Here is a 115,343-nt window from a genome sequence, read left to right on the forward strand (position 1 = left end):
GTGATCTGATGCCCTTGACTGACCGAGAACTGGCTGGATTGGATCAGCGCGTGACTTTTACGACCCACATCAGCAGGTCCATCCGGAGGAACCGAGGCGCGGCGGCGGTCGCCCTCGCGGCGGCTACGGCTCTGCTGGCGGGCTGTTCCTCCAACGACGGCACGTCCGACAACCCCCTGTCGGACAACAGCAAGGCCAGCGGCGACACCGTCGTCGTCGGATCCAACAACTTCCCAGAGAGCACCCTGCTCGCCGACATCTACGGCGAAGCACTCAAGGCCAAGGGGATCAAGGTCACGTACAAGCCGAACATCGGCAGCCGCGAGACGACCTACGGCCTGATCAAGAACGGCTCCATTTCGGTCCTGCCCGAGTACAACGGCGCACTGCTGGCCTACCTCGATCCGAAGGCCGCCCCGAAGACCCTCGCCGAGACCACGGACGCCATCAGCGCCAAGCTGGACTCCAAGCTCACGCTGCTCGACCCGGCGCCGGCGCAGGACAAGGACTCGATCACGGTCAACGCGGCCACCGCGAAGAAGTACCAGCTCACCGAGAAGTCCTCCATCGCCGACCTGAAGGACGTCGCCAAGGACCTGGTCATCGGCGCCTCGCCGGAGTTCCAGACCCGGCAGCAGGGCCTGGTGGGCCTGAAGTCCGTCTACGGCCTGGAGTTCAAGTCCTTCAAGGCGCTGGACGCGGGCGGCCCGCTCACGCTGGCGGCGCTGAAGAAGGACGCCGTGCAGGCGGCTGACATCTTCACCACGGACCCGAACATCTCCAAGGAGAAGTTCGTCGTCCTCCAGGACCCGAAGAACCTGTTCGGCTTCGAGAACGTCCAGCCGCTCGCCTACAAGGGCGCGCTGTCCAAGGAGGGCGTCGCCGCGCTCAACGCCGCCTCCGCCAAGCTCGACACCGCGACCCTGCTGAACCTGGACACCCAGGTGCAGGCCCAGAACAAGGACCCGCTGGACGTCGCCAAGGCGTGGCTGAAGTCGGCGGGGCTGGGCTGAGTCCGGCGGGACTGGACTGAGTCCGGCGGGGCTCGGCCGACCAGAACAGCAAGAACGACTGGAACGACCAGGAACTGTCAGGAACCACCGTGGACGTGACCACACGGGTGCCCCCGCAGCCAGGGGACACCCGCGTCCCGCTCGACGGCGGCGGTCTCACCCTCCCCGCCCTGATCCGGCTCGCGGAGGGTGCGGCCGTACCCGCCGTCGACCCCGGCGCCCTGGAGCGGGTCCGCCGCGCCCGCGAGACGGCCGACCGGCTCGCCGCCACGGGCCGCTGGTACGGCCGGGGCACCGGCGTCGGCGCGCACCGCTCGGTCGCCGTCGACCCGGCGGAGGAGACCGCCCACGGCCTGCGTCTGCTGCGCAGTCACGCCGGCGGGGCCGGTCCGCTGCTGCCGGCCCGCACGGTGCGCGCGATGCTCGCCATCCGCGCCAACCAGCTCCTGGCCGGTGGTTCCGGCATCCACCCGTCCTTCGTCACCGCCCTCACCGACGCCCTGCGCCTCGGCGTGCACCCGGCGGTCAACGAGTACGGCGGCGTGGGCACCGGCGACCTGACGGCGCTGGCCCAGACGGGCCTGACCCTCCTCGGCGAACGCCCGTGGCTGACGCCCGAGGACGCGCCGGGCCCACCGGCGGCGGTACCGGGTGGGGGTGTGCTCAGCGAGGAACGGCCGCCTGCCGGTGCCGGTGCCGGTGCCGGTGCTCTCGGTGCCGTGGGCGTGGGTGCCGTCGGTGCCGGTGCGGAGCAGGCCACCCTGGCAGCGGCGGACCTGACGGGGACGGTCGACGGTGCGCACGTCGGCGAGGCCCGTCCCCGGGGCGTCGGTGCGGGCTTCGGTGCGGGCACCGGCGACGGGGATCTGGCCGCAGGTGGACTGCCCGCTCCGGTCACGCTGCGGGCCGGGGACGCCCTGGCCCTGCTCAGCAGCAACGCGCTCGCCCTCGCGCAGGCCGCCCTCGCCGGACACGGCACCGAACTGCTGCTGCGGGCCACGCACGTGGTCGCGGCGCTGTCCCTCGCCGCCGTGTCGGGCTCGCCGGAGGCGTACGCGGCGCCGGTGCACGCCCTGCGGCCCTACCCCGGCCCGGCCCGTGCCGCCGCCGAGGTACGGCGTCTGCTCGGGCTGCCCGACGACCCGGCGACGGGCGTGGGGAACGGACCTCCCGCAGCGGACCGGCGGATTCAGGACCCGTACGGATTCCGCGCGTTCCCGCAGGTGCACGGCGCCGCCCTCGACGCCTCGGCCGCGCTGCGCCGGATCGTCGAGACCGAGATCAACTGCCCCTCGGAGAACCCCGTCCTCACCCCCGAGGGCCACCTCTACCACCACGGCGGCTTCTTCGCCGCCCCCCTCGCGCTGGCGCTCGACGGCCTGAACCTCGCCCTGCTGAAGACCGCGCAGCTCTCCGCCGCACGACTCTCCGCGCTGAGCCGCCCCGACCTCACCGGCCTGCCCGCCTTCCTCGCCACCGGCCCGGCCGGCAGCTCCGGCACGATGATCCTGGAGTACACCGCCAACTCGGCGCTCGCCGAGCTGCGTGCCGGCGCCGCCGCGCCGGCCTCGGCCGGACACGCCGTCCTCTCCCACGGCCTGGAGGAGGCCGCCGGCTTCGCCGGGCAGGCGGCCCGCCAGACGGAGCGGGCCCGCGCCGCCTACGCCAACGTCCTCGCCTGCGAACTGGTGTCCGCCGTCAGGGCCCTGCGTCTGCGTCCGGAACCGCCGGCCCTCCCCGCCCTCGCGCTCGCCGCCGCCGTGCTGCCCACCGGCCTGGAGGACCGCCCGCTGACCGGGGACATCGAGACGGCGACCGAACTGCTGCCACGCCTCGCGGAGTTGTGAGCGCGGGGACCGGTGCGGCAGCGGCAGACGCCGGACTGGTCCGTGCCGGAGTGGCCGGTGCGGGAGTGGCCGGTACCGGAGTGGTGGCCTCCGTTCGGCTGGGGTGTGGACGAGGGCACGTCCGAGGTCGTCGCACGTGCCCTCAGCCACGCGCCCTGCCCAGGGCTCAGAGGTCGAACTCGTGCGGCGGCAGGTCCAGCGCGTAGCACGCCTCGCGCACCACGGCCTGCTCGTCCTTGTCGAAGTCGCCGTCCGCGCCACCGATGACGATGCCGATCTGGATGACGGCCCGCGCCTCGGCGGGCTTCTTCTTCGCCTTGGCGATCTCCTGCAGCACGCTCACCTTGCCGAAGGCGAAGTCCGCCGTCAGCTTGTTCAGGTTCTCCTCGAAGCGCCGGCGGAGGTCGTCCGCCGGGAAGTTCTGCAACACCTCGTTGGTGGCGATGAGCTGAGCGACCCGCTGCCGCTCCGACGGATCCACCGTGCCGTCGGCGGCGGCCACCAACGCGCACATCGCCATGCTCGCATCGCGGAACGCGCCGCTCTTCAGGTCGTTCTTCTTCGCCACCAACTGCGTCTGCATCTGCGACGCCGACTCCTTGATGCGGTCCCACAGGGCCATGCGTACTCCTCATATCGTCAGCCGGGTGCTTCCGGCAGCCCGACAGCAATTTCTACAGCAACGTAGAAACTAATGGAGCGACCGGGAAGTTCCACAGATCTACACTGTGTCCGCGAACACGGCGAACCACAGTGGGCACACAGTGGGCACACAGCGACGAACCCGCGACGAGCCCATGACGATTCCGGCGGAGGAAGGCGACAGTGGCGACAGCGCCCGGCACCGGCCACCAGGACCCCTCCGCCGAGGTGCTCGCCGAGGCGGCCGCCGCCTTCGGACTGCTCGCCTCGCCCGCCCGGCTGCACATCGTGTGGGCGCTGATCCAGGCCGAGAGTGACGTGACCGGCCTCGCCGAGCGGGTCGGCGGCGCCCTGCCCGCCGTGAGCCAGCACCTGACCAAGCTCAAACTCGCCGGCCTCGTCCGCTCCCGCCGCGAGGGCCGCCGCCAGGTGTACTTCGTCGACACAGCGGAACAGGCCGCCGTGGTCGACGTCGTCCACCGTGTCGTCGGCCGGCTCGTCGAGCGGGAGGCGCCCGCGCGCGCCACCGTCCCGGCCCGCCGGCTCCGCGGCCTCTGACCCCGGGACGGCGCCGTCCTCCAGCCGTCGTTCAGCCGTCCTCCAGTCGTCGTCCCCCAGGAGCCTCGACGCCCCGGACACCGGCCCGCGCCACCGCCCGGACCCCGGGGTGGGTGCGCGTCTTCCCGTCCGGACCGGGTTGTACAGTTGCGCAACATGGCAAGCTTCGCCGCAAGGTGAGACAAGCGAGACAAAGAAGGGGGCTGTCATGCTCCGCAACGGACTTGAGCCCTGGCATCTGCTGATCGTGGCGGTCGTGTTCCTCCTGCTCTTCGGGTCCCGGAAGCTCCCCGACACCGCCCGTGCGCTGGGCAAGTCGATGCGCATCCTCAAGAGCGAGGCCAAGGCGATGAAGGAGGAGGACGGCACGCAGGGCTCCGCCGGCTGAGCGCCCCCGCTGTCCCTAGTCTTTGTCGCCTTCGTCGCCTTCTTCCTCCTCTCCCTCGAAGAAGTCCCCGATCTCGTCGACGACCTCCGCGGCCATCATGCCGCCCACGACACCCACGGCGAGGCCGGCCGCGCCTGCGGCCACGGCCGTGCCCAGGCCCGGGCCGGAGCGGTGGCCGTCGGGGGAGTGGTGACCGGGCAGGTGCGCGCCGCCGTGGCCGTACGCCGCGTGGCTGTCGTAGGCGTCACGGTGCTCGGTCACCTGGCGGATCCACCCGTCCACCTCTCTCTGCCAGTCGAGGGACGGCGCGTCCTCGTGGCGCACGGTGAAACGGGTCAGGGCGTCGTGCCCCGACGACCACAGTCCGCCGCGCTTGTCCGCCTCCAGGACCACCTCCACGCCCAGCGGGGAGGCGAGGAAGGTCAGCTCGATCTCGTTCACCGCGTGCGCGTACTGCGGGGCGGGAGTCAGCTCGATCTCCTGGTAGAACGGCAGTTGCTGGCCCGTGCCGCCGATGCGGCCGTACTCCAGGTCGGCCGAGCGGAAGCCGAAGCCCAGGGCGCCGAGGGCCTCCAGGACGGCTTCCTGCACGGGCAGGGGGCGGATGGCGAGCGGGTCCAGGTCGCCCTTGTCCCGGGCGCCGGCCACCGCGACCTCGGTGCGCACGCCCAGCACGATGCCGAGCGGCTGCCCGTGCAGTTCGGTCACCGGGGTCTCCCAGGGGAGCGGGACACTGAACGGAAGCTCGCGCTCCTCCTCTTCGCCGAGCCGGAAACCACCGCCGACGGTGAACCGCTCGAAGGCGACCGTGCCCTCGCTCTCACCCTCCGCGTGCTCGGCCTCCACACGGGCGATCAGCTCCAGGCCGATGTGTTCGACCTCCACGGCCGTCGCGCCGCCGCGCAGCAGCACCCGGCCCGTCAGGGTGCCGCCGGGCAGCGCCGCGCCGCCGTCCAGCACCGTGTCCACGGAGGGGCCGCCGACCCCGATCGCGCCCAGCAGCCTCTTGAACACCATGCCGTAGCTCCTTCGTTCATCGCGTCACGGACGGCACTTCACCGCCGTCCGACTGCCCGATGAACTCCCGGCACGGGCAAAGTAGTTCCCAAGTCACCTGTTCGGGTGATCCCGGCGGATGATCCGCGTCGCCGGCTCCCGGCGCGCCAGGACTCCTGCGGCACGGAGGCGTCGGCGACGACAGGACGTGGGCATGCCCAGGCCCCGGTTCAGGCCGTGCCCGCACCCTCCGACGTCAGGGCGTGGGCCTCGGCCCGCTCCTGCTTGCGCCGTTTGCGGCGGCTGACGCGTGGCTCCTGGTCCGGGAGCCAGCCGAAGGCGAGGCAGCTGCCGACGGCGCCGAGGAGCAGGCCGATGAAGAAACCGCCCAGGTTGGAGGTGAGCCAGCTGCCCAGGGAGAGCAGGATGCCGGTGATGGAGTAGAAGAGCCGCTGGGCGGGGTTGAAGAGGATCAGCAGGCCCAGCAGCACCATGAGGGTCGGCAGCAGGTACCCCGCCAGGCCCTGCATGCCGATGTGCAGCACGACCTTCAGCGAGGCCTTCTCGGTGAGCAGGATCTCGCCGCCGCCGAGGGCGAGCAGCAGCCCGCCCCAGAACGGCCGGCGGGCCCGCCATCCGCGGAAGGCGAGCCTGGGTCCCAGACGTGGACGGTCCGGCACGGCGATCAGCAACCCGAGTCGCTGAAGCGCAGCTTGAGACCCGGCAGCTTGAACACGCCAGCGGTCGTCGCGTAGTTGGTCTGCCGCAGATGGGCGATCCGCACGGTGTCGGCCTGCTGGCTGAAGACGCCGATCGGGCCCTTCACGCCCGCCTTGGTCAGCGTGCTGGCGTCGTTGCCGATCTCGATGTTGTTGAACGCCGCGTCACCCGACAGCTCGGTGGAGTCGGTGGTCAGGTCGGTGGCGCTGACCTTGTCGGCCCCGCCGCCCGCGGTGATCAGCAGGTTGGTGCCGCCCAGGTCGACGCTCTGGCACAGCTTGGTGAGGGTGGCGTGCTTGATCGCGGAGGTGATGACGAGCACCTGGCCGCCGGTGTCCCCGGCGTTGGGGCTGCCGTCCGCCATGTTGTCGAGCCCGCCGAACTGCTCGAACCCGGTGCCGTTGAGTTCCGTGGCGGTGACCGTGAACGGCATGCCGGAGATGGCGAACTGCACACCCAGCGCTCCCTGCGCGGTGAGGACCGCGAGGCCGGCGGCGACCAGGGTCGCGGGCACCGCCATCACGGCGGCCCGGCGGGCGCGGACACGGCCGCGCCTCTCGCCGGCGGTGGCCCCGGGGGCGTTCCGGGTTTCGGGCGGGGTGGCGCTTCCCGGGGTGTCGCTTCCCGGGATGTCGGGGGTGTTGCCGGCGGACGGGACGTCCGGGGACGAGGCCATGTCTGCTCCCATGGGCGCGGATCAGTGCGGGTTGGGCTTCAGTGGCGCGGTGTCCTGGCGCGGACAGCGGATGCCGCGCACGCCTCCTCGCAACTCCCGGCGGGCGCAAGGGCTTTCTCGTTACGCGGCAGTAGCCTCCGAGGAAGTTACCGCCGGTTACATTCAAGGGTCAAGAGAGTTGTGAAAAAGGGTGTCGGATGTGCACGGACGGCAACCGGCCTGGGTCAACTGGCTTTCAACCACTTGACCCTGACGGTTGATCAGGTCTACAACTTCCCCTGTTTCCACGGATCCGTGGCGCCGGATCCCGCAAGCGGCACCCGTCGCGTCAGGCGTGGTACCCACCACGTCCCTCATGCGGCACCGGCCGCGTTCCCGGCCCTGTCACGGCAACCGCTCCACCTCGCAGCGCGGCTCCGGCACGGTCCTTTCCTCCTTCTCTCCGTGCCGGGCCGCCCCTGTGCCCGGCCCGGCCGGAGGTCTTCCCCCGAGGCCTCCGACCGGTGCCCGGTGTGCCGCCGTCGCGGGTCCGCCGCGTACGGAGAAGGCGTGACGGCCCCGCGCCGGCGGCATCCGCACCGATCTCCACCCCCCACCTCACCTCATCTGTCCCCCCACCTCTGGAAGAGAGGCACCCGCATGCGTACGCGCTCCCTCCTCGCACTCACCGGTACCGCCACGGCGCTCGCCCTCGCGTGGGCCACCCCGGCCTCCGCGGCCGGCACGGTCCTCACCACCGGCAGCACCGGCGGCACCGCGGTCGCCGTCGGCGACACGCTCACCGCGCCGCTGGCCTCCGGCACCTCCGCCACCTTCTACTCCAGCGCGACCGGCACCAGCGGGATCAAGTGCACCGGCTCGCAGTTCACCGCCAAGGTCACCGGCAACCCGACCGCACCCGGCACGGCCACCGAGTCCGTCACCGCGCACACCTTCGACAGCAGCACCTGCACCAGCAACGTCACCGGTGTCCTCGGCGTCAACGGCGTCACCATCAACAACCTGCCGTACTCGGCGACGATCACCTCGAGCGGCGCCCTCACCGTCTCGCCCGCGAGCGGCTCCGTCATCCAGGCCACCGTCCAGCTGCGCACCCTGCTGGGCAGCGTGACCTGCGTGTACCAGGCGCCCGGCCTGTCCGGCAAGGCCGACAACGCCGACAGCAGCATCACCTTCACCAACCAGCAGTTCACCAAGACGTCCGGCTCGTCGCTGTGCTTCGCCAACGGCTACTTCACGGCGAAGTACGCACCCGTCACCGACGCGGGAGCCCGGGTCTACGTCAACTGACCGGCCGGATCGTCTGCTTCAGTGCCGTCGTGGACGGCGCAGCCGCAGAGTGAGGGCGGCGCCCCCGGTGAGCAGCAGCACCGCGGTGGCGCCGCCCGCCAGCAAGGGCGCCGAGGGGCCCGGGCCGCCGCGCCTGGTCTCCGCGACCGGGGCCCCGTCGCCGACGGCGGTCCCGGCCTTCTCCTCACCGCGGGCGGATCCCGCGGCCGAACCGGCCGCCGGTGAACCCGGCTCCGGGGAAGCCGGCGCGGCGGATGAAGCCGACGCGGCCGGTGCGGCCCCTGAACCAGCCGCCGGAGCGGGCCGGGTGGACCCCGCCGCCCCGGCGGCTTTCCCGCGCTGCGGGAAGACCACGTCGGAGCACGCGTAGTACGTGTCCGGCGTGCTGCTGTTCTGCCAGATCGTGTAGAGCACCTGACGCCCCGTCCGGTCCGCCGGGAGCGCCGCGTTCACGCGGTACGCCCCGCCCCGCAGCGGCGGGTCCGTGACCTCGGCGAAGGGGCGCGCGGGCAGGTCGGACCAGGTCAGCGGCCGTGAGGGGTCGTAGCCCTGCTTGGTCAGGTACAACCTGAACGTGCCCGTGTGCGCGATGGTCGACGCGTAGGTCAGCGTCAGGCGGCCGCCGGGCGCCAGCCGCGTCGCCGGCCAGTCCCGCCGGGCCAGGTCCAGCCCCCGGTACGCCGGCAGGTTCCCGCTGCACAGTCTGCCGTCCGGGATCACCTGCCGGTCGCGGCCCGCCACCCCCGCCACCCGCAGGTTGTCCCAGGCGGTGAACGGACCGCCGTTCGCCGCGATCGCCGCGCGGCAGGCCGGCGTCCGGGTGGCGTCCCCCTCGGGGGAGCAGGCGTAGACCCGGCTGACCGGGTCCGTGGGGGCCCCGTGCGCCTGGGCGGGTCCTGCCACCCACGGCAGGAGCAGGAGCGGCGCCGTCGCGGCGGCCGTCCTGACGCTCAGGCGGGCGGTCGTCCGGGTCGTCCGATGCATCCGGCGTCTCCTCGGCGGGCGCGGGAACGGGTTCGCGGAGTCCAGTACGGCCCCGCCGGCCGCCGCGTTCAGCTTGGTCCGGCGCACCCGCGTGCGGGGGGCGCGAAAGCACCGACCGGTTCGGCTGTTTTGCGCCTGCTTCCACACCCCATTGAGGAGTCGGGCGTCCGCCTCGTATCGTGGCGATCATGGGGCGGCGCCTGTCGCCCCGGGGCTGCCTGACAGCGGCCGGCGACGAAGGGGAAACCATGAGGTCTCGCCCGTTGAAGAGGTGCGGAGCAGCCGGCCGGCGTCGAGCGGGGCGATGACGCGTGGCCTGCCGCGCGCGTGGCCCGCCGGACTCCCGTTGCCGCACGGTGAGTTATCGTATGCAACGAGTCATAAACAAACCGCATGTCCTGTTCTTTTATGCGCGAGAAGGGGGTCCAGGATGCCAAGGCAGTTACGTGCCGAACAGACCCGGGCGACGATCATCACGGCCGCCGCCGATCTGATCGACCGGCACGGGTACGAGTCCACCAGCCTGAGCGACATCGTCGCACACGCGAAGGTCACCAAGGGCGCCCTGTACTTCCACTTCGCCGCCAAGGAGGACCTCGCCCACGCCATCCTGGAACTCCAGGCCAAGGCCGCGCGGCAGCTCGTCGCCGACGTCGAGAACCGCGGCAGCTCCTCGCTTGAGGCCCTGATGCGCACCACGTTCGGGATCGCCCGGCTCGCCGTGGAGGACCCGGTGCCGCGCGCCGGACTCCGCCTGGCCACCGCGGACATCGCCGTACGGCCGCCGCTGCGGCACCCGTTCACCGAGTGGCTCGAATTCGCCACCCGCAAGGTCACCGGAGCCGTCCGGGAAGCCGACGTGCACGGTGATCTCGACGTCGGCGTCGTCGCCCACTCCCTCGTCTGCTTCTTCATCGGCACCCGGGTCGCGGGCCGCTCGCTGGAACCGGTCGGACGGCTGCCGCGCAGGGTCGCCGAGATGTGGCACCTCATGATCCGCGGTCTCGTCCCGGTGCACCGCCGCCCCCGCTACGTCACCCTCGCCACGCAGCTGGAGCGGGAGATCCGCACCGCCTGACGCCCGCGATACGGTGACGGACATGCCCGACATCCCCTTCGCACCCGTGATCCTCGGCGACGAGCCCGGTTCGTTCCCGCACAGCGTGCTGGCCGAACGGCACCCCGCGATCATCCGGCAGGTACGGGACGCCTTCCCCTACGGCCCCGGGCAGCACACCGCGCTGGACGAGCTGCTGAAGAGCTGCACCGAGGGGACCGTCGAACCGCTTCCCGCCGACGCCCCGGACCGGGACCGGTGGCACGACTGGGGCCTCGCCGAGCACGCCGGGCGGTCCTGGTACGACGTGCCCTGGCTGTGGGCCGAGAGCTACTTCTACCGCCGGCTGCTGGACGCCGTCGGCTGGTTCGGGCCGGGCGCCTGGCAGGGCGTCGACCCCTTCCGCCCCTTCAAACGCGCCGAGCTCGACGCCCCGGAGACCGACGAGGAACTGGCCGCCCTGGACGGCCTGCGGGACCTGCCCGGGGACGAGCGGGCCCGCGCCTTGCTGCACGGCTCGCTGTGGGGCAACCGCGCCGACCTCGGCTTCCGGCTCTCCGCCGCGGCCGCACGGGCCGGGGAACCCGCCCCCGCGCTGGTCGCCGACGACAGCGAGACCCTGTGGTCGCTGCTGCCGCCCGCCGGGACCGGCACGCTCGTGCTCGTCGCGGACAACGCGGGCCGCGAACTGGTCCCCGACCTCCTGCTGATCGCCCACCTCCTCGCCGAGGGCCAAACCGCGCGGGCGGTGCTGCACGTCAAGCCGTACCCGTACTACGTCTCCGACGCCACCACCGCCGACGTCGTCGACGCGCTGCACCGGCTGCGCGCGGCCCACGGGACGGCCGCCGAGTACGGGCGCCTGCTCTGGTCGGCCATGGCCGACGGGCGGCTCACCGTGCGCGCCCATCCCTTCTCCTGCGCCCCGCTGCCGTACGCGGCGATGCCGGACGACCTGCGCGCCGAGTTCGCCGCGGCCACGCTGACCATCGTCAAGGGCGACCTCAACTACCGGCGTCTGGTGGGCGACCGGCTCTGGCCGCCCACCACGCCCTTCCGGGAGGCGACCGCGTACTTCCCCGGCCCGGTCGCCGCCCTGCGCACCCTCAAGTCCGACGTGATCACCGGCCTGTCCGCGACGACCGAGGCCGGCCTGGTGGCGGCCGAGGGGCAGAGCTGGCGGACCAGTGGCACGCACGCGCTGATCCAGACCGACCCGAAGGGCGGCGGGAAGGGCGCCTCAGGTGACGTGCAGCGGCAGTGACTTGATGCCGTTGATGAAGTTCGACACCAGCCGTCCGGGCGGCCCGGCCGGACGCGGCGGCCGGGACAGGACGCGCAGCACCTCCTCGTGCAGCAGCCGCAGTTGCAGCCGGGCGAAGTGAGCGCCCAGGCACACGTGCGGGCCGTCCCCGAAGGAGACGTGCGGATTGGGGGAGCGGGTGAGATCGAGCCGGTCTGGAGCGGTGAACACGCGCTCGTCGCGGTTGGCCGAGGCGTGGAACACGACGACCTTGTCGCCCGCCCGGATCGCGCGCCCCGCCAGTTCGGTGTCCCGCACGGCCGTCCGGCGGAAGGTCAGCACGGGCGGATGCCAGCGCAGCAGCTCGTCGACGGCGGACGCCACGGCCACCTGCCCGGCGCGCAGCGGCTCGTACGCCTCCGGGTGCTCCGCCAGCGCCAGCAGCCCGCCCGGGGCCGCGGCGCGCACGGTGTCGTTGCCCGCCACGGTGAGCAGGAAGAAGAACATCTCCAGTTCGGCACCGGCGAGTTCGGCGTCGTGGGCGAGCGTCGTCATGACGTCGTCCGCGGGATACCGCCTCTTGTAGGCGGCCAGCTGTCCGGCGTAGGCGAACATGTCCGCCAGCATCGCCGGTGACCGCGGGTTCACCGGCCGGCCGTCCCCGTCCAGCACCGGCGGACCGGCCTCGTCCGGGTCCTGGTAGCCGATGACCCGCCGCGTCCAGCGCAGCAGCAGCCGCCGGTCGCCCTCCGGGACGCCGAGCAGGTCCGCCAGGTTCAGCAGGGCGTACTCGTCGGTGACGGCGGACACCAGGTCCACCGTGCCGTCCCCCGCCCGCGCCGCCTCCACGGCGCCCGCGAGCAGCGTGCGCGCCCGCTCCCGGGCGACCGCCGCGAACCGGTCCACGCGCCCCGGCGTGAAGGCGCGGCTCACCAGCCGCCGCAGCCGCCCGTGCCCCGGCGGGTCCTGGTTGAGCATCATCCGCCGGATGAACGGCAGGTCCTCCGGGTCCGGGTCACGGATCTGGGTCGCGCCGGCGTACGACGAGTACGTCCCCGCGTCCTTCAGCACGCGCACGACGTCCGCGTGCCGGGTCACCGCCCAGAACCCCGGCCCGGCGGGCCAGCCCAGCACCTCCGGTTCCTCCTGCCAGACCACCGGATGGTGGTCGCGCAGCACGCGGTAGTCGCCGTAGGGCACCCCGGCGGCGTACCGGCGCGGATCGAAGACGTCCGGGACCGGCGGCGCCTCCCGCGCGCTCACGCCACCCCGCCCGCCCCGGTGCCGCCCGGGCCGTCGGCCCGCAGGAAGTCCTCGACGGCACGGACCAGGTCCAGCGGTGTCTCGTCCATCGCGTAGTGACCGGCGCCCGGCAGCAGGGCCAGCTCCGCGCGCGGGTACCAGGCCAGCCAGGTCTGCCGCACGACCTCCGGGGACAGCGCCGGGTCCAGCGCGCCGGCCACGGCCAGCGCCGGCACCTCGCTGCCCACGACGTCGGCGGTGAAGTCCTCGCCCGCCCACGAGTCCAGCCAGGCCCGGAACGCCTTCGGGTCGCTGCGCTCCAGCGAGCGGGCGACCATCCGGTCCAGCCAGGCGGCGGGCCGCCGGCCACCGGTGGTGAGGTCGATGATCGCGCGCCGGTTCTCCGCCCGGTGCGCCGCGTCCCTGAACAGCGCCGCCTGCTCCCCGGCCAGCGGCATTCCGGACGCCGGCACGGGGGACACCCCGGCGATCCGGCGCAGCCGGTGCGGGGCGACGGCGAGCAGCCGCTGCGCCACCGCGCCGCCCATCGAGTGCCCGACCACCGAGAACCGCTCCCAGCCGAGCCGGTCCGCCAGCCCCACGAGGTCCACGGCCGCCTCGGCCGTCGTGTACGAGCCCGTCGCGTCCCGGGCCTCGCCGTAACCCCGCAGGTCCACCAGCGCGTAGCTGAAGGAGGTGCGGTCCAGGTCCGGCAGGACGGCCGCGTAGGCGGACCGGTCGGCGAACCAGCCGTGCACGGCGAACACCTTGTGGGCGCCGTCGCCGTGCACCTCATGGGGCAGCACGAAGGAGGTCATGCGCCTACCGTGGCCCGCGCGCGCGGACCCGGCAAGGGACCCAACGCCACAACCGCCCACCGGAGTTCCAGGTTTTCCGAGCGGTTCACGCGATGGTGTGATCATGTGCCGCCGGACGGATGGGCGTCCGGGGCCACGGGTAGGGCCCGGCCATGACGCAGCCGTTCGAACTCCCGCACTTCTACATGCCGTATCCCGCGCGGCTCAACCCGCACCTGGACGAGGCCCGGGCCCACTCCACCCGCTGGGCACGCGACATGGGCATGCTGGAGGGCTCCGGGATCTGGGACCAGGCCGACCTGGAGGCGCACGACTACGGCCTCCTGTGCGCCTACACCCATCCCGACTGCGACGGACCCGCCCTCTCGCTGATCACCGACTGGTACGTGTGGGTGTTCTTCTTCGACGACCACTTCCTGGACATGTACAAGCGCACCCCGGACCGGGCCGCCGGCAAGGCCCACCTGGACCGCCTGCCGCTGTTCATGCCGCTCGACCCCGGCGCCCCCGTGCCGGAGCCGGAGAACCCGGTGGAGGCCGGCCTGAAGGACCTGTGGGCGCGGACGGTGCCGTCGATGTCCGTGGACTGGCGCCGCCGCTTCTCCGTCGCCACCGAGCACCTGCTCAACGAGTCGATGTGGGAACTGTCCAACATCAACGAGGGGCGCGTCGCCAACCCCGTCGAGTACATCGAGATGCGCCGCAAGGTCGGCGGCGCCCCCTGGTCGGCGGGGCTCGTGGAGTACGCGACCGCGGAGGTGCCCGCCGCCGTCGCCGGCACCCGGCCGCTGCGGGTCCTCATGGAGACCTTCTCCGACGCCGTCCACCTGCGCAACGACCTGTTCTCCTACCAGCGCGAGGTCGAGGACGAGGGCGAGAACAGCAACGGCGTGCTGGTCCTGGAGAAGTTCTTCGGCTGCACCACCCAGGAGGCCGCGGACACCGTCAACGACGTCCTCACCTCACGGCTGCACCAGTTCGAGCACACCGCGCTCACCGAGGTCCCCGCCGTCGCCCTGGAGAAGGGCCTCACGCCCGCCGAGGCCACCGCGGTCGCCGCCTACACCAAGGGACTCCAGGACTGGCAGTCCGGCGGCCACGAATGGCACATGCGCTCCAGCCGCTACATGAACAAGGGCGCGCGCCCCAGCTCGCCCTGGCACGCGCCGAACGGCCCCGGCACCTCCGCCGCCGACGTCGGCGCACTGCTCGCCTCGGCCGCGCAGGACCGGCTGCGCGCCTACTCCCACGTGCCCTACCAGAAGGTCGGCCCGTCCCGCATCCCCGACCTCTACATGCCCTTCGAGCTCCAGCTCAGCCCCCACCTGGACCGGGCCCGCGGCAACCTCGTCGACTGGTGCCACGGGATGGGCATCCTCCAGGAGGGCGTCTGGGACGAGGACAAGCTCGCCGCCTACGACCTCGCGCTGTGCTCCGCCGGGCTGGACCCGGACGCCACCCCCGAGGCCCTCGACCTCAGCGCGCAGTGGCTCGCCTGGGGAACCTACGGCGACGACTACTACCCCCTGGTGTACGGCCACCGCCGGGACCTCGCCGCCGCCCGGCTGACCACGGCCCGCCTCTCGCAGTGCATGCCGGTGGAGGGCGCGCCGACGGTCGTTCCCGCCGACGCCATGGAACGCGCGCTGATCGACCTGTGGACGCGCACCACGGCCGGGATGACCGCCGGCCAGCGGCGCACCCTCAAGACGTCCGTGGACAAGATGACCGAGAGCTGGGTCTGGGAACTCTCCAACCAGCTGCAGAACCGCATCCCCGACCCGGTCGACTACCTGGAGATGCGGCGCTCCACCTTCGGCTCGGACCTCACCCTGAGCCTGTGCCGGATGGGCAACGGCCCGGCGATCCCCGCCGAGGTCTACGCCAGCGGTCCGGTGCGCTCCCTGGAGAACGCCGCCATCGACTACGCCTGTCTCCTCAACGACGTCTTCTCCTACCAGAAGGAGATCGAGTACGAGGGCGAGATCCACAACTCGATCCTGGTCGTGCAGAACTTCTTCGGCATGGACTATCCGGCCGCGCTCGGCGTCGTCCACGACCTGATGACCCAGCGCATGCAGCAGTTCGAGCATGTGACCGCCCACGAACTCCCGGTGCTGTACGACGACTTCGAACTGTCGGCCGAGGCCCGGACGCTCATGGACGCCTATGTGCAGGACCTGCGCAACTGGCTGTCCGGCATCCTCAACTGGCACCGGGAGGTCGACCGGTACAAGGCCGCATGGCTCGGCCGCCGCGCCCACGGCTTCCTGCCCGGCCGCGCGCCCGTCCTGTCGCTCGGCTGACGGTCGCTCCTCTGACGGTCGCGGAATCTCCGCGTACGGAATGGGGCATTCAGGGAACTTCGGTCAGTCCTCGGGAGTCTTGGGGAGCAAGGGGAACAACAGAGCCAGAACACACGGGGGTGTTCGACCTTGACCGAGACCATCGAGAGGCTCACCGTACGGACCACGGGCGAGCAGGCACCGGCGGGCCGCCAACTGACGCCTTACATGGCGCCGTTGACCGTCCCGCCGGTCCTGCGGCCCGCCGCGGACGACGTCCTGCGCGAGACGGAGATCGCCCTGCGCCCGACCTGGGTGCGCCTGCACCCGCAACTGCCGCCGACCCTGATGTGGGGCTACGACGGACACGTGCCGGGCCCGACCATCGAGGTGCGCCGGGGACAGCGCGTCCGCATCGCCTGGACCAACCGCATTCCCAAGGACGGCGAGCACCCGGTCACCTCGGTGGAGGTGCCGCTGCGCACGGACGGCCGCCCGCAGGCCACCACCGAGCCCGGCCGCGAGGGCGCCGAGCCGAACAAGGACGTCGCCGCCCTGCCCGCCTGGTCGGTGACCCATCTGCACGGCGCGCAGACCGGCGGCGGCAACGACGGCTGGGCGGACAACGCCGTCGGCCACGGCGACGCCCAGCTGTCGGAGTACCCGAACGACCACCAGGCGGTGCAGTGGTGGTACCACGACCACGCCATGAACATCACCCGGTGGAACGTGATGGCGGGCCTGTACGGCACCTACCTCGTCCGCGACGACGAGGAGGACGCCCTGCGGCTGCCGTCCGGCGAGCGGGAGATCCCGCTCGTCGTCGCCGACCGCAACCTCGACACCGACGAGGACGGCCGCCTCAACGGCCGGCTCCTGCACAAGACGGTGATCGTCCAGCAGCGCAACCCGGAAACGGGCAAGCCGGTCTCCCTGCCCTTCACCGGCCCGTACACCACGGTCAACGGCCGCATCTGGCCGTACGCCGACGTGGACCCGGCGTGGCACCGGTTCCGGCTGGTCAACGCCTCCAACGCGCGCATCTTCGAACTGGTCCTCATCGACGAGGACGACCAGCCGGTGCCGGGGATCGTCCACCAGATCGGCAGCGACGGCGGACTGCTGCCGCGCCCGGTGCCGGTCGACTTCGACGCGGAGCTGCCGGCCCTGACCGCCGCGCCGGCCGAGCGGTTCGACCTGCTGGTGGACTTCCGCGGGCTGGAGGGCCGCACCCTGCGCCTGGTGAACAAGGGCCCCAACCAGCCGGCGGGGGTGCCCGACCCGGCCGGGGACGTGCCCTGTCCCGCCGTGCTGGAGTTCCGGGTCCGGGAGGGCTGCGCCGAGGACACCTTCGAACTGCCCGAGGTGCTCTCCGGCTCCTTCCGCCGCCTCACCCACGACACCCCGCACGGCCACCGGCTCGTGCTGCTCACCCCGCCCGCCGCCAAGGGGGCCGGCGGCCACCCCGAGATCTGGGAGATGACCGAGGTCGAGGACCCGGACGGCCTGACGTTCCCGGCCGAGGGCATCGTCCAGGTCACCGGACCCGACGGCACCACCAGGACGTACCGGCGCACCGCGCGGACGTTCAACGACGGGCTCGGCTTCACGATCGGCGAGGGCAGCCACGAGCAGTGGAGCTTCCTCAACCTCGCGCCCATCGTGCACCCCATGCACATCCACCTGGCCGACTTCCAGCTGCTGGGCCGGGACGCGTACGACGTCTCCGGCTTCGACCCGGCGGTGGGCGGCACCCGCACGCCGATCCGGTACGACGCCGGCCGGCAGATACCGCTCGCGCCCAACGAGCGGGGCCTCAAGGACGTCTTCCGGGTGCCGGGCGACCAGATGCTGCGGGTCATGGGCCGCTTCGACGGCGCGTACGGACGGTTCATGTACCACTGCCACCTGCTGGAGCACGAGGACATGGGCATGATGCGGCCCTTCGTCGTCATGCCGCCCGAGGCCCTGAAGTTCGACCACGGAGGGGCGCACGGCGGCCACGGCGAGGGCCACACGGGCTGAGCGGACGGGCCGGAAGGGTGCGCCGCGCACGCGGGCGTGACGGCTAGTACTACCCGCCGTCACCCTCCGCGCAGTCTCATCCTTTCGTGTCTCGTCACGGCCCGCCGCCCCGGGTAGAGCACCAGCCGGAGGCGAGCGAACCATGGAACAGACTGTGTTGCGTCCCAAGCCCATGCCCGGTCAGGACCGGCGGGAGGCCGACACCCCGGACCCCGCCCGTCACCCGCACGCCGCGCCCCGGCGCGGGCGGCGGGTGCGGACCCTGCTGTGCGGCCTGTGCGCCGCAATCGTGCTGGTGCTCTGCGGCGTCGGCGTCGGCACGGTCGGCGCCACGGTGATCGGCATGAGCAGACTCGCCGAGCTGCGGCACCAGGCCCCGCCGCCCGCACCGGCGCCCCCCGCCAGGGCCACGCCCGCGCCCGCCGCCGCCGCGCCCGGGGTCGCCCTGGGCGTGGAGGCCGTCGACGCGCAGGAGGTGGGCGCCCTGGTCGTGGGCGTGCACGTGCCCGGCCCCGGCTACGCGGCGGGCCTGGTCCGCGGGGACGTCGTGCTCCAGTGGGGCGAGGCCCGGGTGGACTCCGCCGCCGACCTGGCCCGGGCCGTGCGGCGGGCCCGCCCCGGCAAGACGGTGCTCCTCACCGTGCGCCACGCGAGCGGCGCCTACCAGCAGTTGGCGGTGACCCCAGGGGTGGTGATCTGACCCGGTCCCGCCCCACCATCGCCGCGGAACGGCGGTCACCCCGGGAAACCCCCTGGTCACCATCCGTCCCCCAGGTCATCATGGACCCATGCCGAGTGCCCTCTCGACGTACTGCGGGACGCCGGTCCGCGGGACCGGCTCGCGTGGGTCCGTGCGGGCGGGCAGGATGCTGCCCGAGACGCCAACGCCCCGTTTCCCCACCCGCGCCGGAGGCCCGGATGACCGGTAGTACGCCCGCGCCCTTCACCGCCGCCGACCACAGGGCCCGCATGGAGCGTGCCGTGCGCTCCGCCGGGGACGCCGGCCTCGCGGGGCTGCTCGTGGCGCCGGGACCGGACATGGTGTGGCTGACCGGCTACACGCCCACAGCGGTCACGGAGCGGCTGACCGTGCTCGTCCTCGTGCCCGGCCGGGACCCCGTGCTCGTCGTGCCCGCCCTGGAGGCCCCGGACGCCGAGCGGGCCGCCGGTGCCGCCGCGCTGACCCTGCGCGACTGGACCGACGGCAAGGACCCCTACGCCGTCACCGCCGGTCTCCTCGACGGCCGCGGCCGGTTCGGCATCAGCGACAACACCTGGGCGATGCACCTGCTGGGCCTCCAGCGGGCCCTGCCCGGCACCTCCTACGCCTCCCTCACCGACGCCCTGCCCATGCTGCGCGCCGTGAAGGACGCGGCCGAACTGGAACTCCTGGCGGCCGCGGGCGCCGCCGCCGACCTGGCGTTCGAGGAGATCCGGAAGGTCCCCTTCGCCGGCCGCCGCGAGTCCGACGTCGGCCGGGACCTCGCCGGCCTGCTGCGCCGCTTCGGCCACTCCCAGGTCGACTTCACGATCGTCGGCTCCGGCCCGAACGGCGCCAACCCCCACCACGAGGTCGGCGACCGCGTCATCCGGCCCGGCGACATGGTCGTCCTCGACTTCGGCGGCCTGAAGGACGGCTACGGCTCCGACACCACCCGCACCGTCCACGTCGGCGAGCCGACCGAGGAGGAGCGCCGGGTCCACGACGTGGTGCGCGCCGCCCAGGAGGCCGGTTTCCAGGCCGTACGCCCGGGCGCGGCCTGCCAGGAGGTCGACCGCGCCGCCCGCGCGGTGATCACGGACGCCGGCTACGGCGAGTACTTCATCCACCGCACCGGCCACGGCATCGGCGTCACCACGCACGAACCGCCGTACATGATCGAGGGCGAGGAACAGCCGCTCGTGCCCGGCATGTGCTTCTCCGTGGAGCCCGGCGTCTACCTGCCCGGCCGCTTCGGGGTGCGCATCGAGGACATCGTCACGGTCACCGGCGACGGCGGGCGCCGCCTCAACAACACCACCCGTGAGATGGTCATAGTGGACTGAGGGACCCGAGGAGAGAACGTCCGACGACACCCGGAACGGCGACGCGCGACCCATGATCCAGGCACCGACACCCACCGCGGACACCGTCCGCAGACTGGTCCGCTCGCTGCTCGAGGAGGGCGGCGACGGCACGGGGGGACCCGCCGTGCGGCCCGTGACGGAGGACCGCGAGCACACCTGGTGGGTCGGCAGCCGGCATGTGCTGCGCCTCGCGCCCGACCGCGAGGCCTCCGTCCGCCGCCGCCGTGAACTGCGCCTGCGCGAGCTGGTCCGCCCGCAGCTGCCCGTCGCCGTCCCGGCCAGCGTCGCGCACGGCGAGTGGGCGCCCGGCCTCGCCTACACCCTCGACACCCGGGTGCCCGGCGGCACGGCCGACGAGTACGACGTCTCCGCCGTCGGGGAGGCCGACCTCGCCGGGCTGCTCGGCGGACTGCGCACGGTGCCGGCCCGCCAGGCCGAGGCGCTCGGCGTGCCGCGCACCGCGCCGCGCTCGCTGGAGGCGCTGCGCCGGATGGCCGTCCACGCGGCCGAACGGCTCGCCGCGGCCGACGAGTTCGACCCGGCCCGGCTGCACCAGCTGACCCCGCCCGGCGCGGCCCAGCTCACCGCGCAGCCCGGTTCCGCCGTCCTCACCCACCACGGGCTGACCGGCGCGCACGTGCTGGTCAGCGCCGACGGACGGGTGCGCGGCATCCTGGACTGGACCGCGGCGTCCCTCGGCGACCCCGCCGAGGACATCGCCGGGCTCGCCCTCGCCGTCGGTTCCCCGCCGGCCGTGCGCGCCGCCACCCTCGCCGGCTACGGCGCCCGCCCCTGTCTGCGCGGCCTGTGGCTGGCCCGCTGCGACACCGTCATCCGCCTCACCGACCGCCTGGAAGGCCGTACGGCCGGTTCCCTGCCCCTGCTGCGGACCCAGCTGCGGCGCGCCTGGGAGCCGATCCTGCTGGAGCGGGTGACTGACCTCCAGGAGGACGAGCCGGAGCCCTGACGGGGCCGCGAGGGCCCCTCAGGGCCGTGCCGGCACCGGTTCTCAGGGCTGGGTGAGCACCACGCACGACTCCCCGGGCACCTGGAGCAGCCCGTCCGGGCCCGGCGTCCCGACCGGGTCCCAGGCCGCGAGGACCTCCACCCGGCCGGTGCCCAGCGGGATCGCCACCGGCTCCTTGCCCAGGTTCACCGCCACCCGTACGTCGCCGCGCCGGAAGGCCAGCCAGCGGGCGTCCTCGTCGTACGCGACCTTCGTGTCGGCGAGGTCCGGGTCGGTGAGGTCGGGCTGGGCGTGGCGCAGCGCGATCAGCTGCCGGTACCAGGCCAGCACGCGCGCGTGCGGCTCGCGTTCCGGCTCCGACCAGTCCAGGCAGGACCGCTCGCGCGTCGCCGGGTCCTGCGGGTCGGGCACGTCCTCCTCGGCCCACCCGTGCGCGGCGAACTCCCGCCGCCTGCCCCGCCGTACCGCCTCGGCCAGCTCCGGGTCGGTGTGGTCGGTGAAGAACTGCCAGGGCGTGCCGGCCGCCCACTCCTCGCCCATGAACAGCATCGGCGTGAACGGGGCGGTCAGGGTCAGCGCGGCGGCACAGGCCAGCAGACCGGGGGAGAGGTGCGCGGAGAGCCGGTCGCCCTGGGCGCGGTTGCCGACCTGGTCGTGGGTCTGGCTGTAGCCGAGCAGCCGGTGCCCGGCTACGCGCGCGCGGTCCAGCGGCCGGCCGTGACGGCGGCCCCGGAAGCTGGAGTACGTGCCGTCGTGGAACCAGCCGCCCGTGAGCGTCTTGGCGAGCGCCGCGAACGGATCGCGCGCGAAGTCGGCGTAGTAGCCCTGCGACTCGCCGGTCAGCGCGGTGTGCAGGGCGTGGTGGAAGTCGTCGTTCCACTGCGCGTGCAGTCCGAGGCCGTTCTCCGCGCGCGGGGTGATGAGGCGCGGGTTGTTCATGTCCGACTCGGCGATCAGGAACAGCGGCCTGCCCACCTCCTCGGCGAGGCCGTCGACCGCCGCCGACAGCTCCTCCAGGAAGTGGCACGCGCGCGTGTCGTACAGCGCGTGCACCGCGTCCAGCCGCAGACCGTCGATCCGGTAGTCCCGCAGCCATGCCAGCGCGCTGCCCAGCAGGAAGGCGCGGACCTCGTCCGAGCCGGGCGCGTCCAGGTTCACCGCCGAACCCCACGGCGTGGTGTGCGTGTCCGTGAAGTACGGCCCGAACCGCGGCAGATGGTTCCCCGAGGGCCCCAAGTGGTTGTGCACGACGTCCAGGACGACGCCCAGACCCAGCTCGTGCGCCCGGTCCACGAAGCGCTTCAGGGCCTCCGGGCCGCCGTACGGCTCGTGCACCGCCCACAGCGACACGCCCTCGTAGCCCCAGCCGTGCCGCCCCGGGAAGGGACACAGCGGCATCAACTCCACGTGCGTCACGCCCAGTTCCACCAGGTGGTCCAGGCGGGTGGCGGCGGCGTCCAGGGTGCCCTCCCGGGTGTACGTGCCCACGTGCAGCTCGTACAGCACCGCGCCCGGCAGCCCGCGCCCCGCCCACCGCGCCCGCCACGCGTACCGCTCGTGGTCCACGACCGCGCTCAACCCGTCCGGGCCGTCCGGCTGGCGGCGCGAGCGCGGGTCGGGCAGCACCGGGCCGTCGTCCAGCGCGAACCCGTACCGGGCGCCGTCCCCGGCCTCCGCCTCGCCCGTCCACCACCCCCCGCGCGCGGGATCGCGCGCCAACGCGCGCGTGGTGCCCTCGCAATGGAGCGTCACTCGGTCTGCCTGCGGTGCCCACACCTCGAACTGCACGGACGGTTCCCCTTCGTCTGTTCACCGTGATGTCCCGCGTCTCCATCGTGCCGCCCCGGACGATCAATCCGCTCTCGAATCGGCCCTTTGCCGCGAGGTGTCGCGGAAGTACCCACGGACCGGCACCGATTCCCCGGATTCTGGACACCCGGGGTTCACTGCCCGACAATCACCAGCGTGACGTCGTCCTTCGAGTTCTCCACCTATCCCGCGCGCCTGTCCGACGCGGAGCGCGACCAGGCGCTGCGGGTGCTGCGCGACGGCGTCGCCATGGGCCGGCTCTCGCACGACACGTTCGTGCGCCGCATGGAACTCGCGCTCGCCGCGCGCCGCTCCGACGAACTCGCCGCCCTCGTCGCCGACCTGCCCCGGGACAACCGCTTCTCCCGCGCGCTCCTCGGCTCCGTGGAGGCCGTCTCCGGGTTCACGGTGCGGCTGCGGCGGGCCTGGCAGGCCGAGCGGCTGCCCAAGCTGCAACTGCCGCACCCGGCGCACACCCATCCGCTGCGCATCGGCCGCGACCCGGCGAACGGGCTGCGCCTGAACCACGAGACCGTCTCCCGCGTGCACGCCGAACTCCGCCACCAGGGCGGCCTGTGGGTCCTCAGGGACCTGGGCTCGACCAACGGCACCACCGTCAACGGCCGCCGGGTGATCGGGGCGGTCGCCGTCCGCGAGGGCGACCAGGTCGCCTTCGGCAGGATGGCGTTCCGGCTCGCGGCGAGCTGAGCCCCGCCCGGCCGGTCCCGTTCGAACGGACGCGCAGCCACGCGCGCGTGCGGTGCCGATCGGGTGAGCCGCACTGCGGAAGGCGGGCCGCCGTGCCGATGCAACGGGCATGACGTACATCACCAGAGCGGCAGCGGCGGCCGGCGCCCTGCTGACCGCGGCCGGCCTCCTCACCGCGGGGCCGGCCCAGGCGGCCTCCCGTGACGCCCTCCCGGGCAACTGGCTCTACCTCACGGTCACCAAGGGCGACGCCCGGTCCAGCGACACCCGCGGCACGCTGCTGCTGTGCGAACCGCCCCAGGGACACGCGCGCGCGTCCGAGGCCTGCGCGGAACTGGCCGCCGCCGGCGGTGCCATCGAGCGCATCCCGGCCAGGCATGTCTTCTGCCCGATGATCTTCGCCCCGGTGACGGTCCGCGCGCGCGGGCGGTGGGACGGGCGGCCGGTCGACTTCCAGGACACGTACACCAGCGCGTGTGTGATGCGGGCGCGGACGGGATCGGTGTTCGCCCTGGACGGCTGACGGGCGGGGCGACGAGCAGGGGGCGCGCTGGAGTGCGTGAGCCGGCACGCGGGTGCGTTCGGCACGCCGGCTGGGCGCGCCCTCCCCAAGCACCGGCTCCGCGTACCCGCGCCGTCCTCGGCTCACGCCGCCCGGTCGCGGGCCTGCTGCGCCGCCACCAGTACCGTCCGGGACTGGTGCTCCACCTGGTGCTCCAACGGCACCCAGCGGGCCCGGAACCGTTCTGCGAAGGCGTCGCACCAGGTGGCCACGAGCTGTTCCAGGCGCGGCGCCGCCCGGTCGTCCGCCTCCCGCAGCACCCGCAGCAGCATCGCCGCGGCCCGCAGCGGCAGCCGCCGGCCGAACGCGTCGACACTGCCGACGTACGCCATTGTCGTGCCCGCCGGGGACGTGTGGGTCCAGTCCTCCGCGAGGCCCGGGATCAGCTCCAGCGCCCACCGCGCCGCCCGCAGCAGCGGCCCGTCCACGCCCTCCAGCCGGGGCAGCGCCTCGGCGAGGATCCGCTCGACCTCCCGGGAGTCCCGCAGCAGCCGCGTGGCCAGGCGCCGCATGGCCGCCGCCGGCGCCGGGTGCGGCGCCGGGTCGTCCACCAGGTCGCTGGCCCACATCGGCACCTCCACCACGGCCGTCAGACCCCCGTACCGGTGCGCGTGGTACCAGGTGCTGTGCCGGGCGTCGTCCGGCAGGCTCGGGTAGGCCACGCCCGTCTCCGGGCCGGGCATCACATGCACCCCGGGACCGGAGGCCGGCCAGCCCGCCGCGTCCGAGGCCCCCGTCTCCACCGGGATGTGCAGCTCCGCCGCGGACTTGGCGAACGGCTCGGCCAGGCCCGGCACGTCCTTGGTCAACTGCACCCAGCTGCCGCCCAGATCGGTGCCGTGCAAGGTCACCTGGAGGTACGGGCGCAGTTCGTCTATGACCCCGGTCAGCGTCCGGGTCTCGGGCGGCAGCCGGTCCGGCGGCAGCACCGACGGCGACCACTCCGGCTGCTCCGCGCCCGTGGGCCGGTAGAAGCCGAGGTGGTACTCGAGCAGGCTGCGCGGCGCCGGGGTGACGTGCAGACTCGCGCCGTCCGGGTCCGCGCACAGCAGGAAGTGCCAGGAGGTGTCCGTGCGCAACTCGCGTTCCGCCAGCACCCTTTCGGCGAGGACCCGCAGGGTGGAGCCGCCCGTCGGCTCGTTGGCGTGCGCGCCCGCCACCACGAGCACCGCGCGGCGGGCGTGCCCCACCGACAGCAGGTGCAAGGGTCTTCCCGCGCGTGAGAGGCCCACCTGGCGCAGCGCGCACAGCCCGGGTTCCTGAGCCGCCAACGCCTGAGCGGCGGCGACCAGTTCGGGAACGCTGGGATAGCGCAGCTCCGGCAGAGGACTCACCCCCGACTTGTCCGCCCGGCTTCGCACCTCCCAGTCCCGCACGCGAAGGGTGAACTGTCAAGCATCGGGCGGAGCGGGCTCCCGGCAGCGCCCGGACGCGGTGGCCCGCCCGGCCCGCGCCCCCGCGTTCCGTGGGTTCACTGCTGGTGCAGGCCGCGTCCCGCGAGCGTCAGGAACACCTCGCCCACCGCCTCCGACAGGGTGGGGTGCGCGTGCACGTGCCGGGCCACGTCGGAGGGTTCGGCGTCCCAGCCGACGATCAGCTGGCCCTCGGCGATCATCTCCGACACGTTCGGGCCGACCAGGTGAACCCCGAGCACCTGCCCGCCGCCGGCCTCCGCCACGACCTTCACCATGCCGCCCTGGCCGTGCACCATCCCCTTGGCGACGGCGGTCAGCGGCATCGTGTTGACGTCGACCTCGTGCCCACGCGCGCGTGCCTCGGCCTCGCCCAGGCCCACCGAAGCGGTCTGCGGCGAGGAGTACGTCACCCGGGGCACGGCCGCGTAGTCGACCGGAGGCGACTCGAGACCGGCCACGGTCTCCGCCACCAGCAGCCCTTCCGCGAAGGAGGCGTGGGCGAGGCCGAGGGAGGGCGGCGGGAGCAGGTCGCCGACGACGTGGACGCCCGGCACGGCCGTCTCCAGCCGGCGCCAGTCCTGCGGTACGACGAACCCCCGCTCGTCCGTCGTCAGCCCGGCCGCGTCCAGGCCCAGGCCCTCGGTGACGGGGGCCCGGCCGACGGCCACCAGCAGCCGCTCCGCCGTCAGCGTCCGGGTCTCTCCCCGCGCGGTCCGCACGCGCGCGCGTACGCCGTTCTCCAGCAGCTCCGCGTCCAGCAGCCGCGCCCCCGCCTGCACGTCGATGCCGCGCCTCTTCAGACCGCGCGTGAGGTGCCGGGCGACGTCGGCGTCCTCCAGCGGCACGATCCGGTCGGCGGCCTCCACCAGGGTGACCTCGGCGCCCATGGACCGGTGGAAAGAGGCGTACTCCACCCCGATCGCGCCCCCGCCGAGCACCAGGACCGATGCCGGGAGCCCCGGCGCGAACAGGGCGTCGTCGCTCGTCACCACGCGCCGTCCGTCCGGATCGAGCCCAGGGAGCGTGCGCGGGCGGGAGCCGGTCGCGAGAACCAGTGCGCGGCGCGCGGTGAGATCCCGCACGCCCGGCGCACCTTCGGTATGCGCGCCCCGCGTATGGTCCGTACCCGTGCTCTCCACCCGCACCGTGCGCGCTCCGGTCAGCCGCGCGCTGCCGCGCACCACCCGCACGCCCGCGTGTGCGAGGTGCGCCTCGACCCCTTTGTGGTTGCGCGCCACGATGTCGTCCCGGGTGGCCACCAGGGCGCCCCAGTCGACGGAGTCCACGGTCGCCTTCACGCCCCAGCGCTCGCGTGCCTCGGCGATCCCGTCGACCAGTTCGGCGGCGTGCAGCATCGCCTTGCTGGGGACGCACCCGCGGTGCAGGCACGTTCCGCCGACCTTGTCGCGTTCGACGAGGATGACGTCCAGGCCCAGGCCGGCGGCGCGCAGAGCGGTGCTGTAACCGCCGGTGCCGCCGCCGACGACGATCACGTCGGATGTATTGATGCCCGTGTCGATGGTCATGGCATCCACCCTCCGTCCACCCCTTGTCATGAGTCCAAGGCAATGTTCTTGTGGACTCCATGCACGATCTTCATGGCAGAACGGGGAGAGGTCCGGGGACGTGAGCCTGCGCCAGATGGAGTACTTCGTGACGGTCGTCCAGGAAGCGTCCTTCACGCGCGCGGCGGACGCCCTGCACGTCACCCAGCCCGCGCTCTCGCACCAGATCAAGGCACTGGAGCAGTCGGTCGGCGGCGCCCTGCTGGAGCGCCTGCCCCGGGGGGTGCGCCTCACCCCGATGGGCCGTGCCTTCCTGCCGCACGCCGAACTCGCCGTCCGCAGCGCCGCCCAGGCCCGCCGCGCGGCCCGCGCCACCGCCGGCGCCGAGGGCGGCGAGCTGCACGTCGCGGCCCTGCACTCCATCGCGGTCGGCACCCTGCCCGACGTCTTCGCCCGCTGGCGCGCGGCCCACCCCCACGTCCTGCTGCGCCTGCACGAGTACGCCACCGCCGAGGCCCTGGAGGAGGCGGTGCAGCGCGGCACCGCCGACCTCGCCATCGGCCCCGAGCCCTCCGGGCGGCCCGGCACCGTCGTGCCCGTCGGCGAGGAGGAGGTCGTCCTCGTCGTGCCCTTCGACGACCGGCTCGCGGGGCGTACGACGGTCACGCTCCCGGAACTCGCCGACCACGCCTGGATCCGCTGCGCCATGGAACCCGTCGTGCACGGCGAACGCTTCCTCGACCGGGCCTGCGCGAACGCCGGGTTCCGGCCCCGGACCGCGGTGTGGACCGAGCACACCTCGACGGCCGTCCGCATGGCCGCCGCCGGCGTCGGGGTGTGCGCCGCGCCCGCCCACATCGTGCGGGGGGCCGTCGGCGAGGACTGCGTGGTCCTCACGCCCGACCCGCCCTGGAGACGCCCCCTGACCGTCTACGCGCGCGTGCCGCCCACGGGCGCCGCCGCGGCCTTCGTGGACCTCCTGCGCGCGGCCTGGCCGCCCCCGGGCCCCCACGGCCCGGACGAGGTCTGCGAGCCGCCCGAGGCCTGACGGGGCGCGGGAAGCAGCGCGCCGTACAGCGGTGTGCCGGGTGACCGGCCCGGGCGGTGGTGCGCCGGGCCGGCTGGTCCACGCGGCAGCGGTTCGGCCGGCCGAGAGGCCGTGCGCCCTGCCGCCCGCGGTCCCGCACCACCGTCCGCCGGTCGCGTCCCGGCGTCCTCAGTCCTCCGCCACCCGTTCCAGCAGGGCCACCGGCAGGTGGTCCAGGAGTTCCGCCAGGGGCGCCTCGCCGGTGAACTCCCGGCCCGGGGCGAGGACATCCGCCCAGCGGCCCGGCGGGAGCGGGAGACGGGTGTCCCGCCAGCCGCCCGCCTCCGAGAGCCGCAGGGACAGCCGGGTCACCGCCGTGACCACCGATCCGGAGCGGGCGAACGCCACGCAGTGGTCCGCCGCCGGGCCCTCGGCCGTCAGCGGCTCGTACGACGCGTCCGCGCCGAAGGCGTCCGGGCGCCGGGCGCGCAGCCGCAGCGCCGCCGCCGTCAGCGCGTCCTTCTCGCCGGGCGCCTCCGGCGGGAACGCCACCGGCCGCCGGTTGTCCGGGTCCACCAGTGCCCGGTACTCGCCCTCCGTGCCCTGGTACACGTCCGGCACCCCCGGCATCGTCAGGTGGACCAGCGCGGTGCCGAGGACGTTGGCCCGCACGTACGGCTCCAACGCCTTCCGGAACGCCGCCACGCGCTCGCCGGGCGGCCCGCACGGCCCGGCGGCGACGAAGGACGCCACCGCCTCCTCGTACGGCGGTTCCTGTTCCGTCCAGCTGGTGTACATGCCCGCCTCGCGCACGTGCTTGAGCAGCGCCTGCTGGACCCGTTCCTCCTCGGCCGGCCCCAGCCCGAAGACCGTCTGCCAGGCGGCCCAGGCCAGCTGTCCGTCCGGCGCGCCCTCCTCGGGCAGGGTCACCTCGGCGAGCAGTTCCGCCCAGCGGGCCGGGCACTCGGTGAGCACGGCCAGCGCGGCGCGCACGTCCGCGCTGCGCTTGGTGTCGTGCGTGGAGACGACCGTGCCGGTGAGCGGCCAGTCGCGCTGCACGCGCGCGCAGTACGCGTGGAAGTCCTCCGGGTACACGCCCGGACTGCCCGGATCGCCGCCCACCTCGGTCGCCGACAGCAGCGGCACGTAGCGGTAGAACGCCGTGTCCTCCACCGACTTGGCGCGCAGCGCCGACGCGGTCTGCGCGAACCGGGTGCGGAACTCCACCCGGTCGGCGTGGTCCGGCGCCGACGGGTCACCGGGCGGCTCGACCAGCAGCCGGCGCACGACGCCGACGGCCTCCGCCTCCTCGGGCACCACGAAGGCCAGCCGGGCCTCCTCGGCGGCTCCCTCGGTGATCACGGCGGACGCGTCACCGGAGGCGTACGGCCGGTAGACGCGCATCCGGACCAGCAGCTCCTCCACGGCCGTCCGCAGCGCCCAGGGCGCGCGGTCGCGCAGCGACAGGTCGGGCGAGGCGGCGCACAGCCGGGCCGCCACCCGGGTGAGCCGGTCGGTCTCGGTGGCCAGCTCGTGCGTGAGCACCTTGTACGCGGCCCGCCGCACCGTCGCCTCCCAGTTGCCGCCCCGGTCCGTCTGCGGCGCCGCGAACGCCCGGTAGCGGCCGAGCAGTTCGTACGCCCCGGTGCGGTCCGTGAACAGGCCGTCGACGTGCCGCAGGGCGTCGTAGCCCGTGGTCCCCGCGACGGGCCAGGAGCCCGGCAGGTGCTCGTCGTCGGCCAGGATCTTCTCCACGACCGTCCAGCGCCCGCCGGTCACCTCGTGCAGCCGCGCGAGATAGCCGTCGGGGTCGGCGAGCCCGTCGGGATGGTCGATGCGCAGCCCGTCGAACACGCCCTCCGACAGCAGCCGCAGGATCGTGCCGTGGGTGGCGTCGAACACCTCCGGGTCCTCCACCCGCACCCCGATCAGCTCCGAGATGCTGAAGAAGCGCCGGTAGTTCAGCTCCGTGCGGGCCAGCCGCCACCACACCGGGCGGTACCACTGGGCGTCCAGCAGCCGGGGCAGCGGCAGGTGCTCGGTGCCGGGGCGGAGCGGGAAGACGTGGTCGTGGTAGCGCAGCACGTCGCCGTCGGCCACCAGGTGCGCCAGTTCCGAGCCGACCGGGCCGCCGAGCACCGGCAGCAGCACCCGGCCGCCCTGCGCCTCCCAGTCGATGTCGAACCAGCGCGCGTACGGCGATCCGGGCCCCTCGCGCAGCACCTCCCAGAGGGCGGGGTTGTGCCGGGGGGCCATCGCCATGTGGTTCGGCACGATGTCCACCACCAGGCCGAGGCCGTGCTCGCGCGCCGTGCGCGCCAGCGCACGCAGCCCCTCCTCGCCGCCCAGCTCCGCGCGCACGCGCGTGTGGTCGACGACGTCGTAACCGTGCACGGAGCCCGGGACGGCCTCCAGGACGGGGGACAGGTGCAGGTGCGAGACGCCGAGCGACGCCAGGTACGGTACGGCCGCTTCGGCGGCGGCGAACGGGAAGGCGGGCTGGAGCTGCAGCCGGTAGGTGGCCGTGGGCACCTTCGGTCCGGGTCGCGCAGAAGTCATGGGAACCTACGTACCCCGCTCGCCGTCTTTCGTGTCATCGACCTCTGCCCGGATCACGCGCGCGTGTCCGGTTCCGGACGCCGGGCGGCCGGGGAAGCGGGGGCGGCGGAGCGCGGTGCCCGCGTGGTACGCCGGACGGCCGAGCACCCCGGCCGGACCGACGGCTGCCAGACCGACGACTGGAGGGCCGACGACTGGCGGGCCGGCGGCTGCCAGACCGGGGAGCGCGGGCCGAGCGATGCGCGCACCGCCCGGCACCGCACGCGGGGGCCGCCGAGACGACCCCCACGCGCGCGTAGGCAGCGGCGACACCCCTACGCGCGCGTCGGAACGGCTCCCCGCGGTGCGCGACCCTCGCGGGCCCTAGGCCGGCCTTTGCAGCACCGTCAGGCTGCGGTCCGGCAGGGTGATGCGGTCGCCGGCCGCCACCTTCGCGCCCGCTCCCGGCGGCACCCCTTCCGGGCGGGCCGTGTCCACGACCACCTGCCACTGACGGCCGTGGTCGACCGGCACCAGGAAGTCCAGCGGCTCGGCGGAGGCGTTGAACATCAGCAGGAAGGAGTCGTCGGTGATGCGCTCCCCGCGGGGGTCGGGCTCGGAGATGGCGTTGCCGTTCAGGAACACGGTCAGCGCGGACGCCTGCGCCGAGTCCCAGTCCTGCTGGGTCATCTCGCCGCCCTCGGGGGTGAACCAGGCGATGTCGGACAGCTCGTCGTGGGTGCCCTCCACCGGACGGCCGTGGAAGAAGCGGCGCCGGCGCAGGACGGGATGGTCGCGGCGCAGCCACACCATCGCCCGCGTGAACTCCAGCAGATCGCTCTCCAGGGACTCCGGCCAGTCCAGCCAGGACAGCTCGTTGTCCTGGCAGTAGGCGTTGTTGTTGCCGCGCTGGGTGCGCGCGAACTCGTCGCCGTGGCTGATCATCGGCACGCCCTGGGACAGCATCAGCGTGGCGATGAAGTTCCGCATCTGCCGTGCGCGCAGCCCCAGCACCTCCGGGTCGCCCGTCTCGCCCTCCGCGCCGCAGTTCCACGACCGGTTGTGGCTCTCGCCGTCCCGGTTGTCCTCGCCGTTGGCGTCGTTGTGCTTGTCGTTGTACGAGACCAGGTCGTGCAGCGTGAAGCCGTCGTGGCAGGTGACGAAGTTGATCGAGGCCAGCGGACGGCGGCCGTCGTCCTGGTACAGGTCGGAGGAGCCGGTCAGCCGGGAGGCGAACTCCGCGAGCGTGCGCGGCTCGCCCCGCCACAGGTCCCGGACCGTGTCCCGGTACTTGCCGTTCCACTCGGTCCACAGCGGCGGGAAGTTGCCCACCTGGTAGCCGCCCTCGCCCACGTCCCACGGTTCGGCGATCAGCTTCACCTGGGAGACCACGGGGTCCTGCTGCACCAGGTCGAAGAACGACGACAGCCGGTCCACCTCGTGGAACTGCCGGGCGAGGGTCGCCGCGAGGTCGAAGCGGAAGCCGTCGACGTGCATGTCGGTCACCCAGTACCGCAGCGAGTCCATGATCAGCTGGAGCACGTGCGGGGACCGCATGAGCAGCGAGTTCCCGGTGCCCGTGGTGTCCATGTAGTAGCGCGGATCCTCCGTCAGCCGGTAGTACGACGGATTGTCGATGCCCTTGAAGGACAGCGTCGGACCCAGGTGGTTGCCCTCGGCGGTGTGGTTGTAGACCACGTCCAGGATGACCTCGATCCCGGCCTCGTGCAGCGCCCGGACCGCCGACTTGAACTCCAGCACCTGCTGGCCGCGGTCGCCCCAGGAGGCGTACGCGTTGTGCGGGGCGAAGAAGCCGATGGTGTTGTAACCCCAGTAGTTGTTCAGGCCCATGTCGACCAGCCGGTGGTCGTTCACGAACTGGTGCACGGGCATCAGCTCGATCGCCGTCACCCCGAGCTTGGTCAGGTGCTCGATGATCGCCGGGTGGGCGAGGCCCGCGTAGGTGCCGCGCAGCTCCTCCGGCAGCCCGGGGTGACGCATGGTCAGGCCCTTGACGTGGGCCTCGTAGATCACCGTGTGGTGGTACTCGGTGCGCGGCGGGCGGTCGTCACCCCAGTCGAAGTAGGGGTTGATCACCACCGAGGTCATGGTGTGCGGCGCCGAGTCCAGGTCGTTGCGCCTCTCGGGCTCGCCGAAGTGGTAGCCGTACACCTCCTCGCCCCACCGGACCGACCCGCTGATCGCCTTCGCGTACGGGTCGAGCAGCAGTTTCGCGGAGTTGCAGCGCAGTCCCCGTCCGGGGTCGTACGGTCCGTGCACCCGGAACCCGTACCGCTGTCCGGGCATCACGCCCGGCACGTACGCGTGCCGCACGAACGCGTCGCTTTCGCGCAGTTCCACCGCCGTCTCCGAGCCGTCGTCGTGCAGCAGACACAGCTCTACTCGGTCAGCGGCCTCCGTGAAGACCGCGAAGTTGGTTCCGGCGCCGTCATAGGTGGCGCCGAGCGGATACGCCTCGCCAGGCCAGACCTGCATGGATACGACTCTCCCAGGTGTGCCGTCCGCCGGGGGCCGCGTCGGCCCCGAGTCTCGTCCGAAAGTGAGGCAACCTCCCGTGGCTCGCATGCCCTCTTATCAAGTGACCAGTGCGCTCGGCGGTTCTGGTACCCGCCGTGCGCCGAACCAGCGGGGCAGATACGTACTCCCGGGGACCAGGGGGGAGTAGGGGGAGAATGTGCGTGAGACAGTCCACCGCCATCTGGGCAAAGTACTGACCGGTGCGGCCCTCGCGGCGGCGGGGACCGCCGCGATGGTGGCGGTCACCCTGCCGGGCACGGCGGGCGCGGACGACTCCGCAGGGGCGGGCGGAGGCACGCGGGCCGCACGGCAGGCCGGGCAGGACCCGGACGCCGCACCGCCCGGCGTCGTGGAGCCGGCGCCGGCGGAGGAGAAGCAGGGCACGGGCCGTGACCCGCTCACCGACGACGAGCTGCGACGGGTCGGGCAGATCGCCGCGGCGGGCCGGCTTTCGGCCACCGCCCGGGACGTCGACGGCGACCGCGGACCGCAGCGGCTGAGCGTCGACCTCGCCGAGCCGGAGGCCGCCGAGGCGGACGACCCGGACGCACCACGCCGCGCCGACGTCACCTTCTACGACTACCGGAACGACACGCTCGTCACCAGGACGGTCAACCTGAGGACCGGGAAGGTCGAACGGAGCGGCACCCAGCAGGGCGTCCAGCCGCCGCCGAGCCGCGCCGAGAACGCCGAGGCGGCCCGGATCCTGATCGCGAGCCCGCTGGGCGCGGGCCTCAAGGCGGACTACAAGGACGCCACCGGCAAGGACCTCACCTCGCCGGACCAGCTGGAGCTCAGCGGCGGGATCTACGAGGCCTCGCCGGGCGCCCAGCCCGCGGTGCTCGACACGTGCGGCGTCCACCGGTGCGTGCGGCTGTTCTCCAAGGTCCGCAACGGGCCGTGGATCGACACGAGGGACCTCGTGATCGACCTGAGCGCCCGCAAGACCGCCGCGCTCGACCGCGGCTGACCGGCCGCCGCCCGACCCACAGACCCGTACCTCCGGTAAGGGAGTCACCTCTTCATGCCCGAGAAGCACCTGTCCGGCGCGGTCCGGCCGCGAGTCACCGGCCGCGCCGCCCGCACGGCCGCGGCCGTCGGATTGTCCCTGGCCGCGCTGGCCGCCGGCGCGACGACGCTCGCCGGCCCGGCCGCGGCCCGGCCGCAGACCGCGCCCGCCGCGGCGGTCCCCGGCTGCAGCGCCGCCTACACGATCGAACAGAAGCTGACCACCGGCACGGCCTGGCGGATGTGCTGGCGCTACGACAGCAAGGCCGGCCTCGTCCTGGAGAACATCTCCTACCAGCCCAAGGGCGAGGCCAAGCCGATCAAGGTCCTCAACAGCGCCAGACTCGGCCAGATCCATGTCCCGTACGACGACGGGAAGCACGAGTACTACGACCTCACGGGCCAGGACTTCGCCCAGGAACTGATGGATCTGTCGCCCGGCGAGTGCCCCGGCGGCACCATCAAGACCGTCAAGGTCCCGGACGGCGACCCGAGCCACCCGAACGTCAAGGGCCTGTGCACGACCACCCGTTCGCGTGGCCACGCCTACCGGATGCACGACCTCTTCCAGTCCGGCAAGACCTACCAGCAGCAGGGCAAGGACCTGCTGGTCTACACGGTCAACCAGGTCGGCTGGTACGAGTACATCACCGAGTGGCGCTTCCAGGACGACGGCACGATCAACATGAACGTCGGCGCGACCGGCAGCCTCTCCTTCGAGGACTACAACGCCCAGGACGGACGCGGCTGGCCCATCGGCAAGGGCGCCCGGGACTACGCGACCAGCCACAGCCACAACGTCTTCTGGCGGCTCGACTTCGGCCTCGACGGCTCGTCGAAGACGAAGGTCGAGCAGTACGACTCCACCGTCAGCGCCCCCGCCGGGCGGGAGGGCCCGACCGCCAGGACCACCCGCACCAAGGTCGGCAAGGAACTCGCGGGCGACTACAAGACCTACCGCTGGTGGCGGGTGGTCAGCGCCACCGGCAAGAACAAGGACGGCCACGCCCGCTCGTACGAGCTGGTGCCCGGGCCGACCACCAGGTATCCGGGACGCAGCTTCACCAAGCACGACATGTACGTCACCGAGTACGACAAGTGCGAGCTGTTCGCCAGCAACAACCCGACGTGCGCGAGCGGTCACCCGAAGTCCGTGGACAAGTGGGTGGGCGGCCAGACCCTCACGCACCCCGTGGTCTGGGTGAACGTCGGTTTCCACCACATCGCCCGGGACGAGGACCAGCAGCCCATGCCGGTGCACTGGCAGGGCTTCTCCATCGCCCCGCGGGACGTCACGGCTATGAATCCGCTCACTCCCAAGGACCTGGCATGGCAGAACGGACACTGGGAATGGCGTAGTTGAGCACAGCGGACGGGAAACCGACCTGTCCATCCGGCTGCACCGCCGACCGCTCGCGGAGTACCCTTCCTTGATCGTTGAGACGGGAAAGGCCCGGGGGAGCGGAAGGCGGTGCACGGGTGGGCTCGGGAGGGCTGGAGCTGCCTCCTGGTGACGAGGGTCACGAGGGAAACTCCACAGACGTCCCGCCCGGCGCGGTGTCCCTGGCCCGGCCGATGGACGCGGGTTCCATCGGTCCGGAGCTGGACTGGGACGCCGACGCCTGGCGCGAGGTGCGCACCCGCGCCCAGCGGGCCGGCCGGGCCTACATCTGGCTGAACCTCGTCGAACAGCGGCTGCGCGCGGTCGTGGCGGCCGTGCTGCGGCCGATCTACGAACCGGTCCACGGCGACGAGTGGGTGGTGGCCGCGGCCGGCCCGGCCGGGCAGGAGTGGGTGCAGCGCGCGGTCGCCGTCCGCGAAGTCAGCCGCCGCAAGGGCTACTTGCTCGACCCGGCCGACGACAACGTGCTCAGCTTCCTCACCCTGCCCCAGCTGCGCGAGCTGGTGGTCCAGCACTGGCCGTGCTTCGAACCGTACTTCGACGAGCGTCGGGACCTCGAACTCGCCCTGGACGAGCTGGAGGTGACCCGCAACGTCGTCTCCCGCAACCGGGCCCTGTCCGAAGCGGTCCTCAGCCAGGCCGAGCGGGCCTCCGCGCGGCTGCTGGAGATGCTCGGCGCGGGCGGTGACGTCCCCTCGGCGCGCCGGCTGCCCGTCGACGCGGTCGAGGACCTGGTCGGCGACCGGTACGCCGACGTCGTCGCCGTCCACGCCGACCGGGTGCGGCTGCTGCGCCGGTTTCCGGCCGAGGACATCTTCGGCGGCGCCCGCAGGCTCGACGCCATCGGCATCGGCCTCAACCTGCTGGTGCAGAACTTCTCCGGGCGGCGCCTGGTCCGGCTCGCCGAGAGCGGCTGCCGGGTGCGGCTGCTCTTCCTCAACCCGGCCTCCAGCTCGGTCAAGCGCCGCGAACGCGAACTCGGGATGAAACGGGGCGAACTCAGCCGCTCGGTCGAGATGAACATCCTGCACATGCGCCGGGTGCGGTCCCGGCTGCGCGACCCGGGCGCGTTCGAGATCCAGGTGTACGACGAGACGCCCCGCTTCACCGCCTACCTGGTGGACGGCGACGGCGCCGACGGCATGGCCGTGGTGCAGTCCTATCTGCGCGGGGCGCGGGGGATGGAGTCGCCGGTGCTGGTGCTGCGCAACGGCAGCCGGCTGGTCAAGTCGGACGATGTGGGCGAAGTCGGTCTCTTCCCGACGTATCGCGAGGAATTCGAGCTGACTTGGGCCGATTCGCGTCCCGTGTCCTGAATCGCCGGGACCGGGTGCGGGTCCGGTGCGGACCGGTTCGGGCCGGGCGCGGGCTCGTTCGGGGCCGAGAAGCGGAACGCCGGCGTCTGATTGTCAGTGCCGCGTGCGATGGTGGAGGCCACTGGGGGAAAGCACCACCAAGAAGGGGGGCCGCCGATGGGCTGGCACCAGGAGCTGCTGATCGGCTTCGACCTGGAGACGACGGGCACCGATCCGCGCGAGGCGCGCATCGTCACGGGCACCGTGATCGAGGTCAAGGCCGGTGAGCCGATGGGGCGCCGGGAATGGCTGGCCGATCCGGGCGTGGAGATCCCGGCCGACGCGGTCGCCGTGCACGGCGTCAGCAACGAACGCGCGACGGCCGAGGGCCGCCCGGCCGACCAGGTGGCCGACGCCATCGCCGACGTCCTGGTGTCGTACTGGAAGACGGGCGTTCCGGTCGTCGCCTACAACGCGGCCTTCGACCTCACGCTGCTCGCGGCGGAACTGCGGCGGTACGGTCTGCCGTCCCTGACCGACCGGCTGGGCGGTGCTCACCCCGCCCCGGTCATCGACCCCTACACCATCGACCGCTGGGTGGACCGCTACCGCCGCGGCAAACGGAATCTGGAGGCGGTCTGCGCCGAGTACGGCATAGTCCTCGGCGCGGCCCACGACGCCACCGCCGACGCCCTCGCCGCCGCGCGGCTGGCGTCCGCGATAGCCGGCCGTCACCCGAAGATAGCGTCCCTCGCACCGGCGGAACTGCACCGCAGCCAGATCGAGTGGTACGCGCGGTGGGCGGCGGACTTCCAGGCGTTCCTGCGACGCAAGGGCGAGGCGGACGCGGTGGTCGACGGCAGCTGGCCCCTGCGTGAGCTGACCGAGGACCGGCCCGCGTAGCCGTTCCGGCCCGCGGGCGCGTCGCGGCGGACAGCCGCCGCGCCCGGAAGCACCCTCAGAACGGATACCACCGCACCGTCGCGTCCCCGTCCCGCAGCGACGCCACCCGGCGCCGGAACTCGGCCAGCGCCCTGGGGTTGGACGGCGCGTGCTGGGCCACCCACGCGCAGCTCGCCGTCTCCCGGGCGCCGCGCAGGACCGCGCAGCCCTCCCACTCCCGCACATCCCATCCGTACGCCTCGGTGAAGGAGTCGTACGCCTCGGCGGGCAGCCCGTACCGGTCGCGGGAGAGAGCCATGACGACCAGGTCGTGCTCGCGCAGATCGGCGGAGAAGGTCTCCAGGTCGACCAGGACCGGCCCGTCAGGACCGACGTGCACATTGCGCGGCAGCGCGTCCCCGTGGATCGGCCCCGGCGCCAGACGCGGCGTCAGCGCCGCCGCCTGGGCGGCGAAGCCGTCCCGGCGCGCACGGAGGAAGGCCGCGTCCTCGGGGTCGATCGCGTCGCCCGCCAGCCGCAGCCAGCGTTCCACACCGCCCAGCAGATCGCGGGGCGGCAGCCCGAAGGGAGGAGAGGGCAGTGCGTGCACCCCGCGCAGCAGGACGGCCAGGTCCCGCGGCTCGGCCGGCCGTACGGGATCCGGCAGCCGGTGCCACACGGTCACCGGGTGGCCGTCCACCAGCAGCGGCTTCGGCTCGGCCGCCCGGACCGCCGGCACACCCGCCCCGGCCAGCCAGCCGGCGACGGCCAGCTCGCGCTCGGCCCGCCCCAGCAGCTCCGCGTCCCGGCCCACCTTCACCACCAGGCCGCCGGCCGCGAACACCGCGTTCTCACCGAGGGCCAGGAGCCGTGCGTCCCGGGCCGGGTCCGGCAGCACTCCCGCCGCGGCCAGTACGTCCCGCGCGCGTGCCTCGTCCATCGTCCTGCCTCCGTGCCGTCTTCCCGTGCCGTGTTCCGTCCGGTTCCGGGCCAGTCTCGCACCGACCGGGCCGGCCACCGGGCGCGGCCCCGGCCGTCGTGCGCGGTCCCTTGACGGGGTACCGGGCCTTCACGAACATGAACACGCCAACCGGAGCGGGCAAAGGGGCTGATTCCTTGACAGCAGCGGTCGAGGCGCGGACACCACCGGCCGGAGCACGGCGGCCGGCCGGTCGCCGCGTCACCGATCACGGCGCCTGGTTCCTGGTCCTGCCCGCTCTCGTCCCGGTCCTCCTGCTCAGCGTCGGCCCGCTGCTCTACGGCATCGGGCTGGCCTTCACCGACGCCCAGTCCGGCCGGACGTCCGCCACCCGGTGGACCGGCGCCCTGAACTTCCGGGACCTGCTGCACGACACCCTGTTCTGGGAGTCGTTCCGGATCGGGCTGGTCTGGGCGGCAGGCGTGACCGTGCCGCAGTTCCTGCTGGCGCTCGGCCTGGCCCTCCTCCTCGACGGGGACCTACGCCTGCGCGGCCTGGCCCGCGCCCTCGCGATCGTGCCCTGGGCGATGCCCGAGGTCGTCGTCGGCATCATGTGGCGCCTCGTCTACAACCCGGACGCCGGCGTCCTCAACGAAACCCTGCGCGACCTCGGCGCCGGCACCGGCCGGGACTGGCTGAGCGGCCTGGCCACCGCGCTGCCCGCGGTGATCGTCGTCGGCGTCTGGGCGGGCCTGCCGCAGACCACGGTCGCCCTGCTCGCCGGACTGCAGAACGTCCCGCGCGAACTCCACGAGGCCGCGGCGGTCGACGGCGCGGGCGCCTGGCGCCGCTTCCGCACCGTCACCTGGCCCGCGCTCAGACCGGTGGCCCTCGCCATCACCGCGCTCAACCTCATCTGGAACCTCAACTCCTTCGCCCTGGTCTACGTGCTCACGAACGGCGGACCCGGCGGGAAGACCCGGCTGCCGATGCTCTTCGCCTACGAAGAGGCGTTCCGTTACGGCCAGTTCGGTTACGCGGCGGCGATGGGCTGCGTGCTCGTCGCGGTGGTCGCGGTGCTGCTCGCGGTGTTCCTGGCCGGCCGGCTGCGCGGCGGTGAGGACGCGTGAGGCCCCGCCGCGCGGCCCGCGCCGGACAGTACGCCGCCCTCCTCGGCTACCTGCTCTTCCTGGCCTTCCCCCTGCTGTGGCTGCTGTCCACCGCGCTCAAGTCCCCCCGCGAGCTGGGCAGCCCGCACCCCGCCTGGATCCCGCGCCACCCCACCTGGGCCAATGTCCGGCAGGCGTTCGCGGAGCAGCCGCTGGCACACGCCGCGCTGAACTCCCTGCTGGTGGCGCTCAGCACGGCCGTCGTCGCGGTCCTGCTCGCGACCCCGACGGCCTACGTCATGGCCCGGCACCGCTCCCGGCTGACCCGGGCCGCCACGGGGTGGGTGGTGGTCAGCCAGGCGTTCCCCTTCGTGCTGGTGATCATCCCGCTGTTCCTGGTGCTGAAGAACCTGCGGCTGGTCGACTCCCTGACCGGGCTGGTGCTGGTGTACGTGGTGTGGGCGCTGCCGTTCGCGCTGTGGATGCTCACCGGGCACGTCCGGGCGGTGCCCGCCGAACTGGAGGAGGCGGCGGCCGTGGACGGCGCCGGGCGGCTGAGGACGCTCGTGTCGGTGACCGCGCCGCTGCTGGCACCCGGCATCGCGGCGACGGCCCTGTTCGCGTTCGTCACCGCGTGGAACGAGTTCTTCTTCGCGCTGGTGCTGCTCAAGAGCCCGCAGAGGCAGACCCTGCCGGTGATCCTCACCCACTTCATCGGCGCGGAGGGCGTGGCCGACCTCGGCCCGCTCGCCGCCGCCGCGTTCCTCGCGACCCTGCCCTCCGTGGCCGTCTTCGCGCTCGTCCAGCGGCGGATCACGGGCGGCCTGCTCGCCGGGGCGGTGAAGAGCTGATGGGCGCCCAAGCGCTGTCGCGGACCAGGGGCGCCCTGGCCCTGGCCGTGCTCCTGCTGCTCCTCGCGGGCTGCTCCCCGGGCGGCCGGACGGACGGCGGCCCGATCACCCTGCGCTTCCAGTCCCTGGCCTGGCAGCAGGAGTCCGTCACCGCCAACAAGGAGCTGGTGAAGGAGTGGAACGCGTCCCACCCGGACGTCAGGGTCGAGTACGTCCAGGGCAGCTGGGACGGCGTGCACGACCAGCTGCTCACCTCCTTCGAGGGCGGTGAGGCCCCCGACGTCATCCACGACGCCTCCGACGACCTCGCCGACTTCGCCCACGGCGGCTACCTGGCCGACCTGACCGGCCTGCTGCCCGCCCGGCTCAGGTCCGGCATACCGGAGAGCAGCTGGGAGGCGGCCGCCTTCGGGAACGGCGTCTACGGCGTGCCGTTCCTCCAGGAACCCCGTGTCCTGATCGCGAACACGGACCGGCTGCGCACGGCCGGGGTGCGCATACCGACACCGGAACACCCGTGGAGCTGGGCGGAGTTCCGGCAGGTGGCCAAGCGGCTCAGCGGGCCCGGGCGGTACGGCGTGGCCTGGCCGCTGAGGGAGCCCGTCTCCGCCACGCTCAACCTGTCCCTGTCGGCGGGCGGGCGGCTGTTCCACCGGGGCGCGGACGGGAAGGTCACCGTGCGGTTCACGGCCGGGGACGCGGTCGTACCGCGCACCGTGCACGACCAGGTCGCCGTCGACCACAGCGCGCCCGCCTCCACGCTGGGCAGCGGCGGCTCGGACACGCTGCCGGGCTTCTTCGGCGGCCGGTACGCGATGGTCCCGCTGGGCTTCTCCTACCGCCAGCAGATCGCGCAGCAGGCCCCCGAGGGCTTCCGCTGGGAGGTGCTGCCCGCACCGGCGGGCGCCGACGGGCTCACCCAGGGCGTCAGCCCGCAGACGCTGTCCGTATCCGCCGACTGCCCGCACAAGAGGGAGGCGGTCGCGTTCATCGACTTCCTGCTGCGGCCCCGGAACATGGTCCGCCTCGCCCTCGGCGACTGGATGCTGCCCACCGGCACCGAGGCCCTGAAGGACCCGGCCCTGCACACCACGGAGAACGGCTGGGCCACCGGCACCGCCCTGGCGTCCCGGCTGCGCCCGGCGCCCGCCCAGTCGGTGCGCGGCTACCCCGAGTGGAAGGACAAGGTCGCCACCGCGGCCTACCAGGAGTACTACAGCGGCGCCATCGGCCTCGCCGAACTGCGCCGCCGCCTGGAGAGGGACGGCAACCTGGTGCTGGCCCGCTACCAGCGCTGAGCACGGCCGCCGGCCCGCGAGGGGCCCGGTCCGGCCGCGCACACGCCGTCGTACCGGACGGGAAATCGATTGAACGAGACGTCTCGTCTCGTCTAGCCTCCCCGTCATGACCGCACCCGCCCACATCGCCATGTTCTCCGTCGCCGCCCACGGCCACGTGAACCCCAGCCTGGAGGTGATCCGTGAACTCGTCGCCCGGGGGCACCGCGTCACCTACGCCATCCCGCCCGTCTTCGCGGAGAAGGTGGCCGCCACCGGCGCCCGGCCCGTGCCCTACACCTCCACCCTGCCGGGCCCGGACGCCGACCCGGAGGCCTGGGGGACCACCCTGCTGGACAACGTGGAACCGTTCCTGGACAACGCCGTCCAGGCGCTCCCGCAGCTCGTCGAGGCCTACGCCGACGACACCCCCGATCTCGTCCTGTACGACATCACCTCCTACGCGGCCCGTGTCCTCGCCCACCGCTGGGGCGTCCCCGCGATCTCGCTCTCGCCGAACCTCGTCGCCTGGCAGGGCTACGAGGAGGAGGTCGCCGAGCCGATGTGGGCCGAGCCGAGGAAGACCGAGCGCGGACGGGCGTACTACGCCCGGTTCGCGGCGTGGCTGGCCGAGAACGGGATCAGCCAGGACCCGGACTCCTTCGCCGGCCACCCCGCGCGTTCCCTCGTGCTCATCCCGAAGGCGCTCCAGCCGCACGCCGACCGGGTGGACGAGCGCGTCCACACCTTCGTCGGCGCCTGCCAGGGCGACCGCACCGACCAGGGCGACTGGCAGCGGCCCGCCGGTGCGGAGAAGGTCGTCCTGGTCTCGCTCGGCTCGGCCTTCACCAAGCAGCCCGCCTTCTACCGGGAGTGCGTGCGCGCCTTCGGCGACCTGCCCGGCTGGCATGTCGTCCTCCAGGTCGGCCGGCACGTGACCCGCGCCGAGCTGGGCGACGTACCGGCCCGGGTCGAGGTGCACGACTGGGTGCCGCAGCTGGCGATCCTGCGGCAGGCCGACCTGTTCGTCACGCACGCGGGCGCCGGCGGCAGCCAGGAGGGGCTGGCGACCGGGACGCCGATGATCGCCGTACCGCAGGCCGTCGACCAGTTCGGCAACGCCGGCATGCTCCAGGGCCTCGGCGTCGCCCGGCACCTGCCCGCCGAGGAGGCCACCGCCGACCGCCTCCGCGAGGCCGCGCTCGCCCTGGTGGACGACCCCGGGGTCGCGCGCCGGCTCAAGGAGGTGCAGGCGGAGATGGCCCAGGAGGGCGGCACCCGGCGGGCGGCCGACCTCATCGAGGCCGAACTGCCGGGCCGCCGCCCGAGCCAGGGCCTTTCGTTCGGATGACGCCGGGCTCGCGGACCCTGGCCGGCCGTCAGAGGTACGCCGTGGTGTCGAGCCGGGCCTTGTAGATGATCGCTCCCGGCCGGGCCCGGTCGACCCCGCTGACGTTGAAGTGGACGTACTTCGTGCCGAAGGCGTTGCCGCCCGCCACCGCGCCCGTCCACATCTGCTCGCCGGAGGCGTGGCGCACGTACGACTTCACCAGCTTGCGCGTGTGCAGGGTCGTCCGCCGCATCGTCGAGGTGTCGACCGCGTAGACGCCGTTGGTGTCGGTGACCAGGAGCCGGCCGGGGTGCTGGTGGTCCGGCTGAAGGTCGTGCGGGTGGTGGAAGCCGGTGAGCCGGCGGGCGGTGTCCTCCACCAGCCGTGCCGAACTCGTCGTCGTCACGATCCGGTACGCCTTCAGCACGGAGCCGCCCGCCGCCCACATCCGCTCCAGCCGCGGGTCCCACAGCAGGCCGTGCGCCTGGTGGAAGGGGATCGGCGCACCCGCGCGGACCAGCGAGCCGCTGTGGCCGCCGGTGGGCCGGAAGACGTGCAGGCTGCCGCCCTTGGCGTCGCCGCCGCCCGGACCGCTGCTGCGGCCGGCGACCACGACCACGCCGGTGCCGGGGGCCCGCTCGATGGCGTGGGGGTAGTTGGGGACGTTCGCGTGCCACAGCAGCTTCTTGTCCCGGCGCCGGTAGATGCTCGCCGTCCCGCTGTCCGGGGTGCCGGTCACGGCGAGCAGGACCTGGCCGTCACCGCTCGTGTCGCGGAAGCGGTGCTCCATGGGACGGCCGGAACCCGCCGGGTTCAGACGCCACTTGACGTGCGCGTCGGTGAACGGCTTGTTGCGGTCGAAGAGAAGGATGCTGCCGGAGTTCACGTCGCCGATGAGCACGTCGAACGCCGGAGGTGCCGCGGCGCCCGCCGCGTGCGCGGGTGCGGCGGCCGGCAGCACGGCCGCGGGCACGGCCAGCGCGCCCTTGAGCAGACTTCGCCTGTCCATGTGGTTCCTCCCCCGTGAGACGGCGTACCTGTCGGACAACGAGAGCACGGACGGGGCCCGCCGGTTCCCAGCGGGAGCCGGCGGGCCCTGCGGCACCGGGCGGAATCAGACAGTCAGCCGCTCGCCCCGGTCGGGCGCCGGCGCCGCCACCGGCTCCGGGGTCTCGTCGTGGGTGAGGTCCGGCAGACGGTGCAGCCACCTGGGCAGGTACCAGTTGCGCTCGCCGAGCAGCGCCATCACCGCCGGCAGCAGCACCCCCCGGATGACCGTGGCGTCGATCAGCACCGCCGCGGCCAGGCCCACGCCCATCTGCTTCATGGACTGCATGGACAGCGTGCCGAAGATCGCGAACACGGCGACCATGATGACCGCGGCGCTGGTGACGACCCCGGCCGTGGTGACCACGCCGTGCCGGATCGCGTCCTTGGTGCTGCGGCCGCGCATCCGGGCCTCGCGGATGCGGGAGACCACGAACACGTGGTAGTCCATCGACAGCCCGAACAGGATCACGAAGAGGAACAGCGGCAGCCAGGTGACGATCGCGCCGACGCCCTCCGCGCCCACCAGCGAGGCGCCCCAGCCGTGCTGGAAGACGGCGACGAGGATGCCGTAGGCGGCGGCCACCGACAGCAGGTTGAGCACGATCGACGTGACCGCGACGGTCAGCGAGCGGAACGACAGCAGCATCAGCAGGAAGGCGAAGACGACCACGAATACGAAGACCGGGACGACGGAACCCATGAGCTGGTCGTTGAAGTCGTTGTTGCCCGCGACCTGCCCGGTCACCGGCGCCTCGACGCCGTCGACCTTGCCGAGCGTGGCGGGCCGCACCTCGTCGCGCAGTGTCTCGAGGCTCCGTGTCGCCCGGTCCCTGTCGGAGCCGCCGACCAGCGGCACGGACACCAGGGCCACGTTCCGGGCGCCGTACAGCTTGACCTCGACCGGGCCGCGCGAGGCGCCCGAGGTGACCGCCTGCCGCTGGAAGTCGGCCAGGGCACGGCGGACTTCGGGGGCGTTGACGTCCTTGGCCCTGACGACGACCTGGGCGGGTTCGCTGCCGCCCGGGAAGGCGTCGTTGAGACGGTTGTACGTCTGCACGATCGGCAGCGAGTCGCCGAACTCCTGGTCAAGGGTGAGCTGCTGGGTCTTCATGCCGAGCGCGGGCGCGGCGACCGCCAGCAGCGCGCCGGCCGCGACGACGACCGAGACCAGCGGCCGGGCCAGCACACCCCGCAGCACGGCCGTCCAGAACCGGCTGTCCCCGTTCCCCGCACGCTTGCGGCGGCCCAGGAACGGAAGCCGTCCCTTCTCGACCCGCTCGCCGAGCAGCGACAGCAGCGCGGGCAGCACCGTCACCGAGCCGACCATGGCGACCGCCACCACCATCAGCGAGGCCAGGCCCATCGCCTCGAACTCGGCCAGTCCGGTGAACAGCATGCCCGCCATCGCCACGCACACCGTGACACCGGAGACGAAGATCGCCCGGCCGCTGGTCGCGGCGGCGATCCGCAGGGCGGTGCCGGCGTCGCGGCCTGCCATCCGCTCCTCGCGCTCCCGGCGCAGGTAGAACAGGCAGTAGTCGACACCGACGGCCATACCCACCAGCAGCATCACGGAGTTGGCGGTGTCGCTCATCGGCTGGAGGTGGCTGACCAGGCCCATCAGGCCCATCGTCGCCATGATCGCGGTGATCGCGAGGGCCACCGGCAGCAGCGCGGCCACCAGCGCGCCGAACGCGATCAGCAGGATGCCGAGGGCCACCGGCACCGCCGAGTACTCGGCCTGCTGGAAGTCGTCCCCGAAGGCGTCCTTGTACTGCTTCTGCATGCTGGCGCCGCCGATCTCCTCGATCCGCAGCGTCTCGTGGTCCTTCTGCACCCCGGCGACGGCCTCGAGCACCGGCTCGATCCGGTCGGCGGCCGTCTCCGCGTCACCGCGCACGTCGAACTGGACCAGCGCGCTGCGGCCGTCCCGGGAGACGGTGTGCGTGTCGTACGGCGAGGTCACGCCCGTCACCTTGCCGGTGCCCCGGACGGCCTCGACCACGTCGGCGACGGCCGCGCGGAACCGCGGGCTGGTGGCCGTGACGGCGGCGTCCTTCGACTGGATGAGGACCGTCTCCCCGGCCGGCTCCTTGATCCCGGCGTCGTCGATGATCGTCGCGGCGGTGTGCGTCTCGCCCTTGAGCTGGTCGCTCTCGTTCACGTCGACCCGGCCCGCGGCCGAGCCGAGGCCCATGGCCAGGACGACGAACAACACCCATATGCCGACGGCCGCCCAGCGGTGCCGGGCGCTCCAGCCGCCGGCGCGGGCGGCCAGCCCCCGCACCCGCACCTCTGTGTTCCCCATGACGGGTCTGCCCCCTCGTGTGCGGTGACGGCCCCCTGCCGCCACGGTCCCTTGCTCCTGTTCGACGGTAGGGGCGGGATAAAGCCATCTCGTCGTACTGCCCGGTGAACCGCGCGGGGCCCGGATCACCGCTGGGGAGGACGGCGGGCCCTTACATCTATCGCCGGTTCTCGGGGGCGGCTCTCAGGGACGCGGCGCCCGACCGGCCCGGCCGGCGCGCGACCGGGCACGCGCTGGGCGCCGCCCGGCCGGACGTGTGTGCGAGGCTCTGCCCATGCGCTACATCATCATCGGGGCCGGCGCGGTCGGCGGTGCCGTCGGCGGGCGGCTGGCCCAGGCCGGCCGGGAGGTCGTCCTCGTCGCCCGCGGCCCGCACCTGGCGGCCCTGCGCGACCAGGGACTGCGGCTGCGGGTTCCCCAGGGGGAGTCGGCGTACCGGCTGCCCGCCGTCGACGGGCCGGGACCGCTCGGCGAACTGCGCGCCGACGACGTCCTCGTCCTCGCCGTGAAGACCCAGGACACCGCGGCCGCCCTGGACGCCTGGGGGGACGCGCCCGTCGCCGGCGGCGCACCGCGGCCGAAGCGCTGCCGCTGGTCTGCCTGCAGAACGGCGTGGAGAGCGGCCGGCTGGCGCTGCGCCGCTTCCGGCACGTGTACGGCGTGTGCGTCTGGCTGCCGTCGACCTTCGTGGAGCCCGGCGTCGTCTCCGCCGCGGGCAGCCCGCTCACCGGCGTCCTGCACCTCGGCCGCGTCCCGCACGGCACCGACGACACCGCGCGCCGGATCGCCGCCGACCTCGGGGACGCCCGCTTCGAGGCGCCGGTGGTCGCGGACGTGGCGCGCTGGCAGTACGCCAAGCTCCTGGGAAACCTCGGCAACGCGCTGGAAGCGGTCAGCGGGCCGGTGGTCGGCGAGGAGGCGCGGGCCCTGTTCGCGCGCGTGCGGGCCGAGGGGGAGGCCGTGCTGGACGCCGCCGGCATCGCGTACGCCGGCGTGGCGGAGCAGCGGGCGGCGCGCGGCGACAAGGTCACCCTGGTCCCGCTGGACGGCGCTCCACGCGGCGGCGGCTCCTCCTGGCAGTCCCTGGTCCGGGGCACCGGCACCATCGAGGCGGACTACCTCAACGGCGAGATCGTCCTGCTCGGCCGGCTGCACGGCGTCCCCACCCCGCTGAACGAACTGCTGCAGGTCCTCGCCAACCGGTTCGCCCGGGAGCACCGGGCGGCGGGCTCGCTGCCCGTCGCCGATCTGGTCCGCCTGGCCGACGCGGCGGTGCGGCGCGTGACCGCCGGCTGAAATGGACCAAAGAATGTGCAGTGGATTGGGCCGGGATTCCGGACCACCGGCGCACTAGCGTCGGTGCCATGACGCACAGCACCACGGACACGGACGCGGACACCGCCGTCACGGTCACCGCCACCGCCACCGCCCCGGCCCGGGTCGACTTCTTCTTCGACCCCGCCTGCCCCTTCGCCTGGATCACCTCCCGCTGGCTGCTGGAGGTGGAGCGGCTGCGCCCGCTCGACCTCCGGTTCCGGGTGATGAGCCTGTACCTGCACAACACCGGCAACGAACTGCCCGGCTGGTACCGCGACCTGGTGGACCGCTCGATCGGGCCCGTGCGGGTCGCCGTGGCCGCCGTGGCCGCCGCCGAACGGTACGGCGACAAGGTGCTGCGCGACCTGTACACCGCGTTCGGCACCCGCATCCACGAACAGGGCGTCGAGGACTTCGACACGGTGATCACCGAGTCACTGGCCGGTCTCGGGCTCCCCGCCGGCCTGTCGGCCGCCGCCCACGACCCCTCGTACGACGACGCGGTCCGGCGCGGCCACGAGGCCGGCGCCGAGCCGGAGACCGGCGGCTACGTCGGCACGCCCACCCTCCACGTCGACGGCACCGTGTGGTTCGGCCCCGTGCTGCGCGCCGTCCCGCGCGGCGCCGAGGCGGCCGAACTCTTCGACAGTTTCAGGGTGTTGGCCCGGCACCCGGACTTCTTCGAACTGAAGCGCACCCGCACCGGCGCGCTCCGGTTCGACTGACCCGGAGCAGGTTGGCCGATAAACGCCCCTCCGGCGCTCCGGCCGCACCGGACGTGTGACACGGCGGCGCGGTCCGGCGCAGAACCAAGAGCCGCCGCGGTCCGACGTCACAGGGGAGCGCCGGACCGCGGCGGCCGATACCACAAGACCGTGCCCCCGCACCGCCCCTCGCCGAACCAGGCGACAAACCCGCCGGGTTGTCCCTAGGGTGAACCGCGCGGAAGGTTTGAGGGGGACGGACGGATGAGTGTGACGGGCAGGGCGTTGCCGTCATTGCCGCAGTATCGCAAGGACGGGGTGACCCGGCGCCTGTGCGCCTCGGTGCACCTCGACGACGGCTTCGCCCTGTACGCCGACCGGATGCTCACCGGGGACCGCCTCAACGCCCTCGGGCTCAGCCTCAACATCAACTTCGTCGCCCTCGCCCGGCACGCGCGCGTGGCCACCCGCCGCCGCGCCGCTCTCGACCGCCGGCTCGCCTGCCTCCAGACGGCCGTGGCCCTCGCGCTCCTCGTCGGACTCTGGGGGCTGGTCAACGGACACCGGTCACTCGGATGGGTGGCGATTTTCGGCCCTCTCGGCGCCTACGCGGTCGCCTGGACACTGGTCCGCCACACCCAGGCACGCGGCCGTGACACGGCACGGGACGTGTTCCTCGCCACCGACCGACCCGAGCGGACCGCACCTCCGGTGGAACCCGAGGCCGAGGCGGCGCTGCACGACCTGAAGCGCGCCAACGTCCTGCCCTACGCCGACGAGGCCGCCTACACCAAGCCGTTCGTCGGCAGCGGCGACAAGATCAAGGAAGCCGTCTGGCAGCCCATCGACGTCAGCAGACCGGCCGACGCCCCGGGCGGCGGAAAACTGCCGCTGCGCCCGTTCGACGTCATCGACCTGCACACCTACGTGGCGCGGCACATGGAGAACATCTCCGGGCTCCAGGGACTGCGGGCCAGGAACCGGCTCTACGTCCTCGGCAGCAACGCCCACCTCATACCCGAGCTGGTGCCCGACCCCACCCGCCGGCCCCGCGCCCAGATCCCCAGGCAACTCGTGCAGGCCGGCCTGCAGACGCCGGGGGCGGGCATGCGCACCCACCTGTGCCTGGAACGCGTCGGCGAGGGCGGCCGGCTCATCGTCTCCATGTACCTGCGGGCGATCCTCCAGCACCCCAGCCTGACCTGGGAGGTGGCCGCCTACGCGATACCGCCGCTGGACGGCCGCTTCTACCGCGTGGACCGGCTCCCGGTCGCCCCCTGGGAACGCTGGTGGGACCTGTTCCGGTACGCCACCCGCCGCACCGGCCCCGAACTGCGCGGAGCCCTCGGCCGCATCCTGCGGCGCCACCGCTGGCGCGGCGACCACGACCGGGCGCTGGCCAGGGCCCGCCGCGCCATCACCCGGCAGCACGTCCGCCACGACTACGGCGCCACGGGCAGTTTGCGCGAGGACCTCGGCGCCTGGGACGAGGCCGGCTACACCGAACGCACCGACGCGCAGGACTTCCTGTTCCGGCTCCAGCAGGGCGTGCTGACCGCCACGGAACGGTTCCTGCGGGACCACAACATCGACACCGGTTCCTTCGACAAGGCCGTACAGGTCATCAACGCGCAGACCTACAACATCGGTAACGTCAGCGGCCCCAGCAACTTCGGCGCCCAGGGGACGATCCTCCTGGGCGGGCAGCAAGGGCCCGGCCCCCTGGGCGGCCCGGGAGCCCAGGGCGGCCCCGGTCCCGCGGGATCGGGCCCGCCCGCGCCGAAGCCGTAACCGCACACCCCACCCGTCCGACGGCTCCTCCGGTCCGGGGCGCGCCGCCGGACCGCGAGCGAGGACAGGACATGAGCACCTACAACTTCGGCAACGTCAACGGCCCCGCCAACTTCGGCGACCACGGACAGATCCAGATCAACCACGCCCACCCCGACCTGCCCACCATGATGGACCTGGCGCAGCGGCTCACCGACACGCTGCGCGCCGAGTACCCGGAACTGGTGCCCCAGGGCGAGATCATCCAGGCCCAGTTCCAGGAGTCCGCCGAGGACGGCCTGCCGCCGAACCGCGGCCGGATCCGCTCCGCGCTGGAGACGATCGCCATCGCTGCCTCGGCCGGCACCGGCAGCCTCGCCTTCACCCAGCAGCTCATCAACGCCCTGGGACTGTGACCGGCCGGAGCCCCGCCGCCACGGGGCTTCGGCCCTGCCACGTCACCGGGCCCGCACCACCGCCCGGACCCCGCCGCCGAGGTCGAGGTCGAGCCCCGACCGCAGCGGCACCGTCTGACCGGGCTCGATCTCCTGCACGGTGCCGTCCGAGCGGGTGCCCGTCCAGGTCTCCCGTGAGCGGTTGGCGAGCCCGAACCGCCCGGGCTTCTTCGGGTGTTCGACCAGCTCCGCGACGAGCGCCGCGTCCGAGCAGTCGTGCCGCGCCGGCTCCGGCAGCAGATGGTGGGCCTGCACCCGGGCGGCGCGGCGCAGCCGGATGTGGTGCTCGGTGCGGGGCGGGGGAGTGGTCACCGTCAGCCGCGGCGGCAGCACCAGCCGGGCCCCGCACCCCCAGCAGTCCCGCGGCGGCGGGTTCTCGCCCGGCTCCGTCATGTTCTGCCGCCCGCACGAGGCACACTCGACCACCGCGTCCAGCACCGCCCGCAGCGCGTCCCGCCACTCCGACTCCCGCACCCGGGCCGCGGGATCGCGCAGCCCCGTCGTGAACGACCGCCGGAACAGCTCCCGCAGCCGCTCCGCCGCCGCGTCCCAGGTGGCCAGCACGGTCGCGTGCTCCAGCGGGTCCGGCGCGTTGGCGTCGTCCGCCGGGTCGAACACGAACAGCGGGCTCCTGCCGTACAGCTTGCGCTCCGCGGCCTCGTCCAGGCAGTGGATGCCCAGCTCGCGCCGGCCCTTGAGCGGGTGGTGGTTCATCAGCAGCATGAACAGCAGCACCGCGAGCGAGTGCAGGTCGGACTGGGTGCCCGGACGCGCGCCCGGGTCCGCGCGCACCAGCTCCGGCGCCATGAACTCCATGGTCCCCGAGATGCCGCTGGCGTCACCCTCCACCACCGCGTTGTCGTTGTCGCAGACCAGCACGTCACCGGTGTCCGGGTCGAAGAAGATGTTCCCCCAGGAGATGTCCCGGTAGGCGATGCCCCGCGAGTGCAGCGCCTGATAGGCCTCCACCGTGTACAGGCAGGCCGTCAGCAGCGCGCGCGGGCTGGTGCGCAACTGCCGCCGGAACAGCGCCGGAAGCCCCTTGTAGCGGTCCGGGCGCAGCCCCATCAGATAGCCGAACGAGCCGCGGTGCTCCGGCACGAAGGCCTCCGGCCACAGGAAGCGGTCGTCGGCGAAGTCCCGGGTCACCAGCTCCCGTACGATCGCCTCCTGGCCGGCGGTCGCGCAGGTCGGGTAGTACCACTTCAGGGCCCGTTCCCCGTCCGATGTCCGGACCCGGTACACCTCGCCCTGGCCGCCCGCGCCGAGGAAGCCGAGGATCTCGACGTCGTCACCGTTCTCCGCCGCGAGGCGCGTACCGCCATCGAGCATGCCGCTCATCTACGTCTCCGTTGTCCGTTCCATGTCCACCTCGCCGCCGTCCGGTCCGGGTGGTGTCCGCGCGTCCGCCGTACCGTGCTCCACGGGCTCCTCCGGGCCGCCGGGGTCACCGGGGGCCGCCGGGGCGTCCGCGAGGGCCCGTGCCGGGCGCACCGCCGCCGCCAGGGTCGTGTCGTCCCCGGAGTAGCGGGACGCCTGGGCGAGCCAGTCCGGCAGGGCCTCGCGGACACCCGCGCCGCCCTCCTGGGCGAGCCGCCCGGCCAGCCCGCTGACGAACTCGCGGTAGCCGTCGGCCGACGCGAAGCTCTTCGACAGGCCGTCCGTGGAGAGCACGACCAGCCGCGGCGCCCGCGCCTCCTCGAACACCGGCGCCCAGTGCATCCGCATCGCCCGCCACGCCTCCCGCCCGCACAACGACTCGGTCTCGTCGCCCAGGTCCTCCTCCGCCGGTGCGAGCGGCCGGACCAGCGTGCCGTCGTGCTCCACCACCGCGAGGTCACCGTCGCCGATCTGCCAGGCCACGAACAGCCACGGCGTGAGCACCGCGCCGATCAGCGTGGTGCCGTACAGCACCAGCTTCTCCTCGGTCCCCGGCTCCCGGGAGGCCTCCTCCACCACCGGGCGGTTGCGGTCCCAGTGGCCGAGGGCCTCCTGCCGCCACTCGTGCACCAGCGCCCGCGGGAAGTCGTCCCGGGCGTACGTCATCAGCCGGGCGAGCCGCCCCGGCTCGTGGCAGTCGTGCGCCGCCCGCCCGAAGGCACCGGCCAGCACCAGGAATTGGTCCACGGCGAACCGCGCGCCGAGCGCGCTGCGCGCGTGCACCGCCGAGCCGTGCCCGTCGGCCACCGCCAGGACCAGCGGGTCCGGACCGGACCCGGTGCCCTGGCAGGCGTACCAGTCCTGGTTGCGCCGCTTGCCGACGCCCTGGACGCTGCCCGCCAGGGTCTCCCACCGCCGCACCCCGAGCGTCACCACACGTCGTCGTCATCGTCGTCGTCCAGCACCGGCGGCGCGTACGGCTGTTTCGCCGTGCTCACCCCGGACCCGTCACCGGCGACCGGCTGGGAGGCCGCCTTCACGGCCGCCGTCGACGCCCAGCGGATCGCCGCCGCCAGCTGCTTGGGACTGTTGGCGTCCAGCGGCTGGAGCTCCGGGTTGCCGAGGAACTCCTGGAGCACCCCGCGGTCCGCGTCCGCGCCGATCGCGATGGCCACCCGGACCGCCTTGCGGCCCCACGGGGTGGCGTCCACGGCCTTCAGGCCCGCCTTCCAGTCGTCGGTGGGCACCCCGTCCGACACCAGCGCCAGCACCGGCTTCAGCGCCCGCTGCGGCATCGGCGGCGTCTGGAGTTCGCGCGCCACCAGGTGCAGCGCCTCACCGAGGTTGGTCATGCCGTCGACCTGCACGTCCTGCCAGGTGAAGTCGTCCACCGGGACCGGGGTCTGGTGGTGCCACTGCGCGGTCGTGGAGAAGGTGAGGGTGCGCAGCAGCAGCTGGGCCGCGGGATTGTCGTGGGCCACCGACCGCATCTCCGGGACGGCCTCCCTGATCGCGTAGTTGAGCTTGGCGATCTTCTCGCCCTGCATCGAGTACGAGCAGTCGAGCAGCCAGATGAAGTGGACCGGCCGGTTGGCCATCGGCCCGCCGGGAATGTCACTCACGCCGCAGTTCCTTTCAGGTGAGAGGGGATCATGTGGAAGCAGGTCGTCACGTCGGGTGTCAGGGCCGGGGCAGCACCAGCCCTACCCCGAGGACGAGCGCGGCGGCCGCCAGGACCAGGGCGGCGACGAAGAGGCCCGCCATCACCCGCCGGGCCCGGCCGGCGGACGGAGTCACATGGTTCATGCCGGGGTGTACCCGCCTTCCCTGTCGCCGTCCGGCCGCCGCCGGGGCCACGGCACCCGGCCCGCCCCGCCGCCCGCCCGCCCGGCCGGCGGGCCGGTGCGCAGCCCGGAGGCGGCGAGGAGCCACAGCACCGGTTCGGCGGCGCGCCGCTGCTCGCTCTCCAGCGGGCCGGTGCCGGTGGCCGCGTGGGAGCTGACCGCCCAGTAGCGGGCCGCCCCGAAGTCGTGGCCGAGGGCCCGCACCAGCGCGCCCAGGCCGATGTCGCCGAGCCAGTGGTCGATCCGGCCGTCGCCGGGCGCCGGCAGCGAGGTCAGCCGGTCCAGCACGTCCCGCTTGGTGACGACCGCGGCCACCGGCAGCCGGCGCCGCCGCCCGGTCAGCGCGGCCAGCTCGCCGGTCAGCCGCTCGTACGTCGTCCGCGGGCCCTGCGCCGAGGGCCGCGCCCGCTGTGCCCGCTCGGCGTCCGCCGGACCGAGCCGGCCGCGCACCGTGGGATCGGCGAGGACGTCGGCGACCAGGACGACGCCGTCCGCGTGCGCCAAGTACCCCTGCGCACGCACCCGTTCGGCGTCGCTCACGGACTCGCCCATCGGGTCGTACAGATACAGCAGCCGGCGCCGCCGGCCCCGGGCCACCGTGAGTATGAGGGCGCGCGGCGGCCCACCGGTCGTGGCGTGCGCCCAGCCGGACTGGTTCAGCTGCCGGCTGACGCCCGCGTGGGCACCGCGGTCGGCGGAGGTCGCCCACTCGACGCGCAGCCGGCCCTCCCGGGCCCAGGAGTGCAGCCCCTCCACCATGGCCGCCATCAGCATCGTCTTGCCGGAGGAGGTGCCGCCGACCAGCGGTGTGTGCACCACCCGGGTGGTGGCCACCGCCTGCGGCAGGACCTGCTCACAGCGCGGGCACAGCGCCGCCAGCCTGCCCCGCCCGGTCAGCCGGGTGGCGGGCAGCCTGCGCCCGCAGCCGCACACGTGCCACAGGGCGCCGTACCGGCCCGGCCGCAGCTCGGCGTGGCGGGCCGGGCAGCCGGGGCAGCGGTGCACGGCCAGCGGCACCGGCGCGTAACAGCCGGGGTGGGGGCAGGTCGTGCGCAGGCCCCGCAGCAGCGCCCAGCCGCGCTCCAGCCCGCGCAGCAGGGGCACCGCCGCCGTCCAGCCGAGCCAGACCACGCCGAGCAGCAGCGCGAGGACCAGCAGGGCCCAGCCGAGCAGTACGGTCGCGAGGACCGCGCCGGTCAGCGCGCCCGCCGCCGTACCGGGGGCGATCAGGGTGGCCAGCAGGAACCGGCCGAGCGACGCCCGGACCCGGCGACCCCGGGGACGCCGGCCGCGGAACAGGTTCCGTACGGTCCGGTCCATCCAGGGGTCGGTGAAGGCCCGCCACAGCATCCGCATGCCGTCCCGGGCGGCACTCGCCGCGTCCGCCCACGACTGCCGCCACCAGTAGGCGAGTTCGGCGGGCTCGGCGGCCCCGACACCGGGCAGCCGCGGGTCCGGGCGGCCCGCCTGCCACGGCCCGAGCCCCCGCCACACCGCGCGCACGCCCCGCCCGAGGAACTCCCACAGCGTCCGGAACAGGCACACCGCGACGGCGACCAGCCCCGACCAGACGAACAGGGCCAGCAGCACCTGCGACGCGAGGTGCAGGTCCCCGTCACCGCCTCCGGCGTTCACCGGGCACCTCCGCCGGCGGGCGGCTGGACGTCCCCGTGCCAGGTCGCCCCGGCGTCCTCGCGGCGCCCGCGCCCGGTCAGCCGGCCCGCGAGCCGGCCCAGGGCACCCGGCCGGTTCCACGCGCGGTACGCGTCCAGCCGCCCCCGGCCGGTGCGCCGCAGCGCCTCCTCGACCGCCGCCCGGTCCTCGGCGGGCAGCGCCCGCACCACCGGCCGCAGCACCTTGGCCAGCAGCGCCGTACGGGTCGCCTCCCAGCCCGGATGGGTGTCCTGGTACGCGGTCCAGTCGCAGAAGCGGGCGGCGGCGTACGACGGCACGGTCCGCAGCCGCTCGGCCACCGCGGCACCGCGCGCCGCCCGCTCGTAGGCCGCCAGCAGCGCCGGGTCGCCCGAGCGGGCCAGCGCGTACAGCTCGCTCTCCGGCACCGGCACGGTCAGCAGCCGCCGGGCGAGGGCGTCGTGCACCCGCCGGGTCACCTGATCCGGTACGGGCTCGACCGCGCCGTCCCGCAGCGTCCGGACCCGTTCCACCCAGTTCTCGCCCTCGCCGTCGGTGCCGAGCAGCGCGGTGAACTCCAGCAGGAGCAGCGGCACCCGGTGCGCCGGGGCCAGTTCCGTGGTGAAGCTGCGCAGCAGGTCGGCGGCGAGCAGCGGGACGGCGGCGTCCTCGGCCGGGGCGGCCAGCGCGGCGGCGACCAGCAGGTCCCGGGTGCCGGCCAGCCGGTGCGCGTCCGAGCCCAGCTCGTTCAGCAGCAGGCTCGCCTCCTCGCCGGTGGGCAGCTCGTCGCGCCACACCAGACGGAACGCCGTGTGCAGGACGGCGGGATCGGCGTGCGGCGAGACCCCGGCGGTGTGCAGCACCGCGCGCAGCCGGCCGCGCCGGTCACCGCCGGCCGGACCGGCCGCGTCCCCGAGGACGCACATCCGCAGATGGGGGAAGCGCGGGTCCGGGGCGAGGGGCAGCCCGGACCCCGCGAGCCGTCCGGCGACCGCGACGGGATGAGCCGCCGCGAGCGCGTTCAGCGCCCCGAACAGGGCGGTGCGCAGGGCGGGGTGGGCGTGTACGGCGTCGAGGAGGGCGGCGTCGGAGCGGACGCCCGCCGGCCTGGCGCCCACAGGCTCCGCGCCCACCGGCACCTGGCCGCCGGCCGGCTCCGCGCCCACCCGCGCCCGGTCGCCCGTCGGCTCTGCGGTCACCCGCGTCCGGTCATCCGCAGCCTCCGCGCTCACCAGCTCCCGGGCGGCCCGGCCCGCGAACTCGGGGAGCAGGTCGGTGCAGTCGACGTCGAGCAGGTCGGCGACGCGCAGCAGCTCCAGGGGCCGGCCGATCGCCGGTCCGGTGGCGTCCGCGATGCCGTGCCGCAGGTCCGCCGCCAGGTCCCGGGCCAGCGCGGCCCTGACCTCCGGAGTCAGCGAACCCGCCCCCAGCACGGGCACCGGGCCCCGGCCGCGGACCGCCAGGGTCAGCACCCGCGCGGCGAGCGGCGCCGACACGGCCGTGGGCACCTGCCCGTCCAGCCGGGCCAGCAGCGCGGCCAGGGCGACCGGCTCACCGTCCCCGGAGTCCCCGGAAACCGTGGCGCCCCCGGGGTCCCCGGCATCGCCGGGGACCTTCCCGGTCTCCCGCGCCAGCTCCCCGATCAGGGCCGTCAGCGTCGGCTCCGGCAGCGCGGCGGCGTGGTCCGTGGCCCAGCGGGCCGCCGCCGCCCGGGCGGCGGCGGGCAGGCCGATGCGCTCGGCGAGCGCGGTGACGGCGAGGGGACCGGCCTCACCGGCGGTGTCCCCGGCGCCGCGGACCGTGTCGCGGAACAGCTCCGGCCGCCCGGCCGTCCAGATCCGCGCGCAGACCTCGGCCCAGACGTCCGCCACGGGCTCCGCCGCGGCCCGGCCGGTGCCGTCGTGCACCCGGAACCGGTGGTCGTGCCCGACCGGCTCCGACGAGGGCAGCGCCCCGACGATCTGCTGGCGGGCCTGCTGCGGGCGCCGCGTGTACGTCGTGAACGTCAGCCGGTGTGCCAGCTCGCGCGGCAGGACCGTACAGGCCAGCGCGATCCACTGGGCCACGTCCGCGCTGTCCCGCTCCACCAGCACGATCTGCCGGGCGTCGCTGCCGTCGGCCAGGGTGCGCAGGTCGGCGAAGAACGCGGCGAGCCGGTCCGCGCGGGACCGGGCGAACGCCACGAGCCCGTCCCGGCGCAGCAGCCCCGACGGCGCGAACCGGTCGATCGGCTCCGGCCGGCCGCCCGGCGGGGTGGCCTCCGCCCAGCGCGGCGACTCCCACGCGGTGATCGGCAGCGCGCCGTCCGGCAGCCGGACGCCGGGAGGCAGGTGCACGGCGTGCGCGTGGAAGTTGCCCCACCGCCCGCTGTAGTCCGCACCGGTGTACACCGACCGGCACAACAGCCGTCCGCCGTCGGACAGTTCGGTGCAGCTCAGGGAGCGCGGGAAGGATTTCAGCTGCTCGCCGTCCGGCCGGTCGGGCAGGTCGCGCGGCGGCTCGTACCCGATGAGCTGTTCAGCCTCCCGCAGCAGCGTGGCCGGTACGCCGGGACTGACGGCGGTGAAGCGGAAGCCGGACCCGTCCGGGCCGGGCGGTGCCGAGGTGTAGTGCAGCTGGGCGAGGTTCACCGCACACGCTCCTTCCCGGCCGTCGCCCTGTCCTTGCCGGCCGTGCGGACGGGCAGCAGCCCGCGCAGGGACAGCAGCCACAGCAGCGGGTCCTCCACCCGCACCGGCTGCGGACCCGACTTCGGCACGTCCGCCGGGGCGTTCGCGGGCGGTGGCGCACCCAGCGCCGAGAGTCCGAACAGCGACAACCGGTCGAAATCGTGCTCCAGTTGGCGCAGCAGCGCGCCCGAGTCCCAGTCGGTGAGCAGGGCGCGGAGTTCCTCGTGGACGGCGAGCCGGTCCTCCGTGTCGTAGGCGCCGCCGGGGTGCGGGGCGTTGCGCAGCAGCGGGGAGTGCGGTTCGAGCAGGGGCCTGAGCATGTCCGTCTTGGTGACGGCCACGGCGATCGGGGTGGTCACCCGGCCGCCCGCCTTGCCCTTGCCGTGGGTGCGCAGCTGGGCGGCGAGGTCGGCGGCGATCTGCCGGGGCGAGGTCTCCACCACGGGCAGCGGCGGGCCGTCGTGCACCGGCAACCGGTCGCGCACGGAGCCGAGTTGCAGCGGGTCGACCAGCAGGATGATGCCGTCGGCGGCGCTCAGGTAGCGGGTGTAGCGGTCCATCGCCTCGGCGTCCGCGAGGTCCTCGCCGGCCGCGTCGAAGAAGACCAGCGTGGTGTGCCGGGTGCCGGAGCCGCCCAGCAGCCCGCGCCGGGGCAGGCTGAGCCGGTACAGCAGCGGGTCGTTGAAGCCGAGCGCGGCCGGCCGGGTGGCGCCGGGCAGCCGCAGCCGTTCGTACAGGTCCTCGGCCATCTCCCTGTCCCGGGCCTGCGTGTGCTGCCCCATCGCCGCCAGCGACGCGTGGTAGGCCTGGCCCACCCGGTGGTCCAGCTCGTTGCGCAGGACGGCGACGTAGGTGCTCTTGCCGGACGCCTTGGCGCCGACCAGGGCGATGATCCTGCTGTCCTGGTCGCAGTAGTCGCTCGGCAGGTCGCTGTGGCAGGACCCGCACACCCGCACCGGCGTCGGCACCCCGCAGTCGGGGCAGGGCACGCTGCTGCCGGAGCCGCCGGGCCCGGCGAGTCCGGCGAGCCTGCGCGCCGGGGCGAACACCGGGCCGCGCATCCGGGCCGCCGGGGGCACGCCCGGCCCCATGAACGCGGCCCAGGTCTCGTCCGGCCGCGGCCCGCAGGGCGCGCCGCCGCGCACGCCGTTCGGCGTCATCAGGCAGCGGTACGGCAGTCGGGACGCCGACGCGCGGGTGAAGCAGTAGGGGCAGATCACGGTCGTCATGGCTCAGCGCACCACCAGGCTGGTGAGAGAGGGTTCCTCGAGTCGGACCGAGGCGGCGTGCTCTCCGAGCAGGAAGCCGCGCAGGGTGTAGGGGGACGGGCAGGGGGCGGCCGGCAGTTCCCGTTCGAGGCTGCCGTGCCGGGCCAGTTCGGGCCCGGGGATCCGCAGCACGGTGGTGCCGTCGGCGGCGTCGCGCGGGCGGAGGGTGCCGCCGCGGGCGACGCACACGAACTCCGGGACCTCCGCGAGGCCGCCGGGCGCGCTGAGCGTGACCCGCAGCAGCGTGCGACGGTTTCGGCCGAGCAACCTCCGTGGGGACCTGACCAGTTGGTAGGAGACGGCGGCGTCCGCCGGGACCAGCGCCTCGGCCGCGTCGGGCACCACGACCACCGCGCCGGGCACCCGCGGCACCGGGGCGGCCCGCACCCGGACGGCCCCCGGGCCGACGGGCAGGTGCAGTCCGCCACGGCGGTAGGCGTGCGCGGTGACCGTGCGCTCCCCGCCGCCCGTGGATCCCACCGGCGTCCAGCCGACCACTAGGTGCGGGACGTCCTCGGGCCAGTCCAGGACGATCCGCGCCCGCCCGTCCGGGAGCCGGTGGGCGCTGATCCCGGGCACGGGCCGTACGGCCTCCACGCCGACCACCGGCCCCGCGAGCGCCCGCGCCCCGCGTACGGCGACGGCGGCGACCTCGGTGTACGTGCCGGGCGGCGGACACGGGGCGCCCGCCGGTCCGGGCCAGCCCAGCGGGGGCGGGAGCGTGTCGGTGCGCAGCTCGGTGCCCGGCTCCGGCGCCCCGCCGGGCCAGGTCACCAGCCGGACCTCGGCGCCCTCCGCCCCGGTCCAGGCGAACCGTACGGCGCCCCCTTCCACGGGCCGTGCGGTCAGCGTGCGCACGGGCTCGGGCCAGGGGTGCACGCTGGCGGTCGTGCGCAGGCCGGGGGAGGGGACCGTGCGGCCGTCGGACGTCCGGTAGTGGCACACGATGCGGAAGGCGTGGTCGCCGGGCGGCAGGCCGGTCGCGGTGAACCCGTCGGCGCGGGCGGTGAGGTGCGCGGTGCCTCCGTCCGGCCCGGTGTGTTCGACCGTGACCTCGGCGGCGGCGTCGGGCCGCCGCCAGGAGCCGTCGATCCGCGCGGGGCCGTCCGCCAGCACCGGGTGCTCCACCTCGGGGGCGACGACCAGCCGCCGGGACACCAGCGGCGGCCCGTCCACCACGCCGTCGCGCAGCGGCAGGGCGGCGTACCGGACCGTGCCGCCCGGTTCGGCACCGGTGTCCCGCACCGGGGCGGTGGCGGAGCCGGGGACACCGCGCACGGCGGGCTTGCCCCGGCCGTCCCGGTACAGCCGCAGCAGCCGCCACTCGCCGGGCGTCTCCCGGTCGTCCTTCCAGGTCAACTCGACGTGATCGGCGCGGAGTTCGGCGCCGAGCGCGGGCCGGCGGCCGTGCAGGCGGACCAGTCCGCCCAGGGCCCGCCGGTCGTCACAGGCCGTCCGCAGCGCCCGCAGGTACGCGGCGCCCGCCGCCTCCCGGTCGCCCCGCTCCTCGGCCCGCCGTCCCTCCCGCAGGGCGTCCCGCACGGCGCGCAGCCGCTCGGCCGTCCCGTCCCGCACGGCCGCGAGCGCCGGGTCGACGCCGTCCGCGGGCAGCCGGTCCAGCAGGGTGCGCAGCCGGTGCAGCCGGGCCTGTGCCAGCGCGTCGGCCAGGGACTCGGCGGCGTCCCGCTGCGGCCGGTCGAGCCGGGGGCGCAGCCGGGCCGCCGCGAGCAGACCGGCCGCCTCGTCGGGGTGGACGCCGGCCTCGCGCACGGCGGAGCCGCGCTCGCCCTCGGGGCGCTCCTGGAGCAGGTTGATCAGCTGGTAGAGGACGATCCGGCGGGGCGCCTGCGGGTCGGCGCGGTGCAGTTCGGCCAGCCGCGCGGCGAGCGGGGCGACGGCGGGATCCGCGGACCGGGCCAGCCCCTCCAGCAGCGGCGCGTCCACCCGGCGCCGGCCGTGCGCCCCGGCGGGCACGAACAGCCCGTCCAGGACCCGTAACCCGCCGGCGCCCGCCCCCAGCGCCTCCCCGAGGTGACGCAGGCCCGCCGCGTGCTGGGCGGTGGCGAGGGCGCCGTACCCGGGCACGAGCGGGCTGAGCGGCAGACCCGACAGGGCCCTGGGCAGCCCCAGGTGACACCCGAACTCCCGACCGGCCACGCGAACAGTTCTCCCCCGATAGTGCTCAGGGGTCCATCCCAGCAGATCCACAAGTGCCGGGGAGGGCTTTTCGAGGAAACCGAGCAGGTGGGGGCGTGCCGTGACGAGCGGGGGCACCGGGGTGCCCCCGGCGGCCGCGAGGGAGCCGCCGGCGAACCCGCACGCCGGCGGCGAGACACGGCCGCGCGGCGGTTCCGCGCCGAGTGCGGTCCAAGGCCGGCCGGCGCGCGCTGTCGTACCGTTCCTGCGCGACCTGCGCCACCTCCGGCGCGGGCCTGGCGACGGTGATCCGCCGCTCCGCGCGGTGGTTACGCGCCGAGTGCCGTCAGGGCCGGCCGGCGCGCGCTGTCGTACCGTTCCTGCGCGACCTGCGCCACCTCCGGTGCGGGCCTGGCGACGGTGATCCGCCGCTCCGCGCGGCGGTTACGCGCCGAGTGCCGTCAGGGCCGGCCGGCGCGCGCCGTCGTACCGCTGAAGCGCCACTTGCGCCACCTCCGGTGCGGGGCCGAGCACTTCGGCGAGGACGTCCGCCTCGGCCGCGCCGCGTGCGATCCGGTCCGGCAGGAAGCCGGGGGCCAGGACGTACGGGGCGACGGCGACCCGCTCGCAGCCGAGGGCGCGCAGCTCGCGTACCGCGTCCTCGGTGCGGGGGAGGGACGCGGAGGCGAACGCGGGCCGCACGGCGCACCAACCGGTGTGCCACCACTCCCGCGCGATGTCGGCGATCACCGCGATCGCCTCCGGGTCGGAGGACCCCGCCGAGGCCAGCACGACCCCGGTCGAGGACTTGCCGGCGGGCGACAGGCCCGCCTCGTACAGCCGCCGTTCCAGCGCGGACAGCAGCAGCGGGGACGGGCCGAGCACGTCCGCCTGCCGGATCCGCAGCCGCCCCGGCGCGTCCCGCAGCACGGCGGGGATGTCGGCCTTGGCGTGGAACGCGCGGGTCAGCAGCAGCGGCAGGGCGACGACGTCCCGCACGCCCTCCGCCGCCAGCGACCGGAGCACCCCGTGCACCGACGGGACGTTGAAGTCCAGGAACCCGGTCTCCACGCGCAGGCCCGGCCGCAGCGACCGCACCCGCCCCACCAGGGCGTGCACGGTCGCGGCGTGCCGCGGGTCGCGGCTGCCGTGGGCGATGACGAGGAGGACGGGAGGGCGCATGGTCAGCTCTTCACCAGCAGGCCGCGGCTGCGCAGCACCCACCGCTCCAGCGGGCTGAAGATCAGCAGGTCGATGGCGATGCCGACGAACAGGATCAGGAAGATCGCCTCGAACACCATGGACATGGAGCTGGCGTTGCGGCCGTTCTCCAGCAGCGCGCCCAGGCCGATGCCGAGGTCGGGGGAGGAGGCGATGATCTCCGCGGCCATCAGCGAGCGCCAGGAGAAGGCCCAGCCCTGCTTCAGGCCCGCGAGGTAGCCCGGCAGCGCGGCCGGCAGGACGATGTGCCAGGCGCCCCGCACCCCGGTCGCGCCCATCGTGCGGCCCGCCCGCAGGAACAGCGGCGGCACCTGGTCGATGCCGGAGACCAGGCCGTTGGCGATCGACGGGACCGCGCCCAGCAGGATCACCGCGTACATCATCGAGTTGTCCAGGCCCAGCCAGATCACCGCGGGCGGCACCCACGCCACCGACGGCAGCGACTGCAGACCGGACAGCACCGGCCCGATGGCCGCCCGCACGAACTTCACCCGCGCCACCAGCAGACCGAGCGGGGTCCCGATGGCCAGCGCGAACAGGAAGCCCAGCAGACCGCGCGAGACGCTGGTCCAGATGTAGCCCAGCAGCGTGCCCTCCACCCAGGCACGCTTGAACTCGCCGCCGACGTCGGCGGGCGAGGGCAGCTTCGTCGGATCGTCGACGATCTTGAAGGAGATCAGCGCCTGCCACACGACCAGCACCACCACGGTGGCGATGAGCGGCGGCAGGATCTTCGCCGTGAACGTCTGCCGGAACGGCGTACGGCCGGCGGCGACGACCTCCAGCGCGTCCAGGCCCGCCTCGACGCTCCCCGCGTCCGTGACCGTCTTGGTCTCAGTGCTGGCCATGACGCCGGATCTCCCCACGCAGGACTTCGGTGATCTCCAAGGACAGTTCGGCCACCGGCGCGTCCTCGATGCGCCGCGGCTGCGGTATGTCCACCCGCCACTCACGGGCCACCCGGCCCGGCCGGGACGACAGCAGCACCACCCGCTGCGCGAGCCGTACCGCCTCGCGCACGTTGTGCGTGACGAACAGGACGGACACGCCGGTCTCCGTCCAGATCCGGGTCAGCTCGTCGTGCAGCAGGTCCCGGGTGATCGCGTCCAGCGCGGCGAACGGCTCGTCCATCAGCAGCAGCTGGCTGTCCTGGGCCAGCGCGCGGGCCAGGGCCACGCGCTGGCGCATGCCGCCGGACAGTTCGTGCACCCGCTTGCCGTACGAGCCCCGCAGCCGCACCAGTTCGAGCAGCCGCTCGGCCCGCTCGCGGCGCTCGTTCTTCGGCACGCCCCTGAGCCTGAGGGCGAGTTCGATGTTCTTGCCCGCGGTCAGCCACGGGAACAGGGCGTGCTCCTGGAACATCAGGGCCGGACGCCCGTCGGTCGCGATGCTGCCGGCGGAGGGCCGGTCCAGCCCCGCCACCAGGTTCAGCAGCGTCGACTTGCCGCAGCCCGAGGCCCCCAGGAGGGTGACGAACTCACCCGGTGCGACATCCAGGCTGATGTCGTCCAGGACGAGCTGCTGCCCGCCCGGTGTCGCGAAGGACTTCGAGACGTGCTCGATGCGCGCCGCGTGCTCGACCGTCTCGGCGGCCTCGGCGAAGGTCGTTGCCATGGTCGTCACCTCCTGGGAACTCATCGGCTACGGGACTTACCGGGCGCCGAGTCCGGCGTCGCTGACGGTGTGCTCGCCCTCGGCCTTGAGGACCTTGTTCAGGAGGGTGAGGTCGTAGATGCCGTCCAGCTTGGGGTTGTCCAGCAGGCCGGCCTTGACGGCGTGCTTCGCCTCGGTGTCGAGGGTCGCGGCCAGCGGGTCGTCGGTGAACTGGACGGACTTCCACGCCGGGTCCAGGACCTTCGCGGGCAGTTCCTTGCCGGAGTCGACGCCCAGCTGCTTGTTGGCCGCGGCCTTCGCCTCGTCCGGGTTGGCGTTGATCCACTTGTTGGTCTCGACCGACGCCTTCAGGACCGCCTCGACGGCCTTCGGGTGCTCCTTGAGGAACTTCTGCGACACGATGATGTTCGTGATCACGAACTTCTTGTCCGGCCACAGCGCCGACTCGTCCAGCAACACCTTGCCGCCCTCGGCGACCAGCTTCGAGGCGGTCGGCTCCGGCACCCAGGCACCGTCGATGGAGCCGGACTTGTAGGCGTCCGGGGTCACCTTGTTGTCCGTGCGGACGACGGACACGTCACCCTTGCCGCTCTGCGCGTCGACCTTCCAGCCCTGCTCGGCCACCCAGTTGAGGAACGCCACGTCCTGCGTGTTGCCCAGCTGCGGGGTGGCGATCTTCTTGCCCTTGACGTCCTTCAGGGACTTGATCTTGTCCGGGTTGACGACCAGCTTCACCCCGCCGGAGGCCGAACCGCCGATGATGCGCAGGCTCTTGCCGTCGGACTTGGTGTAGCCGTTGATCGCCGGGGAGGGGCCGATCCAGCCGATGTCGATGGAACCCGAGTTCAGCGCCTCGATCTCGGACGGACCGGCGTTGAAGATCTGGTACTTGGCCTCGGTGGCGCCCAGCTCCTTCTGGAAGAAGCCCTTCTGGTTGCCGACCAGGGCGGTGGCGTGGGTGAGGTTGCCGAAGTAGCCGATCTTGACGGAGCCGAGCCCGTCGATCTTCTTGGCGCCGGTGGCGATCTTGGCGCCCGCGTTGTCGTCCTTGGAGTCGGACCCGTAGCCGCAGGCCGCGAGGGACAACAGGGGCAGTGCGGCGATCGCGGCGAGTCCGCGGCGAAGCAGGGTGGAGCGGTTGGCAGGCACGGGAGGCTTTCCTCTCGTTGGCCCGGCGGTCACGGGCTTTCAGGTCGTGGCCGGGAGTTCGGCAAGGGTCTTCGTCGCGTCCGGGACGTCGGGTGGGGGGACGGGGCGCGCAAGCGGTGCGCGTACGTCAGCGCGCACATCGCGCGACCCCGCCCTGCCCGCTGCCGAGGGCGCCGCTGCCGACGCGGCCGCCCTCCTTGGCGAACGTCGAGTAGAAGTCGGTGGGGTTCATCTCAGAAGTCCCAGCCCTCGTCGTCGGCCGCGTCCTTGACCGGCTCGGGGGAGGCGAACGACTCGCCGACCATGCCCGCGGTGAGCGTGGTGCCGTCGGCGGGGTCGATCAGGATGAAGGAGCCCGTGCGGCGCGAGTCGGCGTAGGAGTCGACCGGCAGCGGCTCGGCGGTGCGGATCTTCACCCGGCCGATGTCGTTGGCGACGAGCTGTCCCGGGTGCGGGTGCAGGGACAGGTCGTCGAGCGTCAGCCGGGACGGGATGTCCTTCACGATCGCCTTGACCGTGCGGGTGCCGTGCTTGAGCAGCACCCGGTGCCCGACGGTCAGCGGCGCGTCGGCGACGTGGCAGACGGTCGCCTCCACGTCCTGCGTGGTGGCCGGGGCGTCCTTCGTCGGCACGATCAGGTCGCCGCGGGAGACGTCGATGTCGTCCGCGAGCCGCACCGTCACCGACTGCGTCGTCCAGGCCGCGTCGACCGGCTCGCCGAGCAGGTCGATGCCGGAGATCGTCGAGGTGCGGCCGGACGGCAGGACGGTGACCGGCTCGCCCACGCGGAACGTGCCGGCCGCGATCTGGCCCGCGTAGCCCCGGTAGTCCGGGTGCTCGGCGGTCTGCGGCCGGATCACGTACTGCACGGGCAGCCGCGCGTGGCAGTGCGCCAGGTCGTGGCTGACCGGCACGGTCTCCAGGTGCTCCAGCACGGTCGGGCCGCCGTACCAGTCCATGGTCGCGGACGGCTCCACCACGTTGTCGCCGGCCAGCGCCGAGATCGGGATCGCGGTGACCTCCGGGACGCCCAGCTCGGTCGCGTACGCCGTGAACTCCTCGGCGATCGCGGCGAAGACCTTCTCCTCGTAGCCGACGAGGTCCATCTTGTTGACGGCGAGGACGACGTGCGGGACGCGCAGGAGGGCCGCGATGGCCGCGTGCCGGCGGGTCTGCTCGACCACGCCGTTGCGGGCGTCGACCAGGATCACCGTCAGCTCGGCCGTGGAGGCGCCGGTGACCATGTTGCGGGTGTACTGCACATGGCCCGGGGTGTCGGCGAGGATGAACCGGCGGCGCGGGGTCGCGAAGTAGCGGTAGGCGACGTCGATGGTGATGCCCTGCTCGCGTTCGGCGCGCAGGCCGTCGGTGAGCAGCGCGAGGTCGGGGGTGTCCTGGCCCCGGCTCGCGGAGGCGCGCTCGACGGCCTCCAGCTGGTCGGCGAGGACCGACTTGGAGTCGTGCAGCAGCCGCCCGACGAGCGTGGACTTGCCGTCGTCGACGGAGCCGGCGGTGGCGAACCGCAGCAGGGTGGTGGCCGGGAGCGCCTCGGTCGTGGTCGTGCTCATGCTTAGAAGTACCCCTCGCGCTTGCGGTCTTCCATCGCGGCCTCGGACAGCTTGTCGTCGGCGCGGGTCGCGCCCCGCTCGGTCAGCCGGGACGCGGCGATCTCGGCGATGACCTTCTCGATCGTGTCGGCGTCGGAGTCGACCGCGCCGGTGCAGGACATGTCGCCGACGGTCCGGTAGCGCACCTGCCGCTTCTCGACCGTCTCGCCGTCCTTGGGCCCGCCCCACTCCCCGGCCGTCAGCCACATCCCGCCGCGCTGGAACACCTCGCGCTCGTGGGCGAAGTAGATCTCCGGCAGTTCGATGCCCTCGCGGGCGATGTACTGCCAGACGTCCAGCTCGGTCCAGTTGGACAGCGGGAAGACCCGCACGTGCTCACCGGGGGCGTGCCGGCCGTTGTACAGGTTCCACAGCTCGGGGCGCTGGCGGCGCGGGTCCCACTGGGAGAACTCGTCGCGCAGGGAGAACACCCGCTCCTTGGCGCGGGCCTTCTCCTCGTCACGCCGGCCGCCGCCGAAGACGGCGTCGAACTTCTCGCTCTGGATCTTCTCCGTCAGGGGGAGGGTCTGGAGCGGGTTGCGGGTGCCGTCGGGGCGTTCCTTGAGCACACCGCGGTCGATGTAGTCCTGGACGGAGGCCACATGGAGTCGCAGCCCATGTGCGGCCACCACACGGTCCCGGTATTCAAGGACCTCCGGGAAGTTGTGTCCGGTGTCCACATGGAGCAGTGCGAACGGCACCGGCGCGGGGGTGAAGGCCTTCAGCGCGAGGTGCAGCATGACGATGGAGTCCTTGCCGCCGGAGAACAGGATCACCGGGTTCTCGAACTCGCCCGCGACCTCGCGGAAGATGTGGACCGCCTCGGACTCCAGCGCGTCCAGGTGCGACAGCGCGTACGGGCTGTCCGTGCCCTCGTCCACCGTGGCGACCGTGGTCATGCCAGTCCCCTCTCGCTCAGCAGCGCGTACACCGACGCGGCCGACTCCTGGACCGTCTGGTGCTGCGACTCGATCCGCAGATCCGGCGTCTCCGGCTCCTCGTACGGGTCATCGACCCCGGTGAGCCCGGTCAGCTCGCCCGCGGCCTGCTTGGCGTACAGCCCCTTCACGTCGCGCACGCTGCACACCTCGACCGGGGTCGCCACATGGACCTCCAGGTACGGCGTGCCGTTCTCCTCGTGCCGCTTGCGCACCGCGTCCCGGCTGTCCGTGTACGGCGCGATCACGGGCACCAGCGCCTTGACGCCGTTGCGGGCCAGCAGTTCGGCGACGAAGCCGATGCGCTGGACGTTGGTGTGCCGGTCCTCCCGGGAGAAGCCGAGGCCCGCCGAGACGAACTCGCGGATCTCGTCGCCGTCGAGCACCTCGACACGGTGGCCCCCGGCACGCAGCCGGTCCGCCAGCGCGTACGCGATGGTGGTCTTGCCGGCGCTCGGCAGACCCGTGAGCCAGACGGTGGCTCCGGTCGTCACGTGGTTCTCCTGAATCCGCTCGTTCGTCATCCGTGCAGCCCGCACTCGGTCTTGGCCCGGCCCGCCCAGCGGCCGGCCCGCGCGTCCTCGCCCTCCAGGACCCTGCGGGTGCACGGGGCGCAGCCGACGGAGGCGTAGCCGTCCATCAGCAACGGGTTGGTGAGCACGCCGTGTTCGGTGATGTACGCGTCCACGTCGTCCTGCGTCCAGCGGGCGATGGGCGAGACCTTGACCTTCCGCCGCTTCTCGTCCCAGCCGACGACCGGGGTGTTCGCCCGGGTCGGGGACTCGTCGCGGCGCAGGCCCGTCGCCCACGCCTGGTAGTTCTCCAGGCCCTCCGCCAGCGGCCGGACCTTGCGCAGCGCGCAGCACAGGTCGGGGTCCCGGTCGTGCAGCCTCGGGCCGTACTCGGCGTCCTGTTCGGCGACCGTCTGCTTCGGCGTGAGGGTGATGACGTCGACGTCCATCACGGCCGCCACGGCGTCCCGGGTCCCGATGGTCTCCGGGAAGTGGTAGCCGGTGTCGAGGAAGACGACGTCCACGCCCTTGAGCACGCGCGAGGCGAGATGGGCGACCACGGCGTCCTCCATGGAGGAGGTGACGCAGAACTTCGTGCCGAAGGTGTCCACCGCCCACCGGAGGATCTCCAGCGCGGAGGCGTCCTCCAGGTCACGGCCCGCCTGTTCGGCGAGTGCCTTCAACTCCTCGCTCGTACGCTCTTGCTGAGCCGTCGTCATATCAGCTCGTCCCCTCCGTTGTCGGCTCGCCGCAGCCCCTGGGCGAGCAGCCCGAGGAACTTCAGCCGGAACGCGCGGTTGCAGGCCCCGCACTCCCAGGCGCCGTGACCCTCGCCGCTCGGGCGCAGGTCCTCGTCGCCGCAGTAGGGGCAGTAGAAGGGCGCGGCCCGCTCGCTCACGACAGCGCCTCCTCGCTGGCCCGCGCCGCCCAGGCCGCGAACCGCTCGCCGTCCTCGCGCTCGGCCTGGAACCGCTTGAGCACCCGCTCGATGTAGTCGGGCAGCTCCTCCGCGGTGACCTTCAGGCCGCGCACCTTGCGGCCGAACCCCGGCTCCAGCCCGAGGGCGCCGCCCAGGTGCACCTGGTAGCCCTCGACCTGCTCGCCCCGGTCGTCCAGGACCAGCTGCCCCTTGAGACCGATGTCCGCGACCTGGATACGGGCGCAGGCGTTCGGGCAGCCGTTGAGATTGATGGTGATCGGCTCGTCGAAGTCCGGGAGCCGGCGCTCCAGTTCGTCGATCAGGGTGGAGCCGCGCTGCTTGGTCTCCACGATGGCGAGCTTGCAGAACTCGATGCCGGTGCAGGCCATGGTGCCGCGCCGGAAGGAGGACGGCCGGGCGGTGAGGTCGAGCGCCTCCAGGCCCTCCACCAGCGAGTCGACCCGGTCCTGCTCGACGTCGAGAACGATCATCTTCTGCTCGACGGTGGTGCGGACCCGGCCCGAGCCGTGCGCCTCCGCCAGGTCGGCGACCTTCGTCAGCGTGGCCCCGTCGACCCGGCCGACGCGCGGTGCGAAACCGACGTAGAACCGGCCGTCCTTCTGCCGGTGCACGCCGATGTGGTCGCGCCACTGCTGCACCGGCTGCTCCGGGGCGGGCCCGTCGACCAGCTCGCGCTTGAGGTACTCGTCCTCCAGCACCTGGCGGAACTTCTCCGCGCCCCAGTCGGCGACGAGGAACTTCAGCCGGGCCCGGTTGCGCAGCCGCCGGTAGCCGTAGTCACGGAAGATCGAGATGACGCCCTCGTAGACGTCCGGCACCTCGTCGATCGGCACCCAGGCGCCGAGCCGCACGCCCAGCTTGGGGTTGGTGGACAGGCCGCCGCCGACCCAGACGTCGAAGCCCGGGCCGTGCTCGGGGTGGCGGACGCCGACGAACGCGACGTCGTTGATCTCGTGCACGACGTCCAGCAGCGGCGAACCCGAGATGGCCGTCTTGAACTTGCGCGGCAGGTTGGAGTACGCCTTGTTGTTCAGGACGCGGCGCTTCATCTCCTCCAGCGCCGGCGTGGCGTCGATGATCTCGTCCTCGGCGATGCCCGCCACCGGGGAGCCGATCATCACACGCGGGGTGTCACCGCAGGCGGTGATGGTGGACAGGCCCACGCCCTCCAGCCGTTCCCAGATCGCGGGCACGTCCTCGATCCGGATCCAGTGGTACTGGACGTTCTGCCGGTCGGTGATGTCCGCCGTGCCGCGCGCGAACTCCTGCGAGATCTCGCCGATCACCCGTAGCTGCGCCGTGGTCAGCGCCCCGCCGTCGATGCGGACGCGCAGCATGAAGTACTCGTCGTCCAGCTCCTCCGGCTCCAGGATCGCGGTCTTGCCGCCGTCGATACCGGGCTTGCGCTGGGTGTACAGCCCCCACCAGCGCATCCGGCCGCGCAGGTCGTTCGGGTCGATCGAGTCGAAGCCGCGCTGGGAGTAGACCGTCTCAATGCGTGTCCGCACATTGAGACCGTCGTCGTCCTTCTTGAACTGCTCGTTGCCGTTGAGCGGGGTGAAGTGGCCGACGGCCCACTGGCCCTCACCGCGGTGACGGCTCACCTTGCGGCGGGGCGCGGAGGCGGCAGGGTTCTGTGGGGTGGCGGCCATGGAGATACGTCCTTCGGGACAGGCGGGAAAGCGGCTGACCTGCGCGTGCGTACGCATGCGGCATGGGTGCGCGGCGTCGCGCACACGGGATCAGAGACGAGAGGGGAACGGCGGTGCTGGGAGGCGTCAGCTCGCCGGACAGATGGCGCTGGACATGCGGCCGAGGTCGACGTGCCGCCGACTCACCAAGGCAATTCCAGTTCCGGACATGACGGAAGCGTGTCACGGCGATCTGGACACAGTCCAGCTTCATCCATCATGCGGACACCCTTGTCCCGGAATGTGGAACAAGGGTGTCGTCGCTCACATGCGTCGCCGGAGGGCTTGTCCCGGCAGGTCAGGCGGGGTATGCGCCGGGCCAGGGCCCCGGAGTGGCCACGTCCGGCTCCTGCTCCACCCTGGTGTCGAACAGCTTGAAGCCGCGCCGCTGGTAGTTGGCCATCGCGAACTCGCCGTCCTTGCTGCACGTGTGCAGCCACACCCGCTTCGTCGGCGTCCGGCCGGGCCACCGCTCGGCCAGGTCCCACGCGCGGGCCGTCCCGTGCGCCAGCAGGTGGCCGCCGATGCGCCGGCCGCGGAAGGCGGGGATCAGCCCGAAGTAGACGATCTCGACGGCGCCCTCGTCCTGCGCCTCCAACTCGACGTAGCCGGCCGGGGTGCCGTGGTCGTAGGCCACCCAGGTCTCCACGCCGGGCCGGTCCAGGTACTCCCGCCACCGCGCGTAGGTCCACCCCAGCCGGTCGGTCCAGCGGATGTCGCCGCCGACCGAGGCGTACAGGAACCGGCTGAACTCGGGGGAGGGCACCTCGGCGCGGACGATCCGGACGTCGCCGTCGGGGGCGGCGGCGGGCAGGAGGTCGGCCGAGGAGGTCTGCTCCAGGGACCAGGTGGTGACGGGCGCGCTGCTCATGCGGGCCAGGGAACCATCCCGCGACCCGGTCTGTCGATCGGCCCCGGCAACACGACCCGGGAACCGAGCGGCACGAGGGTCCCCGAAGCGGAGGGGTGCGGGGCCGTCGGAGCCGGGAAAGTGCGGGGGCGTCGGAGCCGAGGGGGTGGGACTGCCGGCCGGGGTCGAGGGGCACGGCCCCCCCGGAGGCGAGACACGTGCCCGCCCCTGGCGCCGAGGTGCACAACGGCCCTCGGAGCCGGGCGGGACAACGTGTCCGGAGCCGGCCGGGGCCACCTGTCCGGAGCCGGGGGCGGGCCGGCCGTCAGTTCAGGGAGTGGTCCAGTTCGGCGAGCGGGAGTGCGAACAGCATGCGGTCGGACAGCGACCACACCTCGCCGGTCTCCTGCCAGTAGGAGAGGGAGCCCGCGTCCTGCGCCCAGCAGCGGTCCGAGGCGTCGGCGCCGCAGCGGGCCGCCCGGGCGCCCCGGGTGTCCTGCCGCCACAGCCCGCCGTGCCCGTCCTGCGACTCGGGCAGCCGTCCCACATACCAGGACGGCCGGTCCGCCCCGGGCTTCCGGTACGACAGCAGGCCCCGGATCCCGTCCGCCCGGGTCCGGTACGCCTCCACCGCGTCCACCCGCCCCCACGCGTCCGTGGCGAGCGGCCCGGGACGCGCCGGATCGTCACCGAAGGCGTACCGCCACAGCCGGGCGCGCCTGTCGCCGCCGGGCGCGGTCGACTCCGCGGCGACCAGGCTGTCGGGTGTCGTACCGCGGTCGAGGGCGAGCGCGCCGGGACAGGGCGGTCCCGAGGGGGCGCAGCGGCCGGAGGTGAAGCGGTACGAAGCGACCGCGGGCAGCACGAAGTCGTGGCCGTCGGCGGACCAGCCGCCGGGCACGCGGCCGATCGCCGGCCCGTCGACCGTGGTGCGCTGGATGCGGTCCAGGTCGTAGACGTACAGCGCGTCGGCGCCGCCGGCCGTGGTGGTGACCAGCAGCTTGTTCCGGTGCCAGACCATGCCGGCAAGGCCGGAGGTCAGGCCCCGGTAGTCCCGGCCGCCGTCGACCGGCACGACCAGGAGCACCCAGCGGTAGGAGAGGTGGGCGGGGTCGTCCGCGTCGACGAAGGCGACCCGGGCCAGGCCGCGCTCGGCGGGGCGGCCGGTGGTGGTGCGGTGGGTCCAGCCGGCGAGCACGACCCGGTGGGCGCCCCAGACGCCGTCCTCGTCGGCGTCCCCGGAGGTGGTCACCGAGGCGGGCCGCCAGTCGCCGGTGGCGGTGTCGGCCGGGTCCCAGCAGTAGGCGCGGGAGGCGGCCGGGGCGACGGGCAGGGAGGCGCGGTCGCCGGCGGAGCAGCCGTCGCCCTCGCGCATGGTCCGGTCGGTGCTGCGGAGCACGGTGTCCACGCCGACCGGGCGGCCCATCGCGGTGGCGAGCCGGTCCAGGGAGCGCGCGGGGACCCGGTGCTCCTGGAGGCGGAGCCGACTGGTGTCCGCCGGGGAGGTCATCGGCTTCAGCGCGCCCGGGTCGTCGGTGACGTCGGCCTGGGAGGCGCTGATCAGCGTGGCCGCGGCGGTGAGCGCGAGCGCGGTGCCGGTCAGGACCGCGCGCAGCGCCGCGCCCCGTCTGCGTCGGCGGTGTCTGCCGCGATGCTTCATCTCTCCTCCAGAGGGCGGGCCAACTGCGTCTCACGATCCGTGGGTTGACGCGAGGAGCAGGTGGGGAGGCCCGTACGGGATGCTACGGCAGGAAGGAGCCGCGCAGGGCCAAGACCGCGCAGATGGGCGGAAGACGCACGTGCGGGCCGGACGGTCACCTCGGTCCGGGCTGCTCGCTCCGGCCGTCGTGCATGGCATTCCGCTTGCGGGTCACCGCCGGTGCTGTCGACTGCGGAAGCAGGTGGGACGGATCGTCTGGAAGGATCACGTCCACTTCCGCATCGGCACGGAAACGATACGGCCGATGCTGCAGGAGTTCTCCAAGATACCTGCGAATTCTGGACATCTCGGCCCGTACGGTCACCGTCCGGGACGGATCGCCGAACAGATCCCCGGCCAGCGCCGCCGCCCCGCGCCCCGCACGGTGCTCGGCGAGCAGGAACAGCAACTCGGCATGGCGCGGGCTCAGTTCCCGCGACCAGGAACCCGCCGAGGCCGTGACCGTCACCGTGCGGCGGCCCGGCCGGGCGAGGTCCAGCACGATCCGGCCGGCACCGGCGCGCGGCTCCTCCTCCGCCCGCAGCAGCCAGCCCCCGGCCAGCGGCTCCACCGCGCAGGAACCGAGCGAGGGCAGCCACCGGCGGCCCGGCGCCAGCGTCCTGGGCAGCGCCACCCGCCGTACGTACGGCATTCCGGTCACGGCCGCCGCCCAGCCGTCGCGGTCCACCACCAGCGCCCGCCCGGCCAGCCGGGCCAGCACCGGCGCCGCCACCGCCCGCAGCCGCTCCAGCGAGGCCAGATGGCGCTCGCGCAGCCGGGCCTCGGCGAGCTTGGCGACCGAGTCCACCCAGGCGAGGGTCGCCGGATGCATGGTCTCCAGCGGGCCGCTGACGTCCACCACACCGAGCAGCCGCCCGTCCCGCGGATCGGTGATCGGCGCGCCCGAGCAGGTCCACGAGGCGTGCGACCGTACGAAGTGCTCGCCGGCGAACACCTGGACCGGCCGCCGTACCACCGCCGGCGTGCCCACCCCGTTGGTGCCGACGACGTCCTCCCGCCAGTCCGCGCCGAGTTCGAAGCCGAGCCCGTCCGCCTTCCGCAGGACCGACGGCGCACCCTCCCGCCACAGCACGCGCCCGTCGGCGTCCGCGACGACCATGATGTGCCGGGCGACGTCCGCGACCGAGAGCAGCCCCTCCCGCAGCACCGGCAGGACATGCCGCAGCGGCGACTCCTCCCGCCGGCGCCGCACCTCGTCCGAGGACAACAGCCCTGACCTGAAGTCGTGTTCGGGGTCGACGCCGCTGCGCAGCATCCGCCCCCACGACTGCTCGATCACCGGACGGGGCGCCAGCCGCGTACGCTGGCCGGCCAGCGTGGCCTCGCGCACCTCGCTCAGCACCCGCGCCGCCTGCGCCGCGTCCACGGCGGCCAGGCGCGCCACGTTCACCGGCGGGTTCACCACTGCGGTCCTCCCGGAAAGGGGCGTCGAAAGAGACGTGCACAGCCGTCCGGGCGGTGGTTTCCGGTCCGGCCGCGCCTCTCATACTGCCGTTCCGGACATGGCGGAGGCACAGACTCCGCGCATGTGCCGCCATAAGTTGCAACCCCCTGCAACCCTGGTGAACCGCCGGTACCTGGCCGAGACTTGACCCAGGTGGTGGGGGGTGGTGCCGTGTCGGCGCAGCACCACCCCCTCCCTCCGGGACCCCGGCCGGGTACGGCAGGTCAGGCCGGCCGCGCCCGGTCCACCACCGGCTCCAGGTCCAGGCCCGCCGGCAGCGTGCCGAAGGACGCGCCGTGATCGCCTCCCAGCCGGGAGGCGCAGAAGGCGTCGGCCACCTCCGGCGGGGCGTGCCGCACCAGCAGGGAGCCCTGGAGGACCAGCGCGAGCCGCTCCGCCAGGCGCCGGGCACGCCCCTCGACACCGTCCAGGTCCGCGAGTTCGGTGAACAGGTCCTTCACCGCCCGGTCCAGGCGGTGGTCCGCGCCGTGCGCCCGGCCGATCTCGGTGAGGCAGGCGTCCAGTGCGCCCGGCTCCCGCCGCAGCGCCCGCACCACGTCCAGCGCCTGTACGTTCCCCGCGCCCTCCCAGATGGAGTTCAGCGGCGACTCCCGCACCAGCCGGGGCAGACCGGACTCCTCCACGTATCCGTTGCCGCCCAGGCACTCGGCGGCCTCCACGGCCACCGGGGCGCAGCGCTTGGTGATCCAGTACTTCGCCGCCGGCACCGCGAGCCGCAGGAAGGCCCGCTCCTGTTCGCCACCGTCGTCCCAGGCCGCGGCCAGCCGCAGCGCGAGCGCGGTGGCCGCCTCGGACTCCAGGGCCAGATCGGCGAGGACGTTGCGCATCAGCGGCTTGTCGACCAGCTTCCCGCCGAACGCCTCCCGGTGCGCGCAGTGGTGCACGGCCTGCGCCACCGCCTGCCGCATCAGGCCCGCCGAGCCGAGCGCGCAGTCCAGCCGGGTCGCGGCGACCATCCCGATGATCGTGCGCACCCCGCGCCCCTCCTCGCCGACCCGGCGCGCCCAGGTGCCGTCGAACTCGACCTCCGCGGAGGCGTTGGAGCGGTTGCCCAGCTTGTCCTTCAGCCGCTGGAGCCGGAAGACGTTGCGGGTGCCGTCGGGCAGGACCCGCGGGACCAGGAAGCAGGTGAGCCCGCCGGGGGCCTGCGCGAGCACCAGGAACGCGTCCGACATCGGCGCGGAGCAGAACCACTTGTGCCCCGTCAGCACGTACGCGCCGTCCTCCGCGAGGGGGCGCGCCGCGGTGGTGTTGGCGCGGACGTCGCTGCCGCCCTGCTTCTCGGTCATCGCCATGCCGAACACGGCGCCGGGCTTCTGTCCGGCCGGCCGCAGTTCCCGGTCGTAGATCGTGGACACCAGCCGGGGCTCCCACTCGGCGGCCAGCTCCGGGTCGGCGCGCAGGGCGGGCACGGCCGCGTGCGTCATCGACAGCGGGCAGCAGGTGCCCGCCTCGACCTGCGTCCAGACCAGGAACCCGGCCGCCCGGCGCACGTGCCCCGACGGGCGCGCCCAGGCGCCGGTCAGCCCGGCCGAGACGCCCTTGCCGAGCAGCCGGTGCCAGGCCGGGTGGAAGTCGACCTCGTCGATCCGGTGGCCGTACCGGTCGTGGCTGCGCAGCCGGGGCGGATGCTCGTTCGCCTGCGCCGCCCACTCGTGGAGCTGCGCCGAACCGGCGGCCCGGCCGAGCGCGGACAGCTCGGCGCGCACCTCGTCCAGGACATCGGCGCCGGTGTACCGGTCGACGGCCTCGACGAGGGCCCGGTCGGCGGTGAAGACGTCGTAGCCGGCGAGCGGCGGCGGCTGGTTCGTCACGGTGTGCGTGGAGGTGCCTGCCATGGTTGCGAACCTACCCGGGACGGCGGCGGTGATGGCACCGGAGCGGCACAGCGCCGGAAATCGACGTGTCCGCCGACGTGCCCGCCGACGCCTCCCCCGGTGATCGGCCCCGGAGGGTGAGGACGGGCCGGTGCGGCGGCTACCGTTAGGACGTGCAGCCAGCAAGTGAAACCCCCGAGCGGCCGGCCGGCCGGCTCCACCGCGCCAGAGCCCTCTACCGGAACGTCTCCAAGCGCCGGACCGCCTGGCTGTTGCTCAAGGACACCGTCAACTCCTGCATGGAGTACCGCATCCTGGGCCTGGCGGCCGAGGCGGCGTTCTTCACGCTGCTGTCCGTGCCGCCGCTGCTGCTGAGCCTGATCGGGCTCCTCGGCTACGTCGACGACTGGACCGGCGCCGACACCATCCACAGCCTGGAGACCAACCTCCTGGAGGCCTCCCGCACGGTGCTGTCCGACAAGGGCGTCAAGGACATCGCCGAGCCGATCCTGCACGACGTGATGAAGGGCGGCCGGCCCGACGTCATCTCCATCGGCTTCCTGTTCGCCCTGTGGTCCGGTTCCCGCGCGGTGAACGTCTTCATCGACACCATCACCGTCATGTACGGCCTCGACGGTGTCCGGGGCATCGTCAAGACCCGGATCATGGCGTTCCTGCTGTTCATCGGGGGGTTGCTGATCGGCTCGGTGGCGCTGCCGCTGATGGTGGCCGGGCCGGACGCGGTGGTGCGGATCCTGCCCTGGTCGGAGACGGTCGTCCAGGTCCTGTACTGGCCGGTCGTGATCGTCCTGTCCATCGTCTTCCTGACGACGCTGTACCACGTGTCCGTGCCGGTCCGCTCCCCGTGGATCGAGGACGTGCCCGGCGCGCTGGTCGCCCTCGCCATGTGGGTCCTCGGCAGCTTCCTGCTGCGCATCTACCTCACCAGCACCATCGAGGGCGCCACCATCTACGGTTCCCTCGCCGCCGCCGTCGCCGTCCTGCTGTGGATCGGTGTGTCCGCGTTCGCGGTGCTCGTCGGCGCGGCCGTCAACGCGGCCATCGACCGGGTCTGGCCGGCCGCGGCCACGGCCGCCGCGCGCGAGGCCAACGAGCGGGTGCGGCACGCGCAGGTCGCCGAGTACGTCGCCCGGGCCGCGGCGGCCCGGGACACCGACCCCGACGACCCCGACATGCCCTCCGAGTTCCCCGAGCGCTGGTCCCGCTTCCTGCCCCCGGAGGACGTGACGGCCCGCCTGCGCACCCACGCGAAGAACCCGCACCACGCGCACAAGGGGAACGGGCGCGCGGGGAACGAGGACGGGAACGGGGACGCGGCCCATCCGCTGCGGTGACCGTCGGGCCGCCCGCACGGACCCTGCGGCGGGCCGGCGGGTCCCGCCCTCCGCAGAAGGACCCGGGGCCATCGGCGGCGGCGTACGCTGACCGTCGTGTACACGGAGCGGGCGTCCAGGCTGGCCGGTGCGGTCGTGTGGACGAACTCCCCGGCCGGCGGCGGTGTCCGGCCCGTGCTGCCCGACGGGTGCATGGATCTGCTGTGGAGCGAGGGGCGGCTGCTGGTGGCCGGCCCCGACACCCGCCCCTACCTCCCCGAGGCCCCGGCGCGTTCCTGGACGGGCATCCGCTTCTTCCCCGGCACCGCGCCCGCCCTGCTCGGCGTCCCGGCGCACGAACTGCGCGACCTCCGCGTGGAGCTGGCGGACCTCTGGCCCGCCGCGAGCGTCCGCCGGCTGCGCGACGGACTCGCGGCGGCCCCCGACCCGGCGCGCGCACTGGAGGACATGGCCCTCGGCCGGGCGGCGCAGGCCGGTGCCCCGGACCCGCTGCCGCGCCGGGTGGTGGCGTGCCTGGACGCGGGCCGCACGGTGGCCGCCACGGCCGCCGGACTGGACCTCGGCGAACGCCGGCTGCACCGCCTCTGCCTGACCGCCTTCGGGTACGGCCCGAAGACCCTGGCCCGCGTCCTGCGCCTCCAGCGGGCGCTGGCCCTGGCCCGCTCCGGGACGCCGTACGCGGAGACGGCGGTCCGCGCGGGCTACGCGGACCAGCCCCATCTGGCGCGGGAGGTGCGGCGGCTGGCGGGGATGCCGCTCGGAGACCTACTCGCCGGGCGCGGGTAGCGGGGCGAACAGGTCGACCGCGTTGCCGTCGGGGTCGTGCACGGTGGCGTACCGCTGCCCCCAGAAGGCGTCCCACGGCTTGTGTTCCCCGTGGTACCCCGCGGCCGCCAGGTCCTCGTAGCGGGCGTCGACCTCGGCGGGGGAGTCGCAGCGGAAGGCGAGCGCGACCCGCCCTCCCCCGGCGGGCGGCCGCCAGCCGGGGTGGAAGGAGCGGATGGTCTCCTCGGTGTCCAGGGCGAGCACCAGCCCGCCGGGCAGTTCGGCCTCGACATGGGGCTGGTCCTCGGCTCCGTCGGGGAAGACCAGTCCGAGGCGGCGGTAGAAGGCGAGGGAGGCGGCCAGGTCGGAGGCGACCAGGCCGATCACGGCGAATCGTACGGTCATGCGGCCACCGTAGGCGGCGGCCGGTCAGCCGGTCTTGAAGGAATCGGACACCGGCGGCGGTCCCGGCGGGGCGGGCGGAGGCGTTCGCAGTCCGTCGCCGTGCACGGGGACGACGGCGGGGGAGGCCCCGGGCGGCCCTAGAGTCCCGTGGCATGTCTCCTCGCCTCCTCCTCTACACCCGCACCACCGACTACCGCCACGACTCCCTCCCGGACGCGGTCGCCGCCGTCCGGGCGCTGGGCGAGTTCGCCTGCGAGCACACCGAGGACCCCGCGGACCTCGAACGGCCGCTGGAGTCGTTCGCGGCCGTGGTCTTCCTCTCCACCAGCGGTGACGTGCTGACCCCGGCCGGGCGCGAGCGGCTGGAGCGGTACGTCCGGTCGGGCGGCGGCTTCGCCGGGGTGCACGCGGCGGCCTGCACGGAGTACGGCTGGCCGTACTACGGCGAACTCCTCGGCGCCCGCTTCACCCGGCACCCCGCCCACCAGCCGGGCCGGGTCCTCGTCGCCGACCCCGCCCACCCCGCGACCCGGCGGCTGCCGTCCGTCTGGGAGTTCACCGACGAGTGGTACGACTTCGACCGCGTCCCGGGCGGCGGGGCACGCGTGCTGCTGCGCGCCGACGAGACGTCGTACGACGGCGGCGGGATGGGCGCGGACCACCCGCTGGCCTGGTGCTACGAGCGGGGCCCGGGAGGCGGACGCGTGTTCTACACGGCCCTCGGCCACGCCGCCGGCGCCTACCGCGACCCGGTCTTCCTGGCCCACCTGAACGGCGGCCTCACCTGGGCCGCGGCGGCCGCCCAGTGACGTTTCTGCGGTGAACCGGTTGCGCCGTTGGAGTGAGTAAAGCCCGCGTAGGAGGAAGGTCACGTGACGATCTAGGGATGCTCTTGTCTTGGCAAAGGGCGTCGAGACGCGGCGGCCCCCCTACCGCCCCGCGTCACCCACCCACAGGAGGAGCCGGACCTTGACTTACGGAAACAAGCTGCGCGAGCGCATCGCCGGTCCCGGAACCACACCGCTGATCGGCGTGTACGACATGTACTCGGCGTCGATCGCGGCCAAGCACTACGACGGGATGTTCGTATCGGGCTTCGGCTTCGCGGCCTCGTACTACGGACTGCCGGACATCGGATTCATCGCCTGGCCCGACATGGTGGCCTTCGTCCAGCGGCTGCGCGGAGCCTTCCCCCACCACCACCTGCTGGTCGACATCGACGACGGGTACGTCGACCCCGAGGTCGCCTGTCACGTCGTCGAGGGGCTGGAGCGCATCGGTGCCTCCGGGGTGATCCTGGAGGACCAGAAGCGGCCCCGCCGCTGCGGCCACGCCGACGGCAAGCAGGTCCTGCCCCTGGAGGAGTACCTGGAGAAGCTGCACAAGGTCCTGGAGACCCGCAAGGACCTGGTCGTCGTCGCCCGCACGGACGCCACCGACGAGCACGACATCCTGCACCGCGCCGAACGGCTGGCGGACACCGACGCCGACGTGGTGCTGGTCGACGGGGTGCGCAGCGTCGAGTGGATCAAGCGGATCCGTGAGGTCGTCGGGGGCAAGCCGCTGCTGTTCAACCAGATCGCGGGCGGCAAGTCGCCCCGGCTGTCCCTCGGCGAGCTGTCCGACCTCGGCGTGGACGTCGCCATCTACAGCACCCCGTGCCTGTTCGCCGCGCACGAGGCGATGGACTCCGCGCTCGCCGGCCTGAAGGCGGCCGACGGCCGGCTGCCGGAGGTGGATCCGGCGAGCGGCGTCGGCGTGCAGGCCTCCACCAGCCTGCTGGAGCGCAACATCGCCCGTGAGCGGCTCACCCCCGAGGGCGTGGGCGTGTGAGCGGTGCCGTACCGCGGCTCGGCATGGCCACGGCGGTGGCCGCCGCGCTCCTCGGGGCCGGTGCCGTGCCCGCGGTCGCGTCCGGCGGCCTGATCACCGTGATCGACAACTCCCACGCCGACTCCTGGCTGGAGGTCGACCGCGCGGCCAACGTCCAGACCGGCAGCGGTACCGCCGGCAGCGACCACGACGGCAGCGCCGTGGACGTGGTCGAGGCCCTCGTCGGGGCCGACCGCGGCGAGCGGGACTGACGGCCCATCGGGCAGCGCGACGGCCGGGCGCCCCCTGCGGGAGGTGCCCGGCCGTCGCGCTCAGTCCTCCCCGAGGCCGGGGCGGCCGTTCTCGTCGAGCTCGATGTCCTCCTTCGGCTCGTGCTCGCCGGCGGGCGAGGCCACGATGGCGCGCCGCTGTCCCGGAGCGAGGGTGCGGCAGCCGGCGTGGGCCGTGCCGTAGGCGGTGACCAGGGCGACCGCGGCCACGGAGAGGGCCGCGGCGATACGCGTGGAGTGCTTCATGCCCGGCGAACGATCCCCACCGGGCCCGGGTCACCTCCCGCGCCCGCCCCCACCGCCGGCATCACGCGTCCGGCCGGTCCGCGCGGGTCACGGGCGGCACGCGGCGGGGCCCTTCCCGGGCGGGGCCGCGCTCGCGCGCCGTACCGGCCGTGTCGACAGCGCCGTCCACGTCCCCTCCGGGCGGTCGCCGAGCATCCTCCGCACCGGCAGCGCCGTACCCCGGACGGCCCACGCCGGGGATCCGTGCACCGGAATACGTTGCGCCGCTGTGGTGCTCTTGGTGGGACGAGGCACGCGCGCGTGGCGAAGGGCTGGTGGGCGATGACAGCAGACCAGACGGGCCCCGTGGTCAGAACGCCCCATGGGGCCGTACGCGGCCGGTACGAGCGGGGGATCGCGGTCTTCCGGGGCGTCCCGTACGCCGCCCCGCCCTTCGGCGCCCTCCGGTTCCGCCCGCCCCGGCCGCCCGAGCCCTGGGACGGGATACGGGACGCCGGCGCGTTCGGACCGACCGCGCCGAAGCCGGCGTACTCCGACGCGTTCGCCCAGTACCTGTCCGACCCCGTGATCCCCGGCGACGACTGCCTGAACCTGAACGTCTGGACCCCCGAGCCGGGGCCCGGCGCCCGGCTCCCGGTCCTGCTCTGGCTGCACGGCGGCGCGCTGACCCGGGGTTCATCGGCGGTCCCGGTGTACGACGGCCGCACCTTCGCGCGCGACGGGGTCGTCTGCGTCTCGGTCAACTACCGGCTGGGGGTGGAGGGCTACGGCCTGTTCCCCGACACGCCCCCGAACCCCGGCCTGCGCGACCAGCTCGCCGCGCTGCGCTGGGTGCACGAGTCGATCGAGGCCTTCGGCGGCGACCCGGACCGGATCACCCTGTGCGGCCAGTCGGCCGGTGCCATCAGCGCCGGCGTCCTCCTCGCCGCGCCCCAGGCGCGGGGCCTGGTCCGGCGGGCGGTCCTGCAGAGCGGCGCGCCCGAGGCCGTCGACCGCGACAAGGTACGGCGCATGGTGCGCCGGATGGCCGGCCGGCTGAAGATCCCCGCCACCGCCGAGGCGTTCGCCGCGGTCGACCGCGCCCTGCTGCTGCGCACACAGGCCGAGGTCGGCCGGCTCAGCAGCCCGGTGCTGGGCGGCCCCGCGTTCGGCATGGTCGTGGACGGCGACCTCGTCCCCCGCGACCCGCTGAAGGCGCTGACCGAGGGCTCCGCCGCCGGGGACGTCGAGCTGCTCATGGGGTGGACCCGGGACGAGTACCGGCTGTGGCTGGTCCCCGGCGGACTGCTGGAGCGCGTCGACCGGCTCGGCGCGGTCGCCCTGGCCGGTGCGATGGCCCGCTGCCACGCCGGGCACGACGTGCCGCGCGGCTACCGGACGCTGCACCCGGACGCCGGGACCGCCGAGGTCGTCGGCCAGATGGTCACCGACCACCTGCTGCGGGTGCCGCTGTACCGGCTCGCCGACGCCCGCCCGGGCGCCAGTCACCTCTACGAGTTCGCGTGGCCCTCCCTGCTGCCCGGCCTCGGTGCCTGCCACGCCCTGGAGCTGGGGTTCGTCTTCGACAGCGGGGGCGTTCCCGAGTCGCGGAAACTGGCCGGCGAGGGCGCCCCGCAGGAGCTGGCCGACGCGATGCACACCGCCTGGGTGCGGTTCGCGACGAGCGGGGACCCCGGCTGGGCGGCCTGGGACGCGACCCATCCGGTGCGGGTCTTCGGCGAGGGGGAGCCGTACACCGCGCACGGTCCCCGGGACGCGGAGATCGGCCTCTGGCCGACCGCCCGCGCCGTCCCGGAGCCCGGCCCCGCGTCCGGGGTGCGGGCGCCGGGGGCCGAGCTGACGGCGGCGGTACGGCGTCTGCGGCGCTCGGTGGTGGTCCGGCACCGCTGACGACCGGCCCACGAGACGTGTGCCCTCCGGCACCGGCGTACCGCCCCGGGGAGCCGCCTTCGCGGGGGTGTCGGCCGCGTCGAGATCCGGCTCGCGGAGCCCCGGCCCCGGCTGCCCGCGCGCACGGACGCACCCTGTCCGGCGCCGGAGTCCGGGTCGGGCCGCGCTGCGTGATGGCCTCGGGTCCGATCCGGCGGCATCCTCCGGTCAGCCAGGGCCGCCTTGGCGCGGGTGTCGGCCGCGTCGGGGTCCGGCTCGCGGAATCCTGGGCCCGGCTGCTCGCGCGCACGGACGTACCCTGTCCGGCGCCGGAGTCCGGGTCGGGCCGTGCTGCGGGATGGCCTCGGGTCCGATCCGGCGGCATTCTCCGGTCAGCCAGGGCCGCCTTGGCGCGGGTGTCGGCCGCGTCGGGGTCCGGCTCGCGGAAGCCTTGCCCCGGTGCCCGCGCGCACGGACGTACCCTGTCCGGCGCCGGAGTCCGGGTTGGGCCGTGCTGCGGGATGGCCTCAGGTCCGATCCGGCGGAATTCTCCGGTCAGCCAGGGCCGCTTTCGCGGGGGTGTCGGCCGCGTCGAGGTCCGGCTCGGGCGATCCCGGCCCCGCCTGCCCGCGCCCACGGACGCACCCTGTCCGGCGCCGGAGTCCGGGTTGGGCCGTGCTGCGGGATGGCCTCGGGTCCGATCCGGCGGAATTCTTCGGTCAGCCAGGGCCGCTTTCGCGGGGGTGTCGGCCGCGTCGGGGTCCGGCTCGCGGAAGCCTGGCCCCGGCTGCCCGCGCCCACGGACGTACCCCGTCGGGCCGCGCTACGCGGCGAGCGCTCCGGCGATCTCCGTGATGGCCTCCGGTCCGACCCGGCAGCATCCTCCGATCAGCCGTGCGCCCGCCTCCCGCCACGCCTCGACCTGCCCGGCGCCGAACGTGGTGCGCCCGTGCCAGGTCCGGGCCCGCGCGTCCCAGGCCTCCCCGCTGTTGGGGTACACCACGACCGGCTTGCCGGTGACGCGCGCCGCGATCTCCACCGCGCCCCGCACGTCCTGCGGCGCACAGCAGTTGACGCCGACCGCGATCACCTCGTCGGTGTCGGCGGCGAGCCCGAACGCCTCCTCCAGGGGCTGCCCGGCCCGCGTCCGCGGCCCCTCGACGGTGTACGACAGCCAGGCCGGCACCCCGAGCCCGCGCACCGCCCGCAGCAGCGCGGCGGCCTCGTCGGCGTCCGGCACGGTCTCCAGCGCCAGCACGTCCGGCGCGGCGGCGGCCAGCACCTCCATCCGGGGCCGGTGGAACCGCTCCAGCTCGTCCACGCCCAGCCCGTACCGGCCCCGGTACTCGGAGCCGTCCGCGAGCATCGCCCCGTACGGTCCGACCGAGGCGGCCACCCACAGAGGGCGCGCGACACCCGCTCCCTCGGCCTTCCGGGCCGCCTCCCGGGCCAGTTCCACGCTCAGCCCGAGCAGCCGCACGGCCTCGTCCCGGCCGATGCCGCGCTTGCGGAAGCCCTCGAAGGTGGCCTGGTAGCTGGAGGTGATCGCCACGCTCGCGCCCGCGAGGTAGTAGGCGAGGTGGGCCTCGGTGACCGCCTCCGGCCGCTCGGCGAGCAGCCGTGCCGACCACAGCTCGTCGCTCAGGTCGTGCCCGGCCGACTCCAGCTGGTTGGACATGCCGCCGTCGAGCACGACGGCCCCGGCGGCGAGGGCGTCGGCGAGGCGGGGGGAGGGGCGGCTGGGGAAGGTGTGGCTGGTCATGGTCACGACGCTAGCCGAAGGATCGGGGAAAGGGCTTTCCGCCCGGACGCGCGGGTGAGGTAAGGGTGGATGAGCCCCCGGGACGCCCCGACCGGAACCGGGGTGCCCCGGGTCCCGTGAGGAAGGACAGTCACCCGTGATCGAACTGCCCGCCGACGACCGTGAGTCGAGCCCGTACACCGGTTACACCCGCGCCCACTGGGAGGCCGCCGCCGACGCCCTGCTCGCCGCCGTCGAGCCGTACGCCACCCCCGACCGCGCCCTCTACCACCTGCCCGGCGACCACGTGGGCCACGCAGGCCGCCTCTCCGACGGCCTCGAAGGGTACGCGCGCACCCTGCTGCTGGCCGCGTTCCGCCGTGACGAGACCGCGCTCGGCCGGTACGCCGACGGTCTGGCGGCCGGGCCCGGCGGGGTCTGGCCACGGATCACGGACCGCGGCCAGCCGCTGGTCGAGGCCGCCTCGATCGCGCTCGCCCTGCGGCTCACCCGGCCCCTGCTGTGGGACCGCCTGGACGACGCCGTCCGCGAGCGGACCGCCGCCTGGCTGGCGGACGCGCTCACCGCCGAACCCTGGCCGTGCAACTGGGAGTTGTTCCCGGTCACCGTCGGCGGCTTCCTAGCCGAGACCGGCCACCGGGAGGAGGCGGCGCGCACGGCGATCGACCGGGGGCTGGAACGGGTCGAGGGCTGGTACGTCGGCGACGGCTGGTACACGGACGGCGACGGCCGGAAGTTCGACTACTACAACGGCTGGGCCCTGCACCTGTACACGGTCCTGCACGCCTGGCTTGCGGACGACGGCGACCTGCTCGCCCGCTACGGCCGGCGGCTGTCCTGCCACCTCGCCGACCACGCCCGCCTCTTCGGCGCCGACGGAGCCCCCGTGCACCAGGGCCGCTCCCTCACCTACCGCTTCGCGACGACGGCCCCGCTCTGGCTCGGCGCCCTGACCGGACACACCCCGCTGCCCCCGGGCGAGACCCGGCGGCTGGCCTCCGGAGCGCTGCGGTACTTCCTCGACGGCGGCGCGGTCGACGAGCGGGGCCTGCTGCCGCTCGGCTGGCTCGGCCCCGACGCGTCCGTCGCGCAGACCTACTCGGGCCCCGCCTCGCCGTACTGGGCGAGCAAGGGCTTCCTCGGGCTGCTGCTGCCGCCCGGGCACGAGGTGTGGACGGCACGCGAGGAACCCGGACCGGCCGACCGCGCCGACGCGGCACACCCCGTGCCCGCCCCCAACTGGCTGCTCCAGACGACCCGTTCGGACGGCGTGGTCCGGCTGCACAACCACGGCAGCGAGGACGTCCGCTACGACCCCTACTACACCCGGCTCGCCTACTCGACCGCCACCGCGCCCGTGCCGTCCTACGACAACAGCGTGATCGTCGACGGCGATCCGGGCCGCACGGGGATCGAGCCGCTCGGCACCGGCGCGGGGTGGATCGCCTCCCGGCACACCGTGCGCGCCGGGATCACCGTCACCACTGTGGTGGCGGTCCGGGCAGCGATGGAGGTGCGGGCCCATCTGGTGGCGGGCGCGCCGCCCGGCACGCCGGTACGGGTGACGGGCTGGCCGGGCGGGACGGGCCTGCGCGCCGAGCTCACCCCGGTCACCGGCCTGTCCGCGGAGCTGACCGGGGTGACCGGGGAGGGCCCGGCCACGCTCTTCGTGGCGCTCGCCCGGCTCACCGGGGAGCCGGACCCGCTGCCGCCCGCGGAGCTGGTGTCCGTGCGGACGGACCGTGACGAGCACGGCCACGAGGTGCGGGTGGGCTGGTCCGGGGGGCCGGCCGTCGCCTTCCGGTTCACGGTGGTGGAGGAGGCGTCCGCCGGTCCGTCCTGGTCGGTGGCGCCCCGGTGAGGCGGCGGGGCGGTGCCGGTCGTTTCGGCGGGCGCCGAAGCGACCGGGGTGCAGCATGGCGGTATGACCGCCGAGCCCGCTCCCGTCCCCTCCTTCGCCGCACTCCACCACCGTCCGGGCGAGCCTTTGCTGCTGCCCAACGCCTGGGACCACGCCACGGCCGCCGCCCTCGCCGCCCGGGGGTTCCCGGCGATCGGCACGACCAGCCTGGCGGTCGCGGCGGCCGTGGGGCTGCCCGACGGGGAGGGCGCGACCCGCGAACACACCGTGCGTCTCGCCCTGGCCCTCGGCTCCGGGCCGTACCTCCTGTCGGTCGACGCCGAAGACGGCTTCAGCGACGACCCGGACGAGGTCGCCGGGCTCGCCCGCGAGTTGTGGGCCGCCGGTGCCGTCGGCGTCAACCTGGAGGACGGCCTGGGCCCGGTGCACCGGCACGCCGCGAAGATCGCCGCCGTCAAGGCGGCCGTGCCGGGCCTGTTCGTCAACGCCCGCACCGACACCCACTGGTCGGGCGACGGCGACGAGCGGGAGACCCTGCGCCGGCTCGACGCGTACCAGGAAGCGGGCGCCGACGGGGTGTTCGTGCCCGGCGTCACCGACCCGGAACGCATCGCCGCCCTCGTCCGGCGCACCGCCGTCCCCCTCAACGTCCTCTACTCGCCCACCGGACCCCCGCTCGGCCACCTTGCCGCACTGGGCGTGCGCCGCGTCAGCCTCGGCTCGCTGCTGTACCGGCGGGCGCTGGGCGCGGCCCTGGACGCGGTGACCGACATCGCGGCCGGCCGCACCCCGGCCGGTACGACCCCCTCCTACGCCGACGTCCGCGCGCTGGAGAGCGGCGTCGGGGCGAGCGAGCCGGCGAGTGGCCCGTGACGTCGTGGGACGGCGTGTCAGCGGCCGTCGTCCCGTTCCCGGGGCCAGTGGACGAGGGTGAGGTGCAGGGCGTCGACGGCCTTGTCCCAGGAGGCCCGTACGTCCCGGTCGGCGCCGAAGCCGCCCGCGCCCTCCAGGAGGCAGTAGCCGTGGAAGGTGCTGCGCAGCAGGCGCACCGCGTCCGTCAGGTCCGGTTCCGCCAGGCCGTAGGCGCGCAGCATGCCGTAGGTGATCTGCGCGGTGCGGCGCAGCGCGGGGGAGTCGGCGACGAGGGACTGGTCCATGCGGATCTGCGTGGCCGCGTACCGGCCCGGGTGCTCCAGGGCGTAGTCCCGGTAGGCGCCGGCGAAGGCCCGCAGCGCCTCCTTGCCCGACCGGCCGGCCACCGCTGCCGCGATCCGGTCGATCAGTTCGCCGCCCGCGTACAGGGCGAGCCGGGTGCGCAGGTCCTGGAGACTGCGGACGTGCGAGTACAGGCTCGCGTCCTTGACGCCGAAGCGGCGCGCCAGCGCCGAGATGCTGACGTGGTCGAAGCCGGCCTCGTCCGCCAGCTCCGCCGCCGCCATTACCAGCCGCTCGACGGTCACTCCCACCCGGGCCACCGCCCACCTCCCTTGGGATTCCAGGTGGCAGCCTAGAGTTCCTAGGCGGCGAGGTGTCAACAGCGGGTGCCCCGGGCCCTCACCAGCGCCACGTCCTCCGCGCGCAGCCGCAGCGCGTGCCGGGCGGTGTCCGTGCCGCGCGCGGGGTCGGGGTCCCACAGCCAGACGGTGTCCCCGCTCGCCTGGAAGGACAGCACCGGGTGCCGGACGGGCACCGGGCCGTTGACGACCGGCACCTCGGCGTCGAGCGGCTTGACGCAGACCAGTTCGCCGCGCAGCCCGAAGTACGCGGGCGGACGCCGGCCGGCCCGTACCGCGTCCATCGTCCGGCCGGCGGCCTCGCCCACGCCGTTGAGCGCGCCGACCGCCACCGTGAGCACCGCGACCACCAGCATCAGCGGCAGCACCCACGGCACGAGTCCGGTGGCACCGGTCTGGAGGTGGAAGTGCCGGGCCCAGCCGCCCAGCGCCAGCAGCACCAGGCCGCAGCCCACCGCCGTGGCCAGCGGCCGGAACGCCACCGCGTACTGCCAGTAGAAGGCCACGTGCACCGAGTCCACGGGGATGCCGAAGAAATCCTCCAGGTACATGGCGTGCAGGAAGGACCCGGCCCACGGCATCACGAACGGCACGGGTGCGGCGAGCACGGGCAGGAACCACTGCATGTTGCGGCTGAACCAGGACGCGCTCAGCGCGTACCACAGGCCGAACACCGTGAACGCGATGAGCGCGACCACGGCGAACGCGGCGAGCTGGCGGCGGACGCCGATGTCGCCGGAGTCCGCCCACATGAAGCCCAGGAAGGCGGGGCCGCCGGTGAGGACGGCCCCGCAGCCCAGCGCCACGAGCCACGGCCGGGGTTCGTTGGAGGTCACCCACCGGCCCACCGGCAGGCACAGGGCCGCCGGTACCAGCAGGGCCGGGAACCGCCAGGGCGTCGCGCAGGCGCCCACGACGATCCCGGCGGCGAGGCACGCCAACGCGACCAGACAGCCCAGCGCGATCGTGAGCGACGTGCGCCGTGGACCGGCCTGGCCGTCGCGCGGGGCCGGCCCGATCGACCTGCGCAGGTCGTGCGCCTCGGGGTCGAACGGCGCCCCGCCGAGGGTGCGGCCCGCCAGCTCGGCCTGTGCCTGGTCCCGCTGCTCCTGCGTGTGCGGGCCGCGCAGGTGCAGGGTGCGCCCGACGTCCCAGCCGCCGACGGCGATCCAGTGCTCGGCGAGCCACCGCAGGACCGGCCCGGCGTCGTCCGGCACCTTGTGGTGGACGTGGTACGTCGTCACCGGTCCGGCGGCGCCCGGACGGACCAGGGTGGCCTCGCGCACCCACACGTCGAGCCGGCGCCGGGACGCCAGCCGGGTCAGCCGTTCGACCGCCGTGGACCGGGCGGTGAGGCGGGAACCCCGGAGCGGGACGTCGACGACCAGGGCGGCGTAACCGTCGTCCGCGCCGACCGCGTCGGTGTCCCGGGCCGGGCGCACCCGCCAGCCCTCCTGGGCGGAGAACACCTCGGCCGCCAGCTCGCGTTCGTCCGGTTCGTCGCGTACCTCCACCACCAGGCGGACTCGGCGGTTGTAGGGCTGGGCTGCCACGCGCGTACTGTACTCAGCGGATCGGCGCGGAGAAGACGAACGAGAACTCCGCCGGCTCGGCCCGCAGGTGGTACCGGGGCAGCGGACCCGGACCGCAGGACTGGGAACCGATGCCGTGCTGGCCGTGGTCGAGGTTGACCCACACCCCCGCGGCGGAGCCGGTGCCGGGCTCGAGGTCGGCGCGGTGGGCCGCCGCGTCCAGCCGCTCGGTGGTCCAGCGGCGTGCCGTCAGCCAGTACGCCGGGTCGCCCTCGACGCGCAGACCGCCCAGCTCCGCCCAGCGGACGTCGATCCGGGCGCCGTTCTCCTGGGGGCGGACGTACGGCGTCTGCAGCTCGTCCACGGTGGACTGCCAGCGGGCGATCCGGGCCGCCGTGCGCGTGTCCGGGTACGCCTCGCCGGGCCCGCCGCCGTACCAGCGCACCAGGTCGGCCGTGGCCAGCCGGAAGCGGATGCCGAGGCGGGGCAGCGGGACGGTCCAGTCGCCCTCCGGGACGGTGGTCACGGTCAGCCGCAGCCGGTCCCCGTCCGACGTCCAGCGGTACACCGTCGACAGGCCCAGCTCCCGGGCGGCCGGCGCCACCCGGGTGCGGACCGTCAGGGCGTCCTCGCCGGTCTCCACCGCGTCCAGGCGGTGCCGCATCCGGTGCAGGCCGAGCCTGCGCCACAGCGGGCCGCAGCGCGGGTCGCCCTGCCAGGCGGCACCGTCGTCGTTGTCGGTGGTGGCCCGCCACACGTCCAGGCGCAGCTCCGTGACCGGCACCGCGCCGATCGTCCGCAGCGCCCCGGTGCGGGCGTCGAACACGGCCGGGCCGAGGGTGATCACCCCGTCACCCGGGGCCGGGCGCGCGGTCGCGGCGACGTACGGCGTCCGGCGCGCCGACACCGGCAGCTGGCCCCAGGCGACGACATGGTCCCGCGGCGCCCACGCGGTGCCGGAGGCGAGCACCGCCCGGACGGTCCAGTACGCCTCGCCCGCCGGGGCACCGGGCGGTACGGCGGGCAGCTTCACCTCGGCGGACTCGCCGGGCGCCAGCGCGGGCACCGGCAGCCTGCCCGAGTCCACCGTCTCGCCCTCGACCTCGTACGACCACGAGAAGGCCAGCGCCGACAGGTCCGCGAAGTCGTACTTGTTGGTGACACGGACCGTGCCGGCCGTGCCGTCGCCCGTGACGGCGACCGGTTCGATCACCTTCTTGTACTCGACCAGGCCGGGGGAGGGCCGCCGGTCCGGGAACAGCAGGCCGTCGCAGACGAAGTTGCCGTCGTGCAGCTCCTCGCCGAAGTCGCCGCCGTAGGCGTAGCCCAGCCCGGGATGGGCGATGCCGTGGTCGATCCACTCCCACACGAAGCCGCCCTGGAGCCGCTCGTGGGCCTCGAACAGCCGCTGGTAGTCGGCGAGTCCACCGGGGCCGTTGCCCATGGCGTGCGCGTACTCGCAGAGGATGAACGGCAGGGCGCGGCGCTTGAGCGGACCGCCGTCCAGGCGCCGGCCGATCCGCTCCACCTCGGCGTGGCTCGCGTACATCCGTGAATAGACGTCCGTGTCACGGCAGGTGCGGTCGCCCTCGTAGTGCACGAGCCGGGAGGCGTCCCGGGCGCGGATCGACTCGGCCGTCGCGGTCAGGCCCCGGCCGGTGCCGGCCTCGTTGCCGAGCGACCAGATGACGACCGAGGGGTGGTTCTTGTCCCGCTCGACCATGCGGGCCGCCCGGTCCAGCAGGGCGGGGGTCCAGCGGTCGTCGTCGACGGGGTTGTCCCGCCAGCCCTGCTCGGTGAAGCCGTGCGTCTCCAGGTCGCACTCGTCGATCACCCACAGGCCGTACTCGTCGCACAGGTCCAGGAAGGCCGGGTGCGGCGGGTAGTGGGAGGTGCGGACGGCGTTGATGTTGTGCCGCTTCATCAGCAGCACGTCCTCGCGCATGGTCGCGAGGTCGAGGGCCCGGCCCCGTTTTGGGTGCCACTCGTGCCGGTTGACGCCCTTGAAGAGCACCGGGCGGCCGTTCACCTTGATCAGGCCGTCCGACAGCTCCACCGTGCGGAAGCCGATGCGCAGCGGCACCCGCTCGCCCTCGGTGGCCAGCACGCCGTCGTACAGCCTCGGCGTCTCCGCCGTCCACGGCTCCACCGGGACGCTCACCGGCTCGCCGGCCGGGATGTCGACACCGAGCTCCGGGACGGTCACCCGGCCCGCCACGTCGGAGTCGACGCGCAGGGTGCCCGTGCCGGACGCGTGGTCGTAGGAGGCGTGCACGAAGAAGTCCCGGACGCCGCCCGCCGGGCGGTGCAGCAGGGTGACGTCCCGGAAGATGCCCGGCAGCCACCACTGGTCCTGGTCCTCCAGGTACGAGCCCGCCGACCACTGGTGGACGCGCACCGCCAGCACGTTGCCCGAGCTCCTCAGGAGCGCTCCGGCCGCGAACTCGTGCGGCAGCCGGGAGCCCTTGAACTCGCCCAGCTCGGTGCCGTTCAGCCAGACCCGGGCGCAGGACTCCACGCCGTCGAAGCGCAGCACGGCGTCGCCGCCGGCCGGCCAGCCGGCGGGCAGGTCGAAGACGCGCAGGTGGTCGCCGGTCGGGTTCTCGGTCGGCACCCGGGGCGGGTCGACCGGGAACGGGTAGAGGTGGTTGGTGTAGGCGGGGGAGCCGTGGCCCTGGAGCACCCAGTGGCCGGGGACCTGGATCTCCGCCCAGTCACCGGCGTCGTACCCCGGCGCCGCGAAGGAGTCGTCCTGGGCGTCGGCCGTGTCCGACAGCCGGAAGCGCCAGCGTCCGCCGAGCGGGAGGGACGCGGCGTCGGAGGACGCGTACCAGGCGCGCGGCGGCAGCGCCCCCGACCCCGGGGAGACGTCCTCGACGTAGTCGGCGCGGGTGTGGGAAGACATCGGTCTCCTAACTCAGCCCCTGGCCAGGAACGGCAGGGGCGGGATCGGGACGGCGGTCGGCGTGAGGATCAGGCGGGGCAGGGCGCCTGCTCGCCCCGGAGCCGTCGCCCGGCGCCTGGTCCGGCGGGGCCGGGAGGTGTGGGGGTGAGACACGTGCGTCCCTTCCGTCGTCACGAAGGCGGTGCGGTACGGCTCCTCGCGGGTGCGGTGGTGCGCCTGGCGCCGGCCCGCTGGCCGGCGCACTGGAGCGCCCCCTCCAGCGCGAACGTGGCCGCGCCGAGGGACACCGGGTCGGTGGGGATCGGGGAGAGGACGATCTCGGTGGCGGCCAGCGGCCGGCCCAGGGCGTGCCGGGCGACCGCCCGGCGGACCTCCCCGAGCAGCGGTTCGCCCAGCCGGGAGGCCACCCAGCTGCTCAGGACGACCACTTCGGGGTTGAGCAGGTTGATCAGGTCGGAGATGCCGGCGCCGAGGTAACGGGCCGTGTCCCGGACGACCTTGAGCGCGACCGGGTCGTCCTGGGCGACCGCGCGGGCCAGCGCGTCGACGGTGGCCGTCTGGTCCCCGGGGTGCAGCAGCGGTGAGCGCGGGTCGAGTTCGCGCAGGTTCTGCATGATGCCCGGCGCGCCGACGTACGTCTCCACGCAGCCGTGGTTGCCGCAGTGGCACAGCCGGCCGTCCAGCACGAGCGTGGTGTGCCCCCACTCGCCGGCGCTGTTGCTCACCCCGCGGTGCAGGCCGCCGCCGAGGGCCAGACCGGCGCCGACGCCGGTGCCGAGGTTCACCACGACGGCGTCCCCGCGGCCCCGCGCGGCCCCGAACCACAGCTCGGCCACCGCGCAGGCGCGCAGCGGGTTGTCCAGGTACAGCGGGTGGGCGACGCGCTCGGCGAGCAGAGCGCGCAGCGGCACGTCGTGCCAGTCCCAGTAGGGCGCGTACTCGGCGATGCCGGTGTCCCGGTCGACCTGCCCCGGCACGCTCACCCCGACGCCGAGCACCCGTGCCGCCTCGACGCCGGCCCGGGCGACGACCGAGCCGACCGCGGCGGCGACGTGCCCGACCACCTGCTCGGGCCGGCTCTCGCCGGGCCGCATGTCCTCGTCGGCGCGGGCCAGCACGTTCAGCGCCAGGTCGAACAGCTCGACGTGGACGTACGTCTCGGCGATGTCCACGCCGACCAGCGCGCCCCCCGGCGCGTTGACGGCGACCAGCCCCCGGGGGCGGCCCCCGGCCGAGTCCTCGAACCCGACCTCGGTGATCATGCGGAGGTCCAGCAGCTCGCCGACGAGCGTGGCCACCGTGGCGAGGCTCAGCCCGGTGGCCGCGGCCAGCTCCCGACGGGAGGCGGGGGACTCGGCGATGATCTGGCGCAGCACCTCGTAGCGGTTCGCGGTGCGGATGTCACGCGAGGTGCGCTTCACGCGGCTGCCCCTCCCCTCCCGTGCGAACCGGTGCGGGCCGGGGCGGCTCCGGCACCGGCGCGGTCGTCAGGCTAGGGGCGGGGAGGGACGTTCGACAAGGGGTTCGGAAAGGGGCTGGAGGAAGTGCCCCGGGCCGGCGGCCCTCAGTGGTCGAGGAGATCCCGCACGAAGGCGTTGGCGAAGGTGCCCGAAGGGTCCAGGGCGCGGACCAGGTCCCGGAAGTCCGCGAACCGCGTGTACCGCCCGCGCAGCACGGCCGGCGGGGTCCGGAAGACCTTCCCCCAGTGCGGGCGCGGGCCGAACGGCTCCAGCACCTCCTCCAGCCGGCGCACCACCGGCAGCACCGCCGCCTCGTCCTTCACCCAGGTGAAGTGCAGCGCGACCGAGTCCCGTCCGTGGGCCGGGCTCAGCCACTGCGTGTCGGCGGCGATCGTCCGCACCTCGCAGGTCTGCAGCACCCCGGCGACCGTGTCCCGGATGCCGTCGACCGCGTGCAGCGCGTCGAGGGCCGCCGGCCGCGGCAGCAGGTACTCCGACTGGATCTCCTCCCCGCTGCTCGGCGTGAACTCGGCCCGGAAGTGCGGCAACCGCTCGTGCCACGGCCCGGGCACCCCGAGCTGCCGGGTGCAGTTCGCCGCGGGCATGCCCGGCACCGGGTGCAGCGGCCCGGTCGCGGGCGCCGCCCACGGGAAGTCCACCGCCGGCCGGTCCGTGCGCCGCTTGACCCACACCTGCCGGAAGCCCGGCCGCCGCCAGTCGGTGAACAGGCTCACGCTGTACCCGGCGGCGGCGACCGCCTCGAAGTCCAGGCCGTCCAGGGGAAGTTCGGTGTACACCCGCTGCTCCACCCCGTACGCCGGCTCCAGGCCGAGGGTGAGCGCGGTGACGGCACCCAGCGCGCCGAGAGAGGTGACGGCACCGCCGAACCGCGCGTCGTCCCGGCCGATCCGCACGGTCGTACCGTCCGCGGCGACCATCTCCACCTCGCGGACCGCCGACGCCAGCGGGCCGTTGGTCACACCCGAGCCGTGCGTGCCCGTCGCCACCGATCCGGCCACCGAGATGTGCGGCAGGGAGGCCATGTTGGGCAGGGCGAGACCGTGCGCGTGGACCGTGCGGGCCAGCTCGGCGTAGCGGACCCCGCCCGCCACCCGGACCGTGCGCGCGGCCGTGTCGACGTCGATCGTCTGCGGCAGCCCCGCGGTGGACACCAGGACGCCGTCCGGTCCGGGGTCGGCGATCCGGTTGAAGGAGTGCCCGCTGCCCAGCACCCGCACCCGTGTGCTCCCCGCCACCAGCGCCGCCAGCTCCTCCGGCGTGCGCGGACGGTGGACCTCGCGCGCCGTGTACGTGACGGTGCGTGCCCAGTTGGTGACCGTGCCCGCCCCGGGCGCACCGGTCCCCGTCGAGCCCGTAGTCCCCCTCGTCCCCGCGGTCTCAGCCATCCCTGCGTCCTTCCCTGGAGCGTTGCGTCTGCGTTGACCCTCTCATCCGGCGCCGCCTACCGTGGAGGCCGGTTGCTGCCCGAGCGTCACCGAGCCGGAAGGCCCCTTCCTTGCCCGAGCGTCCCCAGGCGCTGTTCGCCATGACGGCCCGGAACGTGCCGCTCGTCTTCCCGCCGGAGCTGCTGGCCCGGCTGCGCGCGTGCGTGGACGTCGACCCCGCCCTGGTGGCGCACGACTTCACCGGGGCCCGGGTGCGGGAGGCCCTCGCCCGCGCCGAGATCCTGATCACCGGCTGGGGCTGTCCCCGCCTGGACGCGGCCGTCCTGGACGCCGCGCCGAGGCTGCGCGCCGTGCTGCACGCGGCCGGCTCGGTCAAGGGGTTCACCACGCCCGAGGTGTGGCAGCGTGGCATCGCCGTCTCCTCGGCCGCCGCCGCCAACGCCGTGCCCGTCGCCGAGTACGCCCTGGCCGTGATCCTGCTCGCCGGGAAGGACGTCTTCGCCCAGCGGGACCGGCTGCGCGACCGCCGTGCCTTCCCCTACGACGGCATCCTGCCGGACATCGGCAACCACGGCCGCCGCGTCGGCGTCGTCGGCGCCTCCCGGACCGGCCGCCGCCTGCTCGGGCTGCTCCGCCCGTACGACCTCGCGGTCACGCTCGCCGACCCGTACGTGGACGCGACGGAGGCCGCCCGGCTCGGCGTCCCGCTGCTGCCGCTGGACGAGCTGCTGAGCACCTGCGACATCGTGACGCTGCACGCCCCGCAGACCGCCGGGACCCGCCATCTGATCGGCGCCCGGGAACTCGCCCTCATGCCCACCGGGTCCGTGCTCGTCAACACCGCGCGCGGCTCCCTGGTCGACCACGACGCACTGATCGCGGAGCTGCGCGCCGGACGCCTCAGCGCCGTGCTGGACGTCACCGACCCCGAACCGCTGCCCGCCGGCTCCCCGCTGTACGACCTGCCGAACGCCTTCGTCACCCCGCACCTGGCCGGCTCGCAGGGCAACGAGGTCGCCCGGCTCGGGCGGGCGGTCGTGGAGGAGGCCGAGCGCCTCGCGGCGGGCGAGGGGCTGCTGCACGCGGTCGACCCGGCGGAACTGGACCGGACGGCCTGAACGCGCCGACGGCCCGAGCGTGCCGGCCGGGCTGGGCGACGGCACCCCGTCGAATTCCCCGCCAAGGTGTTCGAAAGGGGCGTACCGGTAGGATCGCCGGGACCCCGGCACGGGTGCGCCGGCGGCGGGGGCATACGGTGAGAGGCGTACGCCTGAGCCGGGAGGAGACAGACGGATGGGCAGTCGTACCGCGCTGGTCGAGGATCTGATGGAGCGGTTCCCGGGGGTGCCGCGGGAGGCCGTCTTCAAGGAGGACCTGCTCCGGGGCGGTGTCGCCTTCGACAAATCCGCACTCAGCGACACCGCCAACGAGGCGGCCGGGGACGTCAAACCGAAGTCGTACTTCATCTTCTCCTTCGACCACGGCACCCTGCCGGAGCTGGGCGAGGCCGCGCTGCGCCGGCCCCCGGAGGAGATCATCCTGACGGGCGGCCCGTACGGCCTGAGGCGCACGGTCGTCTCCGTGCGGGTGAACCCCGCCTCGCCGTACCGGGTCGCCGCCGACGAGGACGGGCTGCTCGGGCTGTACCTCGACGGCAGGCGCATCGCCGACGTCGGGGTGCCGCCGATGCCCGAGTACTACCGGCACACCCTCTCCAACGGGAAGTCCGTGATGGAGGTCGCGCCCACCATCCAGTGGGGCTACCTGATCTACCTGACCGTCTTCCGGGTCTGCCAGTACTTCGGCGCCAAGGAGGAGTGCCAGTACTGCGACATCAACCACAACTGGCGCCAGCACAAGGCCGCCGGCCGGCCCTACACCGGCGTCAAGGACGTCGAGGAGGTCCTGGAGGCGCTGGAGATCATCGACCGGTACGACACCCAGAAGGCGTCGACGGCCTACACCCTCACCGGCGGCGCCATCACGTCGAAGGTGGCGGGCCGGGACGAGGCCGACTTCTACGGCCACTACGCCAAGGCCATCGAGGAGCGCTTCCCGGGCCGCTGGATCGGCAAGGTCGTCGCGCAGGCGCTGCCCAAGGCGGACGTGCAGCGGTTCAAGGACTACGGCGTGCAGATCTACCACCCCAACTTCGAGGTGTGGGACCGCCGGCTGTTCGAGCTGTACTGCCCCGGCAAGGAGCGCTACGTCGGCCGGGACGAGTGGCACCGCCGCATCCTGGACTCCGCCGAGGTGTTCGGCGCGCGCAACGTGATCCCCAACTTCGTGGCGGGCGTGGAGATGGCCGAGCCGTTCGGCTTCACCACCGTCGACGAGGCCATCGCCTCCACCACGGAGGGCCTGCGCTTCTTCATGTCGCACGGCATCACCCCGCGCTTCACCACCTGGTGCCCGGAGCCCACCACCCCGCTCGGCAAGGCCAACCCGCAGGGCGCGCCGCTGGAGTACCACATCCGGCTGCTCCAGGCCTACCGGCAGACCATGGACGACTTCGGCCTGTCCTCCCCGCCCGGCTACGGCCCCCCCGGCCCCGGCCGCGCGGTCTTCTCCGTCAGCTCCTTCATGGACAGCCTCCCCGCGGACGACACGCCGGCGCAGGGCACGGAGGGCACGCAGACGGGGGAGGAGCAGGTCCGGGTGTGACCCGGCGAGACACGTCCGTATCCCGGCGGGGTCCGCGTCCGGCCCGGTGAGCACAACCGCGTCCGCGTCCGTACCAGAGGCCGAAGGCGCGGGCCGGCCGCGGCACGCGCGCCCGCCGCCACTGTCGGTAGCCGGATGTGAACAGGCCGCTTGTCAGTTGTGGCGGAAGCGTGAAAGGCTCTGTGCCCTGCCGCGGGGTTCCCCGCAACTCCCGTTCCCCTTTGGTGAGTTGCCCTCGCTCGTGGATGCAGGAGTCCCATGCCCGACCTGCCGACCCCTCAGGACGACACCGAGGCCGCGCTGTTCTCGGAGTGCTGGGACGCGGTGCTCTCCTACGCGGACCTGTGCACCTCCGGGTCGCTGACGGCCCACCAGCTGGCCACCGAGGCGTTCACGCTCGGCATGCGCGAGGTCCGTGCCGCCGCGAGCACCCATGTGCGCGGCGCCGGCAGCCGCACCGCACGGCTGCCGACGATCCCGGCGCTGCTCAGCGCCGTCCGCGCCACCGCCGCCGCCTGGGAGGCCGGCGGGCAGGGGCACAAGCTCGACCCCGAGCTGCGGCTGTGGCTCAACTCCGACAGCGCGGCCCGCTTCTCCGGGCCGCCGCTCGGGCGGCCGGTGGCGCTGCGGGGACTGCGGGACATGCAGGAGGCGGACGCCGCACTGCTCTGGCTGGCCGAGGTGGAGGCGCTCCCGCTGCCCACCGTGGCCCGCCGGCTCGGCCTGGACCCGGCCACCGTCGCCGGTGAACTCGACCAGGTCCGCGGCCTGTTCCGGGACCGCTGCCACCGCGCCCACCTCGACTCCCCGCTGGACGCGCAGTGCCGCAGCTACGCCCGCCTGCTGGACGCGGTGACCCGCTCGCCCACCGCCGAGACCCCCGGCGACCTCTCCCGGCACCTCGCCACCTGTGTGCGCTGCGCCGAGGCCGCCGCCTGTCTGCGCCTGCACGGCGGCGGGCTGCCCGGCGCGCTGGCCGGCGGAGTGATCGGCTGGGGCGGCCTCGCCTACCTGGAGCGGCGCCGCCGCGCCACCGAGGTCCGCCTCGGCGCGGGCCGCCCGGGCGGCGCCGACGCCGACGAGCGCGAGGAGGGCACGGGCCGCAACCGGGTGCTGCGCGGCGGACTCCTCGCCGCCGCGGTGCTGCTGTCGGCGCTGGCGCTCGGTGTGTCGATGATGCCGTTCGGCGGCTCCGGCGACGGCACCGCCGCCGCCCAGGACGACCGGCGGCCGGCCGCCGACCCGGGCGTCTCCCGCACCGCGGCCCGCCCCACCGCCACGGACTCCCCCACCGCCACGGAAGCCCCCTCCGCCCCGGCCTCCGCGACCCGCGCCGAGCGCCCGCCCGCCCGGCAGAAGCCCGACCCCGAACCCCAGGGCACCTCCTCCGCCACCCACCGCGCGGGCCCGGCGAGCGCCACCGCCACCACCCGCCCGGCCGGCTGCCGGGTCGCCTACGAGCTGGACAGCCAGTGGCCCGACGGCTTCCAGGCCACCGTCAGCGTCACCACCGACCGGGCCCTGACCGGCTGGGAGGTGGCCTGGTCCTTCCGCGACGGCCAGCAGGTCGGCCAGATGTGGGACGCCACCGTGCACCAGGACGGCCCCCGTGTCACCGCCACCGCCGCCGACTACAACAAGGCGGTCGCCGCGCACGGCACCCTGTCCTTCGGCTTCCTGGGCTCCTGGAGCGACGGCAACCGCACGCCGTACCGCTTCACGCTCAACGGCTCGCCCTGCGCGGTCGGCTGACCGCGGGCACGGGCGCGGCCCGTCCTACGGCCCGGACCTCCCGGTCGTGCGGAAACGCCGTGCGGAAAACGCTTTGACCTACCGGCCCGTCCCCGGGCTACAGTTGCCGTGCACGCCGAGGTGGTGTGCGGACGCGCGAGCGGAACCAAGGAGGTGTCGACAGATGGCTGTCACTGTGCTGGGCGCTGCCCTCATCCAGGAACTCATCAAGTCCACCTCCGTGGCCGCCGGCTGAACCGACCGCGCACCGTACGCGCCTGCCCGGGGCCACCCTTGTGAAGGGTCTCCCTTGACTTCCACCTCCGCTGCTTCCTCCGCACTGGCTCCCTACGGCTGGGACGCGTCCTGGGCCGAGGCGTTCGCCCCGTTCGAGGCCGACGGGCTGCTGCCCGGACGGGTCGTCCGGGTCGACCGCGGACAGTGCGACGTCGTCACCGCGGACGGCACCGTCCGCGCCGACACCGAGTTCGTCGTGCCCCGCGACCCGATGAAGGCCGTGTGCACGGGGGACTGGGTCGCCGTCGACCCCGGCGGCGACCCCCGGTACGTGCGCGCCTACCTGCCGCGCCGCACCGCCTTCGTCCGCTCCACCTCCTCCAAGCGGTCCGAGGGGCAGATCCTCGCCGCCAACGTCGACCACGCCGTCGTCGCCGTGTCCCTCGCCGTCGAACTCGACCTCGGCCGCGTCGAGCGCTTCCTCGCCCTCGCCTGGGAGTCCGGCGCCCAGCCCGTCGTCGTCCTCACCAAGGCCGACCTCGTGCCGGACCCGGTCACCCTCGCCCACCTCGTGCAGGACGTGGAGACCAGCGCGCCCGGCGTCCCCGTCCTCACCGTCAGCGCCCTGCACGGCGACGGACTCGACGTGCTCGTCGCGCTCGTCGGCTCCGGTACGAGCGTGCTGCTCGGCCAGTCGGGCGCGGGCAAGTCCACCCTCGCCAACGCGCTCGTCGGCGCCGAGGTCATGGACGTGCGGGCGGCCCGCGACGTCGACGGCAAGGGACGGCACACCACGACCACCCGCAACCTGCTCGCCCTGCCCAGCGGCGGGGTGCTCATCGACACACCCGGGCTGCGGGGCGTCGGCCTCTTCGACGCGGGGACCGGCGTCGGACAGGTGTTCACCGAGATCGAGGAACTGGCCGAGCGGTGCCGGTTCCACGACTGCGCCCACGAGTCCGAGCCGGGCTGCGCGGTGCGGTCGGCCGTGGAGAACGGCGAACTGCCGCAGCGGCGGCTGGAGAGCTACCGGAAGCTGCTGCGGGAGAACCAGTGGATCGTGGCGAAGACGGACGCCAGGGTCCGCGCGGAGCTCCGCCGGGAGTGGAGGCGGAAGGGGGCCGAGGGCAGGGCCGCGATGGAGGCGAAGCGGGGGCGGTGGACGTAGGCACACCCCGGCCCCGCCCGTCAGCTCCACGTCCGAATTCCGCTGGCCCCGCCCTCCCGCGCGTTCCACACTGGACCGCGTGAAGGACGAAGACAGCAGGTACGAGGCGGTGCGGAGCCGGGACGGGCGGTTCGACGGCGCGTTCTTCTTCGCCGTCGAGACCACCGGCATCTACTGCCGGCCCAGCTGCCCGGCCGTGACGCCGAAACGGCACAACGTGCGGTTCTTCGCGACGGCCGCCGCCGCGCAGGGCTCCGGGTTCCGGGCCTGCCGGCGGTGCCGGCCGGACGCCGTGCCGGGCTCGGCCGAGTGGAACGTCCGCGCGGACGTCGTCGGCCGGGCCATGCGGCTGATCGCCGACGGCGTCGTGGACCGCGAGGGCGTCGCCGGGCTCGCCGCGCGGCTCGGCTACAGCGCCCGGCAGGTCCAGCGGCAGCTCACCGCGGAGCTGGGCGCCGGGCCCGTGGCGCTCGCCCGGGCCCAGCGCGCGCACACCGCGCGGGTGCTGCTCCAGACCACCGACCTGCCGGTCACCGAGATCGCGTTCGCGTCCGGGTTCGCCAGCGTGCGGCAGTTCAACGACACCATCCGGGAGGTGTACGCCGCGACCCCCACCGGGGTGCGGGCCGCCGCACCCCGCGACCGCGCCGCCCGCCGGGCCGCACCCGGCACCGGCATCCCGCTCCGGCTCGCCCACCGCGGCCCCTACCAGTCCGCCGCCGTCTTCGACCAGCTCGCGCGGGAGGCCGTACCGGGCGTCGAGGAGGTCACCGGCGCCCCCGGCGCCCGCACCTACCGGCGCACCCTGCGCCTGCCGTACGGCACCGGCCTCGCCGCCGTCCAGGAACGCGTCCGCACCCCGCGGACCGGCACCCGCACCCGTCCGGGCGGCTGGCTCGACGCCCGGCTGCACCTCACCGACCCCCGGGACCTCACCACCGCCGTGCAGCGGCTGCGCCGGCTGCTCGACCTGGACGCCGACCCGTACGCCGTCGACGAACGGCTCGGCGCCGACCCCCGGCTCGCCCCGCTGGTCGCCGCCCGGCCCGGACTGCGCTCGCCCGGCGCCGTGGACCCTCTGGAACCCGCCGTACGCGCCCTGGCCGGCCGCCACCGCGCCGCGGAACTGGTGCGCCGCTACGGCAAGGTGCTCGACGCGCCGCACGGCGGCCTGACCCACCTCTTCCCGGAGCCCGCCGTCCTCGCCGAGGCCGAGCCCGGCGGACCGCTGGGCGCGCTCGCCGCCGCCCTCGCCGACGGCACCGTACGACTGGACCCGGGCGCCGACCGGCACGACGCCGAGGAGGCCCTGCTCGCCCTGCCCGGCATGGACCCGGCCACCGTCGCCACCCTGCGCGTCCGCGCGCTCGGCGATCCCGACGTCGCCCCGCCCGGCGCCGCCGTCCCCGGCGCCTGGCGGCCCTGGCGGTCGTACGCCGTCCGGCACCTGCTGGTGGCGGGGGAGCCGGTCCGGTGACCGCCGGCCCGGGAACCGTCCTGTCCGCCCGCACCCCGACCACCGCCGACCCGAGGACCGCCGCGATGACCACCGTCTACTGCACCCACCTGGACACCCCCGTCGGGCGGCTGCTGCTCACCGCCGACGCGGACGGCGCGCTCACCTCCCTGTCCGTGCCCGGGCAGAAGGGCGGCCGGACCGTCCAGGACGGCTGGCGGAACGACCCCGGGCCGTTCCGCGCCGCCGCCGGCCAGCTCACCGCCTACTTCGCCGGGGAACTCAAGGAGTTCCGGCTGCCGTTGCGGGCGGCGGGCACCGAGTTCCGGCAGCGGGTCTGGGCCGCGCTGGACGAGCTGCCGTACGGAGTCACCGCCACCTACGGCGAGATCGCCGCCCGGATCGGCGCGCCCCGCGCGGCCGTTCGCGCCGTCGGCGGGGCGATCGGCGCCAACCCGCTGCTCATCGTGCGCCCTTGCCACCGGGTGATCGGCGCGAACGGATCGATGACCGGGTACGCGGGAGGACTTGAACGCAAGGTCCGGCTGCTCACCCTGGAGGGCGTGCTCCCCTGACGCGCCGCCCGCCACGCCCCGGCCCCCGGTGCCTCCCGCCCCGTCGCTCCCCGGTGCCCCCGTTGCGCCGAGCGGGTGGACCGCCGTCGATGCTCCGGCGGCGCGGGCCGCCCGTGTGGCACGGTCGCCTCCGACGGCCGACGGGGAAGGGCGGACACACATGGCCAAGGTCGTAGGGGTCCTCGCGGTCCTCCTCCCGGCACTGCTGCCGGGCCTGACGGCACCGGCCGTCGCCGAACCGGCCCCGCCGCCCTGGACCGGCAGCTGGGAGACCGCGCCCTCCGGCACCGCCGCCGCGCTGCCCGGCGCCGCCGTCCGCAACGTCGTCCACCTCAGCGTCGGCGGCACCGCGGTCCGCGTCCGGCTCAGCAACCGGCTCGGCACCGCGCCCCTGCGCCTCGGCTCGGTCACCGTCGCGCTGAGCCGGGCGGCCGGCCCCGAGGCCGTACCCGGCACCCTGCGCACCGCCACCTTCCGCAGTGCCACGGAGCTGACCGTCCCGCCGGGCGCGGACGCGGTCACCGACCCGGTGCCGCTGCGCGTACCGGCCGGCGCCGACCTGCTCGTCACCGTGTACACCCCGGCGAACTCCGGGCCCGCCACGTACCACCGCACCGCCCTCCAGACCAGCTACGTGGCGCCGGCCGGCGCCGGCCGGGCCGCCGACGAGGACGGCTCCGCGTACACGGCGACCACCAGCCGCTGGTACTACGTCACCGGCGTCGACGTCCGCGGACCCGCCGCCGGCTGTGTCGTCGCCTTCGGGGACTCGCTCACCGACGGCGACGGCTCCACCCCCGACACCAACCGCCGCTGGCCCGACCGGCTCGCCCTGCGGCTGCGCGAGCTGCGGTTCGGCGTCCTCAACGCGGGCATCGGCGGCAACCGCCTGCTGCTCGACGGCGCCGGGCCGAGCGCCCTCGCCCGCCTGGACGCGGACGCGCTGGACCGGGCCGGGGTGCGGGTCCTGGTCGTCTTCGAAGGCATCAACGACATCAAGGGCATCCCGGAGGCGACGGACGCCACCGCGTTCGCGGACGCCTACCGCACCGTGGTGACCCGCGCCCACGCCCGCGGTGTCCGGGTCGTCGGCGTCACCCTCACCCCGTACGGCGGGTACTCCGCCTGGACCGCCGCCGGCGAGGCGGTACGGCAGCGGGTGAACGCCTTCATCCGGGACGGCGGCGCCTTCGACGCGGTCGCCGACGCGGACGCGGTCGTCCGGGACCCGGACGACCCCGGCCGCATCCTGCCCGCCTACGACCCCGGCGACCACCTGCACTTCAACGACGCCGGGATGGCCGCCGTGGCCGACACCGTCCACCGGGTGCTGACCCGCGGGCCGCTCGGCTCCGACCGCACGGGCCGCGCCCGCACCGCGGCGCCGGCCGCCCGCTCCGCGCCGCGCCCGCGACCCGCGGGCAGGTGAGGCCGCGCCGGCACCGGGGTCAGCCGGCGGCTTCGCGGGACACCCAGCCGCGTTCGCAGGCGTGCCAGCCGAGCTGGAGGCGGGTCGTCACACCGGCCAGTCCCATCAGGCGCCGCACCCGGCGCTGCACCGTCCGCAGGCCCAGGTCCAGCTGTTTGGCGACGCTCGCGTCGGTCAGCCCGGCCAGCAGCAGCGACAGCACCTCCAGATCGGTGGCGTCCGGGCCGTCCGGCTCCTCCTCGCTCACCCCGGCGGCGCCCAGCCGCAGCGGCAGCGCCTCCCGCCACACCGACTCGAACAGCCCGGCGAGCAGCTCCAGCAGCCCGCTGGCGTGCACCACCAGCGCGGCCGGCTCCGCCGTCCTCGACGTCAGCGGCACCATCGCGAGCGACCGGTCGGCCACCACCAGCTTCGTCGGCACCCGGTCCACCACCCGCACCCGCTCGTCCCGGCCGAGCGCCGCCGTCAGTTCCGTCAGCCCGTGCGGCAGGTCCAGCACCGCCCGCTCCACCACCACGCGGTAGCGCACCCCGCGCCCCGCCGCCTGCTCCTCCGCGTCGTTCTCCATGCCGGACACGACCACCGGGTTGCCGGTCACCAGCGCGCACACCTCCTCGGCCGCGCCGAGCTGGAGCTGGAGGAAGCGCTGGGCGACCGCCGACGCGCCGGTCACCACCTCCACCAGGTCGTGCACCGCCGGCTCGGCAGCCTCCGCCCGGTACTCCTGCGCGAGCAGCGCCGCCGCCAGCTCCGCCTTCTCCAGCTCGTGCCGCTGCCGGGTGAGCAGCGCGCCCAGTGCCACCCCGGGCGGCGCCGCCACCCAGCGGCCCGGCCTCGCCGAGGACTGGGCCGCGAGACCCCGCCGTTCCAGCCGGCGCAGCGCCCGCTCGGTGTCGTGCTCGGCCAGCGCCAGGCGGCGCGCCAGATCGGCGACGTCGGCCGCGCCCACGGACACCAGCGCCCGGTACGCCGCCTCGTGCGTCTCGTCCAGTCCTATCGCTGCCAGCATCGCCCCGCGTCCCTCCCTGCGCACACCGACCGACGGAAGCGGAACGGCGTGGCGGAAACCGGCCACGGCGCGAACCCGCCGCCGGACATCATCGCCGCACCGGTGGGGACTCTGCCAAGGTGGGTCCGGACGCCGCCGGGCGGTCCTCCCGTGGGGGGTGGGGCCGCCCGGCGGCCACCAGCCGTCGCTCGTACGGCAGTTCAGCCGCTCACTCGACACGCCGTTCGACGGGCGCGATGCACCGCGTTTTCCCCGTGTCCCGTTTTCCGGCCGCCCGCGCGGTGGACAATCAGGGACATGAGCCAGCAGGGGGGAACTCCCGCCCGTCATGACGACGACTGGTGGGGGCAGCTGTACGACGACCGCACCGAGGACACGGGCCCCACGGCGGCGCCCGACTCCCTGGACGACCGTTTCGCCTCGGCGCGGAACGCGGTGGGGGGACGGCCGGCGGCCACGGTGGACCCCGGCCCGGCGGACCGGGAACCGGCCGACGCGGTACCGGTCGATCCCGGACCGGCCGAGCCGGCGCCTCCGCCGCCCGCGAAGACGCCGGTGCCGCCCCAGCGGACCGCGCCGCCGCCACCGGCCGGCCCCGCCCCGCCCGTGGAGAGCACTCCGCCACCGGGGAGCACTCCCGCACCGGGGAGCACCCCACCCCCTTCCGTCGACTACGTCGGCTCCGGTCCCCCCACCTACGACCCCGAGCCCACCGCGCTTCCGCTCGCCGAACCGGACGGGCTCGGGGAACTGGTCGCGGACACCGTGCTGGACGGCGCCCGGTACGGCGCCTGCACCCTGCGGGCCGTGTCCCTGCGCGGGGACTCGGCCCGCTACCGGGGCGAGCCGCGCCGGGACGCGCTGCTCACCGCGCGGTTCGGGACCGGGGAACAGGCGCTGGTCCTGGTCGCGATGGCCACCGGGGCCCGGTCGGCGCCGGGCGCGCACCTGGCGGCGGCCGAGGCGTGCCGCTGGATCGGGCGGGCCGTGGGCCACAGCCACCAGCGGCTCGTGGCGGACATCCGCGCGGCCCGGCGCGGGGACCTGAAGTCGGGGCTGCACCGGCTGACCGGCCGCAGTCTCGGCAGGCTCCGCGCGAGCGCCGCCGAACAGGGCCTGGACCCCGAGCAGTACACGGCGAGCCTGCGCTGTCTGCTGCTGCCCGCCGACCCGGACTGCCGTACCCGCGTCTTCTTCGGCGTCGGGGACGGCGGGCTGTTCCGGCTGCGGGACGACGCCTGGCAGGACATCGAGCCGCGGGTCGCGCCCGAGGGCGGCCCCGGCTCGCCGCCCGAGCGGACGCCCGGGGGCGACCGGCTGACGAGGGACCTCGGCCTGCCGGCCCCGCCCAGCGCGTTCGAGCCCGCGGTGCCGGACCCGGAGCCGCCCCGCGAACCGTTCCGGTTCCGGGCCTCGGTAGCCCGCCCGGGTGACGCGCTGGTGATGTGCACGGCGGGCCTGGCCGGCCCGCTGCGCGACGAGCCCGCCCTCTGCGCCTACCTGGCCCGTCGCTGGTCGGGCCGTACCCCGCCGGGCCTCGCCGCCTTCCTCGCCGACGCCCAGGTGCGGGTGAAGGGCTACGCCGACGACCGTACGGCGGCGGCCGTGTGGGAGGCGTAACCCCCGCCCCTGTGGATTGATGGAACGGCAGGGCCGTATCCCGGGACAGCGAAGGGGCTGACGCGCGCCATGGCCAAACAGAACGTCGCCGAGCAGTTCGTCGACATCCTCGTCCGCGCCGGGGTGCGGCGCCTGTACGGCGTCGTCGGCGACAGCCTCAACCCGGTCGTGGACGCCGTCCGCCGCAACGCCGCCATCGACTGGATCCACGTCCGCCACGAGGAGTCCGCCGCCTTCGCCGCCGGCGCCGAGGCGCAGATCACCGGGAAGCTGGCCGCCTGCGCCGGCTCCTGCGGCCCGGGCAACCTGCACCTGATCAACGGCCTGTACGACGCCCACCGCTCGATGGCCCCGGTGCTGGCCCTCGCCTCGCACATCCCGTCCAGCGAGATCGGCCTGGGCTACTTCCAGGAGACCCATCCGGAACGGCTGTTCCAGGAGTGCAGCCACTACTGCGAGCTGATCTCCAGCCCCAAGCAGATGCCCCGGCTGCTGCAGACCGCCGTCCAGCACGCGGTGGGCCGCAGCGGGGTGAGCGTGGTGGCCCTGCCCGGCGACATCGCCGGCGAACCGGCCCCCAAGGAGGCCGCGCAGAGCGCGCTCGTCGCCTCCCGGCCCACCGTGCGGCCGGGCGACGCCGAGATCGACGCGCTCGTGGACATGATCGACGCGGCCGGCAGGGTCACCCTGTTCTGCGGCCGCGGCACGGCCGGCGCCCACGCCGAGGTCATGGAGTTCGCCGGGAAGATCAAGTCACCGGTCGGGCACGCGCTGCGCGGCAAGGAGTTCATCCAGTACGACAACCCGTACGACGTGGGCATGAGCGGACTGCTCGGTTACGGCGCCGCCTACGAGGCCACCCACGAGTGCGATCTGCTGATCCTGGTCGGCACCGACTTCCCGTACAACGCCTTCCTGCCGGACGACGTGCGCATCGCGCAGATCGACGTACGGCCCGAGGTGCTCGGCCGCCGCTCCCGGCTCGACCTGGCCGTGTGGGGCGACGTCCGCGAGACGCTGCGGTGCCTGATCCCGCGCGTCAGGGAGAAGACGGACCGGCGCTTCCTCGACCGGATGCTGAAGCGGCACGCCGACGCGCTGGAGGGCGTGGTCAAGGCGTACACCCGGAAGGTCGACAAGCACATCCCGATCCACCCCGAGTACGTGGCCGCCGTGCTGGACGAAGTCGCCGACGAGGACAGCGTGTTCACCGTGGACACCGGCATGTGCAACGTCTGGGCCGCCCGGTACGTCTCGCCCAACGGCCGCCGCCGGATCATCGGTTCCTTCTCGCACGGGTCGATGGCGAACGCGCTGCCGATGGCGATCGGCGCCCAGTTCACCGACCGGCGCCGGCAGGTGGTCGCCATGGCCGGGGACGGCGGATTCTCCATGCTGATGGGGGACTTCCTGACCCTCGTGCAGTACGACCTACCGGTCAAGGTGGTGCTGTTCAACAACTCCTCCCTCGGCATGGTGGAGCTGGAGATGCTGGTCGCCGGGCTGCCCTCGTACGGCACCACCAACACCAACCCCGACTTCGCCGCCGTCGCCCGGGCCTGCGGCGCGTACGGCGTGCGCGTGGAGAAGCCCAAGCAGCTCGCCGGGGCCCTCAAGGACGCCTTCCGGCACAAGGGCCCGGCCCTGGTGGACGTCGTCACCGACCCCAACGCGCTGTCCATCCCGCCGAAGATCAGCGCCGAGATGGTCACCGGGTTCGCGCTGTCCGCCTCCAAGATCGTGCTGGACGGCGGGGTCGGCCGGATGCTCCAGATGGCCCGCTCGAACCTGCGCAACGTACCGCGGCCCTAGGGCCTCTCGTTTGGATCATGCCGGGCTCGCGGGCCCTGGCACCGCTCCCTGATCCGGCCTGATCCAAACGAAAGACCCTAAGGGGAAGGATTTCGGCCAGTTTCACGTGGCGTGACGACGCGACGCCATCCGGTGCCGGACGCGGCCGGACCGGTGTCCCGGGGCGTCCGTGGCGTCCGGCGGCGTCCGGTGGGCGCGAGGTCCGGCCGCCACGGTGTCCGGTGGCCGGACCGGACGCGGTGCGGATATGGCCGAACCACCGGTCATCGGGCATGCGCCAGGACTGCCCGGGTGCCCGCTGGGCAAGCATCCCCCCGTGAACGTGTTCGACCAGGAGGGGCAGGGACCGGCGGCGTGCGGGCGGGGGTCATGAAGAGGCAGGCGCGAGGGGGCGGTCCCGTGGCGGTAGGGGCCTTCTCGGCGACAACGGGGGAAGAGACCGGCACCACCACCGAACACGCGCGGCGGCTGCGGCGCGAGCTGGGCCGGGCGGACCTCAGGGCGGTGCCGGAGGCCCGCCGGGAGCTGCGCGAACTGCTGCGGCACTGGGGCAAACCGGGCCGCTCGGAGATCGCCGAACTGCTCACCAGCGAACTCGTCACCAACGCGCTCGTCCACACCGACGACGACGCCGTCCTCACCGCCGTCGTGGACCCCGGCGGACTGCGCGTGGAGGTACGGGACTTCGTGGCCCGCAGACCCGAGCCGCACATGCCGGACACGGACGACGACACCCACGGCCGGGGCCTGCTGCTGGTGCAGTCCCTCGCCGACGACTGGGGCGTACGGCCGCACGAGGTGGGCAAGTCGGTGTGGTTCGAACTCGGCGCCGAGGCGGCGTGAGGCACGGCGCGCACGGGACGGGGGCGTGACCCGCGCGGTCACGCCCCCGTCCCGTACCGCGGTCGCACCGCGGGTCCGGCCGTCAGCCGAACTGCTGCTCCAGGTCCTTCAGCTTGCGCTCCAGGGAGTCCAGGCGCGGCAGGGCCATGGTGTCGTCCTCTGCGGTGAGGTCGACGGTCACCGGCTCACTCCCGCTGGGGACCCGCTGCAGGGAGGGCCGTGCGCGGACGGGCAGCTGCTCCGCGGTCGATATGGCAGGCTCCGCGGTCGCGGGAGCCGGGCCGCGCTCCACGGCCTGCACCTCCACCTGCCGGCCGGCGCCCCGGCCGACGAAGCCGCGGTGGCCCCGGCTGATCGCCTTCAGCTGGGCGCGCTCCACACGCTGCTGGTCGCGCCGCCGCTGCCGGGTCTCCTCCTTCTGCCGCTTGTCCTCGCGGACCTCCTCGACGGCCTCGTCGAGGCTGCGCACGCCCTCCAGGAGCATCAGCGACCAGGCCCTGTAGGTCTCGCGGGGCGCCCGCACCCAGCGCACGATCCGGATCTGCGGCAGCGGACGCGGCACCAGGCCCTGCTCGCGCAGCGCGGCCCGGCGGGTCTGCTTCAGCGCTCGGTCGAACAGCACGGCCGCCGACAGCGACATGCCGGAGAAGAACTGCGGCGCGCCGGCGTGCCCCGCGCCCCGCGGCGCGTGCACCCAGTTGAACCAGGCCGCCGCCGCGGCGAACAGCCAGACGAGTATCCGGGAGCCGAGCGCCGCGTCACCGTGGCTGGCCTCGCGGACCGCGAGGACGGAGCAGAACATCGCCGCGCCGTCCAGGCCGAACGGCACCAGGTACTGCCAGCCGTCGGTCAGCCCGAGGTTCTGCTCGCCGAAGCCGACGAGCCCGTGGAAGGACAGGGCCGCCGCCACCGCCGCACAGCAGAACAGCAGCACGTAGGAGGCCGTGCCGTAGATGGCCTCCTTGCGCCTGCGGCGCTCCTCGCTGCGCTCCCACGAGTCGTCCGCGCTCGCGTTCTCCCCGGTCGAGCGCTTGCCGCGCGCGAGCACCGCCACCGCCGCCAGCACGCCCAGGAGCAGTACGGCGCCCGGAAGCAGCCAGTTCAGCGATATGTCGGTCAGTCTCATCAGGGGTCCCTTGCATTGGGATAGGGCGTAACGCCCGCCATAGTGGCCCACTCCCGAGGGCCCTCAGGGGGTTTCGGGGCAAGAGGCCGCCAATAAGGTGCAAGGGGATGCCCAGGACGGCGTTCTGCTCGAACTGCCGCTTGAGGGGCGGGAGTTGAGTTCGAATAAGACTACCCGTACGGGTGGTTCCTCGGAAAGTTCCCGCGACGGGTGAGGAAGTTGTGAATCACCTGTCCGGGAACCGCGCCGAGGGCGGGCGGTCCTGTGCGGAAGATCCTAGTGGACGCAAGGGCGTGCTTCTGCCCTGACCACCCCTCAGGCCGCCGCGCACGCCGTGGGCTTGGCGACCCGCTCGCCGTCACGGGTGCGCGGGCAGGTGGCGCAGGTGTCCTGCGGGCGGACGGTGTAGAACATGCAGCAGCTCACCCGGTCCCGGGTGGGCAGCGTCGAGCCGTCCGGCGCGGTCAGCGTCCGGAACCCGGCGCCACCGGCGTAGGGCAGGGTCGTCCCCGGCAGCAGCAGCTCCAGCTCGCGCTCGGCCCGCGCCGCCTCCCGCTCGCCGAACAGCCCGGCGACGTACCACAGGCCCTCCACCAGCTCGTCGGTCGCCATGCCCCACAGCGCGCGCCCCCGCCGCCGCATCCGGGGCCCGAACGCGCCGAGCACCGGCTCCAGGTGCCCGGCCACGGCCGCGCGCACCTCGGCCCGCAGCGCCTCCTCGTCCGGTACGACGACCGTGCCGGGCAGCGCGGCGGCGGGGTCGCCCGGCAGGCAGGCGAGGGAGACGGGGGGCCGTACGGCCATCCGGCCGGCCGTGCGGTCGTACCAGACGTGCGTCACGGGCAGCCGGGGCACCCGGCGGTGCAGGAACCACGGGACGGTGATCAGCAGACAGGCCGGCCAGGCGTAGCGGTGCAGGCCGAAACTCGCGACGACGTCCGGGCGGGCCGGCCGGCCGTAGTCCCGCACCACCTGGTCCGCGTCCCAGGCGAGGAAGGCGTCCAGCTCCGCGCCGCCCGCGGCGAGTCCGGCGGCGCCGGTCCAGCCCGCGCCCGCCGGTGCCGGGTCGTCCGGTCCCAGCTCGGTCACGGTCAGGCCCGGGAAGGCCGTGGCGAGGCGGTCGTACGCGGCGGTGAGCGGCGAGGCCGCAGCGGGCATGACGGGACCACCGGTCCTAGGACGCGTCCGCGAACGCGGACTGGGCTGCACAGGTAAGGCTTACCTTAGCCGGAGTCGCCGGAGTTTGAACTGCCGCCCGGTGCGCCTAAGGTGCTTGACGGACAAGCGACAACCCGTCGTTAATGACCCCAAGTGCCGACAAGCCGCCAGGAGGAGCCGTGAAGCAGGGCGTGCAGGGCTCCCCGGGCGCGCCGGCCGCCGCCCGCGTGCCCGCGCAGCAGCGGCCGGCCGCCGCCGGCCCGGGCCGGGAACGGGACCCCGCGGTACCGGGCGCGGCACGCGGCGAGCACACCCACGGCGAGCGGCCGGCCCCGGAGCCCCGGGCCGCGGTGCAGCGCTCCTCGGTGCGCGGGCAGATCCTGGACGCGCTGCGCACGGCGCTGGTCACCGGTGACCTGAAGCCGGGGGAGGTCTACTCGGGGCCGGCGCTCGGGGAACGCTTCGGCGTCTCGGCCACGCCCGTGCGGGAGGCCATGCAGCAGCTCGCGCTGGAGGGCGCCGTCGAGGTCGTGCCCAACCGCGGCTTCCGGGTGGTCGAGCGGGGCGCGCGGGAGCTGGCCGAGCTGGCGGAGGTGCGCGCGCTCATCGAGGTGCCGGTGATGCTGCGGCTCGCGCGTACGGTGCCCGCCGAGCGGTGGGCCGAGCTGCGGCCGCTCGCGGAGGAGACGGTACGGGTGGCCGCCGCCGGCTGCCCGGCGGGGTACGCGGAGTCCGACCGGGCCTTCCACCGGGCCCTGCTCGCCCTGTCGGGCAACGAGCAGCTGGTCCGCGTCGCCGAGGACCTGCACCGGCGCGCCCAGTGGCCCCCGGTGCGGCGGGGACGGGCCGGCCTGCTCGCCGACGCGGCGGAGCACGCCGCCCTGCTGGACGCGCTGGCCTCCGGCGACGTGGAGCGGGTGCGGGGGCTCGTGGGCGGGCATGTCGCGGGCGCGGGCTGAGTGCTGACGGGAACGTCCGGGTACCGGTCGTGCGCCGGGTGCGCGGTTCCCCGCGCCCCTCGGGGTGTGCGGCCGGCGTGCCCCCGGGGAGGGCGCGGGAAGAGCGCGGCACCGGGTGGTCGGCGACGGCGTCGGCGCGCTGCTGGTGGGCGCCGCTCTCGGTGGGCTGTCCGGCGGCCCGGTGGCCCGCCGGGCGGCGTGTCCGGTGGTCCTTCCGACGCGGTGCCCTTGTCGCACGCAGCGGTCGTGACTGCGGTGGAGGCCGTTCAGGCGCGGGAAGGGCGCGGCACCGGGTGGTCGGCGACGCCGTCGACGCGCTGCTGGTGGGCGCCGCTCTCGGTGGGCTGTCCGGCGGCCCGTCCGGCAGTCGGCCCGGTGGCCCGCCGGGCGGCGTGTCCGGTGGTCCCTCCGACGCGGTGCCCTTGTCGCACGCAGCGGTAGTGACTGCGGTGGAGGCCGTTCAGGCGCGGGAAGAGCGCGGCACCGGGTGGTCGGCGACGCCGTCGACGCGCTGCTGGTGGGCGCCGCTCTCGGTGGGCTGTCCGGCGGCCCGTCCGGCAGTCGGCCGGGGGGCCCGCCGGGCGGCGTGTCCGGTGGTCCTTCCGACGCGGTGCCCTTGTCGCACGCAGCGGTAGTGACTGCGGTGGAGGCCGTTGCGGCGTGGAGCGGAGCGGTCGACGCGCGGGCGAGCACGGCCCCCTACGCCGTCGCAGCCCCCGGCGCGGGCGGTGCCAGCTGTTGCGCCAGCCACGTCGGCACACCGCCCAGCAGCCGGAACAGGCGGCGGGCCTCCTCGCGCAGCCGGGACGCCTCCGGCTCCTCCTGCGTGTCGGCCAGGGAGACCAGCGCCGGCGCCGTGCCCACCAGGTAGCCCAACTCCTCCCTGATCCGCAGGGACTCGGCGAAGCCGTGCCGCGCCTCCGCCAGCTCGCCCTCCCGCAACGCGAGCCCCGCCAGGTGGCGCCAGGTGAAGGACAGCAGCAGGGGGTCGGCGTTCGCCGCGGCGGCGGCGTGCGCCCGGCGGAACGCGGTGCGTGCCGCCTGCGGGGCGCCGGCCAGGTTCTGGGCCACCAGCCCCCGCCGGAAGTCCAGCAGGGCCCGCCCCCCGCCCCCCGGCGGGATCAGCGCCGCCGCCCGGCCCAGCGCGGCCCGCGCCTCGTCGGCCCGGTCGCGCACCCCGAGCAGCGTGGCGGCGTACGCCAGGTAGCCCCGCTCGCACGCGGCGGCGCCCCGCTCCTCGTCGCTGTGCGCCACCGCCTCCGCCGTCCGCAGCGCGTCCTCCGCCTCCTCCCAGCCCCGCTCGGTGTACAGGCACCGTTCGGCC

At 74.2% G+C, this 115,343-nt stretch carries 93 protein-coding genes and 3 pseudogenes (1 of these 96 running past the window's edge); 46 read left to right on the top strand and 50 right to left on the bottom strand.

The features are described 5' to 3' along the window. Nucleotides 1-50 precede the first annotated feature (50 nt). On the top strand, nt 51-1,013 hold the full coding sequence (locus tag ACZ5DC_RS01560; protein ID WP_468648277.1) for an ABC transporter substrate-binding protein: 963 nt from the start codon (nt 51-53) through the stop codon (nt 1,011-1,013). 89 nt (nt 1,014-1,102) lie between these two features. Beyond that, nucleotides 1,103-2,860: an aromatic amino acid lyase gene (locus tag ACZ5DC_RS01565; RefSeq protein ID WP_468648279.1), complete on the top strand. Its 1,758-nt coding sequence runs from the start codon at nt 1,103-1,105 to the stop codon at nt 2,858-2,860. Between the two features lie 166 nt (nt 2,861-3,026). Here the strand turns inward: ACZ5DC_RS01565 and ACZ5DC_RS01570 are convergent, their stop codons facing one another. Beyond that, nucleotides 3,027-3,482 carry a tellurite resistance TerB family protein gene (locus ACZ5DC_RS01570; RefSeq protein WP_171151786.1) on the bottom strand — a complete coding sequence of 152 codons (456 nt, stop codon included), beginning with the start codon at nt 3,480-3,482 and terminating at the stop codon, nt 3,027-3,029. A gap of 203 nt (nt 3,483-3,685) precedes the next feature. On the opposite strand from ACZ5DC_RS01570, the gene ACZ5DC_RS01575 reads away from it, so the two are divergent. Together ACZ5DC_RS01575 and tatA are read left to right on the top strand one after the other, a co-directional pair. Continuing rightward, entirely contained in the window at nt 3,686-4,060 is a 375-nt protein-coding gene (locus tag ACZ5DC_RS01575) for an ArsR/SmtB family transcription factor (protein WP_468648282.1), read from the top strand. Between the two features lie 208 nt (nt 4,061-4,268). Beyond that, nucleotides 4,269-4,439: pseudogene (gene tatA, locus ACZ5DC_RS01580) on the top strand (Sec-independent protein translocase subunit TatA); the annotation flags it as partial. A gap of 24 nt (nt 4,440-4,463) precedes the next feature. Here the strand turns inward: tatA and ACZ5DC_RS01585 are convergent. The 3 genes from ACZ5DC_RS01585 to ACZ5DC_RS01595 form a co-directional block, all read right to left on the bottom strand. Next, nucleotides 4,464-5,465, bottom strand: a complete 1,002-nt coding sequence (locus ACZ5DC_RS01585) for a sporulation protein (protein ID WP_468648284.1) — start codon at nt 5,463-5,465, stop codon at nt 4,464-4,466. Nucleotides 5,466-5,674: 209 nt separating this feature from the next. Then, the gene (locus tag ACZ5DC_RS01590; RefSeq protein WP_468648286.1) at nt 5,675-6,136 is read right to left on the bottom strand and encodes a DUF6114 domain-containing protein; all 462 of its coding nucleotides are present in this window, start codon (nt 6,134-6,136) and stop codon (nt 5,675-5,677) included. Beyond that, the gene (locus ACZ5DC_RS01595) at nt 6,130-6,840 is read right to left on the bottom strand and encodes a DUF6230 family protein (protein WP_468648288.1); all 711 of its coding nucleotides are present in this window, start codon (nt 6,838-6,840) and stop codon (nt 6,130-6,132) included. Before ACZ5DC_RS01595 ends, ACZ5DC_RS01590 begins: the two co-directional genes overlap by 7 nt. A gap of 639 nt (nt 6,841-7,479) precedes the next feature. Here ACZ5DC_RS01595 and ACZ5DC_RS01600 point away from each other — a divergent pair. After that, on the top strand, nt 7,480-8,130 hold the full coding sequence (locus ACZ5DC_RS01600) for a Tat pathway signal sequence domain protein (protein ID WP_366748144.1): 651 nt from the start codon (nt 7,480-7,482) through the stop codon (nt 8,128-8,130). Nucleotides 8,131-8,148: 18 nt separating this feature from the next. Here ACZ5DC_RS01600 and ACZ5DC_RS01605 read toward each other — a convergent pair whose 3' ends face one another. Further along, a complete protein-coding gene (locus ACZ5DC_RS01605; RefSeq protein ID WP_468648290.1) occupies nt 8,149-9,114 on the bottom strand; it encodes a lytic polysaccharide monooxygenase auxiliary activity family 9 protein in 966 nt (321 codons plus the stop codon). Between the two features lie 430 nt (nt 9,115-9,544). Here ACZ5DC_RS01605 and ACZ5DC_RS01610 point away from each other — a divergent pair, with 430 nt between their 5' ends. Together ACZ5DC_RS01610 and ACZ5DC_RS01615 are read left to right on the top strand one after the other, a co-directional pair. Continuing rightward, nucleotides 9,545-10,192, top strand: a complete 648-nt coding sequence (locus ACZ5DC_RS01610) for a ScbR family autoregulator-binding transcription factor (RefSeq protein WP_468648292.1) — start codon at nt 9,545-9,547, stop codon at nt 10,190-10,192. Nucleotides 10,193-10,214: 22 nt separating this feature from the next. Next, complete coding sequence (locus ACZ5DC_RS01615; protein WP_468648294.1) at nt 10,215-11,435, top strand: damage-control phosphatase ARMT1 family protein; 1,221 nt, start codon at nt 10,215-10,217, stop codon at nt 11,433-11,435. On the opposite strand, the gene ACZ5DC_RS01620 is transcribed toward ACZ5DC_RS01615, so the two are convergent. Next, nucleotides 11,412-12,677, bottom strand: coding sequence for a cytochrome P450 (locus tag ACZ5DC_RS01620; RefSeq protein WP_468648296.1), 1,266 nt, complete (start codon nt 12,675-12,677; stop codon nt 11,412-11,414). The genes ACZ5DC_RS01615 and ACZ5DC_RS01620 overlap by 24 nt on opposite strands. Further along, nucleotides 12,674-13,474: an alpha/beta fold hydrolase gene (locus ACZ5DC_RS01625; protein ID WP_468648298.1), complete on the bottom strand. Its 801-nt coding sequence runs from the start codon at nt 13,472-13,474 to the stop codon at nt 12,674-12,676. Before ACZ5DC_RS01625 ends, ACZ5DC_RS01620 begins: the two co-directional genes overlap by 4 nt. Before the next feature lie 152 nt (nt 13,475-13,626). On the opposite strand from ACZ5DC_RS01625, the gene cyc2 reads away from it, so the two are divergent. The 5 genes from cyc2 to ACZ5DC_RS01650 all read left to right on the top strand — a co-directional run bounded on the left by cyc2 (nt 13,627) and on the right by ACZ5DC_RS01650 (nt 20,818). Further along, the gene (gene cyc2, locus ACZ5DC_RS01630) at nt 13,627-15,780 is read left to right on the top strand and encodes a germacradienol/geosmin synthase Cyc2 (protein ID WP_468648300.1); all 2,154 of its coding nucleotides are present in this window, start codon (nt 13,627-13,629) and stop codon (nt 15,778-15,780) included. Between the two features lie 129 nt (nt 15,781-15,909). Continuing rightward, entirely contained in the window at nt 15,910-17,784 is a 1,875-nt protein-coding gene (gene phsA, locus ACZ5DC_RS01635) for an O-aminophenol oxidase PhsA (protein WP_468648302.1), read from the top strand. 142 nt (nt 17,785-17,926) lie between these two features. Further along, the gene (locus ACZ5DC_RS01640; RefSeq protein ID WP_468648304.1) at nt 17,927-18,484 is read left to right on the top strand and encodes a PDZ domain-containing protein; all 558 of its coding nucleotides are present in this window, start codon (nt 17,927-17,929) and stop codon (nt 18,482-18,484) included. Between the two features lie 218 nt (nt 18,485-18,702). Then, nucleotides 18,703-19,830, top strand: coding sequence for an aminopeptidase P family protein (locus ACZ5DC_RS01645; protein ID WP_468648306.1), 1,128 nt, complete (start codon nt 18,703-18,705; stop codon nt 19,828-19,830). A 52-nt stretch (nt 19,831-19,882) separates the two neighbouring features. Next, entirely contained in the window at nt 19,883-20,818 is a 936-nt protein-coding gene (locus tag ACZ5DC_RS01650) for a phosphotransferase (RefSeq protein WP_468648308.1), read from the top strand. A 42-nt stretch (nt 20,819-20,860) separates the two neighbouring features. On the opposite strand, the gene treZ is transcribed toward ACZ5DC_RS01650, so the two are convergent. After that, entirely contained in the window at nt 20,861-22,606 is a 1,746-nt protein-coding gene (gene treZ, locus ACZ5DC_RS01655; protein WP_468648310.1) for a malto-oligosyltrehalose trehalohydrolase, read from the bottom strand. A gap of 177 nt (nt 22,607-22,783) precedes the next feature. Between treZ and ACZ5DC_RS01660 the strand changes: the two genes are divergently transcribed. Beyond that, nucleotides 22,784-23,335, top strand: a complete 552-nt coding sequence (locus tag ACZ5DC_RS01660; RefSeq protein ID WP_468648312.1) for an FHA domain-containing protein — start codon at nt 22,784-22,786, stop codon at nt 23,333-23,335. 109 nt (nt 23,336-23,444) lie between these two features. Beyond that, nucleotides 23,445-23,858 (top strand): SSI family serine proteinase inhibitor, encoded by a 414-nt coding sequence (locus ACZ5DC_RS01665; RefSeq protein ID WP_468648314.1) that lies wholly within the window; start codon nt 23,445-23,447, stop codon nt 23,856-23,858. 122 nt (nt 23,859-23,980) lie between these two features. Here ACZ5DC_RS01665 and ACZ5DC_RS01670 read toward each other — a convergent pair whose 3' ends face one another. Beyond that, complete coding sequence (locus ACZ5DC_RS01670) at nt 23,981-25,231, bottom strand: M14 family zinc carboxypeptidase (RefSeq protein WP_468648316.1); 1,251 nt, start codon at nt 25,229-25,231, stop codon at nt 23,981-23,983. A 137-nt stretch (nt 25,232-25,368) separates the two neighbouring features. Continuing rightward, complete coding sequence (gene lpdA, locus ACZ5DC_RS01675; RefSeq protein ID WP_468648318.1) at nt 25,369-26,838, bottom strand: dihydrolipoyl dehydrogenase; 1,470 nt, start codon at nt 26,836-26,838, stop codon at nt 25,369-25,371. 100 nt (nt 26,839-26,938) lie between these two features. Here lpdA and ACZ5DC_RS01680 point away from each other — a divergent pair, with 100 nt between their 5' ends. Beyond that, nucleotides 26,939-27,865 carry a LysR family transcriptional regulator gene (locus tag ACZ5DC_RS01680; protein ID WP_468648320.1) on the top strand — a complete coding sequence of 309 codons (927 nt, stop codon included), beginning with the start codon at nt 26,939-26,941 and terminating at the stop codon, nt 27,863-27,865. A 168-nt stretch (nt 27,866-28,033) separates the two neighbouring features. Here the strand turns inward: ACZ5DC_RS01680 and treY are convergent, their stop codons facing one another. Together treY and glgX are read right to left on the bottom strand one after the other, a co-directional pair. Beyond that, nucleotides 28,034-30,403 carry a malto-oligosyltrehalose synthase gene (gene treY / locus ACZ5DC_RS01685; protein ID WP_468648322.1) on the bottom strand — a complete coding sequence of 790 codons (2,370 nt, stop codon included), beginning with the start codon at nt 30,401-30,403 and terminating at the stop codon, nt 28,034-28,036. Nucleotides 30,404-30,766: 363 nt separating this feature from the next. After that, nucleotides 30,767-32,878, bottom strand: coding sequence for a glycogen debranching protein GlgX (glgX, locus tag ACZ5DC_RS01690; protein WP_468648324.1), 2,112 nt, complete (start codon nt 32,876-32,878; stop codon nt 30,767-30,769). A 199-nt stretch (nt 32,879-33,077) separates the two neighbouring features. Between glgX and ACZ5DC_RS01695 the strand changes: the two genes are divergently transcribed. From ACZ5DC_RS01695 to ACZ5DC_RS01710, 4 genes are all read left to right on the top strand, one after another. Then, a complete protein-coding gene (locus tag ACZ5DC_RS01695; RefSeq protein WP_468648326.1) occupies nt 33,078-33,890 on the top strand; it encodes a Tat pathway signal sequence domain protein in 813 nt (270 codons plus the stop codon). A gap of 54 nt (nt 33,891-33,944) precedes the next feature. Beyond that, entirely contained in the window at nt 33,945-35,291 is a 1,347-nt protein-coding gene (locus ACZ5DC_RS01700; RefSeq protein ID WP_468648328.1) for a copper amine oxidase, read from the top strand. Between the two features lie 116 nt (nt 35,292-35,407). Further along, complete coding sequence (locus tag ACZ5DC_RS01705) at nt 35,408-36,646, top strand: SAV2148 family HEPN domain-containing protein (protein ID WP_366748123.1); 1,239 nt, start codon at nt 35,408-35,410, stop codon at nt 36,644-36,646. A gap of 156 nt (nt 36,647-36,802) precedes the next feature. Then, nucleotides 36,803-37,528: an exonuclease domain-containing protein gene (locus ACZ5DC_RS01710; RefSeq protein WP_468648330.1), complete on the top strand. Its 726-nt coding sequence runs from the start codon at nt 36,803-36,805 to the stop codon at nt 37,526-37,528. A 55-nt stretch (nt 37,529-37,583) separates the two neighbouring features. Here the strand turns inward: ACZ5DC_RS01710 and ACZ5DC_RS01715 are convergent, their stop codons facing one another. Continuing rightward, nucleotides 37,584-38,447: a phosphotransferase enzyme family protein gene (locus ACZ5DC_RS01715; protein ID WP_468648332.1), complete on the bottom strand. Its 864-nt coding sequence runs from the start codon at nt 38,445-38,447 to the stop codon at nt 37,584-37,586. Nucleotides 38,448-38,623: 176 nt separating this feature from the next. On the opposite strand from ACZ5DC_RS01715, the gene ACZ5DC_RS01720 reads away from it, so the two are divergent. The 4 genes and pseudogenes from ACZ5DC_RS01720 (at nt 38,624) to mgt (ending at nt 43,014) form a co-directional block, all read left to right on the top strand. Continuing rightward, the gene (locus tag ACZ5DC_RS01720; RefSeq protein WP_468648334.1) at nt 38,624-39,556 is read left to right on the top strand and encodes a carbohydrate ABC transporter permease; all 933 of its coding nucleotides are present in this window, start codon (nt 38,624-38,626) and stop codon (nt 39,554-39,556) included. Next, a complete protein-coding gene (locus tag ACZ5DC_RS01725; protein ID WP_366748119.1) occupies nt 39,553-40,386 on the top strand; it encodes a carbohydrate ABC transporter permease in 834 nt (277 codons plus the stop codon). The genes ACZ5DC_RS01720 and ACZ5DC_RS01725 overlap by 4 nt, the downstream gene beginning before the upstream one ends. Then, complete coding sequence (locus ACZ5DC_RS01730) at nt 40,386-41,684, top strand: ABC transporter substrate-binding protein (protein WP_468648336.1); 1,299 nt, start codon at nt 40,386-40,388, stop codon at nt 41,682-41,684. Before ACZ5DC_RS01725 ends, ACZ5DC_RS01730 begins: the two co-directional genes overlap by 1 nt. Before the next feature lie 69 nt (nt 41,685-41,753). Beyond that, nucleotides 41,754-43,014: pseudogene (mgt, locus tag ACZ5DC_RS01735) on the top strand (macrolide-inactivating glycosyltransferase). A 28-nt stretch (nt 43,015-43,042) separates the two neighbouring features. Here mgt and ACZ5DC_RS01740 read toward each other — a convergent pair. Next, nucleotides 43,043-44,002, bottom strand: a complete 960-nt coding sequence (locus ACZ5DC_RS01740; RefSeq protein ID WP_468648338.1) for a hypothetical protein — start codon at nt 44,000-44,002, stop codon at nt 43,043-43,045. A gap of 105 nt (nt 44,003-44,107) precedes the next feature. After that, nucleotides 44,108-46,351: an MMPL family transporter gene (locus ACZ5DC_RS01745; protein WP_468648340.1), complete on the bottom strand. Its 2,244-nt coding sequence runs from the start codon at nt 46,349-46,351 to the stop codon at nt 44,108-44,110. A gap of 274 nt (nt 46,352-46,625) precedes the next feature. Here ACZ5DC_RS01745 and ACZ5DC_RS01750 point away from each other — a divergent pair. From ACZ5DC_RS01750 to ACZ5DC_RS01765, 4 genes and pseudogenes are all read left to right on the top strand, one after another. After that, nucleotides 46,626-47,647 (top strand): annotated as a pseudogene (locus ACZ5DC_RS01750) (ketopantoate reductase family protein). A gap of 68 nt (nt 47,648-47,715) precedes the next feature. After that, complete coding sequence (locus ACZ5DC_RS01755) at nt 47,716-48,393, top strand: mycothiol-dependent nitroreductase Rv2466c family protein (protein ID WP_468648342.1); 678 nt, start codon at nt 47,716-47,718, stop codon at nt 48,391-48,393. Between the two features lie 297 nt (nt 48,394-48,690). After that, the gene (locus ACZ5DC_RS01760; RefSeq protein WP_468648344.1) at nt 48,691-50,163 is read left to right on the top strand and encodes a hypothetical protein; all 1,473 of its coding nucleotides are present in this window, start codon (nt 48,691-48,693) and stop codon (nt 50,161-50,163) included. 71 nt (nt 50,164-50,234) lie between these two features. Further along, a complete protein-coding gene (locus ACZ5DC_RS01765; RefSeq protein WP_103811639.1) occupies nt 50,235-50,558 on the top strand; it encodes a hypothetical protein in 324 nt (107 codons plus the stop codon). Between the two features lie 42 nt (nt 50,559-50,600). Here the strand turns inward: ACZ5DC_RS01765 and ACZ5DC_RS01770 are convergent, their stop codons facing one another. The 23 genes from ACZ5DC_RS01770 to ACZ5DC_RS01880 form a co-directional block, all read right to left on the bottom strand. Then, nucleotides 50,601-51,938, bottom strand: coding sequence for a protein kinase domain-containing protein (locus tag ACZ5DC_RS01770; protein ID WP_468648346.1), 1,338 nt, complete (start codon nt 51,936-51,938; stop codon nt 50,601-50,603). Further along, nucleotides 51,939-52,913 (bottom strand): PP2C family serine/threonine-protein phosphatase, encoded by a 975-nt coding sequence (locus ACZ5DC_RS01775; protein WP_468648348.1) that lies wholly within the window; start codon nt 52,911-52,913, stop codon nt 51,939-51,941. Next, nucleotides 52,907-53,575: a vWA domain-containing protein gene (locus ACZ5DC_RS01780; protein ID WP_468649889.1), complete on the bottom strand. Its 669-nt coding sequence runs from the start codon at nt 53,573-53,575 to the stop codon at nt 52,907-52,909. The genes ACZ5DC_RS01775 and ACZ5DC_RS01780 overlap by 7 nt, the downstream gene beginning before the upstream one ends. A gap of 82 nt (nt 53,576-53,657) precedes the next feature. Continuing rightward, nucleotides 53,658-53,783 (bottom strand): hypothetical protein, encoded by a 126-nt coding sequence (locus ACZ5DC_RS01785; RefSeq protein WP_468648350.1) that lies wholly within the window; start codon nt 53,781-53,783, stop codon nt 53,658-53,660. Further along, the gene (locus ACZ5DC_RS01790) at nt 53,780-55,456 is read right to left on the bottom strand and encodes a TRAFAC clade GTPase domain-containing protein (RefSeq protein ID WP_468648352.1); all 1,677 of its coding nucleotides are present in this window, start codon (nt 55,454-55,456) and stop codon (nt 53,780-53,782) included. Before ACZ5DC_RS01790 ends, ACZ5DC_RS01785 begins: the two co-directional genes overlap by 4 nt. Beyond that, complete coding sequence (locus tag ACZ5DC_RS01795; protein ID WP_468648354.1) at nt 55,453-58,083, bottom strand: GTPase-associated protein 1-related protein; 2,631 nt, start codon at nt 58,081-58,083, stop codon at nt 55,453-55,455. Before ACZ5DC_RS01795 ends, ACZ5DC_RS01790 begins: the two co-directional genes overlap by 4 nt. Continuing rightward, nucleotides 58,080-59,351 carry a TRAFAC clade GTPase domain-containing protein gene (locus ACZ5DC_RS01800; RefSeq protein WP_468648356.1) on the bottom strand — a complete coding sequence of 424 codons (1,272 nt, stop codon included), beginning with the start codon at nt 59,349-59,351 and terminating at the stop codon, nt 58,080-58,082. Before ACZ5DC_RS01800 ends, ACZ5DC_RS01795 begins: the two co-directional genes overlap by 4 nt. A gap of 3 nt (nt 59,352-59,354) precedes the next feature. Then, nucleotides 59,355-61,547: a hypothetical protein gene (locus ACZ5DC_RS01805; RefSeq protein ID WP_468648358.1), complete on the bottom strand. Its 2,193-nt coding sequence runs from the start codon at nt 61,545-61,547 to the stop codon at nt 59,355-59,357. A gap of 423 nt (nt 61,548-61,970) precedes the next feature. Next, nucleotides 61,971-62,708 (bottom strand): sirohydrochlorin chelatase, encoded by a 738-nt coding sequence (locus tag ACZ5DC_RS01810; RefSeq protein ID WP_468648360.1) that lies wholly within the window; start codon nt 62,706-62,708, stop codon nt 61,971-61,973. Between the two features lie 2 nt (nt 62,709-62,710). After that, nucleotides 62,711-63,595, bottom strand: a complete 885-nt coding sequence (locus tag ACZ5DC_RS01815; protein WP_468648362.1) for an ABC transporter permease — start codon at nt 63,593-63,595, stop codon at nt 62,711-62,713. After that, nucleotides 63,582-64,385 carry an ABC transporter ATP-binding protein gene (locus ACZ5DC_RS01820; RefSeq protein ID WP_468648364.1) on the bottom strand — a complete coding sequence of 268 codons (804 nt, stop codon included), beginning with the start codon at nt 64,383-64,385 and terminating at the stop codon, nt 63,582-63,584. Before ACZ5DC_RS01820 ends, ACZ5DC_RS01815 begins: the two co-directional genes overlap by 14 nt. 12 nt (nt 64,386-64,397) lie before the next feature. Further along, nucleotides 64,398-65,510, bottom strand: a complete 1,113-nt coding sequence (locus tag ACZ5DC_RS01825) for an aliphatic sulfonate ABC transporter substrate-binding protein (protein ID WP_468648366.1) — start codon at nt 65,508-65,510, stop codon at nt 64,398-64,400. A gap of 233 nt (nt 65,511-65,743) precedes the next feature. Next, complete coding sequence (locus ACZ5DC_RS01830) at nt 65,744-67,078, bottom strand: sulfate adenylyltransferase subunit 1 (RefSeq protein ID WP_468648368.1); 1,335 nt, start codon at nt 67,076-67,078, stop codon at nt 65,744-65,746. 2 nt (nt 67,079-67,080) lie between these two features. Continuing rightward, nucleotides 67,081-68,016 carry a sulfate adenylyltransferase subunit CysD gene (gene cysD, locus ACZ5DC_RS01835; RefSeq protein ID WP_468648370.1) on the bottom strand — a complete coding sequence of 312 codons (936 nt, stop codon included), beginning with the start codon at nt 68,014-68,016 and terminating at the stop codon, nt 67,081-67,083. Beyond that, nucleotides 68,013-68,549 (bottom strand): adenylyl-sulfate kinase, encoded by a 537-nt coding sequence (cysC, locus tag ACZ5DC_RS01840; RefSeq protein ID WP_468648372.1) that lies wholly within the window; start codon nt 68,547-68,549, stop codon nt 68,013-68,015. The genes cysD and cysC overlap by 4 nt, the downstream gene beginning before the upstream one ends. 26 nt (nt 68,550-68,575) lie before the next feature. Beyond that, nucleotides 68,576-69,286 carry a phosphoadenylyl-sulfate reductase gene (locus ACZ5DC_RS01845; RefSeq protein ID WP_468648374.1) on the bottom strand — a complete coding sequence of 237 codons (711 nt, stop codon included), beginning with the start codon at nt 69,284-69,286 and terminating at the stop codon, nt 68,576-68,578. Beyond that, nucleotides 69,283-69,465 (bottom strand): hypothetical protein, encoded by a 183-nt coding sequence (locus ACZ5DC_RS01850; protein WP_366748096.1) that lies wholly within the window; start codon nt 69,463-69,465, stop codon nt 69,283-69,285. The genes ACZ5DC_RS01845 and ACZ5DC_RS01850 overlap by 4 nt, the downstream gene beginning before the upstream one ends. Then, nucleotides 69,462-71,159 (bottom strand): nitrite/sulfite reductase, encoded by a 1,698-nt coding sequence (locus ACZ5DC_RS01855; RefSeq protein WP_468648377.1) that lies wholly within the window; start codon nt 71,157-71,159, stop codon nt 69,462-69,464. Before ACZ5DC_RS01855 ends, ACZ5DC_RS01850 begins: the two co-directional genes overlap by 4 nt. Nucleotides 71,160-71,285: 126 nt before the next feature. After that, nucleotides 71,286-71,369: a putative leader peptide gene (locus tag ACZ5DC_RS01860; protein WP_309486338.1), complete on the bottom strand. Its 84-nt coding sequence runs from the start codon at nt 71,367-71,369 to the stop codon at nt 71,286-71,288. Nucleotides 71,370-71,496: 127 nt separating this feature from the next. Beyond that, complete coding sequence (locus ACZ5DC_RS01865) at nt 71,497-72,069, bottom strand: GNAT family N-acetyltransferase (protein ID WP_468648379.1); 573 nt, start codon at nt 72,067-72,069, stop codon at nt 71,497-71,499. A 304-nt stretch (nt 72,070-72,373) separates the two neighbouring features. Continuing rightward, on the bottom strand, nt 72,374-73,708 hold the full coding sequence (locus tag ACZ5DC_RS01870; protein WP_468648381.1) for a hypothetical protein: 1,335 nt from the start codon (nt 73,706-73,708) through the stop codon (nt 72,374-72,376). 154 nt (nt 73,709-73,862) lie between these two features. After that, the gene (locus tag ACZ5DC_RS01875) at nt 73,863-75,173 is read right to left on the bottom strand and encodes a GAF domain-containing protein (protein ID WP_468648383.1); all 1,311 of its coding nucleotides are present in this window, start codon (nt 75,171-75,173) and stop codon (nt 73,863-73,865) included. A gap of 263 nt (nt 75,174-75,436) precedes the next feature. After that, on the bottom strand, nt 75,437-77,071 hold the full coding sequence (locus tag ACZ5DC_RS01880; RefSeq protein ID WP_468648385.1) for an acyl-CoA dehydrogenase family protein: 1,635 nt from the start codon (nt 77,069-77,071) through the stop codon (nt 75,437-75,439). A 152-nt stretch (nt 77,072-77,223) separates the two neighbouring features. Here ACZ5DC_RS01880 and ACZ5DC_RS01885 point away from each other — a divergent pair, with 152 nt between their 5' ends. Further along, the gene (locus tag ACZ5DC_RS01885) at nt 77,224-78,405 is read left to right on the top strand and encodes a YihY/virulence factor BrkB family protein (RefSeq protein ID WP_468648387.1); all 1,182 of its coding nucleotides are present in this window, start codon (nt 77,224-77,226) and stop codon (nt 78,403-78,405) included. Nucleotides 78,406-78,501: 96 nt separating this feature from the next. Continuing rightward, complete coding sequence (locus ACZ5DC_RS01890) at nt 78,502-79,191, top strand: helix-turn-helix domain-containing protein (protein WP_468648389.1); 690 nt, start codon at nt 78,502-78,504, stop codon at nt 79,189-79,191. On the opposite strand, the gene ACZ5DC_RS01895 is transcribed toward ACZ5DC_RS01890, so the two are convergent. After that, nucleotides 79,171-79,575: a VOC family protein gene (locus tag ACZ5DC_RS01895; protein WP_468648391.1), complete on the bottom strand. Its 405-nt coding sequence runs from the start codon at nt 79,573-79,575 to the stop codon at nt 79,171-79,173. The genes ACZ5DC_RS01890 and ACZ5DC_RS01895 overlap by 21 nt on opposite strands. A gap of 152 nt (nt 79,576-79,727) precedes the next feature. Here ACZ5DC_RS01895 and ACZ5DC_RS01900 point away from each other — a divergent pair, with 152 nt between their 5' ends. The 3 genes from ACZ5DC_RS01900 (at nt 79,728) to ACZ5DC_RS01910 (ending at nt 81,659) form a co-directional block, all read left to right on the top strand. Next, the gene (locus ACZ5DC_RS01900; protein WP_468648393.1) at nt 79,728-80,384 is read left to right on the top strand and encodes a ThuA domain-containing protein; all 657 of its coding nucleotides are present in this window, start codon (nt 79,728-79,730) and stop codon (nt 80,382-80,384) included. 160 nt (nt 80,385-80,544) lie between these two features. Next, nucleotides 80,545-81,408: an isocitrate lyase/PEP mutase family protein gene (locus tag ACZ5DC_RS01905; protein ID WP_468648395.1), complete on the top strand. Its 864-nt coding sequence runs from the start codon at nt 80,545-80,547 to the stop codon at nt 81,406-81,408. After that, nucleotides 81,405-81,659, top strand: a complete 255-nt coding sequence (locus ACZ5DC_RS01910) for a hypothetical protein (RefSeq protein ID WP_366748086.1) — start codon at nt 81,405-81,407, stop codon at nt 81,657-81,659. Before ACZ5DC_RS01905 ends, ACZ5DC_RS01910 begins: the two co-directional genes overlap by 4 nt. 60 nt (nt 81,660-81,719) lie before the next feature. Here the strand turns inward: ACZ5DC_RS01910 and ACZ5DC_RS01915 are convergent, their stop codons facing one another. Continuing rightward, on the bottom strand, nt 81,720-81,923 hold the full coding sequence (locus ACZ5DC_RS01915) for a hypothetical protein (protein WP_468648397.1): 204 nt from the start codon (nt 81,921-81,923) through the stop codon (nt 81,720-81,722). 321 nt (nt 81,924-82,244) lie between these two features. Here ACZ5DC_RS01915 and ACZ5DC_RS01920 point away from each other — a divergent pair, with 321 nt between their 5' ends. Next, on the top strand, nt 82,245-83,813 hold the full coding sequence (locus tag ACZ5DC_RS01920; RefSeq protein WP_468648399.1) for a carboxylesterase/lipase family protein: 1,569 nt from the start codon (nt 82,245-82,247) through the stop codon (nt 83,811-83,813). A gap of 802 nt (nt 83,814-84,615) precedes the next feature. On the opposite strand, the gene mmuM is transcribed toward ACZ5DC_RS01920, so the two are convergent. Further along, nucleotides 84,616-85,554: a homocysteine S-methyltransferase gene (gene mmuM / locus ACZ5DC_RS01925; protein WP_468648401.1), complete on the bottom strand. Its 939-nt coding sequence runs from the start codon at nt 85,552-85,554 to the stop codon at nt 84,616-84,618. A 139-nt stretch (nt 85,555-85,693) separates the two neighbouring features. Between mmuM and ACZ5DC_RS01930 the strand changes: the two genes are divergently transcribed. Further along, nucleotides 85,694-87,415, top strand: coding sequence for a DUF2264 domain-containing protein (locus ACZ5DC_RS01930; RefSeq protein WP_468649891.1), 1,722 nt, complete (start codon nt 85,694-85,696; stop codon nt 87,413-87,415). Between the two features lie 63 nt (nt 87,416-87,478). After that, a complete protein-coding gene (locus ACZ5DC_RS01935; protein WP_468648403.1) occupies nt 87,479-88,288 on the top strand; it encodes an isocitrate lyase/PEP mutase family protein in 810 nt (269 codons plus the stop codon). A 17-nt stretch (nt 88,289-88,305) separates the two neighbouring features. Here ACZ5DC_RS01935 and ACZ5DC_RS01940 read toward each other — a convergent pair whose 3' ends face one another. The 5 genes from ACZ5DC_RS01940 to ACZ5DC_RS01960 form a co-directional block, all read right to left on the bottom strand. Next, nucleotides 88,306-88,890: a TetR/AcrR family transcriptional regulator gene (locus tag ACZ5DC_RS01940; protein WP_468648405.1), complete on the bottom strand. Its 585-nt coding sequence runs from the start codon at nt 88,888-88,890 to the stop codon at nt 88,306-88,308. Nucleotides 88,891-88,946: 56 nt separating this feature from the next. Continuing rightward, nucleotides 88,947-90,482, bottom strand: a complete 1,536-nt coding sequence (locus ACZ5DC_RS01945; protein ID WP_468648407.1) for a hypothetical protein — start codon at nt 90,480-90,482, stop codon at nt 88,947-88,949. A gap of 13 nt (nt 90,483-90,495) precedes the next feature. Beyond that, complete coding sequence (locus tag ACZ5DC_RS01950) at nt 90,496-93,366, bottom strand: glycoside hydrolase family 2 TIM barrel-domain containing protein (RefSeq protein WP_468648409.1); 2,871 nt, start codon at nt 93,364-93,366, stop codon at nt 90,496-90,498. Between the two features lie 170 nt (nt 93,367-93,536). Beyond that, entirely contained in the window at nt 93,537-94,787 is a 1,251-nt protein-coding gene (locus ACZ5DC_RS01955) for an ROK family transcriptional regulator (protein WP_468648411.1), read from the bottom strand. 143 nt (nt 94,788-94,930) lie between these two features. After that, on the bottom strand, nt 94,931-96,232 hold the full coding sequence (locus tag ACZ5DC_RS01960; protein ID WP_468648413.1) for an FAD-binding protein: 1,302 nt from the start codon (nt 96,230-96,232) through the stop codon (nt 94,931-94,933). Nucleotides 96,233-96,342: 110 nt separating this feature from the next. On the opposite strand from ACZ5DC_RS01960, the gene ACZ5DC_RS01965 reads away from it, so the two are divergent. The 7 genes from ACZ5DC_RS01965 to ACZ5DC_RS01995 all read left to right on the top strand — a co-directional run bounded on the left by ACZ5DC_RS01965 (nt 96,343) and on the right by ACZ5DC_RS01995 (nt 105,492). Beyond that, nucleotides 96,343-97,350, top strand: coding sequence for a hydroxyacid dehydrogenase (locus ACZ5DC_RS01965; protein ID WP_468648415.1), 1,008 nt, complete (start codon nt 96,343-96,345; stop codon nt 97,348-97,350). A 175-nt stretch (nt 97,351-97,525) separates the two neighbouring features. Then, nucleotides 97,526-98,896 (top strand): radical SAM protein, encoded by a 1,371-nt coding sequence (locus ACZ5DC_RS01970; protein ID WP_468648417.1) that lies wholly within the window; start codon nt 97,526-97,528, stop codon nt 98,894-98,896. Nucleotides 98,897-99,154: 258 nt separating this feature from the next. After that, nucleotides 99,155-100,648 carry a cellulose binding domain-containing protein gene (locus ACZ5DC_RS01975; RefSeq protein ID WP_468648419.1) on the top strand — a complete coding sequence of 498 codons (1,494 nt, stop codon included), beginning with the start codon at nt 99,155-99,157 and terminating at the stop codon, nt 100,646-100,648. Between the two features lie 289 nt (nt 100,649-100,937). Beyond that, nucleotides 100,938-102,032, top strand: coding sequence for a ribosome small subunit-dependent GTPase A (gene rsgA, locus ACZ5DC_RS01980; RefSeq protein WP_468648421.1), 1,095 nt, complete (start codon nt 100,938-100,940; stop codon nt 102,030-102,032). A 79-nt stretch (nt 102,033-102,111) separates the two neighbouring features. Next, nucleotides 102,112-103,509, top strand: a complete 1,398-nt coding sequence (locus ACZ5DC_RS01985; protein WP_468648423.1) for a DNA-3-methyladenine glycosylase 2 family protein — start codon at nt 102,112-102,114, stop codon at nt 103,507-103,509. A gap of 65 nt (nt 103,510-103,574) precedes the next feature. Next, nucleotides 103,575-104,063: a methylated-DNA--[protein]-cysteine S-methyltransferase gene (locus ACZ5DC_RS01990; RefSeq protein ID WP_468649893.1), complete on the top strand. Its 489-nt coding sequence runs from the start codon at nt 103,575-103,577 to the stop codon at nt 104,061-104,063. A 160-nt stretch (nt 104,064-104,223) separates the two neighbouring features. After that, on the top strand, nt 104,224-105,492 hold the full coding sequence (locus ACZ5DC_RS01995) for an SGNH/GDSL hydrolase family protein (protein ID WP_468648425.1): 1,269 nt from the start codon (nt 104,224-104,226) through the stop codon (nt 105,490-105,492). A gap of 19 nt (nt 105,493-105,511) precedes the next feature. Here ACZ5DC_RS01995 and ACZ5DC_RS02000 read toward each other — a convergent pair whose 3' ends face one another. Continuing rightward, on the bottom strand, nt 105,512-106,501 hold the full coding sequence (locus ACZ5DC_RS02000; RefSeq protein ID WP_468648427.1) for a helix-turn-helix domain-containing protein: 990 nt from the start codon (nt 106,499-106,501) through the stop codon (nt 105,512-105,514). Between the two features lie 297 nt (nt 106,502-106,798). Here ACZ5DC_RS02000 and ACZ5DC_RS02005 point away from each other — a divergent pair, with 297 nt between their 5' ends. From ACZ5DC_RS02005 to ACZ5DC_RS02015, 3 genes are all read left to right on the top strand, one after another. After that, entirely contained in the window at nt 106,799-108,121 is a 1,323-nt protein-coding gene (locus tag ACZ5DC_RS02005; RefSeq protein WP_468648429.1) for a protein phosphatase 2C domain-containing protein, read from the top strand. A 69-nt stretch (nt 108,122-108,190) separates the two neighbouring features. After that, a complete protein-coding gene (locus tag ACZ5DC_RS02010) occupies nt 108,191-109,933 on the top strand; it encodes a pyruvate dehydrogenase (RefSeq protein WP_468648431.1) in 1,743 nt (580 codons plus the stop codon). A 399-nt stretch (nt 109,934-110,332) separates the two neighbouring features. Continuing rightward, nucleotides 110,333-110,776, top strand: coding sequence for an ATP-binding protein (locus tag ACZ5DC_RS02015; protein WP_468648433.1), 444 nt, complete (start codon nt 110,333-110,335; stop codon nt 110,774-110,776). Between the two features lie 82 nt (nt 110,777-110,858). Here ACZ5DC_RS02015 and ACZ5DC_RS02020 read toward each other — a convergent pair whose 3' ends face one another. Beyond that, nucleotides 110,859-111,902, bottom strand: coding sequence for a DUF2637 domain-containing protein (locus ACZ5DC_RS02020; protein WP_468648435.1), 1,044 nt, complete (start codon nt 111,900-111,902; stop codon nt 110,859-110,861). Between the two features lie 315 nt (nt 111,903-112,217). After that, nucleotides 112,218-113,060: a (2Fe-2S)-binding protein gene (locus ACZ5DC_RS02025; RefSeq protein ID WP_468648437.1), complete on the bottom strand. Its 843-nt coding sequence runs from the start codon at nt 113,058-113,060 to the stop codon at nt 112,218-112,220. Nucleotides 113,061-113,239: 179 nt separating this feature from the next. Between ACZ5DC_RS02025 and ACZ5DC_RS02030 the strand changes: the two genes are divergently transcribed. Beyond that, entirely contained in the window at nt 113,240-114,019 is a 780-nt protein-coding gene (locus tag ACZ5DC_RS02030) for a GntR family transcriptional regulator (RefSeq protein ID WP_468648439.1), read from the top strand. A gap of 699 nt (nt 114,020-114,718) precedes the next feature. Here ACZ5DC_RS02030 and ACZ5DC_RS02035 read toward each other — a convergent pair. After that, on the bottom strand, nt 114,719-115,343 hold the 3' portion of the coding sequence (locus tag ACZ5DC_RS02035) for a hypothetical protein (RefSeq protein ID WP_468648441.1). Its footprint extends 140 nt past the window's final position; only the last 625 of its 765 coding nucleotides appear in the window; the start codon falls outside the window, past its right edge; the stop codon is at nt 114,719-114,721.

The organism is Streptomyces sp. NPDC031445 (assembly GCF_055581365.1).

Bases quoted from the DNA above. Each gene is read 5' to 3' on its own strand.
- ACZ5DC_RS01570 (WP_171151786.1), bottom strand. From the start codon at position 3,482: ATGGCCCTGTGGGACCGCATCAAGGAGTCGGCGTCGCAGATGCAGACG.
- ACZ5DC_RS01585 (WP_468648284.1), bottom strand. From the start codon at position 5,465: ATGGTGTTCAAGAGGCTGCTGGGCGCGATCGGGGTCGGCGGCCCCTCC.
- ACZ5DC_RS01595 (WP_468648288.1), bottom strand. From the start codon at position 6,840: ATGGCCTCGTCCCCGGACGTCCCGTCCGCCGGCAACACCCCCGACATC.
- ACZ5DC_RS01600 (WP_366748144.1), top strand. From the start codon at position 7,480: ATGCGTACGCGCTCCCTCCTCGCACTCACCGGTACCGCCACGGCGCTC.
- ACZ5DC_RS01605 (WP_468648290.1), bottom strand. From the start codon at position 9,114: ATGCATCGGACGACCCGGACGACCGCCCGCCTGAGCGTCAGGACGGCC.
- ACZ5DC_RS01610 (WP_468648292.1), top strand. From the start codon at position 9,545: ATGCCAAGGCAGTTACGTGCCGAACAGACCCGGGCGACGATCATCACG.
- ACZ5DC_RS01615 (WP_468648294.1), top strand. From the start codon at position 10,215: ATGCCCGACATCCCCTTCGCACCCGTGATCCTCGGCGACGAGCCCGGT.
- ACZ5DC_RS01625 (WP_468648298.1), bottom strand. From the start codon at position 13,474: ATGACCTCCTTCGTGCTGCCCCATGAGGTGCACGGCGACGGCGCCCAC.
- cyc2 (WP_468648300.1), top strand. From the start codon at position 13,627: ATGACGCAGCCGTTCGAACTCCCGCACTTCTACATGCCGTATCCCGCG.
- ACZ5DC_RS01640 (WP_468648304.1), top strand. From the start codon at position 17,927: ATGGAACAGACTGTGTTGCGTCCCAAGCCCATGCCCGGTCAGGACCGG.
- ACZ5DC_RS01645 (WP_468648306.1), top strand. From the start codon at position 18,703: ATGACCGGTAGTACGCCCGCGCCCTTCACCGCCGCCGACCACAGGGCC.
- ACZ5DC_RS01650 (WP_468648308.1), top strand. From the start codon at position 19,883: ATGATCCAGGCACCGACACCCACCGCGGACACCGTCCGCAGACTGGTC.
- ACZ5DC_RS01665 (WP_468648314.1), top strand. From the start codon at position 23,445: ATGACGTACATCACCAGAGCGGCAGCGGCGGCCGGCGCCCTGCTGACC.
- lpdA (WP_468648318.1), bottom strand. From the start codon at position 26,838: ATGACCATCGACACGGGCATCAATACATCCGACGTGATCGTCGTCGGC.
- treY (WP_468648322.1), bottom strand. From the start codon at position 30,403: ATGACTTCTGCGCGACCCGGACCGAAGGTGCCCACGGCCACCTACCGG.
- glgX (WP_468648324.1), bottom strand. From the start codon at position 32,878: ATGCAGGTCTGGCCTGGCGAGGCGTATCCGCTCGGCGCCACCTATGAC.
- ACZ5DC_RS01700 (WP_468648328.1), top strand. From the start codon at position 33,945: ATGCCCGAGAAGCACCTGTCCGGCGCGGTCCGGCCGCGAGTCACCGGC.
- ACZ5DC_RS01710 (WP_468648330.1), top strand. From the start codon at position 36,803: ATGGGCTGGCACCAGGAGCTGCTGATCGGCTTCGACCTGGAGACGACG.
- ACZ5DC_RS01715 (WP_468648332.1), bottom strand. From the start codon at position 38,447: ATGGACGAGGCACGCGCGCGGGACGTACTGGCCGCGGCGGGAGTGCTG.
- ACZ5DC_RS01730 (WP_468648336.1), top strand. From the start codon at position 40,386: ATGGGCGCCCAAGCGCTGTCGCGGACCAGGGGCGCCCTGGCCCTGGCC.
- ACZ5DC_RS01740 (WP_468648338.1), bottom strand. From the start codon at position 44,002: ATGGACAGGCGAAGTCTGCTCAAGGGCGCGCTGGCCGTGCCCGCGGCC.
- ACZ5DC_RS01745 (WP_468648340.1), bottom strand. From the start codon at position 46,351: ATGGGGAACACAGAGGTGCGGGTGCGGGGGCTGGCCGCCCGCGCCGGC.
- ACZ5DC_RS01755 (WP_468648342.1), top strand. From the start codon at position 47,716: ATGACGCACAGCACCACGGACACGGACGCGGACACCGCCGTCACGGTC.
- ACZ5DC_RS01765 (WP_103811639.1), top strand. From the start codon at position 50,235: ATGAGCACCTACAACTTCGGCAACGTCAACGGCCCCGCCAACTTCGGC.
- ACZ5DC_RS01770 (WP_468648346.1), bottom strand. From the start codon at position 51,938: ATGAGCGGCATGCTCGATGGCGGTACGCGCCTCGCGGCGGAGAACGGT.
- ACZ5DC_RS01780 (WP_468649889.1), bottom strand. From the start codon at position 53,575: ATGGCCAACCGGCCGGTCCACTTCATCTGGCTGCTCGACTGCTCGTAC.
- ACZ5DC_RS01785 (WP_468648350.1), bottom strand. From the start codon at position 53,783: ATGAACCATGTGACTCCGTCCGCCGGCCGGGCCCGGCGGGTGATGGCG.
- ACZ5DC_RS01800 (WP_468648356.1), bottom strand. From the start codon at position 59,351: ATGACGACCGTGATCTGCCCCTACTGCTTCACCCGCGCGTCGGCGTCC.
- ACZ5DC_RS01810 (WP_468648360.1), bottom strand. From the start codon at position 62,708: ATGCGCCCTCCCGTCCTCCTCGTCATCGCCCACGGCAGCCGCGACCCG.
- ACZ5DC_RS01815 (WP_468648362.1), bottom strand. From the start codon at position 63,595: ATGGCCAGCACTGAGACCAAGACGGTCACGGACGCGGGGAGCGTCGAG.
- ACZ5DC_RS01820 (WP_468648364.1), bottom strand. From the start codon at position 64,385: ATGAGTTCCCAGGAGGTGACGACCATGGCAACGACCTTCGCCGAGGCC.
- ACZ5DC_RS01830 (WP_468648368.1), bottom strand. From the start codon at position 67,078: ATGAGCACGACCACGACCGAGGCGCTCCCGGCCACCACCCTGCTGCGG.
- cysD (WP_468648370.1), bottom strand. From the start codon at position 68,016: ATGACCACGGTCGCCACGGTGGACGAGGGCACGGACAGCCCGTACGCG.
- ACZ5DC_RS01845 (WP_468648374.1), bottom strand. From the start codon at position 69,286: ATGACGACGGCTCAGCAAGAGCGTACGAGCGAGGAGTTGAAGGCACTC.
- ACZ5DC_RS01855 (WP_468648377.1), bottom strand. From the start codon at position 71,159: ATGGCCGCCACCCCACAGAACCCTGCCGCCTCCGCGCCCCGCCGCAAG.
- ACZ5DC_RS01860 (WP_309486338.1), bottom strand. From the start codon at position 71,369: ATGTCCGGAACTGGAATTGCCTTGGTGAGTCGGCGGCACGTCGACCTC.
- ACZ5DC_RS01865 (WP_468648379.1), bottom strand. From the start codon at position 72,069: ATGAGCAGCGCGCCCGTCACCACCTGGTCCCTGGAGCAGACCTCCTCG.
- ACZ5DC_RS01870 (WP_468648381.1), bottom strand. From the start codon at position 73,708: ATGAAGCATCGCGGCAGACACCGCCGACGCAGACGGGGCGCGGCGCTG.
- ACZ5DC_RS01880 (WP_468648385.1), bottom strand. From the start codon at position 77,071: ATGGCAGGCACCTCCACGCACACCGTGACGAACCAGCCGCCGCCGCTC.
- ACZ5DC_RS01895 (WP_468648391.1), bottom strand. From the start codon at position 79,575: ATGACCGTACGATTCGCCGTGATCGGCCTGGTCGCCTCCGACCTGGCC.
- ACZ5DC_RS01900 (WP_468648393.1), top strand. From the start codon at position 79,728: ATGTCTCCTCGCCTCCTCCTCTACACCCGCACCACCGACTACCGCCAC.
- ACZ5DC_RS01915 (WP_468648397.1), bottom strand. From the start codon at position 81,923: ATGAAGCACTCCACGCGTATCGCCGCGGCCCTCTCCGTGGCCGCGGTC.
- ACZ5DC_RS01920 (WP_468648399.1), top strand. From the start codon at position 82,245: ATGACAGCAGACCAGACGGGCCCCGTGGTCAGAACGCCCCATGGGGCC.
- mmuM (WP_468648401.1), bottom strand. From the start codon at position 85,554: ATGACCAGCCACACCTTCCCCAGCCGCCCCTCCCCCCGCCTCGCCGAC.
- ACZ5DC_RS01935 (WP_468648403.1), top strand. From the start codon at position 87,479: ATGACCGCCGAGCCCGCTCCCGTCCCCTCCTTCGCCGCACTCCACCAC.
- ACZ5DC_RS01950 (WP_468648409.1), bottom strand. From the start codon at position 93,366: ATGTCTTCCCACACCCGCGCCGACTACGTCGAGGACGTCTCCCCGGGG.
- ACZ5DC_RS01960 (WP_468648413.1), bottom strand. From the start codon at position 96,232: ATGGCTGAGACCGCGGGGACGAGGGGGACTACGGGCTCGACGGGGACC.
- ACZ5DC_RS01970 (WP_468648417.1), top strand. From the start codon at position 97,526: ATGGGCAGTCGTACCGCGCTGGTCGAGGATCTGATGGAGCGGTTCCCG.
- ACZ5DC_RS01975 (WP_468648419.1), top strand. From the start codon at position 99,155: ATGCCCGACCTGCCGACCCCTCAGGACGACACCGAGGCCGCGCTGTTC.
- ACZ5DC_RS01990 (WP_468649893.1), top strand. From the start codon at position 103,575: ATGACCACCGTCTACTGCACCCACCTGGACACCCCCGTCGGGCGGCTG.
- ACZ5DC_RS01995 (WP_468648425.1), top strand. From the start codon at position 104,224: ATGGCCAAGGTCGTAGGGGTCCTCGCGGTCCTCCTCCCGGCACTGCTG.
- ACZ5DC_RS02000 (WP_468648427.1), bottom strand. From the start codon at position 106,501: ATGCTGGCAGCGATAGGACTGGACGAGACGCACGAGGCGGCGTACCGG.
- ACZ5DC_RS02005 (WP_468648429.1), top strand. From the start codon at position 106,799: ATGAGCCAGCAGGGGGGAACTCCCGCCCGTCATGACGACGACTGGTGG.
- ACZ5DC_RS02010 (WP_468648431.1), top strand. From the start codon at position 108,191: ATGGCCAAACAGAACGTCGCCGAGCAGTTCGTCGACATCCTCGTCCGC.
- ACZ5DC_RS02020 (WP_468648435.1), bottom strand. From the start codon at position 111,902: ATGAGACTGACCGACATATCGCTGAACTGGCTGCTTCCGGGCGCCGTA.
- ACZ5DC_RS02025 (WP_468648437.1), bottom strand. From the start codon at position 113,060: ATGCCCGCTGCGGCCTCGCCGCTCACCGCCGCGTACGACCGCCTCGCC.